Here is a 113,703-nt window from a genome sequence, read left to right as displayed (position 1 = left end):
GCAATGTACAGATCAATCAATGCTTCCAGCGCCAGCAGCCAGACAATCAGGAGCAGGAAGAACACCCCGCCGATGGTCAGGCGGGAACCGTGCCGGGCGATCAGCGCCCCCAGAACCGCCCCCAGCGCCCCGGTGAGCACCAGAATCGGCAAGGCCAGACGGGTCAGCCAGACCCAGCCATCGGTAAGCGCCGCAATCAGAACCAGAAGACCAGCGGCGGCCGCCAGATCGGCCAGCAGATACACCGGTACCGGCAGCCTTTGCACCAGCAGCGGCAGAGCCGCCCACACCCACAGGGTCAGGGCTGCGCCGGCCACATACAGCGCCCAGGGCACACTGGGGAAGAAGGCCAGCCCGTTGATCAGCCCGCAGCAGACCGCTGCCGAGGCCAGCATCCCTGTGAGCAGCCAGCCCACACTGCGCCGGTCTACTGGTTCCACCTCCCGCCGGACCAGCGGGAACGGCGGCGTTGCGTTTTCATCCACCGGGCACCGGGGATTGATCACCGGCGTGCCGCACAGCGGACAGCTTCGGGCACTTGCGTCCAGCTCCACCCCGCAATTCACACAATACGACATGATTCCTCAATCCTTTCTGTTGGAGAATATCTTCACCGGTACACCTTCCTTTACCAGCCAGCGGAAGAAATCCCGTTCCAGGTTTGCTTCTTTCATGGTGCCGGAAAAGCTGATGGCCAGGGTATCGCCCATGCTGATAGCCGCGCAGTTGGTGCGGCCGGAGTAGGACTGCCCCAGGATCATCTCGGTGCGCAGGATGTGTTCCTGCATGGCAGCCGGGATCTGGAACACACCCGGGTTGGTAAAGGTGGCCGAATAGGGCCGCTCGCCCAGCATGCGGAATCCGGTGGCCATGCCCCAGTTTTTCAGCGGACGGGGGATCAGCCGCAGAAGCGGCGAACGCTGCAGGCTTACGTTCTGGGTAATATAGGCCTGCATCTCCTGCCGGTTGATGTGTAGCCGCATATAGTGATGCACCTGCGCCGCGATCTCCTCAAATGTATAGTCGCCCAGTTCCGGATCAATAAATGGGCGGGTGGTCAGGATGAAGTTCCGCAGTGTTTTGCTGGGGAACCAGGGCCGCAGGTTGATGGGAATCACCAACGCCACCGGACGCTCCTTCCGGCGCCCTTCGCTGCGCTGGCGGACAATCAGCGCCTGAATCAGCCCGGCAGCCAGAAACTCTGTAATGGACACCCCATACCGCTTGGCCGCAGCACGGACCTTTTCCACCGGGGTCAGGCCCATGATCACGTTCAGGGTGTAGAAGGGTTCCGGCGTTCCGGTGTAGTTATAGGCCGGGCCGGCTTTCAGGCTGCGCCGCGCCCGGGAGGTGGCGTAGCGGGGATAGGCATCCTCCCATTCCTCGGGATCGGGCGGCTGTGCCGGATCCAGCACACCGTCGGTACAGGGTACCTCCACGCCGGTCTGGCGCAGGTATTCCGCCGTCAGCGTTTTCAGGAACACCAGCGCCCCGGCCCCGTCCGCCAATGCATGGAACAGTTCAATGGAGATGCGCGACTCGTAGTAGAAAATCCGCAGCAGCCGGTCCCGGGAAGAAAACCGGATGGGCTGGCAGGGATTGGCGATGTCCGGTTCCACCTGCGGTAAAAAAGACGGATCCGCATCAAAGTAGTACCAGAACACGCCCCGCCGCAGCCGCACCTGCAAGCCGGGAAACCGGGGCATCACCCGGTCAGCCGCTTTCTGCAGCCGCTGCGGGTCTACCGGGGCATCCATCACCACCGAGAATCGGTACACCGCCGAGTAATCGTCCCGCTGAATGGCCGAATACACCATACCGGCATTATCCAGCCGGTACCAGCCCTGTGCAGGTTTTGCCATCTGCCTCAGGCCCCCTTTATGTATCTTTACCTGTATTGTAGCATTCCGGCCCGGCAAGAGCAATTCCACCGCCGAATTTGTGGTATACTGGTATCATATTCATTGCCTGCTGCACGCAGGCCCGCCGTAAGGGAGAAAATCTTATGGAAAACAACAACAGCTTCAACAACACCGCCGACAACACCCGGGGAGGGCTGCATATCCCCATGCCCCGCTTCAGCGAATCCAACCCGGCCGACCAGGCCATGACCAGCGCCATGATGAAGGTACTGCGCTCGGTACGGTCAGCCGCCTCCCCTGCCCTGGCCAGCCCCACGGAACTGGAGCGCCAGCGCCGCAGCCAGCATGTGCTGGGCCGTCTGGCCTCGCCGCTGCTGGGGCTGAGCTGGGAGCCCTTTGATCTGAAAGGCATGCCCGCTGCCTGGGTACGGCCGGAACGCGGCCACGATCCCCGCAAGGTGGTACTGTACTGCCACGGCGGCGGCTATACCAGCGGCAGCCTGGACTATTCCCGGGTGCTGGCTTCCAAGGTAGCCAACCGCACCGGGTACGAGGTGCTCTGCTTTGAATACCGGCTGGCACCGGAGCATCCCTACCCCGCTGCCCGGGAGGACGCCCTGAAAGCCTGGGACTACCTGATGCTGCTGGGCTACGGCGCCCGGGACGTGGTGCTGATGGGAGATTCCGCCGGCGGCAACCTGGCCCTGGTGCTGACGCTGCTTCTGCGAGACGCCCACCGCCAGCTGCCCCGCCGTCTGGTGCTCTTTTCGCCCTGGACCGATATGACCCTGAGCGGCGAATCCTACGAGCGCTGTGCGGCCTCTGACCCCTCCCTGACCGCCAACTACATGCAGGCCACACGGGACGCCTACGCCCCCGGCCTGGACTGGCGTGATCCGATGCTGTCCCCCCTGTTTGGTGATTTTACCGGGTTCCCCCCGGTGATGATCCAGGTGGGATCGCAGGAGATTCTGTTCGACGACTCTGCCCGGCTGCATGAGCGGCTGCTGGCGCAGGGCATCCCCTGCCGCATGGAATGCTGGGAAGATCTGTGGCATGTGTTCCAGATGTTCCCTCTCAAGCAGTCTGACCGGGCAATCGGCCATGTGGCGGACTTCCTGCTGGAACTGTTCTGATCCAATCCCGCGTTTACGCAAAAGGCCCCATGCCGTCTGGCATGGGGCCTTTATTATTTTACTCCGTCCGCCAGATCGGCGATCTCGCCCATATCCGGCAGCCAGACGGAACTGCCGTCCACAAAGGCGCTGCTGTCCTCGGTCTGGCCGCGTATTGTAGAGGGGATGGTGCCTTCCAGCTGGCCGCGGGCACTCTCTGCCCGCAGCAGGCAGAAATCGGTGATGGTCTGCACACCGGTGAGAAAATCCTCGTAGGAGCAGAACGCGGTGGGGTCCTGCCGCACATAGGGGGCAATCATCTCCCGGGTGCGGGCCACCAGCGTTTCAAAATGGCCGCTTTCAAAATACTCGGTCAGAAACCGGCCGAACTGTTCGTGATACAGGGCAAAGATATCGTTCTGCAGCATCAGATTGTGGTAGAGCGGACGGTTTCGGGCAATTTCGCCGGGAGTATCGATGGGCCAGTTGATGTACAGGGTGGAATCGTTGATCGGGTCCGGCATACCCAGAGAATAGGTGGCAAAGGCCAGGTTATAGTCCCAGGGCAGCATCTGCAGCACGCCGTCTTCTTCATAGAGGAAATAGTTGTGCCCCGTGCGGCCCAGATAACCGTCCAGATTTACTACAAACACCTGCACCACAAAGTAGCGAACCACCTCGCCGATGTCCACGGCCTGTTCCAGGTTCTGCCCGCTGTTCAGGATTTTCAGCGACTCGATCAGGCGGGCCTTGTCTTCGTCGCTCACCGGGAATTTGGCGTTGCGGAAGATGTTGTCATAATCCGCCGGGTCGTCGGTGGTGTAACGCAGGGCTACGTCGGCATTTTCATCGTTCAGCGAGCGGTAATCCGGCTTGTACAGCTGCCCGTGGCCGCTGCCGAAATTGCGCCGGGCAAAGGCCTCCTCCGGTTCTTCCACCGCCAGAAACAGCCCCCAGTCCTGCCCGTTCACCTTCACCCACACATAGCTGCACAGGGGCGAGGGCACCTCCATAAAGGCCATCATGTCATAGGCCAGAAAGTTTTTCAGGTAGCTGTTGTCCTGAAAGGCCGCATCCAGGCTGAATTTATCCAGTCCGTGGTAGCTGCCGGAGGTGTAGTGGTCGAACTCCAGTTTCAGGCTGTACCGTTCCAGGCCATAGTCGCTCACCAGACGGCGGGAGTTGTTCCCCTTGACCCGGATGCCTACCCGGGAGAAGCGCTCCCCGTCGATCACCAGGTCACAGGGGCTGTATTCCTCCTGGTCGGCGCCGGCCAGGAAGCCCTCCCAGTCCTCGTGGAAAATTTCCAGCGTGTGTACCCGCCCTGCATCAAATAACCGCCGGGTGTATTCCGGGACGGTGTAGGCCGGGGTGATCAGGCCCAGGGCTTCCCCTTTTGCCAGCAGCACCGCGACCGCCAGGGCCAGCGCCGCCGCCAGCAGGCAGATCCGGTCGATGTGTTTCGATCGCAGCATATCAGTTCATGTAATCCCCGTTGTAGGCCACCAGCACCGTGTGCTCCACCCCGGGCAGGGCGGCCAGATCGTTGATGAAGCCGGTATCCTCGCTTTTCAGCCGGATCTCCCAGTTCAGCTCGATCCGGCCCGGTTCCACCGCCTTGCTTTTCAGGCTGAGGCGGGCGGCATGCTGCTGCACAAACTGCCGGGCGGCTGTTTCCGCCGCGGCGTCGGCGCAGTGCAGCACCAGGATGTAGGGCTGGGCATGGCTGCGGAAACCGGAAAACCCGGCCAGCACCGCCCCGATGAACAGGCTGCCTGCCACCGCCAGCGGGATGAATCCTGCCGCCAGCACGATGCCCGCCGCAATGGCCCAGAACAGGAATGCAATGTCCGAGGGGTCCTTAATAGCGGTGCGGAACCGCACAATGGACAGCGCGCCCACCATGCCCAGGCTTAGCACCACATTACTGGTGACCGCCAGAATCAGCAGGCTGGTGATCATGGTCAGGGCGATCAGGGTCACCCCGAAGCTGGCGGAGTACAGCACCCCCGCATAGCAGCGCTTATAGATATAAAAGATGAACAGCCCCACCGCAAAGGCCAGGCCCAGTGCCAGCGCCATATCCGCCGGGGGGACAGCGTTCACTTCCTCTAGAAACCCGGATTTGAAGATATCCTGAAAATTGAAAGGCATGGTTCCTCCTCAGTCGTACCGGCGGCAGGCGGCATATTTGGAAAACGCCTCGGCCCGCCCGCGGGGCAGCTGCACCGCCAGCCGCGCCAGCTCCGGCAGAAATTCATCGTACTTGACCTCCAGCACCGTCTGACCGGGGGCCATAGGGATATGGGGCAGCGCCGGGTCTAAAAAACGGGACAGGTCCATCCCGGCGCGCAGATTACGGTCCAGGGTAATGCGCAGATTGCCCGGCGCCCAGAGAAAGGCCTCCCGGTCGTAGGTCACGATCCGGCGGGGGGCCAGCCGCTGCCCCTGCATCTTGCTGTACAGCTCGATCAGCAGGCTGTCGCCGCTTTCCAGCAGAAAGCCGGTATCGCCTGCCAGAAGCTGCTGCACCTGCCCGGCGGTGAGCCGGGCGCTGCGCTTGCCGCACAGCCCGCTGGCCTTGATCTTTTTCTCCAGCCGCACAAAACCGGTATCTTCGCCGTAATACCGCAGGCGGAATTTCTCCCGGCGGTCGGTGCCGTCCAGCTTTTCCCGCAGAGCCCGGTCGCCCGGGGTGTCAAAATACAGGCTGCTTACCCGGTATATCCCGGAGGGCCCGGCGTGAGGATCCCGGCCGAACAGCCGCGCCAGGCGCTGGCTCAGGGCCCGATCCTCCGCCGGGGAAACGCAGCTCTTGATCTCATGGCGCAGCCGCAGCGGGGTACGCGCCTCAGTCATCATAGCCGGAGTCGCCCTCGTACCCGGAGTCGCCTTCATAGCCGGAATCGCCGCTGTCGTTGTCGTATCCGGAATCTCCGCCGGCATTGTAATCGGTGACGCCATCGTTGTTGGGGCCATAATCGGTGTCGTTGTAGTCGGTCACACCATCGTTGTTGGGGCCATAATCGGTGTCGTTGTAGTCGGTCACACCATCGTTGTTGGGGCCGTAATCGGTGTCGTTGTAGTCGGTCACGCCGTCGTTGTTCGGGCCGTAGTCGGTGTCGTCGTAGTCGGTCACGCCGTCGTTGTTGGGGCCGTAGTCGGTGTCGTTGTAGTCGGTCACGCCGTCGTTGTTCGGACCGTAATCGGTGTCGTTGTAGTCGGTCACACCGTCGTTGTTCGGGCCGTAGTCGGTGTCATTGTAGTCGGTCACGCCGTCGTTGTTCGGACCGTAGTCGGTGTCGTCGTAGTCGGTCACGCCGTCGTTGTTCGGGCCGTAGTCGGTGTCGTTGTAATCGGTCACGCCGTCATTCTCCGGGCCGTAGTCGGTATCCACGTAATCGGTCATGCCATAGTCGCTTTCGCCCTGCACATCCACCGGGCTGTGCCAGGAATTGGTGCTTACACACTGGCGCACATCCGACACCACTTCATCCAGGAATTCCGGGTGGGGCAGCTGGGAACCGGCTTCGATCTCAATGGTGATCTGGCGGCTCTCGCCTTCCACCTCTTCCACAAAGTAGCCGGCCTGACCGATAGCGGACACCAGCTCAGTTACCACTTCCCGGCAGGGGCGGCCCTCGTAGCCGGTATAGCCTTCCAGCAGACGGGCCGCATCGTCGTTGCGGGCGGTCACGGCAGTCACGTTGCCCGCGTCGTCGTAGGCTACGTCAATTTCCGGATTCACCCGCAGATGCAGTACGCCGCCATCGGCCAGTTCCACGCCGGAAACAGCAGGAGCGGCGGTTCCGCAGCCGGTCAGGACAAACAGCGCCAGAGCCAGCGCCAGCAGCAGGGACAGATACTTGTTGCTCATCTTTTTCATGGTGGTTCCTCCTTGTTATACGGAGTCTTGGCTCCGTTTTGTGGCTTGTGTTAACAGGATACGTACCGCCGGGGCCAAAACCGGGGTCGCCGCAAAAATTTTTTATTCGCTGTCATAGGCTGAATCCCCATAGCCGGAGTCCTCCACCGGTTCGGGGCTGTCGTAGCCGGAGTCCTGCTCGGGGTGTGCGGGCGTTTCGTAGCCGGAATCCCCTTCCCCGTAGCCGGAATCCTGCGGCGGGGCGGTGGCAGCGGTATAGCCGCTGTCGCCCTGGGTTTCCGACGAACCGTAGGCGGAATCCCCATATCCCGAATCCCCGGCGGGCACGGGCGTGGGTACTGCCGTGGGTGCTGCGGTAGGCGCCGCCGTGGGAACCGCGGTGGGCGGCGGACCCACCGGGATGGCCGCTTCCTGGCCGCCGGTTTCGCCCCCATCCACCCGGATGGTCACCTGCAGGGTCTCGTCCAGATATTCGTTCAGGTGGGCAGGCAGGCTGTCGCTGTGAGCGGCCACCCAGTCCCCGTCCTCCGCGTCCAGGGTCAGGGTGATCTGGCCGCCGGGATGCAGCCAGCCCATCTCCACCGCCCGGTCGGTCAGTTCGTCCATCACCTGCTCCAGCTCCTTGCCCCGGCCTTCATAGCCTTCGGTCAGGACCTCGCCGTCCGGGTTGGTGCCTTCCACCGTCAATACGGTATCCCGACGGTTTACGTCGATGCGAACCTGCGGATTGATGGTCATATACACCGAGGCGTAAGGCATCTGCGCCATCCGCACTGCCGAAAGTGCCAGCAGCACCAGACAGGCTGCCGCCGTCAGCGCCGGAAACAGGATTGCCCGGCCACGCCGCCTGGGCGGGCGCATGGGCAGGATGGCGTCCAGCTGCTGGCCTACCTGATACTGCCGGTCGGCCGCTTTGAGGAACCGCCCTTCTTCGTCCAGCACCACCACATAGCCCGGGTGCCGTTCCAGCACGATATACTTCACGCGGTCGCCTCCTCTCCCCGTTTGAGCACACGGTGCAGGTGCCCCCGGATAATTTCATAGCCGTTGGTCTGGATCAGCAGCATGGCCAGCAGATATCGCCGGTGCCGCTCCAAGGTTTTGCGGGCGATGCCGCTGCCTTCGGCCAGACGGGCCAGAGGCAGACGGCCGGTGCGCAGCAGTTCTTCCAGCAGATCGGGATGCGCCGCCGCGTACCGCACCGCCTGCCCGCAGGCTTCCAGCGTGCGCTGCTGGCGGGGGCAGTTGTCCGCAATGTCGGAAAAGCTGGCCCCGAACCGCTGCAGCACCGTTGCCAGCTCCTCAATCTCCCGGCGGGTGGCCTCGCGGGTTTCCGCCTCGGCAAACCGGTCCCGCTCTTCCGGCAGGGTATCCGCCAAGGTGCGGCCGTCCTCTTCGTCATGGGGTGCAAACAGCGAAATCTGCCCCTTGTGGCGTTTTTCCCGCCGGTGATAGTCGATCAGGCGGCTGCGGATGGTCAGCGCTGCGTACCGCAGAAACGGTCCCCGCATCCGGCTGTAATTCTGGATGGCCTCGTGAAAGGCGATCATCGCTATGCTGTATTCGTCGTCCTGGTCGGTGCAGGGCCGCCCGAGAAACCGCGATGCCTGCCCCCGGATAAAGGGCAGACAATCCCGGATCAGCCCGTCCGCCCGGGCACTGTCGGTCTTGGCCGCAAACACCGCCTCCACAATGGGATGCTCCTTGTCCATGGTCCTTCCTCCCCTGCCTGTACAGGATACGCAGCCCGCACCCCAAAACCGGGGTCGGGCGCAAAAAAGTAGGCAAACCCATAATAATTGTAGCAAACCAGGCAGTTTGGCTGATATCAGCGGATAGTAAATTGATTGTAAAGTCTTTGTGTAGCAAAGCAGGACCGGCAGCCCAATTGAGCTGCCGGTCCTGTGTATTTGTTGCTTTGGTCAGGTGGGAACGCCGCTGCCAATCAGCCGCGCCAGTGCAAAGATATCAGCCCCGGCCACCAGTTCAAAGGTCGCCATCCCCAGCCCCGCCAGCCAGATCCGCACCTCGCTGTCGAAGTCGATCACACCGGCCGACTCGATGGAATAGGCCTGGATGCGGCTGTAGGGCATCGCCACAAAGGCTTTTTTGCGGCCGGTAAATCCCTGCGTGTTGACGGCGATGATCCGGCGGTCGGTAAAAAGCACGCCGTCCCGGATGCCCTGGTACTGCTGCACGATTTTTTCACCCGGGCAGAGCAGCGGGGTTACCTGTTCGGTCAGACGGGTGTCGCTTACAGGGCGCAGTTTGAGAAATGCCATGTTTTCAAGATCAGCCATTGTTTTGTCTCCTTTATATAGGTACGGCCGCAGCCGCCCCTGTTGCAGAATGGATTCGTTCTGCTATAAGCATACCCCATTTGACCGGATCCTTGCGGTTGTGCAGACAACGATAAAAATTAACATTTTCAAGCAGCAAACAAGTTTTATTTCCGTTGTTTAACAAACCGTTTTTCCCTCTCAAACGCGGTATGCTGTAGACACGTTGAAGACGATCTGCAGCGTCGGGTCTTTCGTTCCCTCCGCAAGGCGCGAACGCCGGACACCCCCTCAGCCGGTTTGTACTTCAATTTCAATCCATACACGCGCCGTCGAAACAACTTCCGGCGCACAGGAGGTATTTTATATGAATTACACCAATGGCAACTATGAAGCGTTCGCCCGTCCCCGCAAGCCGAAAGGCGTGGAGGAAAAGCAGGCATGGCTCGTGGGCGGAGGGCTCGCCAGCCTGGCCGCCGCCGCATTCCTTGTGCGGGACGCCCAGATGGACGGCAGCCGCATCCATATTCTGGAGGAAGCCGAACTGCCCGGCGGCGCCTGTGACGGTCTGCTGCGGCCGGACATAGGATTTGTGATCCGCGGCGGCCGGGAGATGGAGAACCACTACGAGTGTCTGTGGGATCTGTTCCGTTCGGTACCCTCGCTGGAGGTTCCCGACGCCAGTGTACTGGACGAGTTCTACTGGCTGAACCACGATGACCCGAACTACTCCATGAACCGGGCAATCCTGGAGCGGGGCAAGAGCGCGGACACCAAAAACCGCTTTGATCTGAGCGACGATGCCGCCATGGAGCTAATGAAGCTGTTCTTTACGCTGGATGAGGCGCTGTACAACAAAACCATCGACGACGTACTGAGCGACGAGTTCTATCAATCCAACTTCTGGCTGTACTGGCAGACGATGTTCGCCTTTGAGACCTGGCACTCGGCTCTGGAGATGAAGCTGTCCCTGCCCTACAAAATGGCCCTGCACGCCGGCCTGGATGCTGTGCGCGGCACCACGCTGGAAGAACTGCTGGCCCAGTACGATCTGATCTGACATCCTCAAAGGAGGAATCATTATGAATGAATCCCTGCACACCACCGCGGTTTCGGAAGAAACCACCGTTCCACCCCAGGCTCCGGCGCTTGCCGCCGCGAGCCCCTGGCGGGCGGCGGCAGGCCTGGGCCTGATCGGGCTTGGCCTTGCCGCTGTATTCTCCCCCCTGGCCACCGGTGTTATCCTGGCCTACATGATCACCGCCGGACTGGGCGTATACGGGGTGGCCCAGATCGTGGCCTACATGAAAGCCCCTGCCGCCGAGCGCACCGGCTCTGTGATCAGCGGCCTGTCCCTGACCGCCTTCAGCCTGTTTACCGTGTGGGCGTCCTACCAGACGCAGTACAGCTTTCTGACCATGATTGCCGGGCTGTCGGTCACGGTGGCGTTCTTCACCATTCTGCGCAGCGTCAGCCAGCTGTTTCTGTTTCAGCAGCTGCGCACCGAAGGCACCGAGGGGGCCGGCTGGGTACTGGCCGGCAGCGTGCTCAACGCCCTGACCGGCGTGCTGATCCTGGCCAATCCCCTCACCGGCTGGCTGGCCCTGAGCACCGTATGGGGCGTATATCTGGGGGCCTCCGGTATTGTACTGATCACCGACTATTTCTCCGAACGCCGCCGGCGCAAAGCCACAGCGTAAGCTGACAAAACGGCCGCACCCGAAAAGGTGCGGCCGTTTACCGGTCAATCGTTATCCGATTCATTGGGATCGGGTTCGTTGTCGGTGATGGGCATCTCCACCAGCAGCTCGAACCGGCTTTTCTCAAACTTCAAAAGCCCCTCATCCCGCATCTTGCACAGCTCGTTGGACATGGCGCTGCGGTCCACAAACAGGAAATCAGCCAGGTCCTGCCGGTTGAGCGGGATCACAAAGGTACGGCTGCCCGCCTTGTGATACTGGGCCGACAGGTAATCCTGCAGCCGTTCCCGGGTGGAGCGGCGGATGCTGTCCTCCAGCTTGCGGGTCAGGTACTGGCCCTTGCTGGCCACCGCCAGGGTCAGGTTCTGCAGAAAGCGGATCTGGGTGGGGGCGGTCAGCACGTTTTTGCGCAGAAGACGGTCCACGCTCAGGTACAGGATCTCCGTCTGGGCGGTGGCGGTGATGGTTACATGCAGCCGGTACCGTCCTACCGAGTTCAGCTCACCCAGAGTGGCCCCCGCGCTGAGCACATCCATCAGGTTGCTGTTGCCGTTGCTGTCAATGTGGGAGAGATGGACGTTTCCGGCCAGGATCACACCGATCTCCGGGAACTCGTCCCCGTCCCGGCCCACCACCGTGCGCCGGGGATAGGTTACCACCCGGGGCGACATGGTGTCGATGACCTCCAGGATCTCCCCGTCCGTCAGATTGCGGAACAGCATATTCTTCTTCAGCAGCGTCAGATCCAGTTCCCTTTCCATGACCCGCACCTCGTTTCGACGCTTTTCTTTTATTATAAAACGCCAAATCCCGGTTTACAAGATTTCGTGGTGCGTTGTTTGACACACCGATTTCCCCGCCCCGTTATAGTACGATATAGATACAGAGAAAACCGGATGGAACCATCCCGGATACCCTCTCTGTTCCAAACCAAAGCCATTACCTGCAAGGAGGTATATCATGTTTCAATTTTTCTGGACCCGTTCCGCGTCCCTCTGGGTCGCCGCACTGTATGTTCTGATGGGCGTTCTGCTCTTCCTCTTCCCCATTGCCAGCAGCACCCTGTTTGTACAGGCACTGGCCGCCGGCACCGCTGTATACGGCGCAAGCCACCTGATCCGGTACATCCAAAGCCGCAAAACCGGGCAGAGCAACCCGGGGGATCTGTTCCTGACCGTTCTGCCCGCCGCCTTCGCCGTTTTTGCCCTGATCTGGCCCGAAGCCGTTCTGTCGGTGCTGCCGCTGGTGCTGGGCTCCCTGCTTCTCATTGACGGCATCGGAAAACTGCCCCTGGCCATCGCGGCTCTCCGCGAACAATACCCCGGCATGATCCCGCTGGCAATTTCCTCTGTTCTTCCGATCATCCTGGGCACCGTAATCGTAATCAATCCGTTTGCCACAGTTCGTGTGGTGGTAATGGTATTCGGCGCCGCGCTCATCGCGGATGGCGCCAGCGACCTGGCCACCGTAATCCTGGAAAAACGTGCCGTTCGCCCGGCCCCTGTCCCGCCCAGCTCTCACCCCCTGTAAAGCTGATTCCGTACGAATCAGAGAAAGTGGAGAACCAATTATGAAATTCTATCAATGCGCTCATTGCGGCAACCTGGCCGTGAAACTGCACGACTCCGGCGTATCCATGGTATGCTGCGGCCACCCCATGCAGGAGGTAACCCCCGGCATGGTGGAGGCCTCCACCGAAAAGCACCTGCCGCTGGCAACCCGCAATGGCGCTGAGGCCCATGTACAGGTGGGGCTGGAGTCCCATCCCATGAGCCACAAGCACCACATCCGCTGGATCCTGCTGGAGACCGACCGGGGCGTGGCCATCCGGTTCCTGCCGCCTGAGGGGGAACCGGCCGCCACCTTTCCCCTGGCGGAAGAAGAAGTTCTGACCGCCGTATACGCCGACTGCAACCTGCACGGGTTGTGGGAAACCCCGCTTTAACCGGCACACCGACCACGAAAGAGGGAATGCTCTATGATTCTGCTTGGCTACACCCCCGCGCAATGGGTACTGTTTTTCTTCCTGTATTCCTTCCTGGGCTGGATCTGGGAATCCAGCTTCGTTTCCATCCGTGAACACCGCTGGGTAAACCGGGGATTCCTGCACGGACCGCTGCTTCCCATCTATGGGTTCGGCGCCGTGTCCATCCTGCTGTTCACCCTGCCGGTGGCCCAGAATCCCCTGCTGATCTTTCTGATGGGGATGACCGGCGCCACCCTGCTGGAGTACATAACCGGCTACGCCATGGAACGGATGTTTCATGTACGCTACTGGGACTACAGCATGTATCGCTGGAATCTGAACGGATACATCTGCCTGCCCGCTTCCCTCTGCTGGGGTGTTTTCTCCCTGGCGATGGTCAAGCTGATTCACCCTCTGCTGGGCGGCTGGACCGCCAGCCTGCCGGAAACGCTTGCCGTTTCCGCCGCGCTGACCCTGGCCGGGCTTACCACCGCCGACATGTTTGTCTCCCTGCGGGAGGCCGTGGACATGCGGAGCCTGCTCAGCAGCCTGAGCGAAAGCAAACGCCGGATTGCCTGGCTGCAGAAGCGGCTGGAGGTGCAGGCGGCGTTCGCCCCCAACACCCTGACCCGCAGCGTCGACACGGCCCGGCAGTCCGGCGAGGCGGTAAAATCCGCCCTGGCCGCCCGGCTGCAGGTTCTGCGGGACCAGCGAAGCCGCCTGCTGCGGACGCTGGACTTCAAGAGTCTGTTATCCTCCGCTCCGGACGCCCCGGAAACGGCCCGCCTGATTCAGAAAGAGTTTCAGGCCATGCGGGACCGGACCGATCCCATGTTCCGGCGCACGGTGCGGCATCTGCGCCGCAACCCCAGCATTGTAAGCAAACGATATGGGGACGCCCTGCAGGATATGGAGCCGCTGCTGGATCCCTGAAAACGCGCCCTGCGGCCGCCCTGGCCGCGGGGCTGATTTGAGCCATTTTTCCATTCATCATACGCCAAAACGCCCGGCATGACCGGTCCCCGTGAAAGGATGTGCGCCGAAACATGAACTTCTTTACTACTCCGGCCCACCGGACCGCCCCCCACACCGCGTACCGTGCCGCCGGTCTGCTGGCGGCAGGAATGCTGGCCCTGGGGCTGCTGACCGTTCCGGTCCGGGCCGAACAGCCGGACAGCGAATCCGTCAGCGTATCCGCCGCCAGTGAGGCGGATGGTATTGCGCTGGACGCTGCCGCCTTCCCCGACCCGGCATTTCTGGCTTATGTTCACATATACGACACCGATGGAAACGGATTTCTCTCCGAAGCGGAGTGCGCGGCAGTAACCAAAATGGATATCCGGAACAAGGACATCCACTCGCTGGAGGGAATCGGCTGCTTTGTCAATCTCACCTCTCTCAACTGCATCGGCAATGCGCTGACCGATCTGCCTCTGGCCCATCTCTCCCAGCTGACCAATCTGCTGTGCAACGAGAATAACCTGACCGTGCTGGATCTGTCCCAGACGCCCGCGCTGGAAGCGCTGCACTGCCACGACAACCGGCTGGCGGCACTGGACGTTTCCATGCTGCCCCATCTGCGGGAACTGGCCTGCGGTGACAACCAGTTCACATCCCTGGATGTATCCCAGAACAAAGAGCTGGCCTACCTGCTCTATATGGGCGGGCCGTTGCAGACGCTGACCCTGGGCGGCAACGATGCGCTGCTGGATCTCTGGTGCTCCTACTCGCTGGTAAGCGAGCTGGATCTGGCCCAGGCCCCCAACCTGCAGATTCTGGGCATCGAACGCAGCGACCTGACCTTTCTGGACCTGAGCGGCAATCCCAACCTCACCGATGTGATGGCGGCGGACAACCAGCTGCTGGCCATCAAACCGGGCAGCGCCGCCCCCACCCTGGATCTGACGGCCCAGCGGCCGGTGGATATCCAGATCGGTGCGGAGGAAACCAGCTACGACCTGACCCGCCTGGGTCTGCCGCTGGATATCGCCCACATTTCCGACGTGACCGGCGCAGAGCTTTCCGGCACGGTACTGACCGGCCTTTCCGACGGGAGCGTGGTGACCTATCGGTACACCGATGGTTCGGCTATGGTGGAAGCCACCCTGCGGTTTCAGGTAAGCAATGCCTGGCTGGAGCCGCTGACCATGGAAGACTGGACCTACGGCGAGGCCGCGCACCTGCCCCATGCGGATGCCCAATACGGGCAGCCGGTGTACACCTACAGCACATCAGCTGACGGGGAGTTCACCTCGCAGATGCCCACCGAAGCCGGCACCTGGTATGTGCGGGCCAGCGTGGCCCCGGTGGATGGCCATGCCGGGCTGGTGGCAGTAAAGGAATTCCACATTCTGAAAGCCCAGCCTGACTACTCCCTGCCCACCGGCCTGACCACCGTATACGGCAGCAAACTGGAATCGGTAACGCCGGGCAGCGGCTTTGTATGGACGACCCCCAATCAGATGGTGGGGAACGTGGGCGTAAACCACTTTGCGGCACGGTTTGTGCCGGCCGACACCGACAACTACAATACCGTGGAGGGCCTTTCCATCCCGGTACAGGTCACACCGAAGCCCGCGTCCCAGCTGTGGGTATCCCCGGTAAGCAGTGCACAGGAGGAAGCCGCCCTGACGGTAAAGGATGGGGAAATCATTCTGCAAAAGGGTACCGACTATACCGTGAACCGCCGGTCGGAAAACGGACAGGTCACCCTGACCCTGCTGTTCCAGGGCAACTACACCGGCACCGTGCTGCGCAGCTACTCTGTTGTGGCCCCGCCGGTTCCTGCCCCTTCGCCCTCTCCCGCCCCTGTGCCGGTGCCCACACCGGCACCTACACCCGTGCCAACGGTGCCGCCGGCAACCCCGGTTCCCAGCCATGGCGCCGGCAGCACCGCCACCCCTGCGCCCAGCCCTTCACCCACGCCAGAGCCCTCCGCCACGATCCAGCCAAGCCCGACGGCACCGGCCTCTACCCCCTCCCCGTCTGATTCCCCTACCGACGAGGGAGAAAGCCCCTCATTCCGGGACGGCTTCCGTACACTGGTGCTCTTCCTCGTGGTTGTGCTGATCCTGGCGACAATTCTGGCCTCGCTGCGGGATTCTTCTAAAGACTGATCCCTGCCCCGCAAAAAAATTTTTCAAAGGGACTGTACAAATCCATACCGATGCAGTATACTTAGGCCATAGATACCCATACCCCCTATGGGTATCTATGGCAATGTAAGGAGGTCCCTATGCAGGAAAAATACAATGTCACCGGCATGACCTGCGCCGCCTGTTCCGCCCGGGTGGAAAAAAGCGTGTCGGCGCTGCCCGGCGTACAGGCGTGCAGCGTCAACCTGCTGAAGAACAGCATGGTGGTGACCTACGACGACAAAACCCTTTCCGGCGGCCAGATAGTAGAGGCGGTGGAAAAAGCCGGATACGGCGCTTCGCCCCAGCGGCCCACCCGCAGCGCCGCCGCCCCCTCCCCCGTGGACGAGGCCAAAAAGGAATACCAGGTGATGAAGCGGCGGGTCATCTGGTCCTTTGTGTTCACAGTGCCGCTGTTCTATATCTCCATGGGCCACATGATGGGCTGGCCGCTGCCCGGATTCTTCCTGGGCACCGCCAACGCGATGATCTACGCGCTGACTTTGTTTCTGCTGGCGCTGCCGGTGGCCATCATCAACAACAAATACTTCCGCACCGGGTTCAAGACCCTGCTGCACCGCTCCCCCAACATGGACTCGCTGATTGCGCTGGGCTCCGGCGCGTCGCTGGTCTACGGGGTGTACGCCCTGTACAAGATTGCCTATGGGCTGGGGCACGGGGAGCTGACGATGGTGGACCATTTCACCCACGATCTGTATTTTGAGGGCGCGGGTACCATCCTGACCCTGATCACCCTGGGTAAGTTCCTGGAGGCGCGGGCCAAGGGCCGCACCTCCGACGCTATCAACAAGCTGCTGAATCTTGCCCCGAAAAAGGCTACGGTGGTACGCGGCGGCGTGGAGATGGTGATCCCCGCCGAAGAGGTGGAAAAGGGCGATCTGCTCATCGTCAAGGCCGGGGAATCCATCCCGGTGGACGGCGTGCTGCTGGAGGGCACCGGCTCGGTGGATGAGAGCGCCATTACCGGCGAATCGATCCCGGTAGACAAGCAGCCCGGCGACAAGGTGATCGGCGCCACCATCAACCAGAGCGGCTATTTCCGGATGCGGGCCGACAAGGTGGGCGACGAGACCGCCCTGGCCCAGATCATCCGGCTGGTGGACGAAGCCACCAGTTCCAAGGCCCCCATCGCCAAGCTGGCAGACCGGGTGGCCGGGGTGTTTGTGCCCATTGTGATCGGCATCGCGCTGGTTTCCATGATCGTATGGCTGCTGGTGGGCGCCAGCTTTGAGTTTGCCCTGACCATCGCCGTATCGGTGCTGGTGGTTTCCTGCCCCTGCGCGCTGGGTCTGGCCACCCCCACCGCCATCATGGTGGGCACCGGCCGGGGCGCAGCCAACGGCGTGCTGATCAAATCCGCCGAGGCGCTGGAAACCGCCCACAGCGTAAATGTGGTGGTGCTGGACAAGACCGGCACCATCACCCAGGGCAAGCCCGCCGTGACCGATCTGGTCTGTGCCGGGGGCGTGGCTGAACAGCAGCTGCTGCAGACGGCGGCTTCGCTGGAAAAGCTGTCGGAGCATCCGCTGGCCCGGGCTATTGTGGCCCAGGCCGAAGCCCGGAACACCGAATTTCTGCCGGTGGAACGGTTTGAGCAGATCCCCGGCCAGGGGCTGCGCGGCGTGATCGGCGGGCAGGTATGCCTGGCGGGCAATCGAAAACTGCTGGCCGCCAACGGTCTGAAGGATCCGGCGCTGGAGGCGCTGCAGAACCGGCTGGCCGACCAGGGCAAAACGCCCCTGTTCTTTGCCCGGGGCGGGCAGCTGCTGGGCGCGATCGCCGTGGCGGATGTGGTGAAGCCCACCAGCAAGGCCGCTGTGGAGGAACTGCAGGCCATGGGCATTGAAGTGGTGATGCTGACCGGCGACCACAGCCGCACCGCCGAGGCCATCCGCCGTCAGGTGGGTGTGAACCGGGTGGTGGCCGAGGTACTGCCCGAGGACAAGGAGCAGGAGATCCGCCGCCTGCAGCAGGAGGGCCGCAAGGTAGCCATGGTGGGCGACGGCATCAACGACGCCCCCGCCCTGGCCCGGGCGGACGTGGGTATCGCCATCGGGGCAGGCACCGACGTGGCCATGGAATCCGCCGATATCGTACTGATGAAAAACGATCTGCTGGATGTGGCCGGCGCCATCGAACTGAGCAAGGCCACCATCCGCAACATCAAGGAAAACCTGTTCTGGGCGTTTTTCTACAATATCATCGGCATTCCTATCGCCGCCGGGTGCTGGTACGCCGCCTTCGGGCTGAAGATGAACCCCATGGTGGCCGCGCTGGCGATGAGTTTCAGCTCGGTGTTTGTGGTCTCCAACGCGCTGCGGCTGCGGTTCTTCAAGCCGCGCCGCCGCCCGGTGGAGGAAACCGCCGCCCCGGCCGCCCCTGTCTGTGTCGTTTCTGACGCTTCCCTGCCCGGGGAGCGAATTCTGGAACAAACCCAAGCCAACCAAACGAATGGAGGTATTTGCATGAAACGGGAACTGAAAATCGAGGGTATGATGTGCCCCAACTGCGTCAAGCATGTGACCCGCGCCCTGGAGGGTGTGGCCGGTGTGACCGGCGTGGAGGTCAGCCTGGAGGACAAGCGGGCGGTGGTGACCGCCGGCAGCGAGGTGGCCGACGAAACGCTGAAAGCCGCCGTGACCGACGCCGGCTACGAAGTGACCGGCCTGCAGGCCTATGAAGGCTGATAAGGAAAAGGTTACCCGTTCGCTCAAAATCGCCCGCGGCCAGCTGGACGGCGTGTTGCGCATGATCGAGGAAGACCGGTACTGTGTGGATATCTCCAACCAGCTGCTGGCCACCCAGGCGCTGCTGAAACGGGTGAATCAGGAGATCCTGCGCGCCCACATCCGCGGCTGCGTGCGGGACGCGCTGCAGACCGACGAGCCCAATCCCAAACTGGAAGAGGCTTTGCAGCTGCTGGAAAAGCTGGTTACCTGAAACCGACAAGCAAAAGGAGCACCCCGGCGGGGTGCTCCTTTTGGTTTATTCGGTGCGCTGCAGTTCGTCCAGAAAGCGCTGCACGGCGGCGGAGGGGGATTTGGCGTACATCAGCCCGTAGGGAATGGGATGGTGCCACGCCGCCGGGATGGTGACCAGCAGCGGATGCACCGAGCGCCAGCAGTCCGGTGTGACCAATACGTTGCCGCTTTCGGCGCAGCGGTTGAACACCTCCATGTCGTAGAACTGGGCGGTGTCCTCAATCTGCACGCCCGGCCAGCGTTCCACCTCGGTGCGCAGGGCGTCCACCACCGGGGAGTCCCCTTTCTGCACCATCATCAGGGTTTGTCCCCGCAGATCGTCGGGGGTCAGCCGGGTTTTGCCCGCCAGCGGATGGTCCCGGGATACGGCACAGACGTGCTCGCACTCTCCCAGCGGGTAGAAACGGCACCGGTCCATCCAGCGGCGGGAGTCGCAGACCCCCACCAGAAAATCCAGTTCCTGCCCCAGCGAGGCGATCACCGACAGAATGTCCTGGTGGTCATCCTCCACCGGCACGATCCGCACACCCCCGCCGGGGAAGGCGCCGCGCACCCGGTCCCACAGAGGCATAAAGGGCTCGCAGGGGTTCAGGATGGAGCTGCCCACCCGGAAGATAGTGCCGGCGGGCTCCCCGGCGGCACGGGCTTTCTTCACCGCCTGTTCCGCCGCCCGGGCCAGGGCACGACCCTCCCGCTGGATCACCTGCCCCGCCGCGGTAAGCCGCACCCCCTGGTTGGTGCGCTCCAGCAGCGACAGGCCCAGCCGCTTTTCCAAGGCATTGACCTGCTTCATCACCGAGGGCGCGGACCGGTACAGCTGTTTGGCCGCCCGGTTGAAGCTGCCGCACTCCGCCACACAGAGAAAGATAAGAAGATTCGGATCCAGCATAGGGAACCTCCAGGGTTGTTTTACCATTTGGTTAATACGATGTTAGCATATTGGTTCTTCCCAAGTCAAGGCGCGGCGCGCTACAATACAGACAGGAACGCCGCACAGCGGCGGCAAGGAGGCGTTTGCATGACACAGGAAATGAACGCATTGTTCGGCGCCGCAGCCGAAACCAATACCGAATTTGCCGAGCGGTTCTCGCAATTCGAAGCACAGGCGGCAAAGGAGAGCCGGCTGGATGCACCGACCCGGGCGCTGGCTGTGCTGGCCTGTCTGCTGGGCTGCCAGGGGCTGGAGGCTTTTGAACGGACGATCGTCCCGGCGCGGCAGGCGGGTGTGACCGCTGCCCAGATTCGGGAGGTGGTCTACCAGGCCGCGGCCTATCTGGGAATCGGGCGGGTACTGCCGTTTAGTGAAGCGGCCGACCGGGCGCTGGCCCGGCTTGACGGCGCTGTGCCGCCGGCAGAGCCCTTTGTGCCCTGGGAAGAGCGGCAGTCCCGGGGGACCCAGGCACAGGTGGAGATTTTCGGGGACGGGATGCAGGATTTCTGGCGCTCCGGCCCGGAGGACAGCCGCCACATCAACCGCTGGCTGGCGGAAAACTGCTTTGGGGATTACTACACCCGCCCGGCGCTGGATCTGCGCTGCCGGGAGATGCTGACCTTCTGCTATCTGGCCGCGCAGGGCGGCTGCGAGCCTCAGCTGATCAGCCATGCGGCGGCGAATCTGCGGATGGGCAACGATGTGCCGTTCCTGATCGGGGTAATTTCGGCCTGCCTGCCCTACATCGGCTATCCCCGCTGCCTGAACGCGCTGCAATGTGTGCGCAAAGCGGCGGAACAATAACGGTTCATCCTAGCGGCTGCCGGGTTTTCCGGCGGCCGTTTTGCTTTGCGCTTTGGCAGACGATGTGCTATACTGGGTACAAAATTCAGCGGCGAACGGGAGGTAGCTATGGCGCAAACACTTCACTGCCTGATTGACCTGCACCTGCATCTGGATGGCTCGCTTTCGGCGGAAACCGCCCGGGTGCTGGCGGCGATGCAAGGCATCGAACTGCCCCGGGATGCGGCGGAACTGGACCGGATGCTCCACTGCCCTGCCGGGTGCCGGGATCTGAACGAATATCTGGCCTGTTTTACCCTGCCCCTCTCCCTGCTGCAGACCGGGGATGCGCTGCGGGAGGCCGCCCGCCGTCTGCTGACGGAACTGGCGGACAAGGGCCTTCTTTATGCGGAACTGCGGTTTGCGCCCCAGTCCCACGGGCAGAAGGGAATGAGCCAAGAGCAGGCTATCCAGGCCGTACTGGCGGGGATGCAGGAAGCGCCGATCCCCTCCCGGCTGATTCTGTGCGCCATGCGGGGCGCCGACAACGAAGCGGCCAACCGGGAAACGGTACAGCTGGCCGCCCGGTATCGGGGCCGCGGGGTGGCGGCGCTGGATCTGGCGGGGGCGGAGGCGATCTTCCCCACCGGGCAGTTTGCGCCGCTGTTTGCGCTGGCCCGGGAGTTGGGGGTGCCTTTTGTGGTTCACGCGGGCGAGGCGGACGGCCCCGAAAGCGTGGCGGCGGCGCTGGACATGGGGCCCCGGCGGATCGGCCACGGGGTGCGGGCGCTGGAGGATCCAGCGGTGACCGCCCGGCTGGCCCGGGAACGGGTACCGCTGACCGTTTGCCCCACCAGCAACCTGGACACCCGGGTATTTGACCGGCTGGAGGACTTTCCGCTGCGGGCCATGCTGGACGCGGGGCTGGTGGTCACGGTCAACTCCGACAACATGGCGGTAAGCGGCACCGATGCGGGGCAGGAACTGCAGCGGCTGACCGACTGCTTTGGTCTGCGCACGGAAGAAGTACGGCAGCTGCTGCTGAACGCCGCCGACGCTTCGTTTGCCGATGAATCGTTGAAACAACAGCTGCGGGCAGCCATCTGCCGGGAGCTGGCACAGGAAAGGACAGAGGAATCGTGCTGAACGAGATGGAAAAGGAACTGGAAGCCCTGCTGCGGCAGGCCCGGTCGATCTTTGTGGATGAAACGGCGCTGGCCGATGTGACGGTAAAGGGCCGGGCCAACTTTGTGACCCGGTGCGATACCGGCGTACAGCATTTTCTGCAGAAAGAACTGGGGGCCCGCTGGCCGGAAATCCAGTTTCTGGGCGAAGAGGACGGCTGCGCCGAGCCGGATCCTTCCGGCCGGGTGTTTGTGCTGGACCCGGTGGACGGTACCGCCAACCTGATGCACCATTTCGGGCACAGCGCGATTTCGCTGGCGCTGGTGCAGGACGGCGCGCCGGTGCTGGGGCTGGTGTACGACCCGTTCCGGGATGAGATGTTCCGGGCCCGGCGGGGCGGCGGGGCGTTCTGCAACGGGCAGCCGATCCATGTGAGCACCGCTCCGAGCCTGGCCCGCAGCGTGATTGCAATCGGTACCTCCCCCTATGACCGGCAGTTTACCGATGTGAACTTCTCCGCGTTCCGGGCCATCTTTGACCGGTGCGAGGATATCCGGCGCACCGGCTCGGCGGCGCTGGATCTGGCCTATGTGGCCGCCGGCCGGCTGGAAGGCTATCTGGAGCGCAACCTGAAGCCCTGGGATTTTGCCGCCGGTATGCTGCTGGTGAGCGAGGCGGGCGGCACGGTGTCCGGCTATGACGGCGCGCCCCTGTACCCGCTGGCCAACGCGGACGTGGTGGCCGCTCCCCCTGCTGTGTTTGAGGATCTTCTGCCCCTGTGCGGCGGCTGATTCTGCCCGGAATATCAGGACGCCCTCTGCGCCAAGGCGCGGAGGGCGTTTTTGCTGCAAAAGGCGGACGCCCCGCCCCCGCACAATGCGGGGACGGGGCGTCCGTCAGTATAAGCAGGAGATTGAAAGGTTTGATCAGGCGTTGTTAGCCTCTTCCAGGCACTGGGTAACCGCCTTCTTGATGCGGTTGGAGGTCAGGGTCGCGCCGGACACGCCATCCACATCCACCGAGTTGGCCGCCACAATGGCACCGGGCAGGCTCTCCAGAGCCGCGCCGGCCACAGCCTCGGTCTCGGCGTTCTCGGTGATCTCCACACCGGCGATCTTGCCGTCGGTGATGGTGACAACCACGGTCATCGGGCCTTCCTGGCCGTCCACGGTGGCGGTGTACTCACCATCGGTCAGGTTGGCGCTGCTCATGTCGAACAGGCTCTCGCCGGAGGATTCCTTGACAAACAGGCTCTCGTCCAGCAGGTTGGAGGCGGGCTTGGCCTCGTAGCCGCTGCCCAGCTCCTGGCTCATCACGTTCTGCGCAGCGATGCGGCCGAAGGTGATGGGGCCCATGACGCCGGTACCACCGGAGACGAACTTACCCCAGATACCGCCCACGACCTCACCGGCGGCGTACAGGCCGGGGATCACGTTGCCGCTCTCGTCCAGAACCTGCATCTGCTCGTTGGTGGTGATGCCGCCCAGGGTCATAACGCACAGGGCATGCAGGGGAACCGCGTAGAAGTGGTCGCCCTCGATCTTGTTCACAGCCAGCTTGTAGGTGTCGCGGCTGTCGTCGTAGGTGCGGCCGAACTCGTCGGTGCCGCCCTCTTCCACGCTGGCGTTGTAGGCTTCCACAGTTTCGATCAGGTTCTCAGCGGGAACACCGATCTTCTCGGCCAGCTCTTCCAGGGTGTCGGCCTGCTGCAGCACATGGGCGCCGCGGGCGTTCTCACCCTCGAAGGTAAAGTCGTACATGAAGGAACCGCCGGCAGCCCGCAGGTCCTCCAGGATCTTGTCGGTGAAGATGTCGTACTGCACGGCGCCGGGCTGCTCTTCCAGGGCCACCTCACGGATGGAGGGGTTGGATTCGCACTCGTTCACAAAACGCTCGCCGTTCTGGTTGACCACGATACCGCCGGCCTTCCAGGTGTAGGTGGAGGCGATGGTGCCGGTGGTGGGATCGTCAGCACTCTGCAGGCCCATGGGGAAGGTGGGGATGTAGCTCATGCTCTCTTCGTTCAGAGCAGCGCCCACCATCTGCATCAGACGCAGGCCATTGCCGTCAGCGCTGGCCGGGCCGCCGCGCAGGTAGTCCGCGCCGTTCTCGGCGTACATGCCCATCAGCTTGCTGTTGGCAGAGTAGCCGCCGGTGGCCACGATGATGCCCTTGTTGGCATCAAAGCGGATCAGGTCGCCGTTGTCGTTCTGACCCACGACGCTCAGCACCTGGCCCTGGTCGTTGGCCAGCAGCTCGATGGCCTTGGTGTTGTAGACGATTTCGATCTTGTCGTTGGACTTGACAACCTTGTCCATCACCTCGTGGGCGGCGGAGGAGTAGTTGGCAGAATCCATGGGCTTGGTCTTGTAGGTACGGGGGACGGAGTACAGGGCATGCTCCGGCGCAAAGACCGCGCGGCGGCCTTCCGAGTCGGTGTTGAAGGTGTACTCGCTAAGGCCGTTGTCCCACAGCCACTGGAAGGCGTTGATATCCTCAGCCACGAACTCGCGGACCATCGCCTCATTGGGCTTGCCGCCGAAGTCGCTGCCGTTCTTCAGGATATCCTGCACGAAGCTCTCCTGGCTGTCTTCCACGCCGTCCTCTTTCTGGATGACGCTCTCGGCACAGGCCATGCTGCCGCTGGTGTAGTTCAGGGAGCCGCCGGTCTTGCTGGTCATCTCCACAATGATGACGCTCTCAGCGCCGTTCACGGTGGCTTCGTTGGCAGCGGACAGACCGCCGCCGCCGGCGCCGATTACGATCACGTCGGCCGTCTTGGTCTCGGCGTAGGTGGGCTCCGCCTCAGCAGAACTGCTGGAGCTGGCCGGAGCACTGGAGCTGGAACCGGTGCTGCCGCAGGCAGCCAGGGTGAACACCATGGCCACAGCCAGCAGCAGGGCAAGAATACGTTTCATCTTCTTCTCCTTTTCTTCTCTTGCACACGCCCGGGCGGCGCATGCCATTCGCGCGGCGTCTCTCCCGCCGCTTGACAATTTCATTATAATCTTTGTTAATTTTTGAACGCAACCGGGTTTTCAATCCAAAACTGCATAAAATCATTCCCTTGCGTGGGAAGGTCTGGTAGAATAAGGATAGGCATTGACTTTTGCGGTAAAAAAAGGGGGTATTCGTCATGCAATCATTCCGGCCCAATCCTCTTGCGCCGGATTCGCTGAGCCGGGCGCTGGATCAGTTTTCATTCCATATCCGGCATTTTGCTTTATACAGAAGCATACCGCCCCATCAGGACAAAACCACGGTGGGGGTTCAGTTCAAATTGGTATTTCTGGTCTGCGGGCGGGTGGATTTTGAAGCCGGCAGCCGCCGCTTTGTGATGAATCCCGGTGACGCACTGGTGATTCCACCCTTTATCCGGTACACCGCCCGCTGCACCACCGACGAGGAAACCGAATACGGCTACGCCTATTTTGATCTGGCGGACAGCGCCATGGAAGAAGAGTTCACCTCTCTGCTGGACTGTGCTTTACCCGCACTGTACCGGGGCGTGCTGGCCGAAGCGGAACTGGGCACCATCTGCCGGATGGTGCACGGCCTGAGTCCGGAGGAACCCGGTGCCCACCGGGAAGCCCATATTCTGCTGGACTGGATGGTTTTGCAGCTGGCCCGCAGCCTGCTGCACAGCAGCCAGGCCGCCCACACCGCCGCCAACGACGCGGGCGCCCAGCTGGTACGCCAGTGCATCGGACATCTGCGCCGGGTGCCGCCCCGGGAGTTCTCGGTGGCGGAACTGTGCGAGTTTGCCCATGTGACACAGAGCTATCTGTATAAATGTTTTCAGCGGGAAATGAACTGCTCGCCCCAGAAATTTCTGACCCTGTACCGGCTGAAGCTGGCCGAACGGGAACTGTGCGACAGTTCCGCCACCATTCAGGAGCTGGCGGAACAGTTCGGCTATACCAGCGCGGGGGCGTTTTCCCAGGCATTCAAGCAGCATTTTTCGGTCTCCCCTGCCGCCTGGCGGCAGGGCCAGCGGGACCGCACCCACCGGGAACCGGACTGATTCTGCCGCCGGGTTACATATTTTTGTGTTTGGTCTCATACCCATGGTAAAAAAAGCAGCATGGGGGGACCCGCATGAAAGGCAACCCGGAGGAGCGCGCGGCCGCGCTGGGCGCATATATTCTGCAGCACAGCGCCACCGTGCGCAGCGCCGCGCTGGCGTTTGGGATTTCCAAAAGCACCGTGCACAAGGACGTGACCTACCGTTTGAAGCGATACAATCCCGCGCTGTACCGGCAGGTGCAGCAGGTGCTGCAGCGCAACAAGGCGGAGCGGCACCTGCGGGGCGGGGCCGCAACACGGGAAAAATACCGCGGGCACTGACCCGCAACGGACGAAACGAGCGTTTTGGCTGCCCGCACGGGCACAGGCCAAAGCGCTCTTTTTGTCGATTTGGCCCGCGCCGGCATTGTACTTTACCGCCGTTTCGGGTATAATGATTAGAAAACATAAGACCCGCTGCGGCGGGCGGAGGATAAACTATGCTGGACTGTATCGTAGTAGGCGGCGGCCCTGCCGGGCTTTCGGCGGCGATCAACCTGCACCAGCGGGGCAAGAGCTGCCTGGTGCTGAGCGCCGGGGCCGGGTATCTGGTCAAGGCGGAGCGGATGGACAACTACCTGGGCATGCCCGGGATGACCGGGCAGGAGATGCTGCGCCAATTTGGCGAACACGCGGCTGGTATGGACATTGAGGTCCGCACCGGGCGGGTGGGCAACATTCTGCCCTTTGACGGACATTTTATGGTGAATTTTGGCGGCGACATGCTGGAGAGCCGCAGCATCATCCTGGCCACCGGTGTGAGCAAGGCCAAGCCCGTGGCGGGCGAGGCGGAACGGCTGGGCATGGGCGTTTCCTACTGCGCCACCTGTGACGGCATGCTGTACCGGGGCCGGGACGTGGTGGTCTGGGGCCTGGCGGAGGAGGCTGCCTCCGAGGCGAATTTCCTGGCCGGTATCGGCTGCCGGGTGACCTTTGTGGCGGCCCGCCGCCCCGCCGAACTGGAAGAGGCCATCCCCTTTGAGGCGGGTGCCATCCGGGAAGTGCTGGGCGAAGGCGTGGTTTCTGCCGTGCGGCTTGCTGACGGACGGGAACTGCCCTGCACCGGGGTGTTTATCCTGCGGGCGGCGGTAGCCCCCGACACCCTGCTGCCCGGTCTGGAGCTGGAAGACGGGTTTGTGCGCACCGGGCGGGACATGAGCACCAGTGTGCCCGGCGTGTTTGCCGCGGGGGACCTGGTAGGCAAACCCCTGCAGGTGGCCAAGGCCGTGGGCGAAGGCCTGGTGGCGGCGCTGAGCGCAGCGGAATACCTGGATCGGGCTGACCGGGAAGGGAAATAAAGGAGGAAGGCGAAGCAACTATGTCGGCAAAACGCACGGATTACATCAGCTGGGACGAATATTTCATGGGGATTGCCATGCTGACGGCTATGCGCAGCAAGGACCCCAACAGCCAGGTGGGCGCCTGTATTGTAAGCCCGGAAAACAAGATTCTGTCGCTGGGGTACAACGGCATGCCGCTGGGCTGCCCCGACGATGAGATGCCCTGGAACCGGGAGGGCGAACCCCTGGACACCAAATATATGTATGTGTGCCATGCGGAACTGAACGCGATCCTGAACAACGCCCACGGCAACCTGAAAGGCGCCCGGGTGTATGTGACCCTGTTCCCCTGCAATGAGTGCGCCAAGGCGATCATCCAGAGCGGCATTGCCGAGATCATCTACCTTTCGGACAAGTACCATGACAGCGATATCAGCGTAGCCAGCCGGTTTCTGCTGAACCGGGCGGGCGTGCGCTTCACCCCCTATACCCCCACCGGGCGGGAGGTCGGCCTGACCCTGTAAACGCGGAATATACCGGCCTGCAAGGCGCCGGTGAGAAGAATGAGGATGGTGTAACGATGGACATTATTTTGTTGGGCATCGCCGGCGGCACCGGCAGCGGCAAAACGACCCTGACCCGGCGGCTGAAAGAGCGGTTCGGCGATCACGAGGTCAGCGTGGTGAATCAGGACAACTACTATAAGCGCCACGACGACATGACCTACGAGGAACGCTGCAAGCTGAACTACGATCACCCGGACGCCTTTGATACCGAGCTGATGATGGAGCAGCTGCGTCAACTGAAAGCGGGCCATGCCATCGAATGCCCTACCTATGACTACACGGTGCACAACCGGGCCGAGGCCACCATCACCATCCAACCCGCGCCGGTCATTCTGGTGGAGGGCATCCTGCTGTTCTGCAGCCAGGAGCTGTGCGATCTGCTGGACATCAAGGTGTTTGTGGACACCGACGCGGATGTACGTATTCTGCGCCGCATCATGCGGGACGTGAAAAAGCGCGGCCGCACGCTGGACAGCGTGGTGACCCAGTATCTGACCACCGTCAAGCCGATGCATGAGCAGTTTGTGGAGCCCAGCAAGCGCAAGGCGGATCTGATCATTCCGGAAGGAGGCAAGAACCAGGTGGCACTGGATATGCTGGTGTGGCGTGTCAACAGCCACCTGGCCCGCAACGCACAATGAATCTGTATCTTCTGCGCCACGGCGAAACCGATTACAACCGCCGCAAGGCGCTGCAGGGGCAGCTGGACAAGCCCCTCAACGAAACCGGCCGCAACCAGGCCCGGGAGGCTGCTCGCCAGCTGGCCGGCGTGACCTTTGACCGGGTATATGTAAGCCCGCTGCACCGCACCCGGGACACCGCCATGCTGGCCACCGGTCTGCGGGAGGATCAGCTGACCATCGAGCCGGCCATCATCGAAATCAGTTTTGGTATCTGGGAGGGGCAGACCACCGACGCTTTGGGCGAGGCATTTGCGCCATTCTTTGCCGATCCGCCCGCCTACCGACCGCCGGAGGGCGGCGAAAGCCTGGAACATCTGGTAGCCCGGGTGGGTGAGTTTCTGGACCGGGTCAGCCGGGAACATGCGGGCGACCACAACATCCTGGCGGTAAGCCACGGGGCCGCTATCCATGCGCTGCTCACCGCGGCGCTGGGCACGCCCCTCTCCCAGTTCTGGGCCGAGAGCGTGGGCAACTGCGGATTTGTGGTGCTGCATCACGACGGCACCGCCTGGACCCTGGCGCAGCACTGCGCCGCCCGGGACAAATACTACGGCTAAATTACATAGAAAAACTCCGCTGCGCAAAACCGCGCATCGGAGTTCTTTTTTATGTTGGCAGCGGAAGCTGCGCCGGGACAGAAACTGAGGCCTGGGTGAGATTGGGTACATCCGCCGGCGGTTCTTCCCGGACCGGCGGGGCGCTGAGCGGGAAGGACGCCCAGGCTTTGAACAGGTCTCCGTCGATGGCCAGGCCGAACTCGCCGTTCTGCAGCTCCGCCAGGCTGCGGGCAATGTTCAGGCCCAGGCCGCTGCCCTCGGTGGTTCGGCTGGAATCCCCCCGCACGAACCGCTCCATCAGTTCGTCCGCCGGAATATTCAGCTGTTGGCGGCTGATGTTCTTGACCCGCAGCCAGGCCCGACCCTCCCGCTGTTCGGCCTCCACGTAAACTCGGGTGCCCGGCTGGGAGTATTTGCAGACGTTGCTCAGCAGGTTATCCACCACCCGCCAGGTAAGACGCCCGTCCAGCATCGACCAGACCGGTTCACCGGGCAGCTGCAGAACCGGTTCCAGGTTGCTTTTTTCCAGCCGGGGGGCGTACTCCCCTACCGCCTGGGTAAGCAGTTCGGCCAGATCGGTGGGCTCGGCGTTCACCGGCAGGCTTCCGCTGCTGGCCTTGCTGGCCTCCACCAGATCCTCGGTGAGTTTTTTCAATCGCTGTCCCTGCCGGGCAATGACCGCCGCATACTCGGCGGCCTGGGGTTCCAGCGGCTGCTTCTGCAGCAGATCCACATAGTTGATGATGCTGGTAAGGGGTGTTTTCAAATCGTGGGACACGTTGGTGATCAGGTCGGTCTTGAACCGCTCGCTGCGCAGGCGCTCATCCACGGCAGCGCTCATGCCCTCGCTGATGCGGTTCAGGTCTTCCCCCTGCTCCCGCAGCGGGCCCCAGAGTTTTTTGGCCGGGACACGGACGCTCAGGTCTCCCTGGGCCATCTTGCGGGAAACCAGCCGCAGCTGGTGCAGCCCGGCGAAGAACCGGCACAGCACCGCCAGCAGCAGCACCTGCGCGGCGAGCCAGAGCAGCCAGAAAAACAGTTCGTAGGAATCAAAGGCGATCAGGGTGAGGACTGTTTCGCCCAGCAGCACACAGACGCCGCCCATCATGGCGACCCAGACCAGCGGCAGCGCGGCAAAGGAATCCCGCAGCCAGCGGAAGAATCCCCGCACCAGCCGCCAGGTCCAGCGAAGCACCGCCCCGCTCAGACTGTGGCGGAACAGCACCCCTGCCCGGGCACGGGCACAAATTCCCATCAGGGCATCGGTGAAGAACAAAAAGCCTCCCCACAGGCCCAGCAGCCAGAGCACGGTTCCCAGGATATTCTGCGCGCCGTTGCTCATCAAGGCTAAGCAGAGTGCCCCTCCGCCCACGGTAAGCAGAAGATACGCTTCCAGCGGCAGAAAACCCGCCGGGCCGGCGTTTCGCTGCCCGCCAGGGGCGCGGCCCGCGTTCCAGAGCAGAAAGATCAGCAAGCCCAGGGACAAAGCCAGGCTCGCGGCGGCTACCGCTGGCAAAAAGTAGCGTTCATCATAGAGGTTGACAAAGAGCAAATATTCGTAATAGTAACTGTCACCCACCGGCAGGGTGCAGTCCACCGTCCAGTCTACCCGGTACCAGACGTCCTCCGCCCCTTCATCATAGTAAAAAGACTGGCGCGGAATGGTCGCTGATCCACTGATCGTATCTGTACTGACGGTGTAGGTGGCCGAGAGCAGTGTGCCTTCCCCCATCGGATCTTTTCCGGAAACCTCCCAGAGCTCATAGGTCAGGTTGGAATTCAGGGGAGAATAGATGCTCTCTGCCCAATCGGGCTCCCCTTCTGCCCCCGCTATCTGCGCAATGGTAGTGGTATCCCTTTCTATCTCGCCGTAAAACGCCTCGGTTTCAAAATAGCTTCCCGCCTGCCGGTTGGCGTACCAGTTGCAGTTTTCGCACCACAGGGTACCAAACAGGCTCAGGCCCCCGATAGCGGAACTTACCGCCAGCAGAAAAAATGCCAGCGCCCGCACCCCGATGCGTTCGCCCAGCCGGGTCTTCATGGGCTTACACCCCCTTTTCCATCTTATAGCCCAGGCCCCATACCACCTTCAGATACCGGGGCTGGGACGGATCGATCTCAATCTTCTCCCGCAGGTGACGGATGTGCACCGCCACCGCGCTCTCGCTGCCCAGGGCGGGCTCGTTCCACACCAGCTCGTAAATCTGGGTGCTGGAATACACCCGGCCCGGGTTCTGCATCAGCAGCCGCAGGATGTTGTACTCGATGGGGGTCAGGGCAATAGGCGTGCCGTCCACCGTTACGGTTTTGGTCTCATCGTCCAGGCACACGCCCCCCACCTGCAGCCGGTGGCCGCCTGCGTCGGGCATGCCGCCCAGCTGGGCGTACCGGCGCAGCTGGCTTTTTACCCGGGCCAGCAGTTCCACCGGGTTAAAGGGTTTGGTCACATAGTCGTCCGCCCCTACGTTCAGGCCCAGCACCTTGTCACTGTCCTCACTTTTGGCGGTGAGCAGGATAATCGGCACATTGCTGGTCTGGCGCAGCCGGGCGGTGGCGGCAATGCCGTCCATGGCGGGCATCATCACGTCCAGCAAAATCAGGTGCAGCGGTTCCCGGGCCGCGATCTCCAGCGCCTGAGCCCCGTTTTCCGCTTCAAACAGGTTGTATCCCTCGCTGGACAGATAAATTTTAAGCGCGGCACGGATGTCCGCGTCATCGTCGCAAATCAGAATGTTATACATATGGTTCCTCCCTGCCCCGCGGATGGCCAGGCCCCCGCAAGCGGCAATTTCATTATAGCCCAATCCCCCGCAAAGGGAAAGCCGCCCCCATCTTAAGATTTCATTAAGGAATGCCGTCTTATATAAATCTTAAACAATTCCCCCGCAGGCCTTAAAAAAGGGATGGTATGCTGAGACCGTAGCCAAAAACGGGAGGAGCGGTCATATGGAAGGCATGAATCTGCTGTTTGTTTTGTCGCTGCTGTGCAAGGCAGCCTGTGTGTGGTTTGCGCTGGTAGCGGTTGCCGGCCTTGTATGCCGTGCCCGGCAGGGATTCAGGCCCCGGTACTCCCCTGCCGCGCCCCGTACCCGGTTTGCGGTGCTGGCCGCGGGCCGCAACGAGGAAGCGGTGATCAGCGGGTTCGTGCGCAGCATTCTGGCGCAGGACTATCCCCGGGAACTGTTTGATGTTTATGTACTGCCCAACAACTGCACCGACGACACCGCCGGTACAGCCCGGGCGGCGGGGGCCATCGTGCTGGACTGCCCCGGCGCCCACAGCAAGGGCGAGGCGCTGCACAGCGGTCTGGCCCGGCTGCGGAACATGGATTACGATGCCTTCTGCGTGTTTGACGCGGACAACCAGGCAGACCCGGCGTTTCTGGCCCGGATGAACGACGCGTTCTGTGCCGGGGCCCGGGTGGCCAAGGGACGGATCGCCGCCCAGAACCCCCGCGCGGGCTGGGTGGCCGGATGCTATGGTCTGTATTTCCGGCTGTTTGATCTGTTTTTCAACGAGCCCCGGGGTGCACTGGGGCTGTCCGCCAAACTGGTGGGCACCGGATTCGCGGTACATAAAGAGGTGCTGGATCGGCTGGGCGGCTGGAACACCGTGACGATTGCGGAAGACGCGGAGTTTTCCGCCCAGTGCGCGGAGTTGGGTTATCCGGTAGCCTGGGTGCCCGGAGCGGTGACCCGGGATGTGGAGCCGGTGTCTTTCCGGGTCAGCCTGGTGCAGCGGCGGCGCTGGATCGGCGGCGTGCTGCAGGCCGGACAAGCCCGGGGCGGCTGCCTGGCCCGGGCGCTGGTACAGCGGCGGCGGGCGGTTACCCTGGACAGCTGCCTGTTTTTCCTGACCCCGCTTACCGGGGCGGTGGGCACCCTGCTGGGTGTGACAGGCACAGCACTGGCGCTGGCCCGGGGGCATCTGCCCCTGTGGGCACCGCTGGCAGCGGCGATGCTGGGCTGGCTGGGCTGCGCGCTGGGAGCACTGGTTCTGCGGCTGTTCCTGCCCCGGGCGGAACGGCCGGGCCTTGGCAGTGTGCTGGGTTTTGGGCTGTTCATGGCCTGCTGGGCCCCGCTGGGTGTACTGGGTGTTCTGTGCCCGCCCCGCCGCTGGGTACCGGTGGATCACACCGCCCATCTGACGGTGCGGCGCGGGCGCCGGCTGCGCCGTGAACGCGCGGCCTGAGCCCCGGATGTTGTGGGAACATCAAACGCACTGAAAACCGCCTACCCTTTTGTGTGCCCGGCAACGCTTTGGCAAGAATCATCGCTTTTTGCCTGCGGGCATGGTATAATAAAGATGCTCCCCGACCGGTGGACGGGGAGCATTTTTTGTATCTTCCACCGGAAGTATTTGAGGAGTTTTGTATGGAATACGGGTTTTATCCCCTGGCATGGCTGTTCTTTATCTATTCGTTTGCGGGCTGGGTGCTGGAAACCGCCCAAGCCGCCGTGGTACATAAAAAATTTATGAACCGTGGCTTTATCAACCTGCCGCTCTGCCCCATCTACGGCACGGTTGCGGTGAGTTTCGCGCTCTTCTTGCAGGAGCTGACCCACACCTGGTTCTTCCTGTTTTTGGGCGGCATGATCCTCTCCGCGTTTGTGGAGTTGATCAGCGGCAAGCTACTGGAGGCTATCTTCCACCGCAAGTGGTGGGACTACTCCAACCAGAAGTTCCAGTTTGAGGGCTACATCTGCCTGAAATACAGCATCCTGTGGGGCCTGTTCGGCGTGCTGTGCATGAAGCTGCTGAACCCGCTGGTGCTGCGGCTGGGCGCCTTGTTCCCGCCGCTGGTGGGCGAGATCGTGGTCTGGGTGCTGATCGCGCTGTTTGCCATCGACTTTATCTCCAGTGCGGCGGCTGTGGCGCAGATGAAGGTGCGGCTGGGCCGCATCGATGAAATCGGCGACGGTCTGGGCGTGCTGACCGACCGGCTGGGCAACGCGCTGACCCGCCGTATCCAGCGCCGTATGGTCAAGGCGTATCCCAACCTGCAGGTGGAAAAGCTGCTGGAAGAGCGCCGGGCCCGGGCGCAGCAGAAAACCGGCGAAAAGGTGTTTGCCGAGGGCTGCGGATTCTACAAACTGACCCTGCTGTTCTTTATCGGCGCATTCCTGGGCGACATTGTGGAGACGATCTTCTGCTATGTGACCGCCGGCGTGCTCATGAGCCGCAGCAGCGTGGTGTATGGGCCGTTCAGCATCGTCTGGGGCCTGGGTGCTGTGCTGCTGACCGCCATCCTCTACCGCTGGCGGGACAAGAGCGACCGCTACATCTTTGTGGTGGGCACGGTTCTGGGCGGCGCCTACGAATACGTGTGCAGCGTGTTCACCGAACTGGTATTCGGCACCGTGTTCTGGGACTACAGCAAAATCCCCTTTAACCTGGGTGGCCGTATCAACCTGCTGTACTGCTTCTTCTGGGGCATCGCGGCGGTGGTCTGGCTCAAGGTGGTGTATCCCCGGCTGTCGGCCCTGATTGAAAAGATCCCCATGCGACCCGGTGTCATCATCACCTGGGTGTTGGTGGTGTTCATGATCTTCAACATGATCGTGAGCAGCCTGGCCATGGCCCGGTATGTGGAGCGCAACACCGTTGCCGATCCCGGCACCGGCCCCCTGGCGCAGCTGCTGGACAAGCGGTTCCCCGACGAGCGGATGGAGCGCATCTACCCCAACGCCATTATTGTAGACGACTGATTTTTTGCAGGCAAAGGCCCGCGCCGGTTGGCGCGGGCCTTTTTTGTTGACAGCCGCGCAGGCAGATGGTATTATTATGTTACACGATATATCGCGACGCATAATAGTAAAGGAGGCGGTGGCATGGAGCAGCAGCCAATGACCGAGGCCATGTACTATGTACTGCTGGCCCTGCTGCGTCCGCTGCACGGGTACGGGCTGATGCAGCGGATCAGCCAGCTGAGCGGCGGGCGGCTGACCATGAGCCCCGGTACCCTGTATGGCATTTTAAGCCGTCTGCAGCGGGAAGGGCTGATCCGGCTGGAAGACCAGGACGCCCGCCGCAAGACCTACGCACTGACTGAAGACGGAAAAGAAGCCCTTAAAACGGAGTATGCCCGCCTTTGCCGCCTGGTGGAGGACGGGGCACTGCTGAAGGAGGAAGGACTATGAAACGGCTTTACTGGCCTCATCCCAACGACTGGGACATCGGCGGTATGGAGCGCTTCTATGCCCGCATGGCGCGGCGCGGCTGGCAGCTGGAAAAGCGGGGCGCGTTCTTCAGCCGGTTTATCCGCAAGGAGCCGGAGGAGGTATGCTACCGGGTGGAGCTGGCCAGTTCCTCGGGAAATTTTGGCGAGGTACAGCTGCCGCCGGAACAGATCCAGCTGTACGAGGAGTGCGGCTGGCAATATGTGACCGGGCGCGGACTGGTGCATCTGTTCCGGGCGCCGGCGGGCAGCGGTGAGCCGGAGCTGTACGACGATCCCCGCCAGCAGGCAGACACCCTGCAGGGGCTGCGCCGGGAGGCCCGCCATCAGCTGATCGGCGCGTGTGTACAGACGGCCATCTACCTGCTGCTGGTTTGCCTGAACTGGAGCGGCCGGTTTGCCGATATGCGGATCACCTGCCTGCAGGCGCCCACGCTGGTGCCGCTGGCCCTTATTTTGATGGGCAGCCTGCTGGCCGGGGCCCTGCACCAGGTGATCAGCCTGGGGCGGCAGTACCGGCGGATGCGGTTGGGTCAGCCGCTGGACCGGCGGCCGCAATGGGGCTGGCGGACCATTCAGGGCGGATTCTGGGCGGCAGGCGCTGTCTGCGTTGCGTTTCTTGTGTGGCAGGCGGTCGGAACCCGCACCCTGATGCCGGTAGCCGGGCAGGTCGGGCCCTGCCTGGTGCTGGAACAGCTGGGCGAAGAGGGCGAGCTGACCAATCTGCCGGTGCGGGAGGGGCGCGAAAGTTCCATCCGCGTTACCCCGCTGCTGGGCGGGCGTTGGTGGCACGGCCAGGAAATCCGGGAAACGGGAAGCACCCAGGCCAGCCTGTTTCAGGATGTATACGAACTGAGCAGCCCGCAGGCAGCAGCCGAGCTGGGCCCCATCCTGACGGAAACCGCCACCTTTGGCTGGGCCATGGAGACCGTGGAGGTGGACGGACTGGACTGGGCTGTCTGCGGTGCGCTGGAAGCGGTGGCGGTGCGGGGCAATAAAGCCGCCTGCATCACCCTGCTTGTTCCCGTGGAAAACGACGAAGAGCAGCGGGCCGCGCTGATGCAGGCGCTTACCGTACTGGCTGAGCAATGGAATGACCCGACATAAGTAACCTTATATAGCAAAACGGCCGTCCCTGCGGGGGCGGCCGTTTTGTCTGTAATAAATAAAGAGAGAGGGCGGCGCCCAAAGGCGCCGCCCTCCGGCGGGAAGAGAAAATCAGGTCATTACGCTGGCTTATTTGCCGTAGTAAGCCTGCAGGTAGAGTTCCTTGATCTCGCTGACCAGCGGGTACACCGGGTTGGCGGTGGTGCACTGGTCTTCGAAAGCCTTGTAGGAGAGTTCGTCCACCTTGGCCAGGAACTCCTCCTCGGAGATGCCGCAGGCCTTGATGGTGAGCGGGCGCTCGGTATCCAGCATCAGCTTCTGGATGGCAGCAATCAGGCAATCCACCGCCTCATAGGTGCCGGTGCCGATGTTGCACAGGCCGCAGCGCTGGGCCAGCTTGGCATACCGCTGATCCGCCACATACTCCTTGTACTTGGGGAAGGCGGCGAACTTGGTGGGCCGCTTGGCGTTGTAGGCGATCACGTAGGGCATCAGGATGGCGTTGGCACGGCCATGGGGGATGTGGAACTCGCCGCCCAGCTTATGCGCCATGGAGTGGTTCAGGCCCAGGAACGCGTTGGTGAAAGCCATACCGGCGATGCAGGAAGCGTTGTGCATCTTCTCGCGGGCCAGAGGATCCCCGTTGTAGGAGCGCTCCAGGTAGGTGAAGACCATCTCGGCAGCCTGCAGAGCCAGACCGTCGGTGTAGTCGCTGGCCATCACGGACACATAGGCCTCGATGGCATGGGTCAGCACGTCCAGACCGGTATCGGCCACGATGCTGCGGGGCATGCTGGCGGTGAACTGGGGATCGATGATCGCCACGTCCGGGGTCAGGCTGTAGTCCGCCAGAGGATATTTGATGTTGCCGTTCTTCTTGTCGGTGATAACCGAGAAGCTGGTAACCTCGGAACCGGTACCGGAAGTGGTGGGGATAGCCACCAACTTGGTCTTGGTGCCCAGTTTCGGGAACTTGAAAGCACGCTTACGGATATCCAGGAAGCGCTGACGCAGGCCGTCGAAGCTGGTTTCCGGATGCTCGTAGAACAGCCACATACCCTTGGCCGCGTCGATGGCGCTGCCGCCGCCGATGGCGATGATTACGTCAGGCTGGAAGACACGCATGGCTTCCACGCCGCGCATGATGCACTCCACGCTGGGATCGCTCTCCACGTCGGAGTAGATCTCGCTGTGGCAGTACTGCTCGCGCTTGCGCAGGTAGTACAGAACCTTGTCCACGTTGCCCAGCTTGACCATCACAGGGTCGGTAACGATGAAGGCGCGGCTGATGTCTTCCATCTTCTCCAGGTACTGGATGGAGTCGTTCTCAAAATAGATCTTGGGCGGCACCTTGAACCACTGCATATTGACCCTCCGCTTGGCGATACGCTTTTTGTTGACCAGGTTGACGGTGGTCACGTTTTGGCTGACCGAGTTCTTGCCGTAGCTGCCGCAGCCCAGGGTCAGGGACGGGGTGTTGGTGTTGTAGATGTCGCCGATAGCGCCCTGAGAAGAGGGGCTGTTCACGATGATACGGCCTACCTTCATGCGCACGCCGTACTCGTCGGCAATCTCCATATCGCCGGTGTGGATAACCGCGGAGTGGCCCAGACCGCCCAGCTCCAGCATGGTGTTGGCGAACTGGAAGCCCTCTTCCTTATCCTTGCAGATGAAGTAGGCCAGCACGGGGCTGAGCTTCTCCTTGCTCAGAGGATGATCGTTGCCGGGATGATCCAGCGGAGCGATCAGGATCTTGGTCTTCTCGGGCACGGTCAGACCGGCCTGCTCGGCGATCCAGTTGGCAGACTTGCCGACCACCGGGGCAAACACGCCCTTGTTGGGATCGGGGAACATGTACTTGGTGAGCTTCTCGGTCTCTTCGGCGTTCAGGAAGTAGCAGTTGTTCAGCTTCATGTACTTCTCGAAGTCGGCCGCGATCTCTTTCTCCACGATAACGGCCTGCTCAGACGCGCAGATCATGCCGTTGTCGAAGGTCTTGGACATCATCAGGTCGGTGCAGGCCCGATGCAGGTCGGCGCTCTTCTCGATGAAGCAGGGCACGTTGCCGGGGCCTACGCCCAGAGCCGGCTTGCCGCAGGAGTAAGCCGCCTTGACCATGCCGGGGCCGCCGGTGGCCAGGATGGTGGCCACGCCGGGATGATTCATCAATGCGCCGGTAGCCTCAATGCTGGGCTTGTCGATCCACTGGATGCAGTCTTCCGGGGCGCCGGCCTTGACCGCAGCCTCGTAGACGATCCGGGCAGCTTCCGCGCTGCACTTCTGCGCAGAGGGATGGAAGCCAAAGATGATGGGGTTGCGGGTCTTGACCGCGATCAGGCACTTGAACAGGGTGGTGGAGGTGGGGTTGGTGGTGGGGGTGACGCCGCAGATGACGCCGACCGGCTCCGCTACTTCCACGTAGCCTTCCATGTCGTTCTCTTCCAGGATGCCGACGGTCTTTTCATTCTTGATGTCGTGCCAGATGTACTCGGTGGCGAACATGTTCTTGATGACCTTATCCTCGTACACGCCGCGGCCGGTCTCTTCCACCGCCATGCGGGCCAGTTCCTGGTGCTTGTCCAGGCCAGCCAGGGCCATCTCATGCACAATGTGGTCCACGGTTTCCTGATCCAGGGTCAGGAACTTCTGCAGGGCCACCTGGGCGCGGGCCACCAGGCCGTCGATCATAACGTCCACTTCGGACTTTACGGTCTCCACAGGGGCGGTCTCTTTCGCAGTTTTCTTCTCTGCCATTTTTCTCTCTACCTGCCTTTCAAAGCTATGGGAGGTTGGGGGTGCCTCCCTTCCCTTCGGTGCCCTTATTGTAGCATATCGTTAACGCTTTAACAATCCGTGCGTTGACCTAACATTGTCAATATTTTAACGCAATTTTGTATAGATTGCCGATTCTCTTTTCACAGCGTGTTTTTTCTGCTATAATAGACGCAAGGCTCCCGGCGCGGTGCGCCGGGAATATTTTTTATATCCGTGAGGTGACCATTATGTGGACCCGTTCTCTTCTGAAAACTAACGCCAAGGCTGTTCTTTCCCACAGCTACTGGCGTACCTTTGTGGCCTGCCTGCTGGTGGGGCTGGCCTCCGGCAGCACCCTGACCGCTTTGCAGTACACCCGCATTCAGATCAATCTGAACACCGGTTTTCTTCCCTACCGCACCGCTATGGTTCTGCTGATGTTCCTGATCGCCGGCAGCCTGTTCTCCCTGGCGCTGAACATCTTTGTAGGGATGCCGCTGCAGGTAGGCTGCTGCCGCTTGCTGATGGAAAACCGGGTGGGCAATCCCCCGTTCTCTACCCTGACCTCGGTGTTTGGCAGCGGATACGGCAATGTGCTGAAAAGCATGTTCCTGTATTCTCTGATCGTTGTGCTGTGGGGCGGCGTACCGATGACCATTCTTCTTGCGCTGGGCATTATTCTGAATTCTTATATTTTGATTCTGCTTTCCATGCTCTGCGTGATCCCGATGATCTACAAGAGCCTGCAGCTGGTGCTGGTTCCCTACCTGCTGGCAGAGAATCCCTACATGAACAGCCGCCGGGCCCGGCAGCTTTCCGCCGCCATGACCCAGGGGGAAAAGGGCCGTATCTTTGTGCTGGGGCTGTCCTTCCTGGGCTGGTCTCTGCTGGGCGCGCTGCTGTGCGGCATCGGCGCCCTGTTTGTGAGCCCCTACATCCAGGCCACCTACGCGGAACTGTATGCCGCGCTGCGTGCCAAGGCGTTCAGCCAGGGCCTGACCAGCGAGGAAGAGCTGGGCGGCTTTGTGCGGTACTGATTTCCTGTACACAGAAAGCGCCGCGGCGGACCGGTTCCGCCGCGGCACTTTATTTGCCGGAATGGGTAAAGTTGCCTTTCGGCTTTTCTATATGGTATAGTAGAATATACAGTAAAACAGAACAGCCCCGCGGCAGGCAGACGCCCCCGGGGGCTGACCGGAAAGAGAGGCTGCACCGTGCATACAAACGAATCTGCGGAAAACTATCTGGAAACCATCCTGATTTTAAGCAAGCAGCGGCCTGTGGTGCGCGCGGTGGATATAGCGGCCGAGCTGGATTTTAAAAAGTCCAGCGTGAGCGTGGCCATGAAAAAGCTGCGGGAAGGCGGACAGATCGAGGTATCCCCGGAAGGATATATCACCCTGACCGAAAGCGGCCGGGAGATCGCCGGCCGCATCTACGAGCGGCACCAGCTGCTGAGTGCCTGGCTTGTCCGGCTGGGGGTGGACCCGAAGATAGCCGCGGAGGACGCCTGCCGCATCGAGCATGTGATCAGCGCCGAGAGTTTTGACGCGCTGCGCCGCCATGTGCGTGAGCCCGGCTGAACATTCATACTGAACCAATAAACGCGCCCTCTCCGGCATGCGGAGAGGGCGCGTTTTGGGTTCTCTGGCGGTTTACGGGTTCTTATGGCCGCCGCAGCCGCAGGGGGTATTTCCCTTTTTGGCGCAGCAGGAGCAGCCGTCCGGGCAGCCGATGCACTTTTTGCCGCTCTTTTTCGCCCGGTAGACATAATACCCGGCAGCGGCAATCAGGATTACCAGGATCGCCAGTACAATATAATCGATCATCAGCATTTCACTCCATTCAGGGCGTATTCGCTTTTCAGTTCCTTATCCGACCGCAGGCACAGGTAGGTCAGCACCGCAGCAAAGGCAACCACCGCGACCAGGCCGGGCACAAAGCCCGCGCCCACCGAACCGGTGGTAATCAGGGTACCCACCTGGTAGACCAGATAGCCGACCGAATAACCGGTGCCCAGCTGCAGACCAATGCCGGCCCACAGCCATTTGGCGCTCTTCATCTCGGAGTTCATGGCGCCGATGGCGGCAAAGCAGGGCGGGGTGTACAGGTTGAACATCAGGTAGGCCAGGGCCGCCACCTTGGTGATGGCGATAATGCCCGCCACCTCGGCACCGGCGCCTTCCATCATTTCCAGCGCATCGGTGTCAATGAGGTTCTCAAGACCCACAAAGCAGACGGCCAGGGTACCCACCACGTTTTCCTTGGCGATGAAGCCGGTAACCGCGGCCGCGGCCAGCTGCCAGCTGAGCACGCCCACAATGGGTACCAGCAGCCAGGCAAAAGGCCCGGCGATGGAAGCCAGGATGGAGGCGTCTGCGGTTTCAGCCACCTGGAAGTTCCAGCTGAAGGTCTGCATGATCTGCACGGCGGTGTTGCACAGCAGAATAATCGTGGCGGCCTTTACAATGTAGGCCCAGCCCCGGGCACACATGGCCTTGAGGGCAAACCACAGAGAGGGAATCTTATACTCCGGCAGCTCGATGATAAAGAAGGATTTGCGGTTTTTGTAGCCCGCGATTTTGTTGACCAGCAGCGCCCCCAGGAAGATGAGCACAATGCCGGTGGCATACATTACAAAGCTGACCCAGCCCGCATCGTCAAAGAACGCGCCGGCAAACAGGGCGATAACCGGAATCTTGGCGCCGCAGGGCATGAACGGGGTAAGCATGGCGGTGGCACGGCGCTCCCGCTCATTGCGGATGGTACGGCTGGCCATAACACCCGGGATGGCGCAGCCGGTGCCGATCACAAAGGGAATGACCGATTTGCCGGAAAGGCCCACCTTTTTGAAGATGGGGTCCAGCACCACCGAAACGCGGGACATATAGCCGCAGTCTTCCAGCAGGGCGATGAGGAAGTACATCACCATCACCAGCGGCAGGAAGCCTACCACAGCGCCCACGCCGCCGATAATGCCGTCCGCCAGCAGGGCGGTCAGCAGCGGGTTGGCGCCGGCCAGCTGTTCGGTCACCCAGCCCTGGAAGGTCTCGATCAGGGTGACCAGGCCGGGAATCACCAGGCCGTTTTCAAATGTATGACCTTCGGCGATAAAAGGCCCGACCCAGACCTGGGAAATCTGGAACACCAGGAACATCACCACCGCAAAGATGGGAATGCCCAGGAATTTGTTGGTGAGCACCGCATCAATGGCGTCCCCGACGCCCCGTTCCCGGGTGAGCACCTTGCGCTTTTCCACCTGGGTAACCAGCTGGTTCACAAAGGCGAAACGGCGGCGGTCCGCCTCTTCCACGGCCTTTTTGTCGGTCAGATCGATCTCACCCTGGCTGTAGGGGGCTTTCTGGGTCTTGCCCTTGAGCCCGGCGGCAGCAGAAACCACCGCTTTCAGGCCCTCTGCCGAGGTGGAGACGGTCTCCAGCACCGGGCAGCCCAGCTTGGCGGAGAGTTCCGCGGTATTGATCACCGTCTGCTTTTTGGCGTTGATGTCGCTCTTGTTCAGCGCCACCACCACCGGGATACCCAGTTCCAGCAGCTGGGTGGTGAAAAACAGGCTGCGGCTCAGGTTGGTGGCATCCACGATGTTGATGATCACATCCGGATGCTCATGCCGCACGTAGGAACTGGTGATGCTTTCTTCTGAGGTAAAGGGTGACATGGAATACGCGCCGGGAAGATCGACCGCGATCAGATCTTCCGCGCCGTCGGAATAGGCCTTTTTGATGGGATGTTCTTTTTTCTCCACCGTCACGCCGGCCCAGTTGCCCACCTTTTCGTTCCGCCCGGTCAGGGCGTTGTACATGGTGGTCTTGCCGGAGTTCGGGTTGCCTGTCAAAGCAATGCGCATGGGTGTTGCCTCCTCTTTCCTGGTCATTCTCAGAAATGATATTACAGCACGCATGAGTTACCCTATGCTAACCGCTGCGTACAGTAACGCACATTTTGCCGGCCGGAGCCGGGCAGGCGATCTCAGATCCGGATCGCCTGCGCCAGCTGGTTGTCCATATTGTACCGGCCGTCCTTGATGGAAACCACACAACCGCCCTTCAGGTGGGCAATCACGGTAATGGGTTCCCCCTCGTAACATCCAAGAGAAAACAGAAATGCGTTCAGTTCCTCATCATCGGTGTCGATTGCCTGAACCAGGTATTCCTGCCCCTCAAGAGCGTCTTTCAGTGTCATAGTCTTCACCTGTTCTCCCATTTGAAGCCTCTTTTCTTTCGGTTAGTCTACGGTAACCGCTTCGTATAAAAAATCGGTTAGTTGAATCTAACCCTTGTAAATAATATAGCAAACGCTGCGGTTTGTCAAGCCCGTAAGAAAAAGTATTCTGCCGTTTTGCGCCTGTCAGCCGCCCGGCAAATTGAATGTGTCCCGTTTTTTGTGCTATAATACAGAAAATTCTACCAATGGAGGCCGCCATGCCGATTCATGAATCCGGCCAGATGTATCTGGAAACCATCTATATTCTTTCCCGGCGCAATCCCCATGTACGGGCCATTGATGTAGGGGAACAGCTGGGGTATTCCAAGCCCAGCGTCAGCCGGGCTATGGCGCTGCTGAAAAAAGGCGGCTATGTTACGGTGGCCGAGGATGGCGGCATCACCCTGACCGAAAGCGGCCTGCAGGTTGCGCAGACCATGTATACCCGGCACACGGTGCTGTCCCAGATGCTGATGAAACTGGGGGTGGACGAAAAGACCGCCACGGAAGACGCCTGCCGGATTGAACATGTGATCAGCGAAAAATCCTTTGCGGCCATGCAGCGGCATCTGGACCGGAACACCGGAAAATAAACTCTTCTGTTTATACTATAAGCCCCCCTGCCGGATCGACCGGCAAGGGGACTTTTGCTGTTATTTCAGATCTGCCCGGAAACCAATAATCCCCTCCCGGCGGTAGGCGCTGATGCTGCCGTGATGGCTGCGCAGGATGGAACGGGCGATGGACAGCCCCACCCCGAAGCTGCCGGAGAAGGTGCGCGCCTTGTCGGCCCGGTAGAACCGGTCGAACAGCCGGTCCAGCTGCAATGAATCCACCGCGGCGTAGTCGTTTTCCACCAGCAGCACCGGATGACGGCGGCGGAACAGCTCCACCCGGATGGTGCCGTCCGGATCGCAGTATTTGACTGCGTTATCCATCAGGATAGCAACCAGACGGTGAATCAGCTCCTTGTCGCCCTGGTACTGCAGCCCGGGTTCCAGCTTTACCCACAGGCTCAGGCCGCGCTCATCGGCCAGCGGCTGAAACTCAGCCACCGCGTCCGTTACCGCATTCGTCAGGTCAAACCGGGCGGACAGCAACTGGTTTTCGCTCTCGTCCATGCGGGAAAGGGTGACCATCTGGTTGATCAGCAGGCCCATTCTCTCCCCTTCGCTGCGGATGTCGTCCAGCCATTCGCTTTTGCCCAGTTCCGATTCCACAATGTCCAGGTTGGACAAAATCAGGGTCAGCGGCGTTTTCAGTTCGTGGTTTGCGTCGGTTATGAACTGTTTTTGCTTTTCATAGCTGTCGGCCACCGGGCGCAACACCCGTTTGGAGAACAGCACCGTGAGCGTGAGGATCAGCACCGCGCTGCCCAGCAGCACCAGGAATGCCGTAAACAGCAGCCGGTTGGAGACGCTGCGGTTCAGGCTGCCGTCCACAAATACATAGAGGGTCTCCCCCTCCCCGGCGATCCGGCGATAGCGGTAATCCGAAACCCAGCCCTTGTCCCGCCCCTCTTCGGCGGCTTCCCGGGCCAGTTCTTCGGCCCGGTCTTCGGTTACGCCGGGCATACCGTTGTCCAGACGCAGCAGGTTTTCCTCTTCGTCCAGCCAGATCAGGAACGTGCGGGTAGTAAGCCGGAACGCCGAGTCCCCGCCATACAGAGCCCCCTGTGCCGGGCCTGCCTGCTCGGCCAGTTCTTCCAGGCTGCCCGCATTGGCCACCGTGCGGGTGAGCACATCCAGCGTTCGCTTTACCTGCACGGTGCTGAAATGCGCCAGTGCCAGGAAAATCAGGGTGAACACCGTCAGGATGGACAGCACGCTGATCCGGATAAACTTTCGCTGCAGTTCCGCGATCATGCCGTGACCTCCAGCGTGTAGCCCGCCCCCCGCACAAACCGGATTTCCAGCGGGGCGTTCAGCGCGCTGATCTTTTTGCGCAGCTTGGAGATATGTACCCACACCACGCTGGTATCCACCGTGGCGTCCCAGCCCCAGAGATGGGTGATCAGCCGTTCGGTGGGCACGATGGAGCCGGGCGCCTGCATGAGCATCTCCAGAATCTGGAACTCCCGCCCGCTCAGCGGCTGGGTGCAGCCCTGGTACTCCAGCTGAAAGGAAGACCGGTTCAGCACCACCGGACCGCAGGCCAGCCGGTCGGGCAGGTAGGTCTCCTTGCGGCGCAGCATCGCCCGCACCCGGGCCAGCAGTTCCGCGGTGGCAAAGGGTTTGGGCAGATAGTCGTCCGCCCCGGCGTCCAGCCCTTCCACCCGCTGGGCCACCTCGGTGCGGGCGGTCAGGAACAGCGCCGGGGTGTTGATCCCCAGACGCCGCAGTTCCCGCAGCACCTGGATACCGTCCATCTCCGGCATCATGATATCCAGCACCAGACCGTCGTACTCGGTGGAGCGGGCATAGAGCAGCGCGTCCCGTCCATTGGACACCCCGTCGGCACTGAAATTGTTGCTTTGAAAAATATGCAGCAGCGTTTTCAGCAGCCGGGGATCGTCTTCCGCCACCAGCAGTCGCATGAACTTCACCTCACAGTTTGGTATCAGTATACCATATCCGGACGAAAAAAGGCGGATTTTACCTTTTCCCAAACCCTTTGTCACAAATCTTTTACCTTTGCCTTTAGCGGCGCTTTAGGCTGATTTGCTATGCTGTTGGCCGGAACAAGGCAAGCCTGTCTTTTTGACCTGCTTGCCAAAGGAGGCACAAACCAATTTGCAGGAGTTTTTGTTTGAGGTACTGATCTGTTTTCTGGCCGGGGCTGGCGCGGGGCTGGGCACCGGATTTGCCGGTATGAGCGCGGCCACCGTTATCAGCCCGATGCTGGTGACCTTTCTGGGCTTGCCGGCCTACGACGCCATCGGCATCGCCCTGGCAAGCGACGTGCTGGCCAGCGCGGTAAGCGCCCGCACCTACGCCAAAAGCGGCGCGCTGGATATAAAAAACGGTCTGGTGATGATGGCGGGCGTGCTGAGCATGACCATGGTGGGCAGCTGGCTGTCCACCTTTATGCCCAACAATACGCTGGGCGGGTTCTCGGTGGTTATGACCCTGATTCTTGGGTTGCGGTTCTTGCTGCTGCCGGTGACATCCCCCAACCGGACCATCCAGGGTTCCCGGCGGTGGGTGCAGATTGTAAAAGGTGCCGCGGGCGGCGCGGCCATCGGGCTGGTGTGCGGCTTTTTCGGCGCGGGCGGCGGCATGATGATGCTGATGTTGCTGACCATGCTGCTGGGCTACGAACTGAAAACCGCCGTGGGCACCAGCGTGTTTGTGATGACCTTTTCGGCCCTGACCGGCGCGGTGAGCCATTTTGCACTGGGCAGCCCGCCCCGGATGGACTTGCTGATTCTCTGTGTGATTTTTACCCTGCTGTGGGCCCAGATCGCAGCCAAAATTGCCACCCGGGCCGACGCGAAACTGCTGAACCGGCTGACCGGCGCGATCCTGACGATCCTGGGTGTGATCCTGGCAGCGCTGAACTTTTTCTAACCACACATTCTCAAAAAAGGACGGAGAGAACCTATGGCTTTGAAAAAGCACAAAAAACTATTGCTGATCCTGCTGGCTGTGATCGTGGTGCTGGTCATCACGGTGCCGATCGTTGTGGTGATGGTGTCCAAGCTGTTCACCGCCCAGGAGCACGCGGTGCGCACCGACTGGTCCTTCGAGACCGGCGATGTGTTTGCCGAAAACGAGAAGTGGCAGGTGGAATTTGCCGAAGCGCAGCTGGGCGACGGGCTACGCGCCATCCAGCTGGTGCCCAAGGATATTGAGGACGAGGATTTCACCTTCTACGATCTGGAGGTACAGCAGCGGCTGGAGGGGGCGCTGGAGAGCGTCAAGCAGAGCATGGACTGGACAGCTACCACCCCGCTGGCGGTGCTGAACCCCTATGGCACCGGCAGCAACGGGCTGTATCTGTATTTCACCACCGAGCTGGATACCCAGGTAAGCTACACCGTGCATGTGGATGACCCGGAGGTTCCGGACTTTACCGCTACGGCGGCGGACGCTTCCGGCGAGGAGTATACCCGCACCCATGAATTCCAGCTGATCGGGCTGGTGCCGGGCGAAACCAACGAGGTCACCCTGACCATAACCGGCAGCTGGGGCAAGACCCGGCAGGTGGTGACCTTTACGGTGGACATGCCCGAGACCACATCCGGCTATGACACCCGGCTGACCGTAACCGACGGCACCTCCACCCAGGAGCAGGCGGAGGGTCTGTTTACCATGATGCGGGTGAACGGGCATCTGGGCTACGGCTTTTTCTTTGACGACGCGGGCGTACTGCGGTACGAGATGGTGCTGGAAGGCTTTGGGCTGGACCGCATTCTGTTTGACGGAAACGAGATTGTGACCTGTGTGTCCTCCACCAAGCTGGCCCGGATCAATGGGCTGGGCCAGGTGACCCAGGTGTATGATCTGGGCAACTTTGAACTGCACCACGACATCGGCTTTGGCGCCGAGGGCGAGGTGCTGGCCCTGGCGGAAGAAATCGGTGCCGAAACGGTGGAGGACCGGCTGCTCTCCATTGACCTGGAGAGCGGCGAGGTGACCGAGCTGATCGACTTCAGCCAGCTGATGGAATCCTACTTCAGCACCACCCGGCCGGTGGGGCCCTCCGACGCGTTCTTCTGGCAGGCGGGCGAATGGGACTGGCTGCATCTGAACAGTGTGCAGTACATGCCGGAGGATGACAGCGTGATCGTGTCCTCCCGCGAAACTTCCGCCCTGATCAAGGTGACCGGTGTGCACAGCGACCCGCAGGTGGACTGGCTGGCCGGTGATGAGCGTGTCTGGGAGGGTACCGAGCACGAGGATCTGAGCCTGACCCAGGAGGGGGACTTTGTGCCCCAGTACGGCCAGCACTGTGTGGAGTATCTGCGCGACGGCGAGGAAGAGGGCGTATACTACCTGGCCCTTTACAACAACAATTACTGGGCCACCAGCAGCCGGGATGACCTGACCCTGGATGTGGCGGACAGTGTGGGCACCGATCTGTACGGCACCGGCAGCGAAACCAGCCAGGTATATGTGTACCGCATCGACGAAAACGCCCGCACCTATTCGCTGGAAAGCAGTTTTGATGTGCCCTATTCCAGCATTGTGTCCAACGGTTCGCTCTGCGGTGATGCGGGCAACTGGGTAGTAAACAGCGGCGTGTCGATGGTGTTCGGCGAATACGACGCGGCCGGCCAGCTGATCCGGGAATACGCCTACGAATGCACTATGCAGAACTACCGCACCTTCAAATACGACATGACTATCTGGTTCCAGTAAAATGCGCGGGGCTTTTCCGGTTAGGAAAAGCCCCGCGCTTGTTTATTCGTTCTGCTGGATGTGGCGGGCGATCTCGTCCAGGAACTGCGGGCCGTACCGGCTGGCCTTGACCTGGCCCACACCGGATACCTCCAGCAATTCCGCCTCGGTACGGGGCGCTTTGGCCGCCATATCGGTGAGGGTGGCGTTGGAGAAGATCACATAGGCGGGCACGTTTTCCTCCTTGGCCAGACGGGTGCGCAGCGTCCGCAGCGCCTCGAACAGGGTGCTGTCCGCCGGGGCGCCACTTGCCGTGCGGGCAGGACGGTCGGCAGACGGGCGGCGGTCCTTGCGCACCGGCAGGGACACGGTTTCCCCGCCGAACAGCACGCCCCGGGCGGCCGGGCCGGGTTCCAGGGTAGCATGGAGAGGATTGGTGTGCAGGCAGCCTTCCTGTTCCAGATAGCCCAGCAGTTCCCGTACCTGCCCCACCGGCTGGTCCTTCATCAGGCCGTAGGTGCTCAGCCCGTCCAGGCCCAGATCCAGCAGCCGCTGTTCCCGGCTGCCCCGCAAAGTCTGCACCACCAGGTTTTTGCCCACATAATAGCCCAGCTGCTGCTTGATGCGCAGCACGCAGGACAGGGCCATCTGGGCCGGAACCGTTACGTCCTGCACCGTAAATTCGCCCAGGCAGTTGCCGCAGTGCTCACAGCGGGCCGGATGCTCCTGCCCGAAATAGTCCAGGATATACCCCCGCAGGCAGCCGGTGGTTTTGCAGTAGCCCGCCATGATCCGCAGGCGTTCTTCCTCCTGGCGGCGGAGCTGCTCCCGCCCGGCTTCGTCCAGTTCCTCGTTCTCGTTTTTTCCGATCAGGGCCCGGGCGGTGACCACATCCGCGGCCGAGTAGAACAGGATGCAGTCGGCGGGTTCGCCGTCCCGCCCGGCGCGGCCCGCTTCCTGGTAGTAGGCCTCCAGGCTTTTGGGCATGTTGTAGTGGAACACATAGCTTACGTTGGATTTATCAATCCCCATGCCGAAGGCGTTGGTGGCCACCATGACGGTTTTCCGGTCGAACTGGAAATCCTCCTGGTTCTGGCGGCGTTCCTCCTCGCTGAGCCCCGCGTGGTAGCGGGTGGCGGCAAAACCCGCCTGCTGCAGACGGTCGCAGAGTTTTTCCACCTGCGCCCGGGTGGAACAATAGATGATGCCGCATTTCTCCTGCCGTTCCCGCACCAGCGCCAGCAGCGCCGCCTGCCGGTCCCGGGGGGTGCGCACGTCCCAGTACAGGTTGGGCCGGTCAAAACCGGTGACCTCACAGAGCGGGTCGCGCAGTTCCAGCTGTTCCCGGATATCCTGCTGCACCCGGGCGGTGGCGGTGGCCGTAAAGGCGGCCACCGGCGGGCGGACAGGCAGGGTATGGAGAAACTCCGCGATTTTGCGGTAGCTGGGGCGGAAATCCTGCCCCCACTGGGAGATACAGTGGGCCTCGTCCACCGCCAGCAGCGACACCGGCGTGGTGCGGGGCAGGGCCAGAAAATCCTCGGTGGCCAGCCGTTCCGGGGCCACATACAGCAGTTTATAAGCGCCCTGCCGGGCGCGGGCACAGACGGTGCGCTGCTGCTCGGCGGTAAGGGAACTGTTGAGGAACGCCGCCCCTACCCCGGCGCCGCACAGGGCGGCCACCTGGTCTTTCATCAGGGAGATCAGCGGCGAGATCACCAGGGTCAGGCCCGGCAGCAGCAGGGCGGGCACCTGGTAGCACAGGGATTTTCCGCCGCCGGTGGGCATCACCCCCAGCACGTCCCGTCCGGCCAGAAGCGCGTCAATCAATCGCTCCTGCCCGGGGCGGAACTTGCTGTATCCGAATGTCTGTTTCAGGACTGTATGTTTGTCCATCCCCTGCCCCCTGTTTTTTCGGGGTCACGCCCCGGTATTCCCGTTCAGCATACCATGTTTTGCACCAAAAGACAAACGCCCCGGAGCGGATGCTCCGGGGCGTTTGCCATCTATCGGGTTACAGGAAAAGAGGGGAAGGCTCAAATCGGATGCCGCCGTTCTGGGCCATAAGCACCAGGCAGATGGCGATGAGGGTCAGGTTGATGAGCATGCAGACGATCTGAACCGGTTTTTTCTTGGTCCATTTCACGAACCGGTCAAACCGCTCGTTGTAGAACTCACGCTCGAACCATTCCTTGGCGCCGATCTGCATCCAGCCGCCGATGGACAGGGAGTTGGCACGCAGCAGCAGCCACATGCCAATGCCGCCGTACACGCCCAGGCCCAGGGTGCAGAGGGAACCGATCAGCGGCGCGCTCAAAAAGCCCACGTGCATCAGGGCCACCGAGGAGGAGAACTCGTCGGTAACAAAGATCCAGTTCCAGATGGTGTAGGCGATGGCGTAGAGCAGGGTGATGATGGGCAGCGCGCCCTCGGCCAGGTAGTAGTCGCCGAAGGGGGCGTCAAACTGCCACAGGCCCCGCAGTGCGATCACGCCCAGCGCCACCGCAAAGCCGGACACCGCGTTCCAGTAGCACTTGTGGCGCAGCAGGTCGGTGAAGGTGGCTTCCAGGATGTTGACGATCAGCATGAGCATGATCACATCCACATATACCTGCGGGTTGAACAGCCGCAGCGCCGCCGCCACGATGAGGATCCGCATCACCAGCAGGGTGGTCAGCTTGAGCCGCTCAAAGAACACGGGTTTGGAGAACAGCAGAACCAGGATGGACGGAATCACGATCAGCGGCACGTTGCCCTGTACGGGATAGAAGCCGGCCAGGATTGCCATGCCGGTGATGGCAGCTGTGAACATGACCCATTTGATCCAGATTTCCGCTTTGCGTTTTTTGGTTTCCATGATAGCCTCCTTATTTTGTCAGCAGCCTTGTATCTCCTTGATCACCAGTTCCCGGCCGCTAAGGGCGGTCAGGTTTTGCGATGCGCACTCCGGGCACTGCAGGTCACAGGCCACGGCGTTGAACTCCGCGCCGCAGTCGTTGCAGCGGGCAATGCCCGGCACGATCTCCAGCTCCAGGGCGGTGTTTTCCATAAAGGTCTTGTACACCGCCGCCGGGTAGCAGCTTTCCAGGTAGGAGGGCACCACACCGGACAACTCCCCTACCTGCAGCACGATCTTTTCGATCCGCTGCAGCTGCTCCTGCTTGGCGACCGTTTCGATGGTTTTGACCATCGCGCTCAATATTCCCAGCTCATGCATGGTCAGTCTTCCTTTTTCGTAATGGCATGCGCCGCGATCCGGCCGGTACGCTTGACCGCGTACTTGGCCACGGCGATGGGCAGTTTTTCAAATACCGGGGCAAAGGCGTCCCGGGTGCGCACCAGGGAGATGGCGTCGAACTTGCACTTGGTGGTACACTGGCCGCAGCCCACACACATGTACTCGTCCACCACCACGGCGCCGCAGCCAAGGCAGCGCTGGGTTTCCTTTTTGACCTGCTCCTCGGTAAAGGTCAGGCGGGTATCGGTAAAGCCGCGCTTCTCGCTGCGGGTATGGCCGGCACGCTGACGGGGGGTGGTGTCGAAGCTTTCCACCACCAGGTTGTCCTTGTCCAGGCTGTGGTACTCGCGCCGGTCGCGGCCGTAGGTCAGGCTCTGGCCGGGCTGCACGAACCGGTGCAGGGAGATGGCCGCCTGCTTACCCGCCGCAATGGCGTCGATGGCGAATTTCGGACCGGTGAAAGCGTCGCCGCCCACAAAGATGTCCGGCTCGTCGGTCTGGTAGGTAAAGCCGTCCGCAATGGCGGTGCCGTTGGGGTTCAGCCGGACCTTGGTGCCATCCAGCAGGCCGCCCCACTGGATGCTCTGGCCCACGCTCAGCAGCACATGGTCGGCGGGTACGGTGATGGTATCCGCCTCGTCAAACACCGGGGCGAAGCGGTGATTTTCGTCAAACACGCGGGTGCAGCGCTGGAACACCACGCCGGTAACCCGGCCGTTCTCGGTGAGGATCTCCCGGGGGCCCCAGCCGTTCTGGATCTGGATATCCTCGTCCAGCGCCTCCTGGATTTCTTCTTCCAGCGCGGGCATCTCGGCGCGGCTTTCCAGGCAGAACATCTGCACGGTGCCGCCGGTGCGCACAGCGCTGCGGGCCACGTCGATGGCCACGTTGCCGCCGCCGATGACCACCACGCTGCCCTGCATGGCCGGGCGCTCGCCCAGGTTGATGCGGCGCAGGAAATCCACGCCTGCGGCCACGTTCCCGGCGTCCTCGCCGGGGATGTTCAGCTTGCGGCCCGCCTGGGCGCCGATGGCCAGGTAGAAGCCGGTGAAGCCCTGTTCACGCAGCTGCGGGATGGTCACGTCCTTGCCCACTTCCACGCCGCAGCGGAACTCCACGCCCATCTGGCGCAGCACCTCGATCTCGGCTTCCACCACCTGTTTTTCCAGCCGGAAAGCCGGGATGCCCAGGGTGAGCATACCGCCCGGGATGGGCTGTTTTTCAAACACGGTGACCTTGTAGCCGTCGATGGCCAGGTAGTAGGCGCAGGACAGACCCGCCGGGCCGGCGCCGATTACCGCCACGGGCTTGCCGTAGTCGTGCCGTTTTTTCGGGATGAAGCGGGTGGCTTCGTTCATGTCCTGGTCGGCGATGAACTTCTTGATCTCGTCGATGGCGATGGGCTCGTCGATCTCGCCGCGGGTACAGGCGGATTCACAGCCGTGGGGGCAGATGCGTCCGCAGACCGCCGGCAGCGGGTTTTCCTTTTTGATCAGCTCCAGCGCCTCGGTATACCGCCCCTGGGCCGCCAGCTTGATGTAGCCCTGCACCGCGATGTGGGCGGGGCAGGCGGTCTTGCAGGGGGCGGTGCCGCCCTCGGTCACGTCCTTGCGGTTTTCCCGGTAATCCGGGTTCCAGTTCTTTTCGCCCCACACATGGTCGCGCACCTTGTCGTAGCGGGGTTCTTCCACCGGGGTTTTGGCGCAGAGTTTCTGGCCCAGCCGCAGCGCGTTGGTGGGGCAGTTCTCCACACACTGGCCGCAGGCCACGCAGTTGTCCTTGTTGACGGTGGCGGTGTAGTTGGAACGGATGGCGTCCGGCGTATTGAACAGGGTGGCCACCCGCATGGCGAAGCAGGAGCAGGAGCAGCAGTTGCAGATGGCGGCGGACTCGCCCATACCCTCGATGTTGGGGATCTGGTGCATCAGGCCGTTTTCTTCCGCCCGCTTGAGGATCTCCATGGCCTCTTCCCGGGTGATCTGCCGGGCGCGGCCGGTGCGGATGTAGTATTCGGCGCCGGTGCCCATCTGAATGCACATATCGGTTTCCAGATGGCCGCAGCCCTGCCCCAGCACCCGGCGGGACCGGCGGCAGGAACAGTCGGACACCGAGAAGGTATCGTACTTGTCCAGATAGTAGGACAGCTTTTCATAAGGGACGCACTGGCTGTCGCCCTGGATGGCGGTTTCGATGGGGATGACCCGCATCATGCCTGCGCCCATGGGCAGGTTGGGGGCAATGTGAGCAATGCGCAGCCGGGTGTACTCCTCAAAGGCCTTGCCGATCTGGGGGTGTTTTTCCAGCTGCTCTTTGTTGTTGACCATCATCTCCAGGATGCCGGGTGCGAAGATCTGCACCAGGAACACCTCCTGGCCCTGCTCGTTGTGGTAGACCTTACACACGCCGATCATGGCCAGTTCCATCAGGATCCGATGGGCTTCTTCTTCCGACATACCGCACTTTTTCGCCACATACGCGGCGGTGCGCTCCTTGCGCAGGCCCAGCGCCAGGGCCACATCGGCCTGCTCGTCCGATACGACGCAGTCCAGGGAATAGTATTCAGGGGCGTTTTCGTCGATGGTGTTCATCATGCCGGTCAAGCCGCCCACCATCTTTGCCAGTTTCACGATCTTCGGCCGTAAGGCTGCCATGTGATTTCCTCCCATTTATGATCCTGTTGATTATTTGTCGTCGTTCTGCCAGGCGCGCACCTGCTGCTCCAGCCAGGCGGTCCAGGCCTCCATCCCCTCGCCGGTGCGGGCACAGATGGGGATGACCTGGGCATTCGGGTTGCGCATATGCACATACTCCCGGCACTTGTCCATATCAAAATCAAAGTAGGGCAGCACGTCCACCTTATTGATCAGCACCACGTCGCAGATGGAGAACATCAGCGGGTACTTCAGGGGTTTGTCGTGGCCTTCCGGCACCGACAGGATCATGGCGTTCTTCACCGCGCCGGTATCGAATTCCGCCGGGCAGACCAGGTTGCCCACGTTTTCCAGCACCACCAGATCCAGCTCATCGGTGCCGATCCCCTGCAGGCCCTGCCGGGTCATGTCCGCGTCCAGGTGGCACATGCCGCCGGTGTGCAGCTGGATGGTGCGCACCCCCAGTTTGGCGATGGTGCGGGCGTCCACATCCGAGTCGATGTCCGCCTCCATAATGCCGATGCGCAGCCGGTCTTTCAGCTGCTCGATGGTGCGGGTCAGGGTGGTGGTTTTGCCCGATCCCGGGCTGGACATCAGGTTGAGCAGAAAGACCTTTTTCTCTTTCAGTTCACTGCGCACCTTATCCGCTTCCCGGTCGTTGTCTGCAAAAATGCTCTGTTTGATCTCCAGAACACGCACGTTTTCCATTTTGCTGCCTCCCATGTGGTTAAACTGGTTGAACCAGATTGGTTATTTCTTTAACATTATAGGCCTTACAGGGCCTTGTCGTCAACAGAATCCGCCTATTTTATTACATGTTTGGCAGTTATGTACTAAAAATGTCGGACAAAACGGGCATTCTGCCAAGGCGGTAATCTGGTACGGACAGTTTGATTTTTCTTGCACTTTTGCCGGTAAAACTCTTGTGCGCAGATACCGGTTTTGGTATACTGTTAGCAAACATCCGCCCTGCCTGGGGCTGCACTGCGAGGTGTGTGATCGTGGCGTTTCAAAAAATCCAACCGCCCACTTTGAAAGAACTGTTTATGGATCAGCTGCTGGAGATGATCCTGCGGGGGGACTTGAAGATCGGGGATAAGCTGCCCTCCGAGCGGCAGCTGGCCGAAATGACCAAGGTAAGCCGCTCGGTGGTGAACAGCGGCATTGTGGAACTGGAGGAATGCGGGTTTCTGACCGTAAAGCCCCGCAGCGGAACCTACGTGGCGGACTACCGCAAGGCCGGCAATCTGAACACTCTGGTACTGCTGCTGAAATACCGGGGCGGCCGGATGCGCCCCAAGGAAGTGGAATCCATTCTGGAGGTGCGGTACGCGCTGGAGGGGCTGGCTTTGCGCAATGCGTTACCGACGATCACCGACAAAACGGTGGAGGCGCTGCGGCAGCAGCTGGAGATTCTGAAAGAGCCCGCCGGCATCCCCGAAGCGGTGGAAGCGGCGTACAACTTTCAGCATGAGCTGGCACTGGCTTCCGGCAACACGATTGTGCCGCTTATGTTCCAGTCGTTCCGGGCCACCATCTACTCCATGTGGGAACGGTTCTGCACCCTGTACGGCACCGAGCCCCTGTACCGCAACAATTACCAGATGTGGCTGTATGTAAAGGACCGGGACGCGGAGGGCGCGGTAAAATGGCTGCGTCACACCATCGACGAATGCATGAACGGCAGCATGAAACTGTATTACTGAAACAACAGCCCCGGCGGGAGGTCTCCCGCCGGGGCTGCTTTGCTGTTATTCGTCCTCATCCAGGGCCAGGCCGCCCCGGCTGCGGATATACTGGGCCGGTGTGGTGCCGGTGTATTTTTTGAATACCACGCTGAAATACTGCTGGGAGTTGAACCCGGCTTTGCCGGCCAGTTCCTTGATGCGCACCCGGCCCCGGGCTTCGTCGATCCAGCGTTTAGCCTGGTCGATGCGGCACTGGTTGACCAGGTCGTTGAAGCCGGCCCCCCGCTCGTTTTTCAGAATACGGCTGATGTAGCTTTCGCTGCAGCCCAGCTGGCGGCGGGCTTCGGTAAGGGAGTACCCCGCGTCCAGGCAGTTGCGGCGGATGTTGTCCAGAATCTTTTCCAGCATATCGCTGCCGGGGCGGGCGTCGTAGAGTTCCCGCACCGTATCCACAAACTCGGTGCGGTCGATGGGCTTGAGCAGGTAGCTGTGCACCCCCAGCTTCCAGGCTTTTTTCACATAGGCAAAGGTGTCGTAGCCGCTTACCACCACAAAGGAAACGTTCCGCTGCCGGTTGCGCTCGATCAGTTCCAGCCCGGTCATGTGGGGCATATTGATGTCCACAAAGGCAATATCCACCTTCTGGGTCTGGAGGATGCGCTCGGCCTGTTCGCCGTTTTCCGCTTCGTACAGGGCATCGTAGGCAAAGCCGTACTTGTCCAGCCGTTTGCGGATACCGCTGCGGATCAGCGGCTCATCATCCACGATCAGGATCTTCATAGCATTCCTCCTGTTTCAGGCGTATCTCAGCCTGCACCCAGTCCCCGCCCCAGGTCAGGAACAGGCACTGCCGGCCGCAGCGAAGCCGCAGCCTCTGGTTCACATTGTACAATCCGTTGCTGCCGGCGGGTTTGCGGTTTTCCCGCAGGCAGGCCGCCAGTTCTTCCAGACGCGCCGGGTCCGGCTGCGGGCAGGGATTTTCCACCTGCAGCACCAGCCAGTCTGCCTCTTCCCGGGCGCGGACGGTGATGCAGCCGCCTTTGTCCAGCAGTTTGATGCCGTGGTAGAGGGCATTCTCCACCAGCGGCTGCAGGATGAATTTGACGATTTGGTACCGCTCGGCCGGCAGGTCGGTTTCGATGCGCAGGGCCAGCCGGTCACCGTAGCGGAGTTTCTGCAATTCCACATAGGTACGCACCAGCGCCAGTTCCTGCTGCAGGGTAACGGTCTGCGCGCCGTCGGCCAGCGACAGGCGGAAATACCGGGCCAGCAGCCCCAGCGCGTCCCCTACCCGGTCATCCTCATAATCCAGCGCCATCACCTGGATGGTTTCCAGCGTGTTGTAGAGAAAATGGGGCTTGATCTGCTCCAGAAGCGCCTGATAATCGCTGTCCATACGGCTTTTCTGTTCGGCTTTGACCTCCTCGATCAGCGTGCCGATCCGCCCCCGCAGCGATTCGTAGCCGGTCAGGATGGCCTGGGTCTCCTGGCTGTCGGCCTGGATCTGCAGCGGCGGCGGGTTGGTCAGGTCGGTGCTGGCCATATCCCGGGCCATGGCTTCCAGCGGCAGCAGACCGGCCGCCACCCGGCGGGCCAGTACCTTGTTCAGCCGCCGGTACAGCAGCCAGAACACCACCAGCAAAAATGCGCCCAGCAGGTAGAAGATGCCGTCCACATACAGCGGACTTACCCCGATCTGCAGGCTCCAGCCGGGATGGGTGGGGATCTCCGCCTCGTAGATCCGGGCATGGGCGGCAAAAGCGCCGGTTTCCATCTCGGTTTCGCCCTGGGTGTTGACAATGCGGATCTGGGAGGCGGGGATCTCGTCGCCCCGGATGACCTCCTGCACATATTCCACCCCGATGGCACCGCTGAAGAACTGCCCGTTCTGCAGCGGCATCAGCACAATCACCACCGGCTGGTTGTCTTCCCGGGAAAAGATGCTCTGGGACAGCACGTAGGGCTGCCCGCCCTGGCAGGCTTCCCGGTAATAGGAACGCTCCCGGATGGAAAAGTGGTTGCCCGCCGTGGTATGCACCACTCCGGTTTCATCCACCAGCCCCAGCGAGGCATAGACGCCCAGCATCTCGCTGTAGGTCTGGAACGCGGCCAGGTTTTCTTCCCAGGTGGCATCCGGGCGATAGGCCTTGCGCAGCAGGGTCATCTCGTTCAGCCGCCGGCCCAGAAAGTAATCGATCTCCCCCGCCTTTGTGCGGGCTACCGTTTCCAGCAGGGTATCGATCTTGGGGCGCAGCACCAGTGCCGTGACCCCGAAGGTGAGCACCAGCAGCACCACCATGGCGCCCAGAATCGCCCCGCGCATACTTTTGAGAACTTTTTCCGACAGCTTTTGCATATCTGCCCCGCCTTTTCGCTTGCTGTTATAAAACTATCATAGCATATTCCGGCGGATTTTGGCGCGCCCGGCGGCATTCTTCAGAAATTTGAACAGCCAGCCGGATTTTTGAAAATCCAGAGGGCAAAGTTTGTGATATGCTTAACGGGCAAAGGAGGCGACCTAAAAAATGAAACGAATTCTGGCATTTCTTCTCGCGGCCGCTCTGGTTCTGTCGATGACTGCCTGCGGCGCGGCGCCCGCTTCTGCGGGGGCGTCCGGCTCGGCAGCCGGTCTGACCGACGGCACCTACACGGGCGAGGGCAAAGGCAACAATGGCAACATCACCGTGGAAGTTACGGTGGAACAGGGCAAGCTGGCCGGTGTTACCGTGACCGACCACAGCGAGACTAAGGGTCTGGGCGACACCGCCATGGAATCCCTGATCGAGGTCATGGTGGCGAACAACACCACCAACGTGGACGCTGTGTCCGGCGCGACCTTCTCCAGCAACGGCCTGAAAGAAGCCGTGCAGCAGGCGCTGCGGCAGGCAGGCGCGGACGACGCGTATTTTGCCGCGGAGAGCGCTGCCGCCATCGGCGCCGAAGAACTGAACGACAGCTACAGCTACGACGTGGTAATCGTGGGCGCGGGCGGCGCGGGCCTGGTGGCCGCGGTGGAAGCGTCCCAGTCCGGCGCCAGCGTGGCGGTGCTGGAAAAGACCCCCGCTACCGGCGGCAACACCCTGATCTCCGGCGGCGGCCTGAATGTGCCCGGCAGCCGTCAGCAGAAGGCGCTGGGGATTGAGGACTCGGTGGAGTCCTTCTGCGAAGACACCCTGAAGGGCGGCGACAACCTGGCTGATCCCGAACTGGTTCGGGTGATGGCGGAGAACGCCCTGGCGGATGCCGACTGGCTGATGGACGACATTCATGTGGACTTCATGAGCGATCGTGTGCAGCAATTCGGCGGGCACTCGGTTCCCCGCGCCCTGATCCCGGTGAGCAACAAGGGCACCGAGATGATCTCCAAGCTGCAGGCCACTGCCGAAGCCAACGGCGTGGACATCTTCTTCAACACCCGCGGCACCGAACTGGTAATGGAAAACGGCCGCGTGAGCGCCGTGAAAGCCGAGAACAACGGCAAGACCGTTACCTTTGAGGCGGGCAAGGGCGTGATCCTGACCACCGGCGGCTTTGCCTCCGACGTGGAGATGCGCAAGCAGTACAACCCCAACTACGACGAGCGGTTCATGACCACCGCCACCCTGGCCAGCACCGGCGACGGCATCAAGATGGCCCAGGCCGTGGGCGCGGGCGTGCGGGATATGGAGTGGATCCAGGTGTACCCCACCTGCAACCCCCTGACCGGCATTATCTCCTATGTGGCCAACTCCCGTTTTGACGGCGCGATCCTGGTGAATACCGAGGGCCAGCGCTTCATCGACGAGATGGGCCGCCGCGACGTGATCTCCAACGCGATTCTGGATCAGCCGGAGGGCTTTGCCTATCTGGTCTGGGGCCAGGAAGTGGAGACCGTGGGCAACATGACCCAGCTGCACACCCAGGAGTTCAGCCAGTGGCAGAAGGACGACCTGCTGTATGTGGCGGACTCCATTGAGGACGCGGCCGGGCACTACGGCATCGATCCGGCTGCTCTGCGCGCCACTGTGGATGCGTACAACGCTTCCATCGCGGACGGCGTGGACGAGGACTTCAACCGGGGCGGCACCCTGCGCACCCTGTCGGAAGGCCCCTTCTACATCCAGAAGGTTGTGCCCAGTGCGCACCACACCATGGGCGGTCTGACCATCAACACCGACGCGCAGGTGCTGGACACCGAGGGCAACCCCATCGAGGGCCTGTACGCGGCCGGTGAGGTGACCGGCGGCATCCACGGCACCAACCGTCTGGGCGGCAACGCCATCACCGATCTGGTGGTGTTCGGCCGTATCGCTGCCCGCAGCGCGGTGAAATAACCACTTGATACAAAACAGGCGCTTTTCCGGAAGCAGGTCCGGGAAAGCGCCTGTTTTCTTTTTGTTTTATTGCTCAGCGGGTGGGGACGATCTCCAGCCAGTAGCCGTCCGGGTCTTCGATGAAGTAGATGCCCATGGCCGTGTTTTCAAAGCAGATGCAGCCCATCTCGCTGTGCAGTTTGTGGGCGGCATCAAAATCGTCCACCGCAAACGCCAGGTGGAATTCGCAGTCGCCCAGGTTGTAGGGGCGGTCCATATCCCGCATCCAGGTCAGCTCCAGCTGGAAATCGCTTTCGCCATTGGCCAGGTATGCAATGATGTAGGAGCCGTCCGGCGCGGTGATGCGGCGCACCTCTTCCAGCCCCAGGGCCTGCTTGTAAAAGGCCTTGGAGCGCTCCAGGTCAAACACGTTGTAGTTTTCGTGGATCATCTTGAACTTCATGGTTTTTCCTCCCCACATTTTATCAGGTTGCGGCGGTTGTGCCGCACCAGCAGTCTTCTGTATGGATCACCGGCAGCCAGCAGGCCAGCCGGGGCTGCTGCAGATAGGCCAGCGCCGCCGCCTTATCCGCCCCATAATGCATGGGGAACACATGGGCGCAGGGGCAGGCATCCAGAAAATCCGCAAAGCCCCACCAGGCGTTGGCCTCCTGCCGGGGATCCAGCGGCACAAAGGCCAGATCGAACCGGCGGCCGCGGATGCGGTCCAGTTCGGCATGGAACGCCTTGTCGTGCCAGGCGTTGTCCGCCTCCGGCTCTCCCTCCCAATGCCACCAGTTCAGATCGCCCGCGTGGTAGATGTGCACCCCCTCGGCCTGCACCAAAAAAGCGCAGCCCTCGTCGGTGGAACGCAGGGTCTCGATGGTGAGCCCCTGCCAGTCATAGCGGCAGCGGGGTTCCACCGAAAGGACGCTCTTTCCGGCAGGTGCGGGAACGGCACTGTCCAGCACATAGTGCACCGCGGGATGGGGCAGCTGCCAGATCGCCGGGTCATAGTGGTCGTGGTGCCGGTGGGAAACAAAGACAAAAAGCGGTTTGTCCGGCGCAAGGGGCGGCAGTTCGCCCTGCCAGTAATCAAACAGCAGCAGTGTATGGGGCAGTTCCACGAGAAAACCGCTGTGGAAAATATGGGTGACGCGCATACCGGCCTCCTTGTTGCATCGGGATGGTAGTATCATACCCTTTGCATGGCGGCCTGTCAATCCGGCGCGGCTTATTCACACAGCCGCGTGCATTCCTCCCACAGGCGGGCAAAGAAGGCCTTGTCCCGGGGATAGCGGGTAAAGCTCATTTCGCCGCCCAGTTCCCGCAGCAGCGCCAGGGTGCGCGGACGGCCTGCCCGGCTTTCGGTCAGGCGCAGCAGCCGCAGGTCCTGCAAGGCTTCTTTGAGCACCTCGCCCCGGATGGACTCCCAGGGCGTTCCGTCCGGGCCGGGATAGACCAGGAACGGGTCGCCGGAGGGGAACGCCCCGCCCGCATCGGTGACGCGGAACGGGTCAATATGCCGCACCGACCGCTGGGAGTTGTAGAAGTTGAATCCCCAGTGCAGGAACCCCTCGATGTCGTACAGGTAGAACAGCACCCCCATAATCCGGTTGCGGGCGCTGGGTATGGCGATAAACCGGTTGGGCACGTCGATGGCCTGCACCGTGCAGTAGTAGGTCCACAGATTGGGTACGCCGTGGTCGGCAAAGGTCTGCAGATGGTCGTTGCAGACCACCGGCTTTTCCACAATGCCCTCCTGATAGATCGCATAGCTGCTGAGGGCGTCGATCACATGGCAGCCCTCCAGCAGATCGGCCACGGTGGCTTTGGCGGCGGCGTAGGTCTCCTTTTCGTGGTCATGAGGCTCGTCCGAGATATGGAACCACACATGTTCCAGCCCTACCAGCTGGTTCAGTTCCTCTTTGAGCGCGGGCAGGAACATCCGCAAAAACCGGGTATACTCCCCGCCCACCGCCGGGGTATGCCAGCCGAACCGCTTTTCCGGCCCGTCGGGGGTATTCACCCAGATCTTGGGAGCGCATATCGCCCCCCATTGGGTAAACAGATGGGACACCTCGATTTCGGTAATGCCGTGCTTGCGGCAGAGTTCTACCCAGCGGCGCAGACAGGCAAAGTCAAAGTGATAGTCTGTTCCATCCCAGTTGACCTCCACCAGCTGCACGGTGGTGCGCTCGCCGCCCTTGGCGGTATCCAGCGGCGGGGTGAACACCGGGGTCAGCAGCATATTGATGCCATGGGCGGCGGCACTGCCGATGAAGCTGTCCAGGATGCGCCAGTGTTCCTCACTGAACACCGGCACCTGGTAATAGTCGGCCAGACAGTCCGCGTGGAACCACTGGGTCTGGTACAGGGTCTGGGGCGGCAATGCCTGGGACAGCACCCGCACCGGCAGCCGGAACGCCGCCAGCGCCGCCCCCTCGTCGTTGAAGGTTTTCAGGGTGAACTCGCTGTCGCCCGGGGGCAGCAGCGAAGCGTCCACCGTGACCCACAGGCTGCGCCACTGGGCCGGCATGCCCCGCACCGGCTCGTCCGGGCCCAGGGGCACCAGCAGGTCCGGCAGCAGGCCGGGGGTGGTGGTCAGGTAGTTGTCGTCCCAGGTGCCGTGGCAAGGGTAATCGCAGGGCACCAGATCCACCCGGCGCAGGGTCACCGCGGCAGCGGCCGGACCGGTGACCCTGACCCGGAACTCGGTGGAGGTTTCGCCAAAATCATCATTGGCGCAGGTATAGGCCAGCTGACAGGCCCAGCGCTGGTTCTGCAGCAGCACGGCCCGCTCCCCTTTCAGGGCCGTGGGGCGGCAGGCGGGCAGCACCTTTTCCAGGCTGTCGGTCAGCTGAAAGGTAAACTGTGTCATTGTATTCTCCTTTGTGCAACGGAAGGGCTTACCGCCAGGTGACGGTATCCCATTCCACCCATTTGCCCTGGGAGGCGTCGTTTTTGGCCGCGTTCACGGTGATGCGGATGGTATGCGCGCCGTAGGGAAGTTCCCCGGTATCGTACCAGACGGCCTGGTTCTCCTGCTGGGGCGCGTAGGTATCCACCGTGGCTACCACGGTGCCGTCCACCGAGATGTCTGCTGTGCCGCACCAGGGTGCTTTCAGGCCCCGCAGCACTGCGTTGGTGCCGGTAAAGGTAAATTCCGCATGGGCTTTCCAGGTGCTGCTGGACAGATCGTCGTTGTGGTGGCAGCCCTCCACCGTCTGGTGGGTCCAGATAGAGAAGCGGCTGACCCGGGCGTCGTCTTCATTCCAGACCGCGGTGTCCATCTTCGGATCGTTGCCCGCGCTGTCCAGTATCTGCACCGCGTCAAACTCGATCCAGCAGCCGGCCGAACTGTCATTTTTCTGGCCCAGAACCTGCAGCAGCACCGTATGCTGGCCCGGCGCCAGTTCACCGGTGTCAAACAGTATGGCCTGATCCTGTCCCTGGGCGCTGTAGGTGTCCACGGTGACCGGCGCGCCGCCGTCCACACTCACCTGTGCCAGGCCGCACCAGTTCCCCCGGATGCCCAGGATGCGGGCCTGGGTGCCGGTGAAGGTAAACTCTGCGTACTCCCCTGCCTTTTCGGCGGACATATCGTTGCCCTGATAGCTCTTCTCCGAGCGCTGCAGGTTCCAGCCGCCGCTGCGGGCAATCAGATCGGAGTCTTCATTGACTGTCAACACGCGGGTATCTTCCAGGCCCGGGGTCTGGAAGGACTGCACCGGGGCCGCGGTTTCGCCGGCAGCGTTCGCCGCGCTTACCGTCCAGTACAGCACAGCGGCTTCGGGCAGATCCCGGGAAGCCTGATACAGCGTATTGGGGCCGGTATAGGTATCGATGACCGGGTCGGACAGGTCCGGATTGGCAGAGACCACCAGGTGGTAATTCTGCGCGCCGGATACGGCCTGCCAGCAGAAGGTCTGGGCGGTGCTGCCTTCCGCATTGGTGGCGGGAGACGTCAGTACCGGGGCGGCAGGTACCGTGGCAGAGGATTCCGCGCTGAAGTGGTAGACCACCACACACTCACCGGGAATGGCATCCTGCAGCACACCGCCGCTGACTGCCACGCCCGCGCCCAGATGGCTCACATAGTCGGGGGTGGTATCCCAGACGCTTTCTCCCTGCAGGACCATCGCGTCGACCATGGTATACCGGTCAGGCACCTGAAGGGTCAGAGTGGTGGGATCCCATTTGTTGATAACGATGACCCGCAGGTCGTTGGCGGCGGTGTTCTCATAGCTGAACACCCGCACTGTAGAAGCGGTGCTGGACGCATTCAGCTTGTTTTCCAGTACATTCTGGTTCAGGATGCGGTGGGCCAGCACCGGGCCGGTAAACCGCTGGGTGTCCCCGGTCAGGTACCAGGCATCCAGATCGAACCAGCCAAATCCCTTATCCATACCGTCGTTGACAATGGATGCTTTGCTGGGCCACTGGGAGGGCCAGGTGAGGATCTGGGAATACTGTTCCCGGTTGACCATATCCAGCAGCGCGTTGAGCAGGGCCATACCGCCGCCCAGATCCCGCACATGGCCGGCGTTCCAGTTGTCCTGAACAGGGGTCCAGCCGATGTTGCATTCTCCCAGAATGGCTTCTTTGCCCTCAATGGGTTTGCCGGGGGTCAGGATGTCGTCGCCGTCCTTGTCAAAGTACTTGTCCCATCCATAAAAGGCATACCGATGGTCATCGTAAGCATCAAATGCCCCGCCAGCTGCTTCCACCAGGGTGTCGTTCCAGCGGTTCCAGAGGATATTCTCCGGCGCGCGCTGCAGCACCAGCCGGAAATTGGGATTGGCTTCCTTGACAATGCGCTGGAATTCCGGGTACAGTCCGCCCAGATACCGGGCATTGTCAATCCCGTCCGCGCCGTGGTTCCACACCTCATTGCCCATGTCAAAATAACACAATTCAATGCCCTGATCGGCGATGTACCGGGCCATGGAGGCGGTCAGATCCTGGATCTGCTGCAGGGTGGCTTCGCCGCCGAAGGTGTCCAGGGATTCCAGCGGGATCATCACAAAGGGCACCACCGAGTACTCCTTGCAGAACGCGATGAATTCCCGCAGGCCGAAGGTTCCGGCCGCGTCGTGGGTGTTCAGGCCACCCCAGTAGCGGGCGGGCGAAAGAGGCTGCTCGGTTTCCCAGTTGAAGGCCCAGGCATCATAGCCCCAGCGCATCATGCTCAGAGAACCGGCTGCCAGTGTCTGTTCCATCCAGTTTCCGTCGGCAGCCCACATCTCATCACTGGTAATGGACATCTCGATATTGACCCCCACGCGGCGGGCGCCGGTGAGGGGCTGTGCGCTGGAACCGTCCACGGTAACAGTGACCTCCGAGGGGCCCAGTGCCCGGGCAGGGGCAGCGGCGGGCAGAACAGTCACGGCGAACAAGACGGCCAGCAGGCCGCTGAGTATCCTGTACTTTTTCATAGTCGCTCCTTTGCCGGTCGGCAACTCCAAAAAAGGGGCGGAACCCCAGCCCTATACGGAGGAAGTTCCGCCCTGCGCGTTATGATGGATTATTCGGCGGGGTGGCTTTCGTTAAAGGCAAGCACCTGTGCCTGGAATGCCTCTTGCAGTTTTTCCACGCCGGCCGCCTGCAGCTTATCCCGCAGCTTCTGCATGTCGCCTTCCGGATCATCGGTGAAGCCCAGCTGCAGCAGCTTGTAATCGGAGTTATAGATCTCGCTGACCGCGGCAACCTCGTTCTTGACTTCGGAATCATCAAACACGAAGGTCAGATAATGGCCGCTGCGGGCGTTGGTCTTCCAGTTCTCCACCAGTTCATCCTGGTTGGGGATGCCGCCTTCTACCGTGCGCCAGGTAGCGTCGTTGCGGACGCCCCAGTTGCAGTTGCTGTCGTAGGCGTAGTTGGTGCTGTCAGGCAGGGACTTCAGGCCATGGTCACCCACGGCTTCCCAGTGCACGCCTTCAATACCGTAGCAGAACAGGTCGTTGCAGATCTGATCGTTGCGCAGATAATCCAGCGCCATCAGGGCACGTTCCGGATTCTTGGACTTGGAGAAGATGCTCATGCCGTTGGCCAGGTAGGACTGGATGGTGGCAGGCGCGCCGTTCATGGCGTCAAAGACCTGCACGTCCCACTCGGGATGCTCGGCCTGCAGGGTCGCGTACAGGCTCTTGGCGGTGTTGATGTTCATTACGGCCAGGGCAGACTTGCCGGCCTGGAAGCTCTCGGTGTTGTTCTGGGTGTTGACCACAGCGTTCTTGCTCCAGAAGCCGCGATCCTTCCAATCCTTCACATGGTTCAGCACGTCCAGGAAAATGTCGGTATCCAGGGTGCTCATTACCTTGGCTTCGGGATCACTCTCGCACACGCAGGTGATCATATTGCTGGGAGGCAGTACCGCATAGCGGTCATCGCCACGGGCGTTGGATTCCACGTTCCACATCAGGTCAAACACGAACTGACGGTCGTAGTCGGAGCCCACATCCAGCGGGATCATGGACGGCTCGTTGTCCACGATGGCCTGCAGATAGGCTTCCACATCTTCAAAGGTATCCAGGGACTCGATGCCGTACTTCTCCATCAGGTCGCCGCGGGCCATCCAGACGTAGGCGGTCAGTTCCTGATAGTTCATGGGCAGCATGTAGACCTTGCCATCCACCTTGGCCTGCTCCCAGGCTTCGGGGTACATGGTCTCGGCGGTCATGGGGGCGTAGGTTTCCAGCGCTTCCTGGGTGATTTCCCAGAAGCCCTGCTTGGTAGCCTGGGCGTTGTAGAAGCACCAGTCGGCGGTGAAGATAATATCCCAGTCCTCGCCGGAAGCGAAGATCAGCGGATACTTCTGCTCATATTCGCTCCAGCTCATGAACTTCACGTCGATGGTAGCGTTGATTTCTTCTTTCAGACGCTCGTTGATCTTTTCGAACACCAGATCGTTGTCCACAGGACGGTCGCCGATCAGGTACATGGTAAGGGTGACTTCCTTGGAGATGTCGGGGCCGGACGCTGTGCCGGATCCGGCGGACGAGGGGGCTGCGGTGGAACCGGAACTACCGGTTTGACCGCAGGCGCTGAACGCACTCAGTACCAGGACCAGGGCCAGGACGAGCGCCAGCAGTTTCGCTGTCTTTTTCATGAGGGTTCCTCCTTTTCTTTGCTTATACCATACCGCGCCAGCTGCGCGGTTTCTTACCTTAGCCTTTCACGGCGCCAATGGTGACGCCCTTGACGAAATACTTCTGCAGGAACGGATACAGCAGAATGATGGGGCCGGTGGCTACCACCGTCATGGCCAGCTTCATGGGTTCGCTGGGCACCTCGCTCATGGGAAGACCGCTGCGGGCAGCCGCTGCGCTGATTGCCTGCGCTTTGGTGAGGATGTTGTTCAGGAAGTACTGCAGCGGATACAGATCGCTGCGGCCTTCGTCCAGGAACAGCATGGCATCGTACCAGTCGTTCCAGTAGTTCAGTGCAATGAACAGGCCCACAGTAGCCAGGCCGGCCTTGCACAGCGGCATCGCCACCCGGCGATAGATGGTAAAGTCTCCCGCGCCGTCCAGCCGGGCGGATTCGTACAGCGCTTCCGGAATACCGGCCATATAGCTTTTCAGGATCAGCAGGTAGGTCACGTTGATCAGGATCGGCAGGATCAGCGCGATGATGTTGTTATGGAAATGCAGGTACTTGGTATTGAAGATGTACCAGGGAACCAGGCCGCCGCCGAAGATGGAAGTAAAGTAGAAGAAGAAGGACATCTGGTAGCGGTAGCGGAAGTTCCGGCTGGAAAGCACATAGGCGGCCATGCTGGTGAGAAACAGCCCCAGCAGGGTGCCGACCACCGTCACAAAGATGGTCACGCCGTAGGCCCGCAGCAGGTCTTCCGGGATTTTGAACAGGGTCTGGTAGGCAGCCAGCGAGAAGGTTTCCGGGATAAGCTGGTAGCCGTGGGTCAGAATGGAGGTCTGGTCCGAGAACGAACCGCTCAGCACCAGCAGAAACGGCAGCAGGCAGCAGGCGGCCAGCACGGCCAGGATCACATGGGACAGCACGTCAAAGATGATCCTGTCCCGCCCCACCGGTTTCCGGGGCATTTTATTTGCCTTTGTCATGGGGATCTCTCCTTATCAGAACAGTGCGTAATCGGGCTCTACCTTTTTCACCAGTTTATTGGCCAGCAGCACCAGCAGGAACGAGAATACCGACTGGTACAGGCCCGCCGCGCTGGTCATGCCGAACTCCTGCAGCTGCAGCAGGGAGCGGGTTACGTAGGTATCGATCACGTCGGTGACCTCCAGCACCATGGGGTTGTTGCCGGTGACCTGCCAGAACATCTGGAAGTCGCCCTTCATGATGGTGCCGATGGCCAGCAGGAACAGGATCACGATGGTGGGCCTGATGCCCGGCAGGGTGATGTAGCGGATTTTCTGCCACATGTTGGCCCCGTCCAGGTCGGCCGCTTCGTAGAGCTGCCCGTCAATGTTCATGATGCTGGCCAGGTACATTACCGTGCCGTAGCCCACATTCTTGAAAGCACTGACCCCGATCAGGATGAAGGGCCACACCGCTTTGTTGGAGTATACATCCACCGGGTTGAGCCCCAGCGATTCCAGGAAGGTATTGACCGCGCCAAACTCGTAGTTGAACATGTTGTAGATGAACGCCCCGACCACAACCCAGGAAATAAAGTAGGGGAAGAACATCACCGACTGGGTAATCCGTTTGAACCACTTGCCTGCCAGCTCGCTGAGCAGGATCGCGCAGGTGATCTGGAGGAAGGTGTTCACAAACAGGAATGCCAGGTTGTACAGGATGGTGTTGCGGGTCACGCTCCAGGCTTTGCCCGACTGGAAGAAATACTCGAAGTTCTTGAACGCTACCCAGGGGCTGCCAAAGATACCGTCGTGGTAGTTGTACTCCTTGAAGGCAAGCACGATGCCGCCCATCGGAATGTAGCACATCAGGATCACCACGATAGCCGCCGGAAGCAGCATCAGCCACTTGACACGGTTCTCACGCAGGTCCCGGAGTAAGGCGTTTGTGTGCCGCTTCACGGTCCTCATCCTCCTTGTCCGGTACGTTTCTTTGTCCATTTCCATGGTACCAGACCGGGATTTGCAAAACAACGGGAGCCAATTATGAAAAGAGGGAAAAATTATGCTGTTTCGTAAAAAATAACTCTTTTGCACCAAATTCCATTGAAGCATGCATAAATTTAGTCTATATTATATATGAAATGTACAAATCCGTGAAATGGAGGATGCCGAAATGCGTTTTTCGGTGCTTGTGGTGGACGATGAAAAGATGCCCCGGGAGATCCTGCGGGAGTATCTGCCCTGGGAAGAACTGCGGGTGGACCGGATAGAGGAAGCCGAGGACGGCGCCCAGGCGCTGGAACTGGCCCGGCAGCACCGGCCGGACATTGTGATCAGCGACGTGAAGATGCCCCGTATGAACGGGTTGGAACTGGCCGCGGCGGTGCGGGAGCTGTATCCGGACTGTCAGTTCATCTTTCTCAGCGGCTACACCGACAAGGAGTATCTGAAAGGCGCCATCAAACTGAAGGCCGCCAGCTATGTGGAAAAGCCCATTGATCTGGAGGAGCTGACCGCCGTGCTGCGGGAGGTGACCGCGGAACTGGAAGCCCACGCCCGTCCCGACCCGAATCTGGTGTTCTACCGGGGGGAGGACGGGGATTTTTCCCTGCCGAGGAACGGACAGGTATATGTGTTTGACAAATCGGTATTTTCGGAACTGAGCAACCGTATCCGCCACAAGCGCCGCAGCGAAACCATGGATCTGCTGGGGGAAATTTACCGGGATATCCGCCGGTGCGAGGCCACCCCGCCGGAGGTGATCCGCAACCTGTACTGTCAGATTGTGTTTGCGTTGCTGTCCGCTGCGGAAAGCCGCCATATCACCGCCGTGACCGAGCAGGGGGACTATCTGCTTTACACCGCCGCCAAACAGCCTACCCTGCGGCAGTTGTGGGAGGCCCTGTCTGCGGCAATACAGGCCTATTTCCAGGCAGTAGAATCCAACGCCCAGGATATTGTGACCCGTGTAGACGAGTATCTGGCCGCCCACTATGCAGACAGCACCCTGACCGTGCAGACCATGGCATCGGATCTGGGATTCGTACATACCTACCTGTGCAACGCCTACAAAAAAAACTGTGGGCATACCATCAACCAGAAACTTACCGAGCTGCGGATAAACCGGGCCAAGCTGCTGCTGGCCGACCCGTCCCGGAAGCTCTACGAAGTTGCCCACGCGGTGGGCTACGCCGACGGCAAGTATTTTGTAAAGCTGTTTACCAAAGAAGTGGGCATCCCGCCCAAACTCTACCGGGAGAACCATAACTGCTATGAAGAAGAGTAAACTGTACGCCTGGGGGCGTTCGCTGCTGCTGGATGCCAAGCTGCGCGGCAAGCTGCTGGTGATCTTTTTTCTGCTGCTGGTGCTGCCGCTGGGCGTGTTCACCCTGTACGCCTTTCACCGGATCAACGGTGTGATTGAGGAGCAGACCTTCTCCGCCGCGGAAAAGGCCTTTGAAGACACCCATATTGCGGTAGAGGATCTGTTTGACCGGCTGCCGCAGGTGGCGGATATTCTGGCCATGGACTCTTCCCTGTACGCCCTGGCAGCCAGCGACCCGGCTGATACCTCCTACATCCAGCGGCTGCAGGACCGGGACCGGATCTCCACCACCTTTTCCTATCTGCGCTCCCTGTCCGGGGTGGACCGTATCCGGCTGTATGTGAGCAACGACTATCTGTACACCAACTCGGCCGACATTGTGTCGCTGAGTTCCGCCGCCGGCAGCCAGTGGCTGGCGGCGTTTCAGGACGGCGCTTCCGCCCACTGGTTTGCCCCGTCGGATTTTTCCGATCAGCCCGCCGGGGAACAAAACTGGTATGCGCTGATGCGGGTGATCTACCATCCCAGCCATGTGCAGGAACCGTTGGCCATCCTGCGGATTGACATTGCCGCCGACCGGATCGACGCGGCTGTGAATCGCAGCACCATCACCCAGAATGGCATTGTATTTCTTTTGGATGGGAACCAGGTGCTGACCGGTTCCTCCGATCAGGCACAGGATCTGGCCGATATTCTGGCCCCGGAAAACGGGGATCAGCCTGTCGGCAGCTGGAACGACCTGTCGGCAGGCAGGCGCAAATACCATACCCGCTACATCCAGCTGGAGGACTGCGGCTGGACGCTGGCCGTTGTTCTGCCTCACGACGATATCTTCCGCACCAGCCGGGAGTTGCAGTTGGAACTGCTGGCAGTGGTGGTTTTGCTGGCCGGGGCTGCCTATCTGCTGGCCTATCTGCTGAGCCAGTCGATGGTGCGGCGGCTGCTGCGCCTGAACGATACCATGCAGGCCGTACAGCACGGCGATGTATCCGCCCGTGTGGAACCGCTGGGGCAGGATGAGATCGGGCAGCTGGCACGCAGTTTCAGCAACATGATGACCCGCATCGACACCCTGATGGACGAAAAGCTGGAACAGGGCCAGCAGATCAAGGCGCTGGAACTGAAAGCCCTGCAGGCACAGATCAACCCGCATTTTCTGTATAACTCGCTGGATCTGATCAACTGCACCGCCATTGCCCATCATGTGCCCCAGATCAGCCGGATGGTCAACGCGCTGGCCCAGTTCTACCGGCTGTCCCTGAGCCGCGGGCGGGAGGTCATTCCGCTGGCGGATGAACTGCGCCATGTGCGGCTGTATGTGGAGATCCAGAACATGCGGTTCGAGAACCGGGTGCAGGTGGTATGGGATGTGGAACCGGGCACCGAGCGGTATCTGGTAATCAAGATCGTGCTGCAGCCCATTATCGAAAACGCCATCATCCACGGAATATTTGAAAAGCCGGACAAGACCGGCACCGTGCGGGTATCGGTACGGCGCTGCGAAGAGGGTCTGCGCATCCTGGTGGAGGACGACGGGGTGGGCATGGACGCCGAAACCCTGGCCGCCAACTTTGCGGCGGATGCCTCCAGCGCCAACACCAAGGGCGGCTACGGTGTGCGCAACATCAACGAGCGGCTGCACCTGGCCTACGGCCCGCCCTACGGGCTGTACTGCGAGAGCACACCGGGTGCCGGCACCCGGGTAGCCGTGCTGATTCCCGCTGTGGAACCGCCGGAAGAAACCGATGAATAACCAAACCGGGCCCGGAAGGGGGCGTCTCCCCTTTTCCGGGCCCGGTTGCTTTGTTCAGATTTTTTTAGGACGGCGCAGCAGCAGCCGGAGCAGTTCCGATACGGTACCGGCATGGGGCTGCAGGCGGCGGCCCCGGACAACCGTGTACCGGGCACGGGTATCGGCCAGCTCGCCGGGCGCGGCGGCGGTCAGATCCCGGTCGGTGACAAAGAAGCTGGCCTCCTTGCCCGGTTCCAGGGTGCCGGTGTCGGCCAGTTCTCCCAGCATCCGGGCAGGATTGACGGTGTAGCTGCACAGTGCCTGCCAGGGGGTCAGGGACTGGTCAGGCAGGTAGTAGTCCACCATGCCCAGCATCTGGGCATAGGGATCGATGGACTGCACCGGCGAATCGCTGGAGCCGCACAGGCAGACCCCCGCCTCGGCCAGTTCCCGCAGCGGGATCTGCCGTCCGATCACTTCAGGGGTCAGAAAATGCTCATAGCTTTTCAGGTACCGCTTGTCCAGCCAGGAAAAGCCGGGCTGCACCGTGACCGCCAGGGGCAGGGTTTTCAGGGTTTCCACTTCCTCCCGGCAGGGGAACTCGCAGTGGTCTATCCTATGCAGCGGCGCGCCGTCGACAGTATCGCGGGGCAGCAGTTCCTTATACAGCCCCAGAATCTGGCGGATGGCGGCGCTGCCGATGGCATGGCAGCTGAACTGCACCCCGTTTGCGATGGCCCGGGCCAGCCGGGTGTGGATAAATTCCCGGCTGCGGTAGCAGTGGCCGGTGTCGTCCCGGTCTTTATAGGGAATGTCAAAGGCGGCGCTGTGGGAGCCCACCGAACCGTCCAGTTCCCAGGCGCCGCAGCCGCCCATCCGGGGCACGGCCTGCAGCCGGAAAAACCGCTCGGCCTTTTCCGGCGAGGTATACTGCGGGAACAGGCGCACGTCGATCTCCATGCGGCGGGCAATAAAGGCCAGCGCGGCGGTGAGCCAGTCGCTGTCCACATCCTCGTTGCCGTCCAGCGCGCAGACACGGCCGATGCCGTACCGGGCGCACTCGTCGGTAAAGCGGGCGATCCCCTGCGCCAGCAGCCGGGGGCTCACCGACGCAGCGATCAGGCCGGTGACCCGGCCCTGGATGAACTCGTGGGCTTCGCCGGAAAAGATGCCGTCGTGGCCCTCCTCGGGGATTTTCAGCGCCCGCATCAGGGCGGTGGACATGGCGCTGCTGTGCCCGTCGATGTTGTAGACCACCGCTTTGCGGCCGCCCGTCCAGTCATCCAGCTCCTGCCGGGTGGGCAGGCGCTTTTGGGCCACAGCAGAGGTCACATAGCCGTTGGCCACCATCAGTTTCTGGCGGGGATTCTCCCGGCACCAGGCGCGGATGCTCTGCTCCACCCCGGCCAGGGTATCCGGCCAGAGCCGTCCCTCCCGCACCTGGCAGATGGGGAAGCTGCTGGCCGCCAGCACAATGCTGTACAGCAGGTGCAGGTGGCTGTCGGTCAGGGCCGGAAACACATGGCCCTGTTCCAGATCCACCCGTTCCCATCCGGCGGCATCAGCGGGTTCTGCATCGGCCAGCCAGGTGATGCGGCCGTCCTCCACCCCCAGGCAGCGGAAAGTTTCCTCCGGCGAACGGAGGGTATGGATACTTCCATTTGTATATAGTGTTTTCATACTGTTACCACATTGCCCACGGCCATGAGAACATAGGCCGCGGCGATTACAATCTGCATGCTGGTGCCGCCCCAGCGTCCCAGCAGGGATTCGCCCGGTTCCCGGCGGCATTTGCGATAGGCGGGCACCACCAGCAGCGCGATCAGAATGGCGATCAGGCCGCCGGCCAGCCGCATGAATTCCAGAGCCCCAGGAAGGTCATGAGCAGCGAGGGCGCGGTGGCCACCAGCCAGCAGGCGGCCCGGCCCCAGTGCAGCTGCTCGGCCACAATATCGGCCAGTGCCAGCGAGATGGACCAGTAGGTGGTGAGCATGGCCAGAATGGTAAAGACCGAGCCTACCAGTTCCGCCCAGCTGCCGATGCCCCGGCTCCAGCCGATCATGGCCACCTCGGTGACCTCGTCAGAGGCCAGCAGTGCACAGACGGTGATGACCAGGATCAGCACAAAGTTGTTCAGGATGCCCAGGAACACCGCCCTGCGGATTTTGGCCCCGTCCCCGCCCAGACCGGCAGCCGCCTGCGGCACCGAAAAGAAGGCGGAAAAGGCAAACATGGCCATGCCGAAGTAGGCCAGCGCCTGGTTGACGGTACCCGCGGCCAGCGGCAGCGGATTGCGGATATTGGCCAGCGAGCAGACCGCCAGCAGAGCCACCAGCGCAAAGATGGCACCGATGGCGATCTTTTCGCTGACACCCACCGCCTTGAGGCCGAACAGCACCACCGAGGCCGCAAACACATAGAAGACCAGCCGGGCTGCCCATTCCGGCATGCCCAGCATGGCGCTGAGAATCTCGGCCGCGCCGGATATGTAGGCGGCCAGATTGGTGAAGAGCACCAGTGCCATCACCACAAAGAAGCCGGTAGTGAGCGCTTTGCGGAATCGGCCTGCAAACACATATTTGGAGAACACGGCGATGATCTGGGCGTCGCTGCCGCTTTTGATGGCCAGCTCGGCGATCATGCAGTGCAGGATTACGCTGGCTGCAAAGGCCGCCAGCAGGATAACAAGGCTCATCGGCACGCCGTTGCGGGCCGACAGCCAGGGCATGGCCAGCACCCCGCCCCCGATGCCGTAGCCGGTGACAATGCAGGCGCTTTCCCACACGGTAAGCTGTTTGTTTTTCATGGTTCTTTCCTCCCTCACACACATGGGATTATTATGGCACAATCCGACAAAAATCACAATGTGCAATCGGGCAGAATCACTCAATTGTTGCAATCAAACGCCGGGCTTGCTAAAATAAAGGCAGTTCGCGGCAGCGGCCGCGGCCCAATCTTTCCACAGGAGGAATCAATACTATGGGCACAAAAACGAAAAATAAGGAACGCCTCAATACCTGGCTGGTGGTGTTTATCATCATCGCGCTGGCTGCGGCGCTTTCCTGGGTTATCCCCTCCGGCGCGTTTGAATACGAAATCATCGACGTGAACGGTACCATGCGGGAGGTTGCGGTCTCCGGCACGTTCCACTACATAGACAAATCCGAGGCTGTGCCTACCGGGCTGCTGGGGCTGTTTGCTTCCCTGTATTCCGGCTGCGTCTCCTCGGCTGACATCATCTTTGTTATTCTGACCTGCGCCGCCACCTTCGGCGTCATGGTCAAAACCGGCGCGTTCCATGCGGGCATCGGCCGGGTCATGCAGAAGCTGGGCAGCCGGGACCTGATCCTGATCCCGGTGCTGATGCTCATCTTCGGTCTGGGCGGCTCGGTCTTTGGCATGCTGAGCGAGTTTTACGGTTTCTATCCGCTGATTATCGGCCTGATGATCGCCCTGGGCTTTGATGCCATGACCGGCTTTGCCATTGTGGCGCTGGGTGAGTTCGTAGGCTTCATGGCCGCCACCCTGAACCCCTACACCGTGGCGGTGGCCCAGTCCATCGCCGGGGTGGAACTGTACTCCGGGCTGGGGTTCCGGGCTGTCTGCTTTGTGGTATTCATGGGCATCGCCATCACCTATGTGGTGCGTTACGCCCAGAAGGTACGCCGGGATCCGTCCAAGTCGGTGGTGCTGGGCGACCCCTGCGTGCACTCCTTTGACCGCAGCCAGCTGGACGAATACCAGTTCAACTGGCGGCACGGCCTGATCCTGCTGGACGTGCTGGTAACCCTGATCATCCTGATGGTGGGCCTGATCGAACTGGGCTGGGGCTACAAGGAGCTGTGCGGCCTGTTCATCATCATGTCCGCTGTGGCCGCCATCATTGACGGCTGGTCCGCCAACAAGTACTGCGACGAGATGCTGGCCGGCGCCAAGGGCGTGCTGTGGGGCTGCATCCTGACCGGCCTGGCCAAGGGCATCGTGGTCATCATGCAGGACGCCATGATCATGGACACCGTGATCTATTTCCTGAGCAATCTACTGCAGGGCGCCCCCACCTTTATCTCCGCGCAGCTGATGCTGGTGGTGCAGACCCTGATCAACTTTATCATCCCCTCCGGTTCCGGTCAGGCGGCGGCGACCATGCCCATCATGGCCCCGCTGGCCGACAGCCTGGGCCTGAGCCGTCAGGTGGCCTGCCTGGCGTTCCAGTTCGGCGACGGTCTGTCCAACCTGCTGTGGCCCACCTGCAGCATTGTGATTGTCTGCGGCCTGGGCGACGTGCGGTATGACCGCTGGCTCAAGTGGTTCGGCAAGCTGTTTGCCTGCCTGGTGGTAGCCCAGGTGATTCTGCTGCAGGTCGCGGTTATGACCGGCATGTAAGGGGGGAGGAACGCGTGGACGCAATGTGGGAACAAATCGGCCGCGAGGCCATTGAGCTGCGCCGTCAGCTGCACAGCCGTCCTGAACTGTCGGAGCAGGAACACGGCACCATGGAACTGCTGGCGCAGAAGCTGGAGGCGCTGGGAATCCCCTGCACCCGCGGCGTGGCGGACACTGGCCTGGTGGGGCTGATCGAGGGCGCGTTCGACGGGCCCACGGTGGGCCTGCGGGCGGACATCGACGCGCTGCCCATCCAGGAAGAGAACGAGGATCTGGCCTGCCGTTCCCAGGTACCGGGTGTAATGCATGCCTGCGGGCATGATGTACACACGGCGGTGCTCTGGGGCACGGCCGCTGTTCTGGCCGGCATGCGGGAGAAGCTGCACGGCCGCGTCAAGCTGTTTTTCCAGCCTGCGGAGGAATCCATCGGCGGCGCTGAGCGGATGATCCGGGAAGGCGTACTGGAAAACCCGCACGTGGACTATGTGCTGGGCCTGCACGCCGACCCGACCCTGCCCGCCGGGCAGATCGGCGTCAAGTACGGCAAGATGTACGCGGCGTCGGATATGATCAACCTGAAAATCTACGGGCGCTCCTGCCATGGGGCCCATCCCAGCGACGGGGTGGACGCCATTCTGATCGCCGCCCAGATCCTGACGGCGGTGCAGTCGGTGGTAAGCCGCAACGTGAGCCCCACCGATTCGGCGGTGTGCAGCTTCGGCACCATCCGGGGCGGCAACGTGCGCAACCAGATTGCGGATTATGTGGAGATGAGCGGCATCATCCGTACCCTGGATCCGGACACCCGGCTTTTTGCCCGGGAGCGGGTGCGCACCATCTGCGAGCAGACCGCCGCCATGATGGGCGGCCGGGCGGAGTTTACTGTGCAGCCCAGCTACTCCCCCCTGATCAACGACGACGACATGGTGGATCTGGTGCGCCAGACGGCCGCCGGTATCCTGGGTGAGGAGAATGTGATTCCGGAAAATGTACCCTCGCTGGGTGTGGAGGACTTTGCCTACTTTGCCGCCGCGCGGCCCGGCTGTTTCTTCCACCTGGGCTGCGGCGACACCGAACATCCGGAGAGCCGTGTGCTGCACAGCTGCCATTTCCGGGCGGACGAGCGCTGCATCCCCCTGGGTATTCAGCTGCAGGTGTCCAATGTACTGCGGGTGCTGGAGACCTACGCCAAATAATTCCCATATTAAAAACGACCTGGACGGTTGATGCCGTTCAGGTCGTTTTGCTTTTATGCGGGTCGGATCAGTCCGCTGGCTCCAGGCCGGGGATGGGCACCGAATCGTCGATGCAGTAGACACATTTCAGGCTTTCCAGGCAGTCCCGGGTAAGGTCATAGCTCACCCCGTCCCGCGTCCAGCGGATCATGCACCCGATCATGGTTTTGGTTACCACCTCCGCCAGTTTTTCCGCCGGGGCCGGATTGCGGATAATCCCCTGCTCCTGACACTGGCGGATATACGGCACAATAAAGTTGGTGGAATACAGATATTCATAGGTAATCCCGATGGGCGAACCATCCCGTACCTTTTTGGAAATGTTGATTTTGCTCAGTTCGGCACCGTTTTCCAATACCGACGCCAGGTTCAGCCGATGGAAATAAAACAGTTTTTCCAACGGACTGCCGCAGGCGTTCAGCCTGTCCAGATGTTCCTGGGTCATGATGTAGTTATATTTGAACATCTGGTCAATCACATCGTCGATGGATTTGAACTGGTAATAGAAGGTGCTGCGGGCCACGAACGCTTCCCGGCAGATGTCCTGCACCGTTACGTTTTCGCAGCCTTTTTCCCGGATCAGACGGGCGGTAGTGGCGATAATGTTCTTTTTATTCTCGTTCATTGCACTTTCTCTGGACACAGGGCGTACAGTTGTTCAGACATGTGTCCGATCTCCTTTACCCCAGTATACCACGTATGTTAAATTGTTGCCAGACCCAAAGGAGGTAAGAAGAATGAAAAGAGCAACAGCAATCGTTCTTGCCCTGGTGCTGGCGGTATCGCTTTTCACCGCCTGCAACTCCGGCAGCAGCAGTGTATCCTCGGGTGCCCGCTATAAGGCGGGCACCTACACCGTCACGGTGGACGGGCGCAACGGCCCCCTCACCATGGAGGGCGTGTTTACCGAAGATGCCATCGAGAGCCTAACCGTCACGTCCCACAGCGAGACGGAAGGCATCAGCGACGGCGCTATCCAGGATCTGCCTCAGCAGATTGTGGACGCCCAGTCGCTGCAGGTAGACGCCGTGGCCGGCGCCACCATCACCAGTGAAGCGGTGATCGCCGCGGTGAAGGATCTGGTGGAGCAGTACGCCCCGGCCTACAGCGGCGAGTACAACACCACGATGATCAGCGATACCGGCGACGCCATCACCATGGGTCTTGAGGTGGGCGCCGATGTTTACATCAGCGGTTTCATGATGGGCGGCACTGGCCACACCTACATGACCGAGGCCGATCTGGAAGCCACCTACGCGGACCACACCACCCCCAAGACCTCGGTGTATCTGAATCCCCTGGGCCTGCGGGTGAACAGCGAAGATCCTATTGCTTATACAGCTTCTGCCTGTTATGTAAATCCAGATGGTCCTGACTATTACTGGGCCATTCTGAACGAGGAACAGGCCCAGAGCACCGGCTATATCCAGTACATTGACGAGATCATGGCCAACGGCGGCGACGCCTACAAGGCGGACAGCCTGGACGAACTGGCCAACATGATCCGGATGCCGGCGGCCAACCTGCGGTATTCCATGAACCGGTACAACCAGTTCTGCGAAAACGGCGTGGACAAGGATTACGGCAAGAGCGCCGACTACCTGATCAAGATGGAGGAAGGCCCCTGGTATGCCGTCAAGGCGACCATGACCTATTTCGGCACGGTGGGAGGACTTGTAACCAACGAGAATGTCGAAGTGCTGACCCCGGAAGGCACGGCGATCCCCGGCCTGTACGCGGCGGGCGAAGCCTCCAACGGCGGGTTCTTCAACATGAGCTATTCCGGCGGCTTTGCTTTGATCATTGACGCCACCATGGGCCGGATTGCCGGCACCAACGCGGCCAAACTGGCCGGATGATTTTCCCCTTTGAAAAAGCGGCCCGCCAGGCGGGCCGCTTTTTCTTATGGCTTGCTCATTGCGAACAGTTGCAGGCAGCTTCGCGCACGGCGGCAGCCAGCTGCACCAGCAGTTCGGCGCGGGGGCTGTCCGGCAGGCAGACAAAATGGAATGGCCGTTCCAAATGCAGGTCTTCCAGCTCCATAATCTGTACAAGGCCCTGTGCCAGCAGCGAACGGGCCGCCGCTTCGTAGGCAAATGTAATTCCCTTGCCCGCCGCCACCAGCCCCAGCAGGGTGGGCAGATGCTCGATCTCGCACAGTTCCGCGTAATCCTCCACCGACAGGTTGTGGGAGCGGCACTCCCCTTCAAAAATATCCCGGGTACCGCTGCCCTTCTCCCGCAGAATCAGCGGCGCGCCCAGGGTATCCTTCAGGCAGCGGAACGCGGCAAACGGGCTGCCCGGGCGGCACAGGCCCACAAACCGGCCAAGGTAAAACGGCTGATGCGCATAGCGGGCGCGTTCAAAATTGCCCTCGATCAGGGCAAAATCCAGCTGGCCATCCTCCAGCTGCTCCAGCAGGGCGTGGGTGTTCTGCTGCACCATATGGAACTGCACCTGGGGAAAGCGATCCACCAACGCGGGAAGCACGGCGGGCATCAGCCCGTCCGCAATGGAAAGCGTGGCCCCAAACCGCAGCGCCGGACGCGCCGGGCGGCGTATCTCCTGCATGATCTGTTCGTCCATCGTGGCAAGGCGGCGGCACAGCCGCGCCAGCCGCTGCCCCTCAGCGGTGAGCACAAGGCCCCGCCCCTCCTTTTGAAACAGCTGCACCCCGTAGACTGCCTCCAGCGCCTTGATATGCTGGCTGACGGCAGGCTGGGTCAGATGCAGTTTTTCCGCACAGCGGGTGGTGTTGGGGTCCTGTGCCAGTAAAAGAAAGGTATGCAGCTTTGGGTCCAGCATAATACGGCCGCCCTTCTATAAATTGAACTTATTTATCCGCAATAATTTCTAATTTGATTTTATAGCAAACCGCGTTTATAATCAAGTCCTGGAAAATACAGCCAGGGGATGCCGCTCCGGTTCTCCGGCCAAAAGAAAGGAATACGGTATCCATGAAACAGCTCGCCACCAAAAATGCCCCCGGTTTTCTCGTCTGCCTGGTAATCGCTCTGATTGCTCAGGGCATTGCCAAGTTCTTTCCCAGCATCGGCGCGGCTCTTTTCGCCATCGGCCTGAGCATCCTGTGCGGCAACACCTTCTTGAACCGTCCGGTTTTTGACTCCGGCACGAAGTTCTCCGAGCGCAGCCTGCTGGAATACTCCATCGTACTTACCGGTGCAACCCTGCTGCTGCGGGATATCCTGGCGCTGGGCTGGAACGGTCTGGCCTTTATCGCCTGCCAGATGGCTCTGACCATCGTGGCCGCCTACCAGATCGGGCGGCATATGGGCTTTGGCAAAAAGTTCAGCCTGCTGATGGGGGCCGGCAACGCGGTGTGCGGTTCCTCCGCCATTGCCACCGTTTCCCCGGTGGTGGAGGCGGACAGCAAGGACAAGGGCATTTCCATCACCATTGTGAACGTAACCGGCACCATTCTGATGGTTCTGCTGCCTCTGATCACCGGTTTTGTGTATCAGCATGAGGTGCTGCACACCTCCGCCATGATCGGCGGTACCCTGCAGTCCATCGGGCAGGTGATTGCTTCGGCCCAGCTGGTAGGCGGCGAGGTGGTGGAAACCGCCACCATCTTCAAGATCATCCGGATCGTGTTTATCGTGCTGGTGGCGCTGGTGTACTCCCGGGTAAACGCCGACCGGGACGACACGCCGCTGTTTGCCCGGGGCGAAGTGGCCTGGACCAAGGCGGTCAAGGCAGGGGTACCCTGGTTCATCATCGGGTTCTTCCTCATGGCCATCCTGCACAGCCTGGGCGTAATCCCCGCCCCGGTTTCCGCGGTTGCCAAACTGGTAAGCCAGCAGTTTGAGATCATCGCCCTGGCCGCCATCGGAATGCGGGTCAAGTTCCGGGATCTGGCCGCCGAGGGCCCCCGCGCCATGGTATACGGCGTGAGTGTGGGCGCCTGCCAGATTCTGTTTGCGCTGGTACTGATCCGGGTATTTCTGGGATAATCAAAACGCGCAGCCCTGCACAGGGGCTGCGCGTTTGTTTTTACAGCATGAGCAGGGTGCCCGCCACGATGCAGGCAAGCCCCACGGCTGCCTTGCGGGAGAGCCGTTCCCCGAACACCACCCGGGAAAAGGCGACCGTGACCAGAATACTCAGCTTATCGATGGGCACCACCACGCTGGCCGGCCCTTGCTGCAGCGCCCGGTAGTAGCACAGCCAGGAAGCCCCGGTGGACACGCCGGACAGCAGGATGAACCCCAGTTCGTTGCGGGGAATGCGGCGTACCAGCGTCCGCTTGCCCTTGACAAGAACCATCATCCAGGCCATGACCAGCACCACGCCGGTGCGCAGGGCGGTGCCCAGGTTGGATTCCACCCCGGCAATCCCCAGCTTGCCCAGCAGGGAGGTAAAGGCGGCGAACACCGCCGACAGGACAGCGTAAACCAGCCAGGAACGGCCGGCGGCGCAGCGGACGCAGGACTGTTTGGTCACCATCAGCAGCGTACCGGCGGCAATGGCGGCCAGGCCCGCCAGCTTCAGCGGGCTGACCGGTTCCCCCAGCAAAAAGAAAGCCAGCAGAACCGTGAGCAGGATGCTGCATTTGTCGATGGGCACCACCTTGTTCACGTCCCCCAGCTGCAGCGCCCGGAAATAGCACAGCCAGGAGGCCCCGGTAGCCAGGCCGGAGAGCACCAGAAACGCCCAGGTGCTGCCGGAGAGGGAGGTGGTCTGGGGCGCGGAACCCACGACCCCCACCATCAGCCAGGAAAATGCCAGCACAACCACCGTGCGCACTGCGGTGGCCACATCGGAATCGGTTTTCCGGATGCCGCATTTTGCCAGAATCGCCGTAACACCGGCAAAAAATGCCGAACCGAACGCAAACAGAATCCACATATTGATCCCCCCTGCCGTCCGTTCACTCCCGCTGCAGCATATGACCCCGCAGCGCGGTGGACAGGGCGATTTTTTTGGTCTGGCCGCTGTCAAACTCGATCAAGGCGATGTCCCCCACCCGGCTGGCCAGGGTGCCGGGCCCGAACACCCGATGCCGCAGGCGGGTGCCCACGGTGTATTCCTCGGTTTCCACCGGCTGCTCCCGGGCCGTAAAGCGGGAGGGCTGCCAGGAAACCGGGGCGGCGGGGGCGGGACGCGCCGGTTTCTCCTTTTCCGGGAAAAGCTCCCGGGCAAAGGCTGAATCCAGGCCGGGTTTCTGGAAGGTGATCACCCGCAGCCGGTTCTTTGCGCGGGTCATCCCCACATAGAACAGCCGCCGCTCCTCTTCCCAGGCTTCCCGGGCCTCCGGGTCATCCCCGGCGGGCGGCTGGGCTTTGGGCAGCAGTCCGTCGGCCACATCCATCAGGATCACATTCTCGTATTCCAGGCCCTTGCTGGAATGGATGGTGGACAGGATAAAGGGGCAGTCCGCGTCGGGCGCGCCCTCCTGCACCAGCTGCCGCAATTCCTCCAGACGGGCCAGCAGACGGGCAGGGCTGGGTTCCTGCGCGCCCAGCGCCTGCAGAATATCCGCTTTGCTGCTGTCGCCGCCCCGCTCTTCCAGATAGGCCCCGTATCCCATGAAGTGCACCACCCGGTAGACCGCCTGATCCGCCGGTTCCAGCAGCAGATTGGTCAGATGGGTGCCCAGCGCCCGGCACTGTTTGCGGGTCCAGGCGGAGGCATCCGGATGGTCGGCGATATAGGCCAGCGGCGTGACCCCGGCTTTCTGCGCCCGGTCGGCAGCTTCCCGGGCCAGAACCTTAGTAACGCCCGCCCCCAGCTTGTAGTACAGGGTGAGGAACAGTTCCCCGTCGGTGGGGTCCTGGGCATAGCGCAGAATATCGGTGATGTCCCGCACCACCCGATGGGAGAAAAACAGGCTTTCCACCCGGCGGCACCGGTAAGGGATTCCGGCCCGGGCCAGGCGGTCGATCAGCGGCAGGGCGCTGTCGTTGTCCCGGTAGAGCACGGCGGTCTCCTCGGTACAGCCTGCTGCCAGCGTACACAGGTATTCATATTGTTTATGCCGGTCCCAGAGCGGGATGCGCTCCACCGCCGGGCCGGGGCCCCGGGTGGCGTGCATGTGTTTGGGACGGCGGTTCTGATTCTTTTGAATAAACGCATCCGCGGCCGCCACGATGGGCGCGGCGGAACGGTAGTTCTGCTCCAGATACAGCACCCGGGCGCTGGGATAGGTCTCTTCAAAATGGGTGAGCGCCTGAGGGCAGGCCGCCCGGAATCCATAGATACTCTGATCCTCGTCCCCCACCAGGAACAGGTTGCCGTTTTCCCCGGCCAGCAGCCGCAGGATCACATGCTGAATTTTGGAGGTGTCCTGAGCTTCGTCCACGCACAGGTATTGCCAGCGCGCCCGCAGCCGGGCCAGCAGATCCGGGCAGCGCCGCAGGATGCGCAGGGCATAGACCATCTGGTCGTCGTAGTCCATCCACTGATGCTCCCGCATGGTCTGGCAATAGGTGCGGTAGAGGGCCGGGAAATCGCAGCCCTCTACCTCCAGCTGATCCAGTTCCCCGTCGGCAAGCATCTGGTTTTTGGCACAGGTGATGGCGGTGGCCAGGCCCTTGACGGTGCTTTCGGTGGCAAACTCCCGGCTCTGGGCCCGGAACAGTTCGGCCAGCAGGGCGCTTTTGCGGTTTTCTTCCAGCAGAGAAAAGGCGGTGCGGCCGTATTCCTGCTCATACAGCCGGATGACCCGGCTGCACACCCCGTTGATGGTGCGGAACTCCAGCCGGGCAGCTTCTTCGGGGCCGAAGAACGCGGCGTACCGCTGCCGCATATCCCCCGCCGCCGCCACGGTATAGGTCATGGTAAGGATCGATCCGGCGGGGATGCCGCGCACATGGAGCAGATAGCCCAGGCGGCTGACCAGCACAGTGGTCTTGCCGCTGCCGGGCACCGCCAGCAGCAGTACCGGGCCGTCCACCGTCTGCACCGCGGCCTCCTGCTGAGGATCCAGGCGCAGTGCATAGCGGGTTTTGAACTGGGAAAAATCCATGGGCACACCTCAACCGATTTTATATAGGAATCCAGCCCTGCAACCGGGCCTGCCCCCTATTATAGCACCTTTGGCCCCGGTGCGCACCGGGCAAAACGATCGCCCTGTTCCGTCCGGGCGGCGGAACAGGGCGATATGATCAATGCCGGGAGAATCCGATCGGGCGGCGGGCCGGCCAGGGGCAGGCACGCCACTGACCGCCGGGGCGTTCTCCACCGCCGGCCAGCAGATTGGTGGCGGCATCCGCCAGGCTGGTCAGATAGCTGTCCGCATAGCCATCGCCGCAGAGCATCTTCCACATCAGGCCGCCGAACAGATAGGAGCAGGCAAACTCCCGCCAGCCGGTCAGTTCCCCGGCGGCTTTCTGGGACAGTTCCCACAGAATGCCCACCGCTTCGTTTTCGGTGAGCCAGCCCAGGTAGGCGCCCCAGCGGGTGAGCATGGCCGCCCGGCCCACGTCCCAGCCGGTCATGAAGGCGGGGGAATACTGTTCCCGGTACCGCTGGGCAAACCGCCAGGCGCGGGCAATGTTCTCCTGTTCCTCCTCATCCTCGTCACCGTCCAGCAGTTCCTGGGGCGAAGCGGCTTCGGCGTACAGCTGGTAGCGCAGGGTGTAGCCCTCCTGGCTCAGATAGCGCAGCATTTCCAGCAGTTCGCCCCGGCCGCTGATCCCCCAGGAGCTGCGCACCAGCGAGGCGATCTTTTGTTCCAGTACCGGCAGATGTTCTTCCACGCTCAGGCTGTCCAGGTCGTGATCGTTGAGCAGGGAGATGATGCCGGACAGCAGAATGCCGAACCGCTCCCACCGGTCCCGGTCGCTGCCGTAGGAGACCGGTTCCGGCTCGGGCAGCGCATCCAACCGGGCCATGGTGTCTTCCAGCAGGGTGTACAGTTCCTGTTCCCGCGCTTCGTCAAAGGGCCGGTCCTCGTACTCTTCTTCGTCATCCATGGACAGGGTTTCCATGGCGGCCATCAGCACCCCCATATCCTCCCCGAGCAGCTGGTCCATCATGAAATTCAGGTTTCCCATGGCGGCTTCGGCTACCTTTTGATCCACCATCTGCTGTAGCTGCGCCTGGTCGGCGGCCAGCCGGGCCATCTCTTCCGGGCCGAAGGTCTGCCCGAGAATCTCCACCTGAGGCGCCGGCGAAGGTTCGGGTGCGGCGGCGGGCTCATCCGGCTGTTCCGGTGCCGGGGCAAGCGTTTCTGTTTGCTTTTCCAGATTCTCCAGGCTCTGGTGCAGGTCTGCCAGGGCCTTCTCTTTTGCCGCCTGAGCACGGCGGGTGATCGCATCCAAATCAAACATACGGGGCTTCCTCCGTTATTTCTTGGCGTAGCGGTTTACAAAAAAGTCGGTAAAGGCGGCCAGTTCCTCTTCCTGGGACACGTACACATACAGGCTTTCGTCCTCCAGCCAGTCATAGGCGTTGATGGCAATGTAACCTTTCCGGTCCGGGTAGATGGTAAAGGCATCGGTGGGGTATTTCATACGGACAGCCTTCAAAATCTCGTCCCGGCGGTACCAGGTGGGCTGGCCAACGCCGGACAGATCCGGCACGGTGGGCACCACCACGATGGTCTGTTCGGTCTCGTTCCAGCCCACCAGCAGATTGCCGATCTTGGTTTTGCTGCCATGTACAAAGCCATAGTTGAAGCGGCTCACGTCCTCGGTATAGCCGAAGATCAGCCGGTAGCGGTCGCCGTCTTCCACCACGCTGTTGAACAGCTGCCGCATCCGGTGGGCGTTGGCGTCGCTTTTAGCCTGGTCCACCTGGGGCCCCTTGAACAGATTGCTGAAAAATCCCATATCCGGTTACCTCCTGTATTTTGTTTGGTTTTATGGTAAGGCGGCCATGCCGCCGCGGAACCGCGCACTTTAAAGATCATTTATAGATTTTGTTTTTATTGTGGTGAAATGTTTGCCCGGAGCCGGGCAAAGGCTCCGGGCAAACAGGGCGCATATCAGGCGCGCATTTTTTCCATTGCGTCCACCAGGGAGTTGATCTGGAACTCCACCGTAGCGTCGGCGGCTTCGGGCACCAGCAGAGGCAGACTTTCCGGAATAGCCCGGCGCATCACCATCATGGCCAGGCACAGGTTGGTAAAGAGGGCTACCTGTTCCCGGTCGGCCCGGACGCCAAACACCTCCAGAATATCGCCGAACAGACGCAGCTGCCGATGCCGGAAGGTGGCATAGCTTTCCGGCGAAAGGCGGCGGAAGATCTTTTGCTGTTCTTCCACCGTGAGTACGGCAATCCCGTGCTGTTCCCCGTAGCAGCAGCTGTAGAGAAAGCGGTAAAAGGCCTCCCGCCAGCTCAGCGCCGGATCGCCGGCCAGGCGGCGGGCAAATTCCACTATGCGGGGCTGCTGGTAGTACAGGCTTTCCACGATCAGGTCTTCCTTGGTGGGAAAGAAGCTGTAAAAGAAGGTGCGGGAGATACCCACTGCCGTGTAGATTTGCTCCACCGTGGTGTGCTGAATCCCCTGACGGCTCATCAGTGCCAGACCAGTGGTTACCAGCTCCTGCCGGATACGCTGCCGTTCCTCCTGGGAATAGGCCACCTTGGGCATGTGCGCGTCTCCCCTTTCCCGTTCATTAAATACAGATTTTACAAAGTATATTTATTGTAGCATGCCTGCCGGGGCAATACAAGAGAGCCGGCGATAAATACACAAAGGCTGGAGCATCCTGCACCCCAGCCTTTGTATAATGTACACGGCTTATTCCATGGCAGAAAAGCGCACAGTCACATCACCTTTACCCAATGCTTCTTTCCAGCCGGTCAGATCCTCGATATGCCCCAGCGGCGTATAGCTCCAGGAATTGCTGCCGTAAAACAAAACAATCTGGTTTCCGTTATACAGCACAATGTCACCGGTCTGCGTGGTCAGCTGCCGGTCATCGGCAGGCAGATTCTCGCCCAGGCTGCCCACCTTTTCAAATCCGCCATAGTCCCGCAGCTCCACGGTGACCGCGCTATCCGCTGCTCGTTCCGCCAGGGCACGGGCGGCCGCATTGTTTTCCCAGCGGGCGGTAAAGGTCTTGTCGCCAATCTGCACAAGCAGTTTCATTTCGGTCTCCTCCTCCGATACATCGGCAGCGCTCTCCGGCGATGACTGTTCCATTGACGAAGAAACTTCAGCAAGGGCGGGCAGAGTGCTCGCGCTGTCCGCGCAACCTGTCAGAAAAACCAGCGCCGCCAGGCTTATGGCAAACCATTTTCTCAGCTTCATCCTTTTCCCCCATTTCTTCTCCTACTACTATTATAGAGAGGGTGCGTTCCCGCCGCAAATACTTATAGCAAATGCCCGGCTATGCTTTTCACCTATAGATGCAGCGTGGTATACTGAAACCAGGTATCCTTTTGCACCAGGGAGGTATTTGCCATGGAATTCCGTGTACTGCAATATTTTTTGGCTGTAGCCCGGGAGCAGAGCATCTCCGGCGCGGCTCAGGCGCTGCATCTGTCCCAGCCCACCCTGTCCCGGCAGCTGAAAGAGATGGAGGAAGAACTGGGCAAACAGCTGTTCATCCGCAGCAACCGGAAAATCACCCTGACGCCGGAGGGCATACTGCTGCGCAGCCGGGCCGAGGAAATTGTGCGGCTGATGGAAAAGACACGGGAGGAGATCTCGGTACCGGACAAGGCCATTGCCGGTACCATCTGCATCGGTGCAGGCGAAAGCGGATCGGCACATTTTCTTGTGCGCGCGGTCCAGGCATTGCAGAAAGAACATCCCGGAGTACATTTTCATATTCACAGCGGGGATAAGGCCACCATCACCGAGCAGCTGGATCAGGGACTGATGGATTTTGGGCTGGTATTCGGCGAGGTGGATGCCTTCAAGTACGAAGCCATCCCGGTTCCCTACTCCGACCGTTGGGGTGTGCTCATACGGCAGGACAGTCCGCTGGCCGGACTGGAGCAGATTCGCCCGCAGGATCTGCGCGGCGCACCGCTGATTTTGTCCCGCCAGGAGATGAGCGAGTTGAAGCTGACCCCCTGGTTCGGCCGCAAAAGCGGAGAACTGAATGTGGTGGCCACCTACAACCTGCTGTTCTATGGAGCACTGATGGCCCGGCAGGGTATGGGCTACACCTTATGCCTGGACGGCATTCTGGACACGCCGGAAACCAGCGGGCTGTGTTTCCGGCCGCTGTTCCCGCCGGTGGAGGCAAAAATGAACCTGATCTGGCGTAAAAACCGGCCGCTGACCCAGGCGGCTGAACTGTTCCGCGACAAGATTGAAGAGCTGGCATAAGAGGCAGAAAAGCGGGGCTGCATGGCAAAATGCCATGCAGCCCCGCTTTCTTATATATGTTCGTTTTTAATCAGGAGCGGGCCATCTTTTCCGCCATCTTCTGCGCAATCAGAATCAACGCAATGGCCGCCACAGCCAGAATGGCGGAGCCGATAAAGCCCAGCGTATACTGGCCGGTAGTGTCGTAGAAGTAGGCGCTGATCTTGGGACCCACAAAGGCGCCGATGCCGTAGCCGATAAAGATCAGGCCGTAGTTGCGGTTGTAGTACCGGGAACCGAAGATCATGCGCACCATCGGTGCGAATACCACCAGCAAACCACCGAAGGAGAAGCCCACCAGCACCACACAGACGATGAAGAAGGGCAGGCTGGTAGCCTGGGTGAGCATCAGCATGGATGCACCGTTGATGAGCATCAGCAGGATCAGGCTCTTCCAGCCCTTGAGGATGTCATAGATAAAGCCGAAGCCGATCCGGCCGCACATATTGGACAGGGTCATGATGGAGACGCACAGGGCCGCGGTCATGGCGTCCTGGCCCACCTGACGCTGGGCAATGGGGCTGGTGAAGGAAACCATCATGGTGCCGGCGGCATTCGCAAAAATGAACATGACCAGCAGCACCCAGAACACCGGGGTCTTGACCATCTGGCCCAGGGTATAGTCACGGGTGTGCAGCACCTTGGCCTGGCTTTCGGAAGGCTTCCACCCCTCCGGCAGCCAGCCCTCGGGACAGGGCACGATCATCCAGGCCACGGCGCCCACGCCGATCAGGAACACCACGCCCAGAATGCGGCAGGTCATCTGCGCGCCAAAGGTGTCGATCAGGGCCTGGGCAACAGGGCTCATGATGAAGGGACCGCAGGAGGCGCCGGCCTGCACCAGACCGGAGATGGAGCCGGAGCGGTCCGGGAACCACTTCAGCGCGGTGGGCAGGCAGGCGGGGTAGATCATACCGCCGCCCGCACCGGCCATCAGGCCGTAGAAGATGTACAGCTGGGGGATGCTGGCGGCAAAACCGGTGAGGAACCAGCCGCCCGCAAACAGGCACAGGCCGATGTAGATGGTAATGCGGGGGCTGAGCTTTTCGGCCAGAGAACCGCCGATGAAGCCCACAGCGCAGTAGGTGAACATATAAATGGTATACGCCAGCGCAAAATCCGAATCGCTCCAGCCGAACTGGGTAGTCAGCGGAATGCAGAACAGGCTGAAATAGGCGGTGGCGGAGGTGAACAGGCTCTGCAGCCAGACACCGGCAAATACCCGCCAGCGGGTTGCTTTGGTAATTGTCATGATTTTGAATCTCCTCTCAGGTTGTCAGATTTTCCTGGCGGTGCCGTTCTTCCAGAACGGCCATAATGCCGTCGTATTCTTTGTCCAGACGGTAGCGGATCAGCAGGAACAGCAGCGCGGCAAACACCACCAGCGGGGCCGCGTAGAACATGATCCGGATACCCTGCATGGCGGACTCGCTCTGAACGGCCAGGGAGCCGTCGTAGCCAAACGCCCCCAGCACCCAGCCGATGCAGGCCAGCGCAAAGGCGGAACCGAATCGTACCCCCAGCGATGCGGCGGAGTAGACAAAGCCTTCCGCCCGTGTGCCGGTACGGTATTCGCCGTATTCAATGCTGTCGGCAATCATACCGAACTTGGTGGCCGAGATGCAGGCCACACCCATGCCCCGTATGGTCAGGGCCACATACATGAGCAGCAGCGAACGCTCCGCCGTAAAGATCAGCAGCAACTGGCCCAGCAGACCCAGGCCGGCCCCGCCGTACAGCGCCACGTTCCGCTTGCCGATCTTCTGCACGATCGGGATAATCAACAGCGGCACCAGAATCGAGGCGGCGGTGGAGCACATCATCATAGCCCGGTTGCGCCCTTCCTCCTGCATGATGTACTTGGCAAAATACAGGTTCATGCCATACAGGCTGGTCATGGCGGTGTAGAAGATGTTGACCAGCAACATGATGAACCAGTATTTATTGGCAAACAGGATGCGTACCCCCTGTGCCAGCGAAAGCGAGGTGCGGCGGCCGGTCTGTTGTTCCCGCACGCCGGAGCCTACCCGTTCCTTACAGCCCAGGAAGGTGATCAGGAACAGTACCACCGATACCAGGCCCACCACCAGGAATGTTTTCTGCCAGCCGGCCGCGCCGCCGCCCAGCCACTCCACCATATCCGGTGCGTAGGAGCTGATCAGGAACACGCCCAATGCCCCCAGGCTGGCCCGGCTGATGGACAGAATGGCCCGCTCGTTCTGCCGGTTGGTCATCACGCTGCTCAGCACACCGTAAGGCACGTTCATGGAGGTGAAGAACACCGTGGCCATCAGGTTATAGGAGATAAAGGCGTAGATGGCCCGGCCGATTTCCGGCAGATCGGGCACGGTAAAGAGCATCACGCTGCCCGCGCAGTACGGAATCAGCATCCAGAACAACCAGGGCCGGGCTTTTCCCAGCGGTGAATGCACATTCTCAATCACCACGCCCATGAGCATGTCGGAGATGCCGTCAAAGATTTTGCTGAACAGCAGGATGGTACCCACCAGACCCGCGCTGATGCAGGCCACATCGGTGTAGAAGAAAACCATATAGGAACCGATGGCCCCGTAGATGAAACAGAAGGACAGATCCCCCAGCCCGTAACACAGGTATTCCCCGAAACCGATCCGGTCAGACTTGGGCCGGTTGTGGTACGAAAAGCTGAAATTCCCCATCACACACCCGCCTTAGCACTGCAGGGTGCCCAGGTCCAGCGCCACGTCCCGGCCGTTGAATTTGCCGGCAGCCCGGCTGGTGCCCATCCAGTAGACCATGTCGGAAATATCCTCCACATCCAGGAAGGGCACACCGGCGTACATCTCTTTATAGTCCGCAAAATGCTTGCCGGTAAGCTCGTTGATGAACTCCACATAATCCTGGGTTTCGCACATGGGGGTTTTGACCTTGGTGGGGCACAGGGCGTTGACGATGATGCCCTTGCTGCCCACTTCCTTGGCCAGGGTTTTGGTCAGGCCCAGCACGCCCCACTTGGCCATGCAGTAGGTTGCCAGCTTGGGGGTTCCGTACAGGCCGCTGGTAGAGGAAATGTTGATGATCCGGCCGAAGCCCTGCTTGAGCATGTACTGCACCGCGTACTTATCGGTGCGCCAGGTGCCGATCAGGTCAATGTTGATGACCTTTTCCACCTGCGCGTCGGTCAGTTCCCAGGTATTGCCGAAATTGATCACACCCGCGTTGGCGATGACCACATCCAGACGGTCGAACGTTTTCCAGGCGGAGGCAAACAGCGCTTCCATATCCGGCGTGCTGCACACATTGGCCTTTACCGCCAGCACCTGGGCACCCAGTGCTTCCAGCTCCCGGATAGTCTCCTGGAAGCGGGGATCCTCCGGCTCCAGCATATCGGCCAGAACCACATCAAAACCATTTTCTGCATATTTTACGGCATGCGCCCGGCCCTGCCCCATAGCGGCGCCGGTAATCAGCACAACCTGTTTTTCCTGACTCATTGTTTTCTCTCCTTCACGCAGCATTGTCCAAAGCATAACGTTGTTTAATTAACAACCCAGGGCAAATAGAGGGATCCTCCCCCGGGGGCCCGCCGGTGAGAGGATCTGTCCATTTCCGCCGTTCATTATAGCGATTCAAGGGATTTTAAGGTCAAGCAGATATACTGCACAAAAAAGCAGCGATTATCTTGTCGCTTTTAACAAGACAATCGCAGCTTTTGGATGGATGTTTAATCCGCCGATATGGGAAACCACACAATATGCCAGTTGAAATATTCGTCCTCCGGTTTGGTCATGCAGACTACCTGCGTAACCACGTCCCCCGCCAGGGTCAGGCCGTTCCGGCGCAGATACTCCAGCCCACCCTGCAGATTTTCCAAGGACAAATACCGGCTGGAACGGGACTGCACACAGGTATGTACGCAGGGACAGGGCGGATAATACTGCACCGGACCGCCGGGTTGAACCTGCAGAAATTCGGCGTACTCTTCGTTCAGCCCCATGCCAAATTCAAAGCGGGAATCGCCTTCCCGTATGTTTTTTTCATAAAAGACCGCGCAGGAGTAGACAAAGGGCTCCTTCTCCACCCAGTCCGCAATCAGATCCAGTTGGGCCTTATCCTTGAACAGGGTATAGTTTTTCTGGGTATTAATGCGGTAAATGCCGGGCCGCTGGGCAATTTTATACTTGCCCAGGCTGTTGTGTGCATCCAGAATCATCTGCTGGCTTTGCCGGATCCGCTTGAGCAGGTTCATCTGATAGACAATCTCCCGTTCAATGGCTTTCTCCTGATCCTGAAGCCGCCCGCTGATGGGCGGCAGTTCCCGGCTGCGGAACAGCTCGCTTACCTCCTCCAGCGAAAACCCGTATTTCTGATAATGGCGGGCCCGCAGCAGCATATGGAAGTCCCAGGTACTGTAGTATCGATAGCCGCTTTCCGGATCACGGATAGGCCGTATAATATCCCGGCTTTCATAATAGCGTATCGCCTCGGAGGAGATCCCCAAAAGTGACGCCATTTTGCCGATGCTGTATTTCTGATACATCCGATCCTCTCCCATCTCTCAAAGGGGTTGAAGCTTTTGGGGCGATCCGCCTTGGATCCAGTATAGCACAGCCACTGCTTTCTTCGCTAATCTGCCTGCAATTTTCTGATAAAAAGGTTTTTTCCTGGAGGCTGATCTTCTTTTTCTTGCGTCTTATTGTGTTATATGCACAAAACATTTTCGTTTTATTCTCAAAAACAGCCAATCTCAGACAAAAACAAATCAAAAAATTGAAAAATCGCGTCAGAAGAGTAAATTTACCTTTTCTGAATGGCATGGTAGGATTTAGCCATGGAACGATGGAACGTGCGAGACGTTCCCGCAAAAGAGACAATATCAAAAGGAGGAATTCGCAATGAAAAGATGGATCGCGCTGGCCCTGGTGCTTGTGATGGCATTCTCCCTGGTTGCCTGCGGCAGCACTTCATCCAGTCAGCCCGCCGCCGGCAGCGGCGAGACCGGTGGTGAGGACCTGCCTGTACTGAAGGTAGCGGTCATGCCCTTCCTGAACACCCTGCCCATTGTGTACATGATTGAGAACGGGCTGGATGTGGCCAACGGCTTCAAGATCGAAACGGTCTACTTTGCCAACGGCACTGCCATGAACGAGGCGCTGGCCGCTGACCAGTGGGAAGTGGGCACCCTGAGCGCCGCCGCTGTCAACTCTCTGGCCATCTACGGTGCCTACTGCATCGCCGACATCGGCCACTCGGAGGGCGGCCTGTACACCCTGTGCAAATCCGACTCCCCCATCGCCGCGGTCAAGGGCGCCAATCCCTCTTACCCCGACGTGTACGGTGACGCCGACAGCCTGCGCGGTGCGGTGATCGCCACCCAGACCGGCACCATCTCCCACCTGAACGTGAACAAGTGGCTGGAAGTGCTGGGCCTGACCCCCGACGATGTGGAACTGGTCAGCATGGACTTCCCCTCCGCTTACCAGGCGCTGAAGACCGGCAACTGCACCGTGGCCGCTCTGAACCCGCCCACCTCCTACACCGCTGAGGCCGAAGGCTACGTGGTAACCTCCAGCCTGACCACCCTGGGCGTGCCCCAGTACGACAGCATCATCGTTTCCAACAAGGCGTTCAATAACCGCCGTGATGTGCTGGTGAACTATGTAAAGGCCTTCTTCCAGGCCACCGACGCCCTGCAGGCCGATCCCGAGATGGCCACCCAGATGCTGTACGACTGGTACACCGAGAATGGCAGCGAGACCACTTTGGAAGCCTGCGCCACCGAGGTAGAGACCCGTCCCTTTGTGACCAGTGAGGAAGCCAAGACCGTGACTATCGGCGAATCCGTTGAGGTTACCGGTGAGTTCTGGGTTTCCCAGGGCCTGCTGGAAGAGAGCAAGTATCCGGAGATCGCCACCCATGTGGACGACTCCATCGTAAAGGAGGCCCTGGGCTTCTAAGCCTGCGGTCCGGCCGTATGACCTGAAAAGGCAGAGGGCGGCAAATGCCGGGACTTCCCGCTGCATTTGCCGCCCCTTTTTTTCCGAAAGGAGAGGATATTCCTTGAACGAATACGCCATCCAGAAACGCAAAGAGCGTATCAAGTTCACCATTGTATCGGTGATCTCTCTGTGCGTGTTTTTCGGCGTGTGGTACGTATGTACCGCCGTGCTGCATCTGAAGCCTGACTACGTGCTGCCCAGCCCCGTACAGGTGGTAAAGGCATTTATCCAGAAACTTACCGAAACCAATCCCGACGGTGCGACCCTGTTTGGCCATATTGCCGCCAGCCTGCAGGTAGCTTTGACCGGTTATCTGCTGGGGGCCATCGTGGGGGTGCCGCTGGGCATCGCCATGGCCTGGTTCCGCCGGGTAGACCTGTTCGTTACCCCGCTGTTTGACCTGATCCGCCCGGTTCCCACCATCGCCTGGATTCCGCTGATGATCCTGTGGTTCGGCATCGGCCTGGGGGCCAAGGCCGCCATCATCTTTGTTTCTGCCTTTGTGCCCTGTGTCATCAACGCTTACGCGGGTATCAAGCAGACCAAGCCCGTGCATCTGTGGGTGGCCCAGACCTTCGGCGCATCCCGCCGGGAAATGCTGTTCACGGTGGCTATCCCCACCGCCCTGCCGCTGATCTTCACCGGTCTGCGTATCTCTCTGGGCACCGCCTGGATGACCCTGTGCGCCGCCGAGATGCTGGCTTCCAACAAGGGCCTGGGCTACATGATCCAGCTGAACCGCAGCCTGGCCCGCGCCGACCTGATCGTGGTGGCCATGCTGACCATCGGTCTGATCGGCACCATCTTTACGGTGGGTCTGAATGCGCTGGAGAAAAAATTTGTTAAGGGAGGCCGCCGCGGATGAAAAAGAAACGTTTTGATCCGGAAAAAACGATCTATGCGGTTGTGGCCATCGGCTGTTTCTTTGTGCTGTGGTGGTTTCTGACTACCTTTACCCCGGTCAAGAACACCACCCCCGATCCCATCGCGGTATTAAAACTTCTGTTTGAGTCCTTCTACACCCCCATCGGCAGCAAGGTCATCACCGGCCATCTGCTGGTAAGTTTGCGGCGTGTGCTGGTCGGCTTTGGCGTGGCCACTGTGCTGGGCATCATCCTGGGCATTGCCATGGGCACCTCCAAATGGGCTTCGGCCATCTTCAAACCCATCTTTGAGCTGCTGCGCCCCATCCCTCCCATCGCCTGGATCTCGCTGGTTATCCTGTTCTTCGGTATCGGCGAGACCTCCAAGTACATCCTGTGCGGCATCGGTGCTTTCACTAACGTGACCCTGAACGCCTACACCGGCGCCCAGAGCGTGGACCCGGAACTGGTAGGCTGCGCCCGGATGCTGGGCACCAGCGAGCGGGACATCTTCTTCCGGGTTGTGCTGCCCTCCTGCACGCCGCAGATCTTTGCGGGTATGCAGGTGGCGCTGTCCACCAGCTGGATGGCCGTGCTGGCCGCCGAGATGGTGGGCGCCCAGGAAGGCTGCGGCTGGATGATCCAGCGCGGCAGCGATACGCTGAACATCACACTGGTCATGGTGGGCATGATTGTGATCGGCCTGGTGGGCATGCTGCTGGCCACCCTGATGCGCGCTATTGAGAGGAGGCTGTGTTCGTGGAACATCATGGAGGGGTAAACAAGACACCCATCATTTCGCTCGATCATGTGAGCAAGACCTATCTGAGTGTACATAAAACCAACGAAGTGGTGCGGGACGTGAGCCTGGACGTGCAGGAGAACGAATTTGTAGTTCTGTTCGGGCCCGGCCAGTGCGGCAAGACCACCCTGATCAACCTGATCGCAGGGCTGCAGCTGCCCACCTCCGGCGAGGTGAAGGTGGACGGCAAAACGGTCACCGCCCCCGGCCCCGACCGGGGTGTGGTCTACCAGACCACCGCGCTGTTCCCCTTCTGCACCGTGATGGGCAATGTGGAATTCGGCCCCAAGAGCCGCGGCATCCCCAAGAAGCAGCGGCGGGAACGGGCCCAGTACTTCATCGACCTGGTGGGCCTGCAGGGATTTGAAAAGAGCTTTCCCAACCGGCTGTCCGGCGGCATGCGGCAGCGCGTGGGCATTGCCCGCGCCTATGCCAACGATCCCAAGGTCATGCTGATGGACGAGCCTTTCGGCCATCTGGACGCCCAGACCCGCTACATGATGGAGGCGGAACTGGAGAAGATCTGGCAGAAAGAAAAGCGCACCGTCGTCTTCGTGACCAACAACAGCGAAGAGGCTGTCTATCTGGCCGACCGGATCATCATTCTCACCAACACCCCCACCCGCATCAAGCACGAGATCAAGGTAGATCTGCCCCGCCCCCGGGTGTATAGCGATCCGGCGTTCCTGGAGATCCGCCGCCAGATCGAAGAGATCTGCGACGATACGCTGTAAGGAGGCCCAAGATGAGCAAGAACGACGAGATTCTGGTAAAAGTTTCGCACATGACCAAGAAGTTCGGCGACCTGCTGGTGCTGAACGATATCTCCTTTGATGTGCGCAAGGGCGAATTTATGTGCGTGGTGGGCCCCACCGGCTGCGGCAAGACCACCTTTCTGAACTGCCTGACCAAGCTGGGCGTTTACCAGCTGACCAGCGGCGAGATCCTGATCAACGGTGAGCCGGTGGATCTGGCCAAGCACAACGTGTCCTACATCTTCCAGGAGTATTCCGCGTTTCCCTGGCAGACGGTGGAGGAAAACGTGGCCTACGGCCTGAAGATCAAGAAATGGCCCAAGGACAAGATGGAAAAACAGGTCAACGAGATGCTGGCAATGGTAGGCCTGACCGAGTACCGCAAGTACTATCCCAGCCAGCTGTCGGCCAGCATGCTGCAGCGGGTCAGCATCGCCCGTGCCTTTGCCACCCAGCCCGATCTGCTGCTGATGGACGAGCCCTACGGCCAGCTGGACAACTCCCTGCGCTACAAGCTGGAGGATGAGCTGATCAAGCTGTGGCAGCACACCGGCACCACCGTAATCTTCATCACCCACAACATCGAGGAAGCGGTGTACCTGAGCGAACGCATCCTGGTGCTGACCAACAAGCCCACCGGCATCAAGAAAGAGATCGTGAACGACCTGCCCCGTCCCCGGGACGTGACCGACGTGGCTTTCAACAAGCTGCGCGATGAGGTCACCGACCTGATCAAATGGTGGTAACGATGAAAAAACGACCCAATATTATCCTGTTCATGGCCGACCAGCTGCGATTCGACGCGCTGGGCTGCTACGGCAACAACCAGATCCACACCCCGAACATCGATTCTCTGGCGCTGAACGGCTCCACCTTTGACAACCACTTTGTGCAGAATCCGGTGTGTTCGCCCTCCCGGTGCTCCATTCTGACCGGGCGGTACCCCCGTAACCACGGCACCCGGGATAACGGCATCCCGCTGCGGGATGAGGAGATCTGCCTGCCGGAGGTTCTGCGGGATGCGGGCTACCGCACCGCCGCCATCGGCAAGATGCATTTCACCACCCAGTTTATGCCCAAGGTGAACGAAGAGGACGACTGGCCCGCCGACAACTACGGCTTTGAGGTGATCCACACCACCTGCGACTGCAAGACCGGCGAGTATCTGGAGTGGCTGAAAGAGAAAAGCCCCCGGGACTACGAGGTTGTGAAGATGCAGGGCGAGCGCAAGGCCAAAGAGGACCGGGCCAGCGCTGCCGACAAGGATCTGAGCGGCCCGCCGCAGGTGTACCCCAGCGAGATCAATCCGCAGTATCACCAGTCCGCCTGGATTGCCGACCGGATGATTGACCTGATTCAGGAATCGGACGGGGAGCGGCCCTTCTTTGCGCTGTGCAGCTTTGTGGACCCGCATCATCCCTTTGACCCGCCTGCCCCCTACTCCACCATGTACAACCCGGACACGCTGGCGCTGCCGGTACGGCAGGAGGGCGAACTGGAAGACAAGCCGCCCCATTTCCGCCGTCACCGCACCGGGCACGGATGCAGCAATGAGAAATACGACTATCGCCGGCTGACCGATCACCAGTGGGGCGAGGTCAAAGCCGCCTACTACGGCATGATCACCCTGATTGACGAGAACATTGGCCGGGTGCTGGCGGCACTGAAAGAAAAAGGGCTGGAGGACGACACCCTGGTGCTGTTCACCAACGACCACGGCGAACTGCTGGGGGATCACGGCCTGCTGTTCAAGGGGCCGTTCCACTACGACTGCCTGATCAAGGCCCCGATGATCGTCAAATGGCCGGGTGTGGTGCCCAAGGGCTCCCGCTATACCCAGATCACCGAACATGTGGACATCCTGCCCACCCTGCTGGATCTGGCCGGGGTCGCCGTGCCGAACGGCGTACAGGGCATGAGCATGGCCCCTATCCTGCGGGGCGATGCCGGCGCGGGTCGGGACTGCGCCCTTACCGAATTCAACTGCTACGACTGGGGCCTGATGGTCAAGACCATCACCACCCGGGAATACAAGCTTACCTACTATGCGGGCGAGCGGTTTGGCGAACTGTACGACCGGGTAAAGGACCCGGATGAGTTTGTCGATCACTGGGACGATCCGGACTATGCCGAGGTCAAGCAGGCGCTGCTGCGCCGCTTGCTGGACCGGCTGATCCAGACCGAGGATACCCTGCCGCTGCGCATCGGCAAATACTGATCCGCTGTGCGGGGCCGGGGCAGCGCCCCGGCCCCGCTTTCCGCTTTGGCGGCCGTCTGGTATAATGGAAGCAATCCCCAATAAAAGGAGGCCCCGCCGTGAAGCAGAAAGAGGAACTGCGCCGCCGGATGCGCAGTGTGCGCACCCGTACCATGATTACCCTGCTGTGCGTAAACACGGTCATCATCCTGCTGCTGAGCGTGGGGGCATTCTGGTTTTTCCAAAAAAGTTTCATCCGGGAAATCGCCACCAACCGCACCGATGTGCTGCGTCAGATCTCCGAGCGGGCCCGCCAGTTTAAGGCCAACGCCTACACCTTGTCGGATCTGTACTGTACCGATTCCCGGTTCCGCCAGTACGTGCGGGAACTGGACGAAGAAAACGCGGACGAGTTTCGCACCTACATGGATCAGGTAACCCGCCAGCTGCAGGTGTCCTTCAACCAGGTAAATCTGGAATTCTACACCGTCTTTCTGTCAGCGGATGGAATCGGGTACTGCTCGCTGCCGGTGCCTCTGGATTACGACTACATGAATCCCCAGATCAAGATCTGGTACAAGGATATCTACTACGCCGGCGGCGACATTGTGGATGTGGCCAGCTACCGGGACAAAGCGCTGGGCATCAATTCCTTTTCCGCAGCCCGCACCATCACCGCGGATGACGGAGAGGTACTGGGCTATCTGATGGTCAACGCCGACGAACGGCAGCTCTGGCGCACCTACTCCGACGTAATCAGCGAAAGCAGCAACATCTACATCACCGACCCGGGTGGGCGGATTGTATCCAGCAACCTGGAGCAGATCATCGGATTCTCCTATTTCAGCATGAGCAATCTGGAGAAGATGTTCGGCGAAAACGACTACATCATCACCGACATTGCCGGGCGAGCGGCCCTGTTCACCCGGTATTATGACCCCGAAAGCGGCTTTACCGTGTTTGAGGAGATCCCCCTGGTCAATGTGCTGGAACCCATTGTGAACATTCGCCGTGTGGTGGTGCTGATGGCGCTGATCACCATGGCGGGCGGCGCGGCGCTGGCCTGGCATTTTTCCGGCCAGATTGCCCGGCCCATCCGCCGGCTGCGGGACGACGTAAAAGCGGTGGAACAGGGGGATCTGAACCGCACCTTTTCCAGCGGCGGGTTTACCGAGGCCGATGACCTGAGCCGGGGCATGACCGGCATGCTGGCCCGCATCCGGGAACTGATTGCCAGCGTGCGCACCAAGGAAGAACAGAAGCGGCACATGGAGCTGAACTGGCTGCAAGCCCAGATTAACCCCCACTTCATGTACAACACCCTGTTTTCCATCCAGTGCATGGTGGACATGCATCGCAACGAGGAGGCCGGCCGGATGCTGACCACCTTTATCCAGATTCTGCGCAGCAGCCTGTCCTCTCCCAACGAGATGGTCACGGTGCGCAGCCAGATGGAATCCCTGCGCCAGTATGTGGAACTGCAGAAATTCCGGTACGGGGACAGTTTTGACGCCCTGATTGAGCTGGATGAACAGGTGGCCGACTGCCGCATTCCCAAACTGCTGGTGCAGCCGCTGGTGGAGAATTCCCTGATGCATGGCATCGATATGGACGCCGGCAACGGTGTCATCACCGTGGTGGCCCGGCTGCAGGGGGATGCCGTCTGCATCCAGGTAGAGGATAACGGGGCAGGCATGAGCGCTGAGCGCATCCGCGAGGTAATGGAGAGCACCACCAACGACGGCCGGCCTCATCTGGGGGTGCGCAATGTGCACGAGCGCATCCGTCTGTATTATGGGGAACCCTGGGGGCTGCAGATTGACAGCGAACCTGGCCAGGGCACCCGCATCACGCTGCGCATTCCCGCACAGGACGCGCAGCAGAAAGAGGAACCATGCTGAAAGTATTAGTTGTGGATGATGAAGCACCCATCCGCCAGTGGCTGCAGTACCGCGTGGACCGCATCGAAGGCTTTGCGGTGTGCGGCGCGGCTTCCGGCGGGCAGCAGGCGCTGGAGATCTACCGGCGGGAAAAGCCGGACATCGTGGTCACCGACATCAAGATGCCCGGCATGGACGGGCTGGAGATGATGCAGCACATGAAAGAGCTGCGCCCCGCCTGCATGATCGTGCTGACCAGCCATGAGGATTTCGACTATGCACGCCGGGCGCTGAAACAGGGTGCGGCGGAATATATTTTAAAGACCGAACTCAACGAACAGTATCTGGCCCAGATTCTGAACAAGGCGGGCGCCGCCATCCGCCGCCGGGAAGACGATGGACGGGGCGAAGAGGTGCGCCGGGCCGAGCGGTTTTTGCTGCGCCTTGCTTCCGGTGAACACCGGGATGAACCGCCGACCGAAAGCCTGGCCCGCCGTCAGGGCGCTTCCTGGCGGGACGGTCTGCTGTTTGCCGCCGACGTATGGAGCCGGGACGGTGCGGATCTGGCCTGGGCCCGCCGGTTTGCTTCGGAGATGCCGGGGATGCAGAATCTGGTGGTAGCCCCGTTGGGGCATGAGCATCTGCTGCTGGCAGGCAATCTTCCAAGCGAAGCCAGCTATCTGGAACTGGTGGACGGCTGGCGGCGCAATATGGAGTTTCATCCCTTTGTGGTAGGGCTGAGCGATGTGTGCTACCGGCTGGCCCGGCTGCCGCAGGCGCTGGCTGCGGCACAGGCCCGCTGCCGTCTGCACTTCTACCTGCCCGAGAAGCGGCTGCTGTGGCAGGAGGCGGCGGGCAATCCCCTTTCCCGCCACGTACAGAACCTGCGGGCTGCTTTGAGCCGGGAGCTGCTGCAGCAGAACTACGCCGAGGCGCTGGCCATCAAAGACCGTGCGTTGGAGGAACTGCGCCGGGACCGTCCCACCGACCTGAGCGCCGTCAAACAGCTGGCCGTGGATCTGGCGGCCACCCTGCTGCGGTTTACCCTGGAGCAGGACGAGGAGACGGACCGCCTGATTGAACAGACCGAGCGGGAGATTCATCAGGCGGAGGATTTTGACCATATGTCCGCCGCGGTGGATCGGGTGTTTGCCCCCCTGCGGGAGCGTCTGTCCGGCCGGGCCGCCTTTTCTGAACCGGTGCGCACGGCGCTGGGCTATCTGGAAGCCCACTACGCAGAAAAAATCTCGCTGAGTACGGTGGCCGCCATGCTCTCCTTCAGCCCGGAGCATTTCAGCCGGATGTTTGTAAAGGAAACCGGCATGAACTTCGTAACCTGCCTGAACAATCTACGGATGAAGCGGGCTATGGAACTTCTGGAAAAGACCGACAAAAAGATCTACGAAATTGCCGAAGAGGTGGGCTATTCCAGCGTGAGTTATTTTTCCACCGCCTTCAAAAAAAGCTTTGGTGAAACGCCAAACCGCTACCAGCAGACCAATCATCATGACCCCTGATGCCGACCGCGGCGGGCAATCGCAGCCCTGCGTTCACCCGCCGCGGTTTTGGCATTCTTTTCCGCAAAAGAGGCGCGCAAACCGGGCAGGTTTATGGTACAATGGTGGTGTCCATCTGACAGGAAAGGAGGCCCGGGCATGAAGCCGCGCTGTTACATTGCCATTGATCTGAAATCCTTTTACGCCTCGGTGGAATGCCGGGAACGGGGCCTGGATCCGATGGACACGAATCTGGTGGTGGCGGACAAAAGCCGCACCGAAAAGACCATCTGCCTAGCGGTGACCCCCACGCTGAAATCCTGCGGCATCTCCGGCCGGGCACGGTTGTTTGAGGTGGTGCAGCGGGTGGCGGCGGTAAACGAGGCACGCCGCCGGGCCGCACCGGGGCAGCGGCTGACCGGCAGCTCCTGCTCTGCCCGGGAACTGACTGCCCATCCGGAACTGGCGGTGGACTACATCGTGGCCCCGCCCCGGATGGCCTACTATATGGAATACAGCACCCGAATCTACAACCTGTATCTGAAATACATAGCCCCGGAGGACATCATCGTCTATTCCATCGACGAGGTATTTCTGGATGTGACCGACTATCTGGACACCTACGGGCTGACGCCCCGGGAACTGGCTAAAACCATCCTGCTGGATGTGCTCACCTCTACCGGCATCACCGCCACCGCGGGGATCGGCACCAATCTGCTTCTCTGCAAGGTAGCCATGGACATCACGGCCAAGCACATCCCCGCCGACGAAAACGGGGTGCGGATTGCTGAACTGGACGAGCGCAGCTTCCGGGAAAACCTGTGGAGCCATCGTCCCCTGACCGATTTCTGGCGGGTGGGGCCAGGCTACGCCAAAAAGCTGGAAGAATACGGGATGTTCACCATGGGGGACATCGCCCGGTGCTCGGTGCGCAACGAGGATCTGCTCTATGCGCTGTTCGGCAAGAACGCGGAACTTCTGATCGACCACGCCTGGGGCTGGGAGCCCTGCACCGTAGCGGCGGTAAAAGCCTACCGCCCCGCCGACAGCAGTCTGGGTTCCGGCCAGGTGCTGCACTGCCCCTACGAATCCGGCAAGGCCCGTCTGGTGCTGCGGGAGATGGCCGACCAGCTGGCGCTGGATCTGGTGGAAAAAGGGCTGGTGACCGACCAGATTGTGGTGACGGTGGGCTACGACCGGGAAAACCTGAACGATCCGGCCCGCCGCCAGGCATACCGGGGCCCGGTGGCCAACGACCGCTACGGCCGGGCCATTCCCAAACACGCCCACGGCACCGGCAATCTGGAGGGGTTCACCTCCTCGGCCCGGCGGATTACCGCGGCGGCCATGGAGGTATTTGACCGGGCGGTGGACCCGGCGCTGCTGGTGCGGCGGCTGAACGTGACCGCCAACCATGTGATTGCCGAATCCGAGGCTGCCGCCCGCGGGCCCCAGGCCGAACAGCTGGATCTGTTCACCGATTACGCGGCCCGGCAGGCGCAGCAGGAGCAGGAAAAGGCGGAGCAGGAGCGGGAAAAGCGGATGCAGCAGGCCATGCTGGCCATCAAAAAGAAATTCGGCAAGAACGCCATCCTAAAGGGTATGGATCTGGAGGAAGGCGCCACCGCCCGGGACCGGAACGGGCAGATTGGAGGGCACAAGGCATGAGCGGGCCATATGATGATATTCTGGATCTTCCCCACCATGTGTCCACCACCCATCCCCCGATGCCCATGGCGGACCGGGCGGCGCAGTTCTCCCCCTTTGCGGCCCTGACCGGCTACGACGACGCCATCCGGGAAACCGCCCGCCGCACCGACCGGCGGGTAGAACCCAGCGAGGAGGTTCTGGCGATGCTGGACCAAAAGCTGCGGCTTCTGGCACGGCAGCCAGGCGCGGCGGCCCGGTTCACCTGGTTCGTGCCGGACGGGCGCAAAGCGGGCGGGGCCTATGTGACAGCGGAGGGCGTGGTGCGGCGGATTGATACCGACGCCCGCCGGGTACTGCTGGTGGACGGCACCCTGATCCCGCTGGATGACGTACTGGAAATTGAGGTACTGGACGAGTAAATTCTACGCGTTTCATCTATAAAATCGCCCGCCCCGTGCGGGCAAGGAGGCCTTTGTATGAATTGTATGCAGATGGATCTGCCCACCCAGGGGGCACGGCTGTACACCTACTTTCTGGATTCCTCGCCGGAGCTGCGGGACAGCGGCCGCCGCCCGGCGGTGATTGTGTGCCCGGGCGGCGCCTACCAGTTCAACAGCGACCGGGAAGCGGAACCCATCGCCCTGGCGTTCTGTGCCCAGGGCGTGCACGCCTGTGTGCTGCGCTACCCCTGCGCGCCGGCCCGGTTTCCCACCGCGCTCTGTGCTCTGGCGCAGGCGGTGGCCTGGGTGCGGGAGCACGCGGAGGAATACCACGTGGATCCGGACCGGATTCTGGTGTGCGGATTTTCGGCGGGCGGCCATCTGGCGGCCAGCCTGGGGGTGTTCTGGCATCAGCCGTTCCTGGCGCAGGCCTCCGGCATAAGCGCCGACCTCTGCCGCCCGAACGGCATGATCCTGTGCTACCCGGTCATCACCAGCGACCCGGCCTACGCCCATATGGGTTCCTTTGAGAATCTGCTGGGGCCCGGCGCGGACGAGGCCCAGCGTGCCCGGGTTTCGCTGGAGAAGCAGGTAACCGATCAGACGCCGCCCACCTTCCTGTGGCATACCAACGCGGACACCGGCGTACCGGCGGAGAACAGCCTGCTGTTCTGTCTGGCTCTGCGACGGGCGGGCGTGCCGCTGGAGGCGCATTTCTACTCGGTGGGGGCGCACGGGCTTTCGCTGGCCAGCGAAGTTACCGCCAATGCCCAGGGTGCGGGGGTTCAGCCGGAATGTGCCGGCTGGTTTGACCTGGCCGCGGCCTGGCTGAAGCGGCTGGCGCCGGCCGGCGGCAAATGACAAAATCCCCCGGCTGTCTTTTGCAAGACAGCCGGGGGATTTTCACACATTTGTCTGAAGCTGGCGCAATTTCCTGCCTGCCGTAACCATCATGACCAGCCCCAGCACTACCAGCAGCACACACACCGCTGTGCCGGTAATCAGATTCATCTGCCTGCGCATTTCAGACGGCGTATCCTGCCCGAAAGAGGCGAACATCGCGGTCTGCAGCGACAGCATGGATACCAGCGATACCGCCAGGCTTACATACCGCAGCGCCCGCACCACCGGCGCGTGCCGTTTGCGGCTGCGAACCAGAAACACCAGGGCGGCGGTCAGGCAGTAAAAGTCATACAGGGCCACCACATAAATCCAATACCCGCCGTAGGCAAAACCCTGTTCTTTCCGTACGATCTGCAGCGTCACCCCCTGCAGGGCCACGGACTGTATAATCAGCATCCCGCCGCACCGGCGGTAGGCTTTCCATTCCTGCCGGAGCCGGTAATGCGGATCAGACTGCGCGGCAGCGGCACGGCTTTGCCAAAGCAGCATGGCGCGGGTGACGCAAAGCACCAGATAATATGCGCCCAATGCCGCCAGCCAGGCGGAAGAATGCTGCCAGCCTGCCACCATTTTGGAAAACGCCAGCATTCCATTTACCAGCAGCGACAGCAAACCGGTTGAAAACGCCCGCAGGCGTACATCCTGCTGCAGGCGGCTTACAACCGGATACCGGCAGGCCAGAGCGGCAGCCTGCCGGCGAGGCATCCCTGCCCGGAAGAAGCACACCATTGCCCAGGCCGCCAGTATCAGAAACAGCATGGCCAGCGTATAGACAGCATACCGGACTGCCGGTAGCAAGCGCCGGGTTTCCGGTGCGGCCACTGTCCACAGGGAAAGGCCGGAAAATACCGCCGCACCGGCACAAGACCGAAAGAGCGGCGGCTGAAAGGCGGCCAAACGGCGCAAAAAGGCAACTGGGCGGGAACGCATAGAAGATTTCCTTTCCGGTTCAGACAGTTTTATGCCGCGCGGCAATGCGCCTCAGGACAGGCCTTTGATTGCCGGAATCAGGCCGAGCAGCAGCAGAATTCCTGCGATTCCCACAGCGATCCCGGCGATCAGCAGGTTCCAGACCATGGTCATGCACATGCCCACCCCCAGCAGCAGCGCGCCGGCCACTGCCAGCAGGGTGATCCCTGCAGCCCGGGCACTGAGCACAACGGCAGGTTTTCCGCTCATTTTACGGCGCACCAGCACCATTGCCAGCAGCACCGCCAGCCCCAGCCCACCCAGCAGGATGCCCTGATTCATTGCATTCCACTGGGGCAAAAGGGCCATGCACATCCCCAGCGCAAACAAAATACCGCCCACTGTGCTCAGCACCAGGGTAATAAAATTCTTCTTTTTCATTGCTGGCCCTCCTGCTCGCTGTCAGCCGGAGCGTCCTCTGTCTTTTCCAGAAAGGTATCCACAAAGGCGTCCTCTACCTTTTTGTACGCATCCACCACGGTGTTTTCCACCGTCTTGTAGCCATTGATCACCGCTTTGCCCACCGGGCCGGGCTTGATTCGATATTCACTCATAACAACTGCCTCCTGTATTCTGTAACTGGTTCAGCAAACGTGTCTTGCCGTTTGTTGTGCCTACAGTATACCGGGGCTTTGTTTGTTGTTTGCTTGGGTTTTGTTTGGGAATTATTAAAATGTACACGGGCCGGCGCACTATGCGCCGGCCCGTGTGTTCAGAGCAGAGCGTGGCCTTTTTGGCACAGCTGGTCAATCTCTTCGTATTTGGCCTCAATCAAAGGCTGCACCTGCCGCTGCCGCCGGTGAAACAGCCTTCTGTACAGAAATACCGGTGCTGCCCAGCCGGCAAAGCCCGGCACCGCCAGCACCCCCATCAGCAGATAGAGGGGCGGTTCATGGGTCACGGCAAATACCGAACCGGCTATGAACATTGTGCCAGCCAATCCTATCACCAGGGCCCATACCAGTGCCTGACGGCCGCAGGACTCCCGCAGCTGTTCTACCTCCCGCATACAGGATTCAAAATTCCGCTGCAGGCGGGTCAGTTCCATCTTGTTGATGATCCGCCGGTCCCGCTTGAGATACACATGCACCGTGCTGCCGCTCTGCCCGGCGGGGCGGTTTTCGTCCGGATGCCAGCCGAAACTTTCATAACCGTCCATCCAGAGGGATACATCCCGTTCGGGGGCGGCTACCTCTTTGTATTCATATCCTACATAGTCTTTCATTCGTTTGTTGCCTCCCCTGCCGGCAGCCACACGGTAAAGGTACTGCCTTCTCCGGGCGTGCTGGTTACCGTTACCGTGCCGTCGGACAGTTCCAGAATACGCCGCACCAGCGCCAGGCCCAGTCCATTGCCCTCGGCGGCATGGGAGGTATCCCCCTGGTAAAATTTATCGAATATCCGGTTTTGGGTAGCCCCGTCCATACCGCAGCCGCTGTCCTGCACCGTCACGGTGATTCCCGCCGGGTCTGCCTGCTCGGACAGGATCACCCGGCCGCCCGGCGGCGTAAACTTGACTGCGTTGGACAGCAGGTTGGTCCACACCAGTTCCAGCAGGCCCTCGTCGGCACAGATCACGCGGCGATCTTCCAGCTCCGCTGAAAAGTCGATCTGCTTTTTCTCCCACTGGTCCTCAAACTGCAGCGCGCACGCGCACAGCTGGGCGCACAGATCGTATGGCTGCGGATACGGCCGAATCACCTGCTTTTCCAGCTTGTTCAGCTTGAGCATATTGGTAATCAGGCTGTTCAGCCGCCGGGACGCCTGCAGAATGGCCGCGGTACAGTCCTGCCGGCGCTGCTCAGAGAGAGGGCTGCGGGCCAGCAGTTCGGCGTTGTTCTGGATCACGGCCAGCGGGGTTTTGATTTCGTGGGATACATTGGAAAAGAAATCAGTTTTCAGGGTTTCGATGCTGCCCAGTTCCTCCACCATCTTATTGAAATCCATAAACAGCACATCCAGGTGGGTGGTGCGGTCGGCGGGATGGCGGGGCGGCAGGTACACCGAAAAATCCCCCGCCGCCACCTGCCGGGCTGCTTCGGAAAACTCCTCGATAGGTTTCTGGTAATGGCGCCGGATAACCGCACCGGTAACCAGCGTGGCGGCCACCGATGCCAGCACCCAGAACGCCACCACCGACACAACGCTGTGCAGCGGCAGGCTCCTGTAATCAATGGCCTGGCCGATCATCACCATCTGGATGGTGGTAAGCCCCGCAAACATCACAAAGAATATCAGAAAGGTGGAAAGCGGAAACAGCGGGCGCTTGACCCGTGTGTCCCGAAAACGGCCCGCCGCGCTCATACCAGCACCGCCTTGTAGCCCAGCCCGCGCACCGTCTTGATGGAAAAGCCGTCGCAGGCGGCAAATTTATCCCGCAGTTTGGTAATGTACACATCCACCGCCCGCAGGCTGGTTTCCGATTCCACGCCCCAGAATTCGTCCATCAGCTGGGCCCGGGAAAAGGTTTTGTTCGGGTAGGACAGCAGCTTGTACAGGATGTTGAACTCCCGGGTGGTGACCGGGATCTCCTCCCCTGCCAGGGTAGCGGTCACTGCGTCGGCGTCCAGCGTCAGATTGCCCACGGTAAGGCGGCGTTCCATCTCGACGTTTGCCCGGCGCAGCAGTGCCTGTACCCGCAGCACAAGCTCATCCAGTTCAATCGGCTTGACCATATAGTCGTCGATCCCCAGCTGGAAGCCCCGCCGCTTGGCGGACAGGTCGTCCCGGGCAGACATGAACAGGATGGGGATGGTCCGGTTTACCTGCCGGACGGTTTTGGCAAACTCAAATCCGTCCACGCCGGGCATCATGATATCCGAAACGATCAGGTCATACAGGCTGTTGTACATCTCATCGTAGGCTGCCTGCGCCGACAGGCACCCTCTGGCGGCAAAACCGCTGTCGTTCAGATAGGCGCAGACGGCCTGATTCAGCTTTGCATCGTCTTCCACCACAAGGATACGCACCATTGTTTCCGCCTCCGTTTCCGGCATTCCATGGAATTGTACCGCGCTGCCGTTTTGCTTTTGTTTGGGAATTGTTTGAGAATTGTTAATTGCGCTCTTCGCCGTTTTGCCGGAACGCGGCCTGCACCTCCCGGATGAAGCGCTCGGCGATGGGGGTGAAAAGCTGGTGCTTTTTCCAGATCAGGTACATCCGGGTCTCCAGGGCCGGGGTCAGCGGGCGGAATACAAGGCCGCTTTCCGGGCCGGTGCCGATCAGATGTTCAAAGGTGAGCAGATAGCCCAGCCCCTCCCGGGCAAAGACCGAACCGTTGTAGGCCAGGCGGAAGCTGCCCTCCAGCAGCAGTTCGTCCTGCCGGCCGCCGCACCAGCGGGGAATGTCAGCCCGCCAGCTTTGCTCGGAACAAAACAGCGGCAGACCTTTCAAATCCTCAAAGCAGATACTTTCCTTTCGGGCCAGCGGCCAGTCCGCCGGCATAATCAGGCCCCAGCGGTCGCTTTCCGGCATAGGAAGCACGTGGTATTTGTGCCGGTCCGGTTCCTCCACGATCACCCCGAAATCCAGAATGCCCTTGTCCAGTTTTTCGGTGACCTGCTCGGTGTCGCCGCTGGTGATCCGGTAGTGAAAGCCGGGATACCGGGCCTTGAACCGTTTGATGACGCGGGCCAGATGCCGGATCTGCCAGGATTCGGCACAGCCGATGGATACGGTACCGCCCACAATATCGTCCATGGCGGAGAACTCTGCCGTGATCTTGTCCGCCATGGAAAGCAGATCCTCTGCCCGGCGGCGCAGCAGCATCCCCTCTTCGGTAAGCTCAATGGAAAAACTGTGCCGGATGAACAGCTTTTTTCCCAGTTCCTCCTCCAGCCCTTTCAGCTGTTTGGACAGGGTGGACTGGGACAGGTGCAGCCGCTCGGCTGCGCGGGACATGTTTTCCTCCCGGGCCACCTCCAGAAAATAGCGCAGGGTACGGATCTCCATGCCGACCTCCCCTTTCCTGTGTACTGCTTTCAGTATAGCATGATTTGATTCAATTTCATATCATGAGTTGAAATAATACCATTCGCGAAATCACGCCGGGCGCGGTATACTGATGTTGGAAACGGGGTGCAGAAGATGACACAGACCGAACTGCTTGCCGACTGGGCCGGCTATCTGGCCCGGCTTGGTTGCGGGAAAGAACTTTCCGCCCAGGTGCTGGGGGCCGTGGAAGCCCGGGACACCGCGCAGGCTGCGGCGCTGCTGCGGCGGCACCGGCAATCCCTGCTGGAGGAACTGCACCGGGCGGGAGAGCGGGTGGATCTGCTGGATTTTCTGCTCTACACACTGAAACAGCATACGGAAAGGATGTAGCGGATATGGAACAGCTGAATCTGACAAACGAATGGGACAAGACCTTTGCCCTGAGCGACGCGGTGGAACACAGCAAGGTGTGCTTTGCCAACCGGTACGGCATTACCCTGGCGGCGGATCTGTATATTCCGAAAAACGCGGCGGGCAAGCTGCCGGCCCTGGCGGTAAGCGGGCCGTTCGGCGCGGTGAAGGAGCAGGCGTCCGGGCTGTATGCCCAGGCCATGGCCGAGCGCGGATTCCTGACCCTGGCCTTTGACCCCTCCTTTACCGGCGAGAGCGGCGGCGAACCCCGCTATACTGCTTCCCCCGACATCAACACCGAGGACTTTCAGGCGGCGGTGGACTTTCTGTCCCTGCACGACCGGGTGGACCCGGAGCGGATCGGTATTATCGGCATCTGCGGCTGGGGCGGTCTGGCGCTGAACGCCGCGGCGGTGGATACCCGCATCAAGGCCACCGCGGCCTCCACCATGTACGATATGTCCCGCATCAACCAGAAAGGCTACTTTGACAGCGAGGACACACCGGATGCCCGGTACGCCAAGCTGCAGGCACTGAACGCCCAGCGACTGGAGGACTGCCGCAGCGGCCACATCTCCCTGGCCGGGGGCGTGGTGGATCCGCTGCCGGAGGATGCGCCTTTCTTTGTAAAGGACTACTACGACTACTACAAGACCGCCCGCGGCTACCATGCCCGGTCGCTGAACTCCAACAACGGCTGGAACCTGATGGCTTCCCTGTCCTACCTGAACCAGCCCATCCTGCAGCGGGTGAACGAGATCCGCAGCGCGGTGCTGGTAATGCACGGAGAAAAGGCCCACTCCTGCTATATGGGCAAGGACGCCTATGCGGCCATGATTCAGGGCAACCCCTGCACCGACAACAAAGAGCTGCTGCTGATCCCGGACGCGGTGCACACCGATTTGTACGACGGCGGCGGCAAGAACGCCATCCCCTTTGACAAGCTGGCGGATTTCTTCTCCACCTGGCTGAAATAACCGCATAGCAAAAGCACCGCCCGGCGTTCCGCAGTTTGCAGGAACGCCGGGCGGCGCTTTTTATTTATATTGGTCAGGCGCTGTGCTTGTACAGCTCGGTAATTGCATTTACGCAGCCGTCAATGCCGATTTTTCCGCCGTCCAGGCAGAGGGCGTAGTTTTGCGCCGCGCCCCAGTCGGAACCGGTATACAGCTCATAGTACGCCCGGCGCTTTTTGTCCTTGTCGTGCAGGCGCTGCACGGGAGACTCTTCCCGCTCGCCATACACCGACAGGATTCTCTCGGCCCGCTTTTCGTCCGACGCGTGGACAAATACCGTCATGCAGTCGGCAACATCCCGCAGGATATAGTCCGTGCAGCGCCCCACAATCACGCAGGGTTCCGCGGCGGCCAGATCAGCAATGACCTTTTTCTGGGCAAGCCACATCTTGTCCGCCACCGACTGGCCATCCCGGTCACGTCCCGCCACCGCATTGCCGTACAGGCTGTCGGCGGCCGCACTTTCGCCGTATTTTTCCACATATTCCTTGGCCAGACCGCTCTCGGCGGCAATCCGGTCAATCAGCTCGCTGTCGTAGCAGGGAATGCCCAGCCGGGCTGCCACCTCTTTGCCGATCGTACGACCGCCGCTACCGAACTGGCGGCTGATCGCAATAATCCGGTTGGCCGTGACCGGCGTCTGTGCCGCCAGCCGGTCTTCCCGGGCAAATTCATCGGCCAGGGATCGTTTGAAATGCTGATACAGCGCCATGGCAATCAAACAAGAAAGCGTATCGGTGATCGCCTGCACCCACATCAGACCGCTGACCCCGAACAGGGCGTTCAGCGCCAGGCTCGGCACGGTGAAGATAACCCCCAGGCGCAGCACTGCCAGCAGAAGGGATATCTTCCACTTGCCAACCGCCTGGAAAATAGAGTTGTACATATTGAACAGGCTCATCCCAATCACACACCAGGACCAGCAGCGCATAAACACACTGCCCACGGCGATGTAGCCGGACTGGGTATCGCACCAGACGGTGAAGTCGTTGCCGCCCTCCCAGCGCACGATGGCGCCGGGGGCTTCGGGGGC

At 61.0% G+C, this 113,703-nt stretch carries 106 protein-coding genes (1 of these 106 only partly in view); 49 read left to right on the top strand and 57 right to left on the bottom strand.

Features of this window, described 5'->3' with window-relative positions; translation table 11 throughout:
* Together B5E65_RS09280 and B5E65_RS09275 are read right to left on the bottom strand one after the other, a co-directional pair.
* Nucleotides 1–578 carry the 5' portion of a zinc ribbon domain-containing protein gene (locus B5E65_RS09280; protein WP_087171490.1) on the bottom strand. It extends 127 nt beyond the left edge of the window, so 578 of the gene's 705 nt are visible here — the first part of the coding sequence; the start codon lies at nucleotides 576–578; its stop codon lies off the left edge, out of view.
* Nucleotides 579–584: 6 nt separating this feature from the next.
* Nucleotides 585–1,862: a hypothetical protein gene (locus B5E65_RS09275; protein ID WP_087171489.1), complete on the bottom strand. Its 1,278-nt coding sequence runs from the start codon at nucleotides 1,860–1,862 to the stop codon at nucleotides 585–587.
* A gap of 143 nt (nucleotides 1,863–2,005) precedes the next feature.
* On the opposite strand from B5E65_RS09275, the gene B5E65_RS09270 reads away from it, so the two are divergent.
* Nucleotides 2,006–2,998: an alpha/beta hydrolase gene (locus tag B5E65_RS09270; protein WP_087171488.1), complete on the top strand. Its 993-nt coding sequence runs from the start codon at nucleotides 2,006–2,008 to the stop codon at nucleotides 2,996–2,998.
* A 53-nt stretch (nucleotides 2,999–3,051) separates the two neighbouring features.
* Here the strand turns inward: B5E65_RS09270 and B5E65_RS09265 are convergent, their stop codons facing one another.
* The 7 genes from B5E65_RS09265 to B5E65_RS09235 form a co-directional block, all read right to left on the bottom strand.
* Nucleotides 3,052–4,452 (bottom strand): CotH kinase family protein, encoded by a 1,401-nt coding sequence (locus B5E65_RS09265; protein ID WP_087171487.1) that lies wholly within the window; start codon nucleotides 4,450–4,452, stop codon nucleotides 3,052–3,054.
* 1 nt (nucleotide 4,453) lies between these two features.
* Nucleotides 4,454–5,131, bottom strand: a complete 678-nt coding sequence (locus B5E65_RS09260; RefSeq protein ID WP_087171486.1) for a DUF4956 domain-containing protein — start codon at nucleotides 5,129–5,131, stop codon at nucleotides 4,454–4,456.
* Between the two features lie 9 nt (nucleotides 5,132–5,140).
* The gene (locus B5E65_RS09255; protein ID WP_242957515.1) at nucleotides 5,141–5,839 is read right to left on the bottom strand and encodes a polyphosphate polymerase domain-containing protein; all 699 of its coding nucleotides are present in this window, start codon (nucleotides 5,837–5,839) and stop codon (nucleotides 5,141–5,143) included.
* Nucleotides 5,829–6,863, bottom strand: a complete 1,035-nt coding sequence (locus B5E65_RS09250; RefSeq protein ID WP_087171485.1) for an anti-sigma-I factor RsgI family protein — start codon at nucleotides 6,861–6,863, stop codon at nucleotides 5,829–5,831. Before B5E65_RS09250 ends, B5E65_RS09255 begins: the two co-directional genes overlap by 11 nt.
* Nucleotides 6,864–6,965: 102 nt before the next feature.
* Nucleotides 6,966–7,847: an anti-sigma-I factor RsgI family protein gene (locus B5E65_RS09245; RefSeq protein WP_087171484.1), complete on the bottom strand. Its 882-nt coding sequence runs from the start codon at nucleotides 7,845–7,847 to the stop codon at nucleotides 6,966–6,968.
* Nucleotides 7,844–8,575: a sigma-70 family RNA polymerase sigma factor gene (locus B5E65_RS09240; protein ID WP_087171483.1), complete on the bottom strand. Its 732-nt coding sequence runs from the start codon at nucleotides 8,573–8,575 to the stop codon at nucleotides 7,844–7,846. The genes B5E65_RS09245 and B5E65_RS09240 overlap by 4 nt, the downstream gene beginning before the upstream one ends.
* Nucleotides 8,576–8,785: 210 nt before the next feature.
* Nucleotides 8,786–9,163, bottom strand: coding sequence for a PH domain-containing protein (locus B5E65_RS09235; protein WP_087171482.1), 378 nt, complete (start codon nucleotides 9,161–9,163; stop codon nucleotides 8,786–8,788).
* Between the two features lie 346 nt (nucleotides 9,164–9,509).
* Between B5E65_RS09235 and B5E65_RS09230 the strand changes: the two genes are divergently transcribed.
* Complete coding sequence (locus B5E65_RS09230) at nucleotides 9,510–10,202, top strand: oleate hydratase (RefSeq protein ID WP_087171481.1); 693 nt, start codon at nucleotides 9,510–9,512, stop codon at nucleotides 10,200–10,202.
* Between the two features lie 22 nt (nucleotides 10,203–10,224).
* Complete coding sequence (locus tag B5E65_RS09225) at nucleotides 10,225–10,842, top strand: HdeD family acid-resistance protein (RefSeq protein WP_087171480.1); 618 nt, start codon at nucleotides 10,225–10,227, stop codon at nucleotides 10,840–10,842.
* Nucleotides 10,843–10,886: 44 nt separating this feature from the next.
* On the opposite strand, the gene B5E65_RS09220 is transcribed toward B5E65_RS09225, so the two are convergent.
* Nucleotides 10,887–11,603 carry a Crp/Fnr family transcriptional regulator gene (locus B5E65_RS09220; protein ID WP_087171479.1) on the bottom strand — a complete coding sequence of 239 codons (717 nt, stop codon included), beginning with the start codon at nucleotides 11,601–11,603 and terminating at the stop codon, nucleotides 10,887–10,889.
* 199 nt (nucleotides 11,604–11,802) lie between these two features.
* Here B5E65_RS09220 and B5E65_RS09215 point away from each other — a divergent pair, with 199 nt between their 5' ends.
* The 6 genes from B5E65_RS09215 (at nucleotide 11,803) to B5E65_RS09190 (ending at nucleotide 18,903) form a co-directional block, all read left to right on the top strand.
* On the top strand, nucleotides 11,803–12,372 hold the full coding sequence (locus B5E65_RS09215; RefSeq protein ID WP_087171478.1) for an HdeD family acid-resistance protein: 570 nt from the start codon (nucleotides 11,803–11,805) through the stop codon (nucleotides 12,370–12,372).
* 40 nt (nucleotides 12,373–12,412) lie between these two features.
* Nucleotides 12,413–12,787 carry a desulfoferrodoxin family protein gene (locus B5E65_RS09210; protein WP_087171477.1) on the top strand — a complete coding sequence of 125 codons (375 nt, stop codon included), beginning with the start codon at nucleotides 12,413–12,415 and terminating at the stop codon, nucleotides 12,785–12,787.
* A gap of 33 nt (nucleotides 12,788–12,820) precedes the next feature.
* On the top strand, nucleotides 12,821–13,741 hold the full coding sequence (locus B5E65_RS09205; RefSeq protein WP_087171476.1) for a putative ABC transporter permease: 921 nt from the start codon (nucleotides 12,821–12,823) through the stop codon (nucleotides 13,739–13,741).
* A 113-nt stretch (nucleotides 13,742–13,854) separates the two neighbouring features.
* Entirely contained in the window at nucleotides 13,855–15,924 is a 2,070-nt protein-coding gene (locus B5E65_RS09200; RefSeq protein WP_087171475.1) for a leucine-rich repeat domain-containing protein, read from the top strand.
* 119 nt (nucleotides 15,925–16,043) lie between these two features.
* A complete protein-coding gene (locus B5E65_RS09195; protein WP_087171474.1) occupies nucleotides 16,044–18,650 on the top strand; it encodes a heavy metal translocating P-type ATPase in 2,607 nt (868 codons plus the stop codon).
* Complete coding sequence (locus tag B5E65_RS09190) at nucleotides 18,640–18,903, top strand: metal-sensing transcriptional repressor (RefSeq protein ID WP_087171473.1); 264 nt, start codon at nucleotides 18,640–18,642, stop codon at nucleotides 18,901–18,903. The genes B5E65_RS09195 and B5E65_RS09190 overlap by 11 nt, the downstream gene beginning before the upstream one ends.
* A gap of 45 nt (nucleotides 18,904–18,948) precedes the next feature.
* Here B5E65_RS09190 and B5E65_RS09185 read toward each other — a convergent pair whose 3' ends face one another.
* Nucleotides 18,949–19,833, bottom strand: a complete 885-nt coding sequence (locus B5E65_RS09185) for a LysR family transcriptional regulator (RefSeq protein ID WP_087171472.1) — start codon at nucleotides 19,831–19,833, stop codon at nucleotides 18,949–18,951.
* A 129-nt stretch (nucleotides 19,834–19,962) separates the two neighbouring features.
* Between B5E65_RS09185 and B5E65_RS09180 the strand changes: the two genes are divergently transcribed.
* The 3 genes from B5E65_RS09180 to B5E65_RS09170 all read left to right on the top strand — a co-directional run bounded on the left by B5E65_RS09180 (nucleotide 19,963) and on the right by B5E65_RS09170 (nucleotide 22,574).
* A complete protein-coding gene (locus B5E65_RS09180) occupies nucleotides 19,963–20,679 on the top strand; it encodes a carboxymuconolactone decarboxylase family protein (RefSeq protein WP_242957514.1) in 717 nt (238 codons plus the stop codon).
* A gap of 108 nt (nucleotides 20,680–20,787) precedes the next feature.
* Nucleotides 20,788–21,804, top strand: a complete 1,017-nt coding sequence (gene add, locus B5E65_RS09175; protein ID WP_087171471.1) for an adenosine deaminase — start codon at nucleotides 20,788–20,790, stop codon at nucleotides 21,802–21,804.
* Nucleotides 21,798–22,574, top strand: a complete 777-nt coding sequence (locus B5E65_RS09170) for an inositol monophosphatase family protein (protein WP_204658845.1) — start codon at nucleotides 21,798–21,800, stop codon at nucleotides 22,572–22,574. The genes add and B5E65_RS09170 overlap by 7 nt, the downstream gene beginning before the upstream one ends.
* A 135-nt stretch (nucleotides 22,575–22,709) precedes the next feature.
* Here B5E65_RS09170 and B5E65_RS09165 read toward each other — a convergent pair whose 3' ends face one another.
* Entirely contained in the window at nucleotides 22,710–24,701 is a 1,992-nt protein-coding gene (locus B5E65_RS09165) for an FAD-binding protein (RefSeq protein WP_087171470.1), read from the bottom strand.
* A gap of 218 nt (nucleotides 24,702–24,919) precedes the next feature.
* Here B5E65_RS09165 and B5E65_RS09160 point away from each other — a divergent pair, with 218 nt between their 5' ends.
* The 6 genes from B5E65_RS09160 to B5E65_RS09135 all read left to right on the top strand — a co-directional run bounded on the left by B5E65_RS09160 (nucleotide 24,920) and on the right by B5E65_RS09135 (nucleotide 28,934).
* Nucleotides 24,920–25,807: a helix-turn-helix transcriptional regulator gene (locus B5E65_RS09160; RefSeq protein WP_087171469.1), complete on the top strand. Its 888-nt coding sequence runs from the start codon at nucleotides 24,920–24,922 to the stop codon at nucleotides 25,805–25,807.
* A gap of 74 nt (nucleotides 25,808–25,881) precedes the next feature.
* Entirely contained in the window at nucleotides 25,882–26,130 is a 249-nt protein-coding gene (locus tag B5E65_RS09155; RefSeq protein WP_087171468.1) for a sporulation transcriptional regulator SpoIIID, read from the top strand.
* 158 nt (nucleotides 26,131–26,288) lie between these two features.
* Nucleotides 26,289–27,146: an NAD(P)/FAD-dependent oxidoreductase gene (locus tag B5E65_RS09150; protein ID WP_087171467.1), complete on the top strand. Its 858-nt coding sequence runs from the start codon at nucleotides 26,289–26,291 to the stop codon at nucleotides 27,144–27,146.
* Nucleotides 27,147–27,166: 20 nt separating this feature from the next.
* A complete protein-coding gene (locus B5E65_RS09145) occupies nucleotides 27,167–27,652 on the top strand; it encodes a deoxycytidylate deaminase (RefSeq protein WP_087171466.1) in 486 nt (161 codons plus the stop codon).
* Nucleotides 27,653–27,708: 56 nt separating this feature from the next.
* Nucleotides 27,709–28,335 carry a uridine kinase gene (udk, locus tag B5E65_RS09140; protein ID WP_087171465.1) on the top strand — a complete coding sequence of 209 codons (627 nt, stop codon included), beginning with the start codon at nucleotides 27,709–27,711 and terminating at the stop codon, nucleotides 28,333–28,335.
* On the top strand, nucleotides 28,332–28,934 hold the full coding sequence (locus B5E65_RS09135; RefSeq protein ID WP_087171464.1) for a histidine phosphatase family protein: 603 nt from the start codon (nucleotides 28,332–28,334) through the stop codon (nucleotides 28,932–28,934). Before udk ends, B5E65_RS09135 begins: the two co-directional genes overlap by 4 nt.
* 49 nt (nucleotides 28,935–28,983) lie before the next feature.
* Here B5E65_RS09135 and B5E65_RS09130 read toward each other — a convergent pair whose 3' ends face one another.
* Complete coding sequence (locus B5E65_RS09130) at nucleotides 28,984–30,975, bottom strand: HAMP domain-containing sensor histidine kinase (protein WP_087171463.1); 1,992 nt, start codon at nucleotides 30,973–30,975, stop codon at nucleotides 28,984–28,986.
* 4 nt (nucleotides 30,976–30,979) lie between these two features.
* On the bottom strand, nucleotides 30,980–31,675 hold the full coding sequence (locus B5E65_RS09125; protein ID WP_087171462.1) for a response regulator transcription factor: 696 nt from the start codon (nucleotides 31,673–31,675) through the stop codon (nucleotides 30,980–30,982).
* A gap of 205 nt (nucleotides 31,676–31,880) precedes the next feature.
* On the opposite strand from B5E65_RS09125, the gene B5E65_RS09120 reads away from it, so the two are divergent.
* From B5E65_RS09120 to B5E65_RS09105, 4 genes are all read left to right on the top strand, one after another.
* The gene (locus B5E65_RS09120) at nucleotides 31,881–33,125 is read left to right on the top strand and encodes a glycosyltransferase (RefSeq protein ID WP_087171461.1); all 1,245 of its coding nucleotides are present in this window, start codon (nucleotides 31,881–31,883) and stop codon (nucleotides 33,123–33,125) included.
* Nucleotides 33,126–33,307: 182 nt separating this feature from the next.
* Nucleotides 33,308–34,642 carry a putative ABC transporter permease gene (locus tag B5E65_RS09115; RefSeq protein ID WP_087171460.1) on the top strand — a complete coding sequence of 445 codons (1,335 nt, stop codon included), beginning with the start codon at nucleotides 33,308–33,310 and terminating at the stop codon, nucleotides 34,640–34,642.
* Between the two features lie 123 nt (nucleotides 34,643–34,765).
* A complete protein-coding gene (locus B5E65_RS09110) occupies nucleotides 34,766–35,074 on the top strand; it encodes a PadR family transcriptional regulator (protein WP_087171459.1) in 309 nt (102 codons plus the stop codon).
* The gene (locus tag B5E65_RS09105; RefSeq protein WP_087171458.1) at nucleotides 35,071–36,219 is read left to right on the top strand and encodes a DUF2812 domain-containing protein; all 1,149 of its coding nucleotides are present in this window, start codon (nucleotides 35,071–35,073) and stop codon (nucleotides 36,217–36,219) included. The genes B5E65_RS09110 and B5E65_RS09105 overlap by 4 nt, the downstream gene beginning before the upstream one ends.
* Before the next feature lie 129 nt (nucleotides 36,220–36,348).
* On the opposite strand, the gene adhE is transcribed toward B5E65_RS09105, so the two are convergent.
* Nucleotides 36,349–38,973, bottom strand: a complete 2,625-nt coding sequence (gene adhE / locus B5E65_RS09100; protein ID WP_087171457.1) for a bifunctional acetaldehyde-CoA/alcohol dehydrogenase — start codon at nucleotides 38,971–38,973, stop codon at nucleotides 36,349–36,351.
* Between the two features lie 248 nt (nucleotides 38,974–39,221).
* Here adhE and B5E65_RS09095 point away from each other — a divergent pair, with 248 nt between their 5' ends.
* Nucleotides 39,222–40,010: a DUF975 family protein gene (locus B5E65_RS09095; protein WP_087171456.1), complete on the top strand. Its 789-nt coding sequence runs from the start codon at nucleotides 39,222–39,224 to the stop codon at nucleotides 40,008–40,010.
* Between the two features lie 177 nt (nucleotides 40,011–40,187).
* Nucleotides 40,188–40,556 (top strand): metal-dependent transcriptional regulator, encoded by a 369-nt coding sequence (locus B5E65_RS09090; RefSeq protein ID WP_087171455.1) that lies wholly within the window; start codon nucleotides 40,188–40,190, stop codon nucleotides 40,554–40,556.
* 72 nt (nucleotides 40,557–40,628) lie between these two features.
* Here B5E65_RS09090 and B5E65_RS09085 read toward each other — a convergent pair whose 3' ends face one another.
* From B5E65_RS09085 to B5E65_RS09075, 3 genes are all read right to left on the bottom strand, one after another.
* Nucleotides 40,629–40,802 (bottom strand): FeoB-associated Cys-rich membrane protein, encoded by a 174-nt coding sequence (locus tag B5E65_RS09085; RefSeq protein ID WP_143402994.1) that lies wholly within the window; start codon nucleotides 40,800–40,802, stop codon nucleotides 40,629–40,631.
* Nucleotides 40,802–42,838 carry a ferrous iron transporter B gene (feoB, locus tag B5E65_RS09080; RefSeq protein WP_087171453.1) on the bottom strand — a complete coding sequence of 679 codons (2,037 nt, stop codon included), beginning with the start codon at nucleotides 42,836–42,838 and terminating at the stop codon, nucleotides 40,802–40,804. The genes B5E65_RS09085 and feoB overlap by 1 nt, the downstream gene beginning before the upstream one ends.
* Before the next feature lie 122 nt (nucleotides 42,839–42,960).
* The gene (locus tag B5E65_RS09075) at nucleotides 42,961–43,194 is read right to left on the bottom strand and encodes a FeoA family protein (protein ID WP_343286396.1); all 234 of its coding nucleotides are present in this window, start codon (nucleotides 43,192–43,194) and stop codon (nucleotides 42,961–42,963) included.
* Between the two features lie 218 nt (nucleotides 43,195–43,412).
* Between B5E65_RS09075 and B5E65_RS09070 the strand changes: the two genes are divergently transcribed.
* A complete protein-coding gene (locus B5E65_RS09070; protein WP_087171509.1) occupies nucleotides 43,413–43,787 on the top strand; it encodes a metal-dependent transcriptional regulator in 375 nt (124 codons plus the stop codon).
* 60 nt (nucleotides 43,788–43,847) lie between these two features.
* On the opposite strand, the gene B5E65_RS09065 is transcribed toward B5E65_RS09070, so the two are convergent.
* Together B5E65_RS09065 and B5E65_RS09060 are read right to left on the bottom strand one after the other, a co-directional pair.
* Nucleotides 43,848–45,059: a sensor histidine kinase gene (locus B5E65_RS09065; protein WP_087171452.1), complete on the bottom strand. Its 1,212-nt coding sequence runs from the start codon at nucleotides 45,057–45,059 to the stop codon at nucleotides 43,848–43,850.
* Nucleotides 45,056–45,730, bottom strand: coding sequence for a response regulator transcription factor (locus tag B5E65_RS09060; RefSeq protein ID WP_087171451.1), 675 nt, complete (start codon nucleotides 45,728–45,730; stop codon nucleotides 45,056–45,058). The genes B5E65_RS09065 and B5E65_RS09060 overlap by 4 nt, the downstream gene beginning before the upstream one ends.
* A gap of 196 nt (nucleotides 45,731–45,926) precedes the next feature.
* Here B5E65_RS09060 and B5E65_RS09055 point away from each other — a divergent pair, with 196 nt between their 5' ends.
* Nucleotides 45,927–46,703 (top strand): sulfite exporter TauE/SafE family protein, encoded by a 777-nt coding sequence (locus B5E65_RS09055; RefSeq protein ID WP_087171450.1) that lies wholly within the window; start codon nucleotides 45,927–45,929, stop codon nucleotides 46,701–46,703.
* A 33-nt stretch (nucleotides 46,704–46,736) separates the two neighbouring features.
* Entirely contained in the window at nucleotides 46,737–48,497 is a 1,761-nt protein-coding gene (locus B5E65_RS09050; RefSeq protein ID WP_087171449.1) for an aryl-sulfate sulfotransferase, read from the top strand.
* Between the two features lie 42 nt (nucleotides 48,498–48,539).
* Here B5E65_RS09050 and recQ read toward each other — a convergent pair whose 3' ends face one another.
* From recQ to hypB, 5 genes are all read right to left on the bottom strand, one after another.
* The gene (gene recQ, locus B5E65_RS09045) at nucleotides 48,540–50,372 is read right to left on the bottom strand and encodes a DNA helicase RecQ (protein WP_087171448.1); all 1,833 of its coding nucleotides are present in this window, start codon (nucleotides 50,370–50,372) and stop codon (nucleotides 48,540–48,542) included.
* Between the two features lie 118 nt (nucleotides 50,373–50,490).
* Entirely contained in the window at nucleotides 50,491–51,333 is an 843-nt protein-coding gene (locus B5E65_RS09040; RefSeq protein WP_087171447.1) for a hypothetical protein, read from the bottom strand.
* An 18-nt stretch (nucleotides 51,334–51,351) separates the two neighbouring features.
* Nucleotides 51,352–51,693 carry a hydrogenase maturation nickel metallochaperone HypA/HybF gene (locus tag B5E65_RS09035; protein ID WP_087171446.1) on the bottom strand — a complete coding sequence of 114 codons (342 nt, stop codon included), beginning with the start codon at nucleotides 51,691–51,693 and terminating at the stop codon, nucleotides 51,352–51,354.
* A gap of 2 nt (nucleotides 51,694–51,695) precedes the next feature.
* Nucleotides 51,696–54,365, bottom strand: a complete 2,670-nt coding sequence (locus B5E65_RS09030) for an FAD-dependent oxidoreductase (RefSeq protein ID WP_087171445.1) — start codon at nucleotides 54,363–54,365, stop codon at nucleotides 51,696–51,698.
* Nucleotides 54,366–54,395: 30 nt separating this feature from the next.
* Nucleotides 54,396–55,073 carry a hydrogenase nickel incorporation protein HypB gene (hypB, locus tag B5E65_RS09025; protein WP_087171508.1) on the bottom strand — a complete coding sequence of 226 codons (678 nt, stop codon included), beginning with the start codon at nucleotides 55,071–55,073 and terminating at the stop codon, nucleotides 54,396–54,398.
* Between the two features lie 293 nt (nucleotides 55,074–55,366).
* On the opposite strand from hypB, the gene B5E65_RS09020 reads away from it, so the two are divergent.
* Nucleotides 55,367–56,071, top strand: coding sequence for a FadR/GntR family transcriptional regulator (locus B5E65_RS09020; protein ID WP_087171444.1), 705 nt, complete (start codon nucleotides 55,367–55,369; stop codon nucleotides 56,069–56,071).
* A 45-nt stretch (nucleotides 56,072–56,116) separates the two neighbouring features.
* Here the strand turns inward: B5E65_RS09020 and B5E65_RS09015 are convergent, their stop codons facing one another.
* Nucleotides 56,117–56,833 carry a response regulator transcription factor gene (locus B5E65_RS09015; protein WP_087171443.1) on the bottom strand — a complete coding sequence of 239 codons (717 nt, stop codon included), beginning with the start codon at nucleotides 56,831–56,833 and terminating at the stop codon, nucleotides 56,117–56,119.
* Complete coding sequence (locus B5E65_RS09010) at nucleotides 56,811–58,409, bottom strand: histidine kinase (RefSeq protein WP_087171442.1); 1,599 nt, start codon at nucleotides 58,407–58,409, stop codon at nucleotides 56,811–56,813. The genes B5E65_RS09015 and B5E65_RS09010 overlap by 23 nt, the downstream gene beginning before the upstream one ends.
* Before the next feature lie 169 nt (nucleotides 58,410–58,578).
* Between B5E65_RS09010 and B5E65_RS09005 the strand changes: the two genes are divergently transcribed.
* Nucleotides 58,579–60,366: a flavocytochrome c gene (locus B5E65_RS09005; RefSeq protein WP_087171441.1), complete on the top strand. Its 1,788-nt coding sequence runs from the start codon at nucleotides 58,579–58,581 to the stop codon at nucleotides 60,364–60,366.
* Nucleotides 60,367–60,439: 73 nt separating this feature from the next.
* Here B5E65_RS09005 and B5E65_RS09000 read toward each other — a convergent pair whose 3' ends face one another.
* The 7 genes from B5E65_RS09000 to B5E65_RS08970 all read right to left on the bottom strand — a co-directional run bounded on the left by B5E65_RS09000 (nucleotide 60,440) and on the right by B5E65_RS08970 (nucleotide 69,380).
* Entirely contained in the window at nucleotides 60,440–60,808 is a 369-nt protein-coding gene (locus B5E65_RS09000) for a VOC family protein (RefSeq protein ID WP_087171440.1), read from the bottom strand.
* A 22-nt stretch (nucleotides 60,809–60,830) separates the two neighbouring features.
* Nucleotides 60,831–61,508 carry an MBL fold metallo-hydrolase gene (locus B5E65_RS08995; protein WP_158098554.1) on the bottom strand — a complete coding sequence of 226 codons (678 nt, stop codon included), beginning with the start codon at nucleotides 61,506–61,508 and terminating at the stop codon, nucleotides 60,831–60,833.
* A gap of 71 nt (nucleotides 61,509–61,579) precedes the next feature.
* Nucleotides 61,580–63,226 (bottom strand): DUF4091 domain-containing protein, encoded by a 1,647-nt coding sequence (locus B5E65_RS08990; protein ID WP_087171438.1) that lies wholly within the window; start codon nucleotides 63,224–63,226, stop codon nucleotides 61,580–61,582.
* A gap of 28 nt (nucleotides 63,227–63,254) precedes the next feature.
* On the bottom strand, nucleotides 63,255–65,783 hold the full coding sequence (locus B5E65_RS08985) for a hypothetical protein (protein WP_087171437.1): 2,529 nt from the start codon (nucleotides 65,781–65,783) through the stop codon (nucleotides 63,255–63,257).
* Between the two features lie 89 nt (nucleotides 65,784–65,872).
* On the bottom strand, nucleotides 65,873–67,456 hold the full coding sequence (locus tag B5E65_RS08980; protein WP_087171436.1) for an ABC transporter substrate-binding protein: 1,584 nt from the start codon (nucleotides 67,454–67,456) through the stop codon (nucleotides 65,873–65,875).
* Nucleotides 67,457–67,514: 58 nt separating this feature from the next.
* Entirely contained in the window at nucleotides 67,515–68,429 is a 915-nt protein-coding gene (locus B5E65_RS08975) for a carbohydrate ABC transporter permease (protein ID WP_087171435.1), read from the bottom strand.
* Between the two features lie 15 nt (nucleotides 68,430–68,444).
* Entirely contained in the window at nucleotides 68,445–69,380 is a 936-nt protein-coding gene (locus B5E65_RS08970) for an ABC transporter permease (RefSeq protein WP_087171434.1), read from the bottom strand.
* A gap of 205 nt (nucleotides 69,381–69,585) precedes the next feature.
* Between B5E65_RS08970 and B5E65_RS08965 the strand changes: the two genes are divergently transcribed.
* Together B5E65_RS08965 and B5E65_RS08960 are read left to right on the top strand one after the other, a co-directional pair.
* Nucleotides 69,586–70,698, top strand: coding sequence for a response regulator (locus tag B5E65_RS08965; RefSeq protein ID WP_087171433.1), 1,113 nt, complete (start codon nucleotides 69,586–69,588; stop codon nucleotides 70,696–70,698).
* Nucleotides 70,685–72,490 carry a cache domain-containing sensor histidine kinase gene (locus B5E65_RS08960; protein WP_087171432.1) on the top strand — a complete coding sequence of 602 codons (1,806 nt, stop codon included), beginning with the start codon at nucleotides 70,685–70,687 and terminating at the stop codon, nucleotides 72,488–72,490. Before B5E65_RS08965 ends, B5E65_RS08960 begins: the two co-directional genes overlap by 14 nt.
* Before the next feature lie 54 nt (nucleotides 72,491–72,544).
* Here B5E65_RS08960 and B5E65_RS08955 read toward each other — a convergent pair whose 3' ends face one another.
* From B5E65_RS08955 to B5E65_RS08950, 3 genes are read right to left on the bottom strand one after another with little or no spacing between them, the layout of a single operon-like run.
* Entirely contained in the window at nucleotides 72,545–74,149 is a 1,605-nt protein-coding gene (locus B5E65_RS08955; RefSeq protein WP_158098553.1) for an amidohydrolase, read from the bottom strand.
* Nucleotides 74,146–74,325: a hypothetical protein gene (locus tag B5E65_RS16400; protein ID WP_206406294.1), complete on the bottom strand. Its 180-nt coding sequence runs from the start codon at nucleotides 74,323–74,325 to the stop codon at nucleotides 74,146–74,148. Before B5E65_RS16400 ends, B5E65_RS08955 begins: the two co-directional genes overlap by 4 nt.
* The gene (locus tag B5E65_RS08950) at nucleotides 74,304–75,275 is read right to left on the bottom strand and encodes an aromatic amino acid transport family protein (protein WP_206406293.1); all 972 of its coding nucleotides are present in this window, start codon (nucleotides 75,273–75,275) and stop codon (nucleotides 74,304–74,306) included. Before B5E65_RS08950 ends, B5E65_RS16400 begins: the two co-directional genes overlap by 22 nt.
* Before the next feature lie 173 nt (nucleotides 75,276–75,448).
* Here B5E65_RS08950 and B5E65_RS08945 point away from each other — a divergent pair, with 173 nt between their 5' ends.
* Together B5E65_RS08945 and B5E65_RS08940 are read left to right on the top strand one after the other, a co-directional pair.
* On the top strand, nucleotides 75,449–76,852 hold the full coding sequence (locus tag B5E65_RS08945; RefSeq protein WP_087171430.1) for a YfcC family protein: 1,404 nt from the start codon (nucleotides 75,449–75,451) through the stop codon (nucleotides 76,850–76,852).
* 23 nt (nucleotides 76,853–76,875) lie between these two features.
* Complete coding sequence (locus tag B5E65_RS08940; RefSeq protein ID WP_087171429.1) at nucleotides 76,876–78,048, top strand: M20 metallopeptidase family protein; 1,173 nt, start codon at nucleotides 76,876–76,878, stop codon at nucleotides 78,046–78,048.
* 67 nt (nucleotides 78,049–78,115) lie between these two features.
* Here the strand turns inward: B5E65_RS08940 and B5E65_RS08935 are convergent, their stop codons facing one another.
* Nucleotides 78,116–78,712: a TetR/AcrR family transcriptional regulator gene (locus B5E65_RS08935; RefSeq protein ID WP_087171428.1), complete on the bottom strand. Its 597-nt coding sequence runs from the start codon at nucleotides 78,710–78,712 to the stop codon at nucleotides 78,116–78,118.
* Nucleotides 78,713–78,824: 112 nt separating this feature from the next.
* Here B5E65_RS08935 and B5E65_RS08930 point away from each other — a divergent pair, with 112 nt between their 5' ends.
* On the top strand, nucleotides 78,825–79,946 hold the full coding sequence (locus B5E65_RS08930; RefSeq protein ID WP_158098552.1) for an FAD-binding protein: 1,122 nt from the start codon (nucleotides 78,825–78,827) through the stop codon (nucleotides 79,944–79,946).
* 55 nt (nucleotides 79,947–80,001) lie between these two features.
* Here B5E65_RS08930 and B5E65_RS08925 read toward each other — a convergent pair whose 3' ends face one another.
* The gene (locus B5E65_RS08925) at nucleotides 80,002–80,892 is read right to left on the bottom strand and encodes a LysR family transcriptional regulator (protein WP_087171426.1); all 891 of its coding nucleotides are present in this window, start codon (nucleotides 80,890–80,892) and stop codon (nucleotides 80,002–80,004) included.
* Between the two features lie 152 nt (nucleotides 80,893–81,044).
* Between B5E65_RS08925 and B5E65_RS08920 the strand changes: the two genes are divergently transcribed.
* Entirely contained in the window at nucleotides 81,045–82,061 is a 1,017-nt protein-coding gene (locus B5E65_RS08920) for a YeiH family protein (RefSeq protein ID WP_087171425.1), read from the top strand.
* Between the two features lie 40 nt (nucleotides 82,062–82,101).
* On the opposite strand, the gene B5E65_RS08915 is transcribed toward B5E65_RS08920, so the two are convergent.
* From B5E65_RS08915 to B5E65_RS08890, 6 genes are all read right to left on the bottom strand, one after another.
* Nucleotides 82,102–82,956 (bottom strand): EamA family transporter, encoded by an 855-nt coding sequence (locus tag B5E65_RS08915; protein WP_087171424.1) that lies wholly within the window; start codon nucleotides 82,954–82,956, stop codon nucleotides 82,102–82,104.
* Between the two features lie 22 nt (nucleotides 82,957–82,978).
* Entirely contained in the window at nucleotides 82,979–85,075 is a 2,097-nt protein-coding gene (locus B5E65_RS08910; protein WP_087171423.1) for an ATP-dependent helicase, read from the bottom strand.
* A 139-nt stretch (nucleotides 85,076–85,214) separates the two neighbouring features.
* Nucleotides 85,215–86,381: a DUF1266 domain-containing protein gene (locus B5E65_RS08905; RefSeq protein ID WP_087171422.1), complete on the bottom strand. Its 1,167-nt coding sequence runs from the start codon at nucleotides 86,379–86,381 to the stop codon at nucleotides 85,215–85,217.
* Nucleotides 86,382–86,396: 15 nt separating this feature from the next.
* A complete protein-coding gene (locus B5E65_RS08900; protein WP_087171421.1) occupies nucleotides 86,397–86,882 on the bottom strand; it encodes a hypothetical protein in 486 nt (161 codons plus the stop codon).
* A 155-nt stretch (nucleotides 86,883–87,037) separates the two neighbouring features.
* On the bottom strand, nucleotides 87,038–87,646 hold the full coding sequence (locus B5E65_RS08895; protein ID WP_087171420.1) for a TetR/AcrR family transcriptional regulator: 609 nt from the start codon (nucleotides 87,644–87,646) through the stop codon (nucleotides 87,038–87,040).
* Nucleotides 87,647–87,796: 150 nt separating this feature from the next.
* Nucleotides 87,797–88,147, bottom strand: a complete 351-nt coding sequence (locus B5E65_RS08890) for a cyclophilin-like fold protein (RefSeq protein ID WP_242957513.1) — start codon at nucleotides 88,145–88,147, stop codon at nucleotides 87,797–87,799.
* Nucleotides 88,148–88,462: 315 nt separating this feature from the next.
* Here B5E65_RS08890 and B5E65_RS08885 point away from each other — a divergent pair, with 315 nt between their 5' ends.
* A complete protein-coding gene (locus tag B5E65_RS08885) occupies nucleotides 88,463–89,338 on the top strand; it encodes a LysR family transcriptional regulator (protein ID WP_087171419.1) in 876 nt (291 codons plus the stop codon).
* Nucleotides 89,339–89,408: 70 nt separating this feature from the next.
* On the opposite strand, the gene B5E65_RS08880 is transcribed toward B5E65_RS08885, so the two are convergent.
* The 4 genes from B5E65_RS08880 to B5E65_RS08865 form a co-directional block, all read right to left on the bottom strand.
* A complete protein-coding gene (locus B5E65_RS08880) occupies nucleotides 89,409–90,629 on the bottom strand; it encodes an L-lactate MFS transporter (protein WP_087171418.1) in 1,221 nt (406 codons plus the stop codon).
* A gap of 16 nt (nucleotides 90,630–90,645) precedes the next feature.
* Nucleotides 90,646–92,055, bottom strand: coding sequence for an MFS transporter (locus B5E65_RS08875; protein WP_087171417.1), 1,410 nt, complete (start codon nucleotides 92,053–92,055; stop codon nucleotides 90,646–90,648).
* Nucleotides 92,056–92,067: 12 nt separating this feature from the next.
* Nucleotides 92,068–92,850: an SDR family NAD(P)-dependent oxidoreductase gene (locus B5E65_RS08870; RefSeq protein WP_164488809.1), complete on the bottom strand. Its 783-nt coding sequence runs from the start codon at nucleotides 92,848–92,850 to the stop codon at nucleotides 92,068–92,070.
* A gap of 230 nt (nucleotides 92,851–93,080) precedes the next feature.
* Entirely contained in the window at nucleotides 93,081–93,896 is an 816-nt protein-coding gene (locus B5E65_RS08865; protein WP_158098550.1) for a MerR family transcriptional regulator, read from the bottom strand.
* Between the two features lie 355 nt (nucleotides 93,897–94,251).
* Between B5E65_RS08865 and B5E65_RS08860 the strand changes: the two genes are divergently transcribed.
* The 11 genes from B5E65_RS08860 (at nucleotide 94,252) to B5E65_RS08810 (ending at nucleotide 106,299) form a co-directional block, all read left to right on the top strand.
* Nucleotides 94,252–95,313: an ABC transporter substrate-binding protein gene (locus B5E65_RS08860; RefSeq protein WP_087171414.1), complete on the top strand. Its 1,062-nt coding sequence runs from the start codon at nucleotides 94,252–94,254 to the stop codon at nucleotides 95,311–95,313.
* 103 nt (nucleotides 95,314–95,416) lie between these two features.
* A complete protein-coding gene (locus B5E65_RS08855; protein WP_207754122.1) occupies nucleotides 95,417–96,220 on the top strand; it encodes an ABC transporter permease in 804 nt (267 codons plus the stop codon).
* Nucleotides 96,217–96,999 (top strand): ABC transporter permease, encoded by a 783-nt coding sequence (locus tag B5E65_RS08850; protein ID WP_087171412.1) that lies wholly within the window; start codon nucleotides 96,217–96,219, stop codon nucleotides 96,997–96,999. The genes B5E65_RS08855 and B5E65_RS08850 overlap by 4 nt, the downstream gene beginning before the upstream one ends.
* Nucleotides 96,978–97,754 carry an ABC transporter ATP-binding protein gene (locus B5E65_RS08845; protein WP_087171411.1) on the top strand — a complete coding sequence of 259 codons (777 nt, stop codon included), beginning with the start codon at nucleotides 96,978–96,980 and terminating at the stop codon, nucleotides 97,752–97,754. Before B5E65_RS08850 ends, B5E65_RS08845 begins: the two co-directional genes overlap by 22 nt.
* An 11-nt stretch (nucleotides 97,755–97,765) precedes the next feature.
* On the top strand, nucleotides 97,766–98,521 hold the full coding sequence (locus B5E65_RS08840) for an ABC transporter ATP-binding protein (RefSeq protein WP_087171410.1): 756 nt from the start codon (nucleotides 97,766–97,768) through the stop codon (nucleotides 98,519–98,521).
* Nucleotides 98,522–98,523: 2 nt separating this feature from the next.
* Nucleotides 98,524–99,993: a sulfatase family protein gene (locus B5E65_RS08835; RefSeq protein ID WP_087171409.1), complete on the top strand. Its 1,470-nt coding sequence runs from the start codon at nucleotides 98,524–98,526 to the stop codon at nucleotides 99,991–99,993.
* A gap of 98 nt (nucleotides 99,994–100,091) precedes the next feature.
* Nucleotides 100,092–101,873, top strand: coding sequence for a sensor histidine kinase (locus tag B5E65_RS08830; RefSeq protein WP_087171408.1), 1,782 nt, complete (start codon nucleotides 100,092–100,094; stop codon nucleotides 101,871–101,873).
* The gene (locus B5E65_RS08825) at nucleotides 101,867–103,369 is read left to right on the top strand and encodes a response regulator (RefSeq protein ID WP_087171407.1); all 1,503 of its coding nucleotides are present in this window, start codon (nucleotides 101,867–101,869) and stop codon (nucleotides 103,367–103,369) included. The genes B5E65_RS08830 and B5E65_RS08825 overlap by 7 nt, the downstream gene beginning before the upstream one ends.
* Nucleotides 103,370–103,507: 138 nt before the next feature.
* A complete protein-coding gene (locus B5E65_RS08820; RefSeq protein ID WP_087171406.1) occupies nucleotides 103,508–105,016 on the top strand; it encodes a Y-family DNA polymerase in 1,509 nt (502 codons plus the stop codon).
* Nucleotides 105,013–105,417, top strand: a complete 405-nt coding sequence (locus tag B5E65_RS08815; RefSeq protein ID WP_087171405.1) for a hypothetical protein — start codon at nucleotides 105,013–105,015, stop codon at nucleotides 105,415–105,417. The genes B5E65_RS08820 and B5E65_RS08815 overlap by 4 nt, the downstream gene beginning before the upstream one ends.
* Nucleotides 105,418–105,474: 57 nt before the next feature.
* Nucleotides 105,475–106,299 carry an alpha/beta hydrolase gene (locus B5E65_RS08810; RefSeq protein ID WP_087171404.1) on the top strand — a complete coding sequence of 275 codons (825 nt, stop codon included), beginning with the start codon at nucleotides 105,475–105,477 and terminating at the stop codon, nucleotides 106,297–106,299.
* Nucleotides 106,300–106,341: 42 nt separating this feature from the next.
* Here B5E65_RS08810 and B5E65_RS08805 read toward each other — a convergent pair whose 3' ends face one another.
* The 7 genes from B5E65_RS08805 to B5E65_RS08780 all read right to left on the bottom strand — a co-directional run bounded on the left by B5E65_RS08805 (nucleotide 106,342) and on the right by B5E65_RS08780 (nucleotide 111,261).
* A complete protein-coding gene (locus B5E65_RS08805) occupies nucleotides 106,342–107,139 on the bottom strand; it encodes a hypothetical protein (protein WP_143402993.1) in 798 nt (265 codons plus the stop codon).
* A gap of 183 nt (nucleotides 107,140–107,322) precedes the next feature.
* Nucleotides 107,323–107,691, bottom strand: coding sequence for a hypothetical protein (locus B5E65_RS08800; RefSeq protein ID WP_087171402.1), 369 nt, complete (start codon nucleotides 107,689–107,691; stop codon nucleotides 107,323–107,325).
* On the bottom strand, nucleotides 107,688–107,864 hold the full coding sequence (locus B5E65_RS16345) for a hypothetical protein (RefSeq protein ID WP_164488808.1): 177 nt from the start codon (nucleotides 107,862–107,864) through the stop codon (nucleotides 107,688–107,690). The genes B5E65_RS08800 and B5E65_RS16345 overlap by 4 nt, the downstream gene beginning before the upstream one ends.
* A gap of 158 nt (nucleotides 107,865–108,022) precedes the next feature.
* Nucleotides 108,023–108,535, bottom strand: a complete 513-nt coding sequence (locus B5E65_RS08795) for a hypothetical protein (protein WP_087171401.1) — start codon at nucleotides 108,533–108,535, stop codon at nucleotides 108,023–108,025.
* Complete coding sequence (locus tag B5E65_RS08790) at nucleotides 108,532–109,614, bottom strand: HAMP domain-containing sensor histidine kinase (protein WP_087171400.1); 1,083 nt, start codon at nucleotides 109,612–109,614, stop codon at nucleotides 108,532–108,534. The genes B5E65_RS08795 and B5E65_RS08790 overlap by 4 nt, the downstream gene beginning before the upstream one ends.
* Nucleotides 109,611–110,282, bottom strand: a complete 672-nt coding sequence (locus tag B5E65_RS08785; RefSeq protein ID WP_087171399.1) for a response regulator transcription factor — start codon at nucleotides 110,280–110,282, stop codon at nucleotides 109,611–109,613. Before B5E65_RS08785 ends, B5E65_RS08790 begins: the two co-directional genes overlap by 4 nt.
* An 82-nt stretch (nucleotides 110,283–110,364) precedes the next feature.
* Nucleotides 110,365–111,261, bottom strand: a complete 897-nt coding sequence (locus B5E65_RS08780; RefSeq protein WP_087171398.1) for a LysR family transcriptional regulator — start codon at nucleotides 111,259–111,261, stop codon at nucleotides 110,365–110,367.
* A gap of 135 nt (nucleotides 111,262–111,396) precedes the next feature.
* On the opposite strand from B5E65_RS08780, the gene B5E65_RS08775 reads away from it, so the two are divergent.
* On the top strand, nucleotides 111,397–111,633 hold the full coding sequence (locus B5E65_RS08775) for a hypothetical protein (RefSeq protein WP_087171397.1): 237 nt from the start codon (nucleotides 111,397–111,399) through the stop codon (nucleotides 111,631–111,633).
* Between the two features lie 5 nt (nucleotides 111,634–111,638).
* Nucleotides 111,639–112,631 carry an alpha/beta hydrolase gene (locus B5E65_RS08770; protein ID WP_087171396.1) on the top strand — a complete coding sequence of 331 codons (993 nt, stop codon included), beginning with the start codon at nucleotides 111,639–111,641 and terminating at the stop codon, nucleotides 112,629–112,631.
* Between the two features lie 73 nt (nucleotides 112,632–112,704).
* Here B5E65_RS08770 and B5E65_RS16795 read toward each other — a convergent pair.
* Nucleotides 112,705–113,703, bottom strand: a 999-nt coding sequence (locus tag B5E65_RS16795) for a cytidylate kinase-like family protein (protein ID WP_343286395.1), incomplete at its 5' end; no start/stop codon positions are given.

The sequence above is a fragment of the Gemmiger sp. An120 genome, assembly GCF_002160955.1.
Taxonomy (GTDB): Bacteria; Bacillota; Clostridia; order Oscillospirales; family Ruminococcaceae; genus Gemmiger_A; species Gemmiger_A avium.
This window is presented reverse-complemented; position numbering and strand designations above follow the sequence as displayed.

Coding starts and splice junctions, on each gene's coding strand:
- B5E65_RS09275 (WP_087171489.1), bottom strand. CDS start 1,862: ATGGCAAAACCTGCACAGGGCTGGTACCGGCTGGATAATGCCGGTATG.
- B5E65_RS09270 (WP_087171488.1), top strand. CDS start 2,006: ATGGAAAACAACAACAGCTTCAACAACACCGCCGACAACACCCGGGGA.
- B5E65_RS09265 (WP_087171487.1), bottom strand. CDS start 4,452: ATGCTGCGATCGAAACACATCGACCGGATCTGCCTGCTGGCGGCGGCG.
- B5E65_RS09260 (WP_087171486.1), bottom strand. CDS start 5,131: ATGCCTTTCAATTTTCAGGATATCTTCAAATCCGGGTTTCTAGAGGAA.
- B5E65_RS09255 (WP_242957515.1), bottom strand. CDS start 5,839: ATGATGACTGAGGCGCGTACCCCGCTGCGGCTGCGCCATGAGATCAAG.
- B5E65_RS09250 (WP_087171485.1), bottom strand. CDS start 6,863: ATGAAAAAGATGAGCAACAAGTATCTGTCCCTGCTGCTGGCGCTGGCT.
- B5E65_RS09240 (WP_087171483.1), bottom strand. CDS start 8,575: ATGGACAAGGAGCATCCCATTGTGGAGGCGGTGTTTGCGGCCAAGACC.
- B5E65_RS09235 (WP_087171482.1), bottom strand. CDS start 9,163: ATGGCTGATCTTGAAAACATGGCATTTCTCAAACTGCGCCCTGTAAGC.
- B5E65_RS09230 (WP_087171481.1), top strand. CDS start 9,510: ATGAATTACACCAATGGCAACTATGAAGCGTTCGCCCGTCCCCGCAAG.
- B5E65_RS09225 (WP_087171480.1), top strand. CDS start 10,225: ATGAATGAATCCCTGCACACCACCGCGGTTTCGGAAGAAACCACCGTT.
- B5E65_RS09220 (WP_087171479.1), bottom strand. CDS start 11,603: ATGGAAAGGGAACTGGATCTGACGCTGCTGAAGAAGAATATGCTGTTC.
- B5E65_RS09215 (WP_087171478.1), top strand. CDS start 11,803: ATGTTTCAATTTTTCTGGACCCGTTCCGCGTCCCTCTGGGTCGCCGCA.
- B5E65_RS09210 (WP_087171477.1), top strand. CDS start 12,413: ATGAAATTCTATCAATGCGCTCATTGCGGCAACCTGGCCGTGAAACTG.
- B5E65_RS09205 (WP_087171476.1), top strand. CDS start 12,821: ATGATTCTGCTTGGCTACACCCCCGCGCAATGGGTACTGTTTTTCTTC.
- B5E65_RS09200 (WP_087171475.1), top strand. CDS start 13,855: ATGAACTTCTTTACTACTCCGGCCCACCGGACCGCCCCCCACACCGCG.
- B5E65_RS09195 (WP_087171474.1), top strand. CDS start 16,044: ATGCAGGAAAAATACAATGTCACCGGCATGACCTGCGCCGCCTGTTCC.
- B5E65_RS09190 (WP_087171473.1), top strand. CDS start 18,640: ATGAAGGCTGATAAGGAAAAGGTTACCCGTTCGCTCAAAATCGCCCGC.
- B5E65_RS09185 (WP_087171472.1), bottom strand. CDS start 19,833: ATGCTGGATCCGAATCTTCTTATCTTTCTCTGTGTGGCGGAGTGCGGC.
- B5E65_RS09180 (WP_242957514.1), top strand. CDS start 19,963: ATGACACAGGAAATGAACGCATTGTTCGGCGCCGCAGCCGAAACCAAT.
- add (WP_087171471.1), top strand. CDS start 20,788: ATGGCGCAAACACTTCACTGCCTGATTGACCTGCACCTGCATCTGGAT.
- B5E65_RS09165 (WP_087171470.1), bottom strand. CDS start 24,701: ATGAAACGTATTCTTGCCCTGCTGCTGGCTGTGGCCATGGTGTTCACC.
- B5E65_RS09160 (WP_087171469.1), top strand. CDS start 24,920: ATGCAATCATTCCGGCCCAATCCTCTTGCGCCGGATTCGCTGAGCCGG.
- B5E65_RS09155 (WP_087171468.1), top strand. CDS start 25,882: ATGAAAGGCAACCCGGAGGAGCGCGCGGCCGCGCTGGGCGCATATATT.
- B5E65_RS09150 (WP_087171467.1), top strand. CDS start 26,289: ATGCTGGACTGTATCGTAGTAGGCGGCGGCCCTGCCGGGCTTTCGGCG.
- B5E65_RS09145 (WP_087171466.1), top strand. CDS start 27,167: ATGTCGGCAAAACGCACGGATTACATCAGCTGGGACGAATATTTCATG.
- udk (WP_087171465.1), top strand. CDS start 27,709: ATGGACATTATTTTGTTGGGCATCGCCGGCGGCACCGGCAGCGGCAAA.
- B5E65_RS09135 (WP_087171464.1), top strand. CDS start 28,332: ATGAATCTGTATCTTCTGCGCCACGGCGAAACCGATTACAACCGCCGC.
- B5E65_RS09130 (WP_087171463.1), bottom strand. CDS start 30,975: ATGAAGACCCGGCTGGGCGAACGCATCGGGGTGCGGGCGCTGGCATTT.
- B5E65_RS09125 (WP_087171462.1), bottom strand. CDS start 31,675: ATGTATAACATTCTGATTTGCGACGATGACGCGGACATCCGTGCCGCG.
- B5E65_RS09120 (WP_087171461.1), top strand. CDS start 31,881: ATGGAAGGCATGAATCTGCTGTTTGTTTTGTCGCTGCTGTGCAAGGCA.
- B5E65_RS09115 (WP_087171460.1), top strand. CDS start 33,308: ATGGAATACGGGTTTTATCCCCTGGCATGGCTGTTCTTTATCTATTCG.
- B5E65_RS09110 (WP_087171459.1), top strand. CDS start 34,766: ATGGAGCAGCAGCCAATGACCGAGGCCATGTACTATGTACTGCTGGCC.
- B5E65_RS09105 (WP_087171458.1), top strand. CDS start 35,071: ATGAAACGGCTTTACTGGCCTCATCCCAACGACTGGGACATCGGCGGT.
- adhE (WP_087171457.1), bottom strand. CDS start 38,973: ATGGCAGAGAAGAAAACTGCGAAAGAGACCGCCCCTGTGGAGACCGTA.
- B5E65_RS09095 (WP_087171456.1), top strand. CDS start 39,222: ATGTGGACCCGTTCTCTTCTGAAAACTAACGCCAAGGCTGTTCTTTCC.
- B5E65_RS09085 (WP_143402994.1), bottom strand. CDS start 40,802: ATGATCGATTATATTGTACTGGCGATCCTGGTAATCCTGATTGCCGCT.
- feoB (WP_087171453.1), bottom strand. CDS start 42,838: ATGCGCATTGCTTTGACAGGCAACCCGAACTCCGGCAAGACCACCATG.
- B5E65_RS09075 (WP_343286396.1), bottom strand. CDS start 43,194: ATGGGAGAACAGGTGAAGACTATGACACTGAAAGACGCTCTTGAGGGG.
- B5E65_RS09070 (WP_087171509.1), top strand. CDS start 43,413: ATGCCGATTCATGAATCCGGCCAGATGTATCTGGAAACCATCTATATT.
- B5E65_RS09065 (WP_087171452.1), bottom strand. CDS start 45,059: ATGATCGCGGAACTGCAGCGAAAGTTTATCCGGATCAGCGTGCTGTCC.
- B5E65_RS09060 (WP_087171451.1), bottom strand. CDS start 45,730: ATGCGACTGCTGGTGGCGGAAGACGATCCCCGGCTGCTGAAAACGCTG.
- B5E65_RS09050 (WP_087171449.1), top strand. CDS start 46,737: ATGGCTTTGAAAAAGCACAAAAAACTATTGCTGATCCTGCTGGCTGTG.
- recQ (WP_087171448.1), bottom strand. CDS start 50,372: ATGGACAAACATACAGTCCTGAAACAGACATTCGGATACAGCAAGTTC.
- B5E65_RS09040 (WP_087171447.1), bottom strand. CDS start 51,333: ATGGAAACCAAAAAACGCAAAGCGGAAATCTGGATCAAATGGGTCATG.
- B5E65_RS09035 (WP_087171446.1), bottom strand. CDS start 51,693: ATGCATGAGCTGGGAATATTGAGCGCGATGGTCAAAACCATCGAAACG.
- B5E65_RS09030 (WP_087171445.1), bottom strand. CDS start 54,365: ATGGCAGCCTTACGGCCGAAGATCGTGAAACTGGCAAAGATGGTGGGC.
- hypB (WP_087171508.1), bottom strand. CDS start 55,073: ATGGAAAACGTGCGTGTTCTGGAGATCAAACAGAGCATTTTTGCAGAC.
- B5E65_RS09015 (WP_087171443.1), bottom strand. CDS start 56,833: ATGAAGATCCTGATCGTGGATGATGAGCCGCTGATCCGCAGCGGTATC.
- B5E65_RS09010 (WP_087171442.1), bottom strand. CDS start 58,409: ATGCAAAAGCTGTCGGAAAAAGTTCTCAAAAGTATGCGCGGGGCGATT.
- B5E65_RS09005 (WP_087171441.1), top strand. CDS start 58,579: ATGAAACGAATTCTGGCATTTCTTCTCGCGGCCGCTCTGGTTCTGTCG.
- B5E65_RS09000 (WP_087171440.1), bottom strand. CDS start 60,808: ATGAAGTTCAAGATGATCCACGAAAACTACAACGTGTTTGACCTGGAG.
- B5E65_RS08995 (WP_158098554.1), bottom strand. CDS start 61,508: ATGCGCGTCACCCATATTTTCCACAGCGGTTTTCTCGTGGAACTGCCC.
- B5E65_RS08990 (WP_087171438.1), bottom strand. CDS start 63,226: ATGACACAGTTTACCTTTCAGCTGACCGACAGCCTGGAAAAGGTGCTG.
- B5E65_RS08985 (WP_087171437.1), bottom strand. CDS start 65,783: ATGAAAAAGTACAGGATACTCAGCGGCCTGCTGGCCGTCTTGTTCGCC.
- B5E65_RS08980 (WP_087171436.1), bottom strand. CDS start 67,456: ATGAAAAAGACAGCGAAACTGCTGGCGCTCGTCCTGGCCCTGGTCCTG.
- B5E65_RS08975 (WP_087171435.1), bottom strand. CDS start 68,429: ATGACAAAGGCAAATAAAATGCCCCGGAAACCGGTGGGGCGGGACAGG.
- B5E65_RS08970 (WP_087171434.1), bottom strand. CDS start 69,380: ATGAGGACCGTGAAGCGGCACACAAACGCCTTACTCCGGGACCTGCGT.
- B5E65_RS08965 (WP_087171433.1), top strand. CDS start 69,586: ATGCGTTTTTCGGTGCTTGTGGTGGACGATGAAAAGATGCCCCGGGAG.
- B5E65_RS08960 (WP_087171432.1), top strand. CDS start 70,685: ATGAAGAAGAGTAAACTGTACGCCTGGGGGCGTTCGCTGCTGCTGGAT.
- B5E65_RS08955 (WP_158098553.1), bottom strand. CDS start 74,149: ATGAAAACACTATATACAAATGGAAGTATCCATACCCTCCGTTCGCCG.
- B5E65_RS16400 (WP_206406294.1), bottom strand. CDS start 74,325: ATGCGGCTGGCCGGCGGCCTGATCGCCATTCTGATCGCGCTGCTGGTG.
- B5E65_RS08950 (WP_206406293.1), bottom strand. CDS start 75,275: ATGAAAAACAAACAGCTTACCGTGTGGGAAAGCGCCTGCATTGTCACC.
- B5E65_RS08945 (WP_087171430.1), top strand. CDS start 75,449: ATGGGCACAAAAACGAAAAATAAGGAACGCCTCAATACCTGGCTGGTG.
- B5E65_RS08940 (WP_087171429.1), top strand. CDS start 76,876: ATGTGGGAACAAATCGGCCGCGAGGCCATTGAGCTGCGCCGTCAGCTG.
- B5E65_RS08935 (WP_087171428.1), bottom strand. CDS start 78,712: ATGAACGAGAATAAAAAGAACATTATCGCCACTACCGCCCGTCTGATC.
- B5E65_RS08930 (WP_158098552.1), top strand. CDS start 78,825: ATGAAAAGAGCAACAGCAATCGTTCTTGCCCTGGTGCTGGCGGTATCG.
- B5E65_RS08925 (WP_087171426.1), bottom strand. CDS start 80,892: ATGCTGGACCCAAAGCTGCATACCTTTCTTTTACTGGCACAGGACCCC.
- B5E65_RS08920 (WP_087171425.1), top strand. CDS start 81,045: ATGAAACAGCTCGCCACCAAAAATGCCCCCGGTTTTCTCGTCTGCCTG.
- B5E65_RS08915 (WP_087171424.1), bottom strand. CDS start 82,956: ATGTGGATTCTGTTTGCGTTCGGTTCGGCATTTTTTGCCGGTGTTACG.
- B5E65_RS08910 (WP_087171423.1), bottom strand. CDS start 85,075: ATGGATTTTTCCCAGTTCAAAACCCGCTATGCACTGCGCCTGGATCCT.
- B5E65_RS08905 (WP_087171422.1), bottom strand. CDS start 86,381: ATGTTTGATTTGGATGCGATCACCCGCCGTGCTCAGGCGGCAAAAGAG.
- B5E65_RS08900 (WP_087171421.1), bottom strand. CDS start 86,882: ATGGGATTTTTCAGCAATCTGTTCAAGGGGCCCCAGGTGGACCAGGCT.
- B5E65_RS08895 (WP_087171420.1), bottom strand. CDS start 87,646: ATGCCCAAGGTGGCCTATTCCCAGGAGGAACGGCAGCGTATCCGGCAG.
- B5E65_RS08890 (WP_242957513.1), bottom strand. CDS start 88,147: ATGAAACTGCTTGTGCAGATTGGCGACAAGACCTTTACCGCCCGCTGG.
- B5E65_RS08885 (WP_087171419.1), top strand. CDS start 88,463: ATGGAATTCCGTGTACTGCAATATTTTTTGGCTGTAGCCCGGGAGCAG.
- B5E65_RS08880 (WP_087171418.1), bottom strand. CDS start 90,629: ATGACAATTACCAAAGCAACCCGCTGGCGGGTATTTGCCGGTGTCTGG.
- B5E65_RS08875 (WP_087171417.1), bottom strand. CDS start 92,055: ATGGGGAATTTCAGCTTTTCGTACCACAACCGGCCCAAGTCTGACCGG.
- B5E65_RS08870 (WP_164488809.1), bottom strand. CDS start 92,850: ATGAGTCAGGAAAAACAGGTTGTGCTGATTACCGGCGCCGCTATGGGG.
- B5E65_RS08865 (WP_158098550.1), bottom strand. CDS start 93,896: ATGTATCAGAAATACAGCATCGGCAAAATGGCGTCACTTTTGGGGATC.
- B5E65_RS08860 (WP_087171414.1), top strand. CDS start 94,252: ATGAAAAGATGGATCGCGCTGGCCCTGGTGCTTGTGATGGCATTCTCC.
- B5E65_RS08850 (WP_087171412.1), top strand. CDS start 96,217: ATGAAAAAGAAACGTTTTGATCCGGAAAAAACGATCTATGCGGTTGTG.
- B5E65_RS08840 (WP_087171410.1), top strand. CDS start 97,766: ATGAGCAAGAACGACGAGATTCTGGTAAAAGTTTCGCACATGACCAAG.
- B5E65_RS08835 (WP_087171409.1), top strand. CDS start 98,524: ATGAAAAAACGACCCAATATTATCCTGTTCATGGCCGACCAGCTGCGA.
- B5E65_RS08825 (WP_087171407.1), top strand. CDS start 101,867: ATGCTGAAAGTATTAGTTGTGGATGATGAAGCACCCATCCGCCAGTGG.
- B5E65_RS08820 (WP_087171406.1), top strand. CDS start 103,508: ATGAAGCCGCGCTGTTACATTGCCATTGATCTGAAATCCTTTTACGCC.
- B5E65_RS08815 (WP_087171405.1), top strand. CDS start 105,013: ATGAGCGGGCCATATGATGATATTCTGGATCTTCCCCACCATGTGTCC.
- B5E65_RS08810 (WP_087171404.1), top strand. CDS start 105,475: ATGAATTGTATGCAGATGGATCTGCCCACCCAGGGGGCACGGCTGTAC.
- B5E65_RS08800 (WP_087171402.1), bottom strand. CDS start 107,691: ATGAAAAAGAAGAATTTTATTACCCTGGTGCTGAGCACAGTGGGCGGT.
- B5E65_RS16345 (WP_164488808.1), bottom strand. CDS start 107,864: ATGAGTGAATATCGAATCAAGCCCGGCCCGGTGGGCAAAGCGGTGATC.
- B5E65_RS08795 (WP_087171401.1), bottom strand. CDS start 108,535: ATGAAAGACTATGTAGGATATGAATACAAAGAGGTAGCCGCCCCCGAA.
- B5E65_RS08790 (WP_087171400.1), bottom strand. CDS start 109,614: ATGAGCGCGGCGGGCCGTTTTCGGGACACACGGGTCAAGCGCCCGCTG.
- B5E65_RS08785 (WP_087171399.1), bottom strand. CDS start 110,282: ATGGTGCGTATCCTTGTGGTGGAAGACGATGCAAAGCTGAATCAGGCC.
- B5E65_RS08780 (WP_087171398.1), bottom strand. CDS start 111,261: ATGGAGATCCGTACCCTGCGCTATTTTCTGGAGGTGGCCCGGGAGGAA.
- B5E65_RS08775 (WP_087171397.1), top strand. CDS start 111,397: ATGACACAGACCGAACTGCTTGCCGACTGGGCCGGCTATCTGGCCCGG.
- B5E65_RS08770 (WP_087171396.1), top strand. CDS start 111,639: ATGGAACAGCTGAATCTGACAAACGAATGGGACAAGACCTTTGCCCTG.